General features: G+C 64.6%; 103 protein-coding genes, 1 tRNA gene and 4 pseudogenes (2 of these 108 cut by a window edge). 37 read left to right on the forward strand and 71 right to left on the reverse strand.

What is annotated here, in order from left to right; all coding sequences use genetic code 11:
- A protein-coding gene (locus BJ6T_RS28285) for an MFS transporter (RefSeq protein WP_014495954.1) crosses the window boundary here: on the forward strand, positions 1–163 show its 3' end. The gene continues 1,133 nt to the left of window position 1, outside the view; 163 of the gene's 1,296 nt are visible here — the last part of the coding sequence; its start codon lies off the left edge, out of view; the stop codon is at positions 161–163.
- On the opposite strand, the gene BJ6T_RS28290 is transcribed toward BJ6T_RS28285, so the two are convergent.
- The 3 genes and pseudogenes from BJ6T_RS28290 to BJ6T_RS28300 all read right to left on the reverse strand — a co-directional run.
- Positions 160–1,563, reverse strand: a complete 1,404-nt coding sequence (locus tag BJ6T_RS28290) for a carbohydrate porin (protein ID WP_014495955.1) — start codon at positions 1,561–1,563, stop codon at positions 160–162. The genes BJ6T_RS28285 and BJ6T_RS28290 overlap by 4 nt on opposite strands.
- A gap of 21 nt (positions 1,564–1,584) precedes the next feature.
- The gene (locus tag BJ6T_RS28295) at positions 1,585–2,601 is read right to left on the reverse strand and encodes a transporter (RefSeq protein WP_014495956.1); all 1,017 of its coding nucleotides are present in this window, start codon (positions 2,599–2,601) and stop codon (positions 1,585–1,587) included.
- Between the two features lie 115 nt (positions 2,602–2,716).
- Positions 2,717–3,088 (reverse strand): annotated as a pseudogene (locus BJ6T_RS28300) (acetoacetate decarboxylase family protein); the annotation flags it as partial.
- Here BJ6T_RS28300 and BJ6T_RS28305 point away from each other — a divergent pair.
- The 3 genes and pseudogenes from BJ6T_RS28305 to BJ6T_RS28315 all read left to right on the forward strand — a co-directional run.
- Positions 3,089–3,727 (forward strand): annotated as a pseudogene (locus tag BJ6T_RS28305) (DUF3734 domain-containing protein); the annotation flags it as partial.
- Positions 3,728–4,052: 325 nt separating this feature from the next.
- Positions 4,053–5,426, forward strand: a complete 1,374-nt coding sequence (locus tag BJ6T_RS28310; protein ID WP_014495959.1) for an aldehyde dehydrogenase family protein — start codon at positions 4,053–4,055, stop codon at positions 5,424–5,426.
- 112 nt (positions 5,427–5,538) lie between these two features.
- Complete coding sequence (locus tag BJ6T_RS28315) at positions 5,539–6,339, forward strand: type 1 glutamine amidotransferase domain-containing protein (RefSeq protein WP_014495960.1); 801 nt, start codon at positions 5,539–5,541, stop codon at positions 6,337–6,339.
- A gap of 117 nt (positions 6,340–6,456) precedes the next feature.
- Here BJ6T_RS28315 and BJ6T_RS28320 read toward each other — a convergent pair whose 3' ends face one another.
- The 3 genes from BJ6T_RS28320 to BJ6T_RS28330 are packed head-to-tail and all read right to left on the reverse strand — an operon-like array spanning position 6,457 to position 9,093.
- Positions 6,457–7,113, reverse strand: coding sequence for a TadE/TadG family type IV pilus assembly protein (locus BJ6T_RS28320; RefSeq protein ID WP_014495961.1), 657 nt, complete (start codon positions 7,111–7,113; stop codon positions 6,457–6,459).
- The gene (locus tag BJ6T_RS28325; protein ID WP_014495962.1) at positions 7,113–7,673 is read right to left on the reverse strand and encodes a TadE/TadG family type IV pilus assembly protein; all 561 of its coding nucleotides are present in this window, start codon (positions 7,671–7,673) and stop codon (positions 7,113–7,115) included. The genes BJ6T_RS28320 and BJ6T_RS28325 overlap by 1 nt, the downstream gene beginning before the upstream one ends.
- A 10-nt stretch (positions 7,674–7,683) precedes the next feature.
- Positions 7,684–9,093, reverse strand: coding sequence for a TadE/TadG family type IV pilus assembly protein (locus BJ6T_RS28330; RefSeq protein WP_014495963.1), 1,410 nt, complete (start codon positions 9,091–9,093; stop codon positions 7,684–7,686).
- A gap of 608 nt (positions 9,094–9,701) precedes the next feature.
- Between BJ6T_RS28330 and BJ6T_RS28335 the strand changes: the two genes are divergently transcribed.
- Together BJ6T_RS28335 and BJ6T_RS28340 are read left to right on the forward strand one after the other, a co-directional pair.
- Positions 9,702–11,177, forward strand: coding sequence for an FAD-binding oxidoreductase (locus BJ6T_RS28335; protein ID WP_014495964.1), 1,476 nt, complete (start codon positions 9,702–9,704; stop codon positions 11,175–11,177).
- A 218-nt stretch (positions 11,178–11,395) separates the two neighbouring features.
- The gene (locus BJ6T_RS28340) at positions 11,396–11,671 is read left to right on the forward strand and encodes a DUF3303 domain-containing protein (RefSeq protein ID WP_014495965.1); all 276 of its coding nucleotides are present in this window, start codon (positions 11,396–11,398) and stop codon (positions 11,669–11,671) included.
- 167 nt (positions 11,672–11,838) lie between these two features.
- Here BJ6T_RS28340 and BJ6T_RS47515 read toward each other — a convergent pair whose 3' ends face one another.
- The 3 genes from BJ6T_RS47515 to BJ6T_RS28350 form a co-directional block, all read right to left on the reverse strand.
- Positions 11,839–12,015 carry a hypothetical protein gene (locus tag BJ6T_RS47515; RefSeq protein WP_157789039.1) on the reverse strand — a complete coding sequence of 59 codons (177 nt, stop codon included), beginning with the start codon at positions 12,013–12,015 and terminating at the stop codon, positions 11,839–11,841.
- Between the two features lie 144 nt (positions 12,016–12,159).
- Positions 12,160–13,719: an acyl-CoA carboxylase subunit beta gene (locus tag BJ6T_RS28345; RefSeq protein WP_014495966.1), complete on the reverse strand. Its 1,560-nt coding sequence runs from the start codon at positions 13,717–13,719 to the stop codon at positions 12,160–12,162.
- Positions 13,649–14,623, reverse strand: coding sequence for an IclR family transcriptional regulator (locus BJ6T_RS28350; RefSeq protein WP_014495967.1), 975 nt, complete (start codon positions 14,621–14,623; stop codon positions 13,649–13,651). Before BJ6T_RS28350 ends, BJ6T_RS28345 begins: the two co-directional genes overlap by 71 nt.
- A 94-nt stretch (positions 14,624–14,717) precedes the next feature.
- Here BJ6T_RS28350 and BJ6T_RS28355 point away from each other — a divergent pair, with 94 nt between their 5' ends.
- From BJ6T_RS28355 to glsA, 4 genes are all read left to right on the forward strand, one after another.
- Positions 14,718–14,939 (forward strand): biotin/lipoyl-containing protein, encoded by a 222-nt coding sequence (locus tag BJ6T_RS28355; RefSeq protein ID WP_014495968.1) that lies wholly within the window; start codon positions 14,718–14,720, stop codon positions 14,937–14,939.
- Positions 14,940–15,104: 165 nt separating this feature from the next.
- Positions 15,105–16,271 carry a TAXI family TRAP transporter solute-binding subunit gene (locus BJ6T_RS28360; protein ID WP_014495969.1) on the forward strand — a complete coding sequence of 389 codons (1,167 nt, stop codon included), beginning with the start codon at positions 15,105–15,107 and terminating at the stop codon, positions 16,269–16,271.
- A 36-nt stretch (positions 16,272–16,307) separates the two neighbouring features.
- The gene (locus BJ6T_RS28365) at positions 16,308–18,380 is read left to right on the forward strand and encodes a TRAP transporter permease (RefSeq protein WP_014495970.1); all 2,073 of its coding nucleotides are present in this window, start codon (positions 16,308–16,310) and stop codon (positions 18,378–18,380) included.
- Positions 18,381–18,401: 21 nt separating this feature from the next.
- The gene (glsA, locus tag BJ6T_RS28370) at positions 18,402–20,249 is read left to right on the forward strand and encodes a glutaminase A (RefSeq protein WP_014495971.1); all 1,848 of its coding nucleotides are present in this window, start codon (positions 18,402–18,404) and stop codon (positions 20,247–20,249) included.
- A gap of 15 nt (positions 20,250–20,264) precedes the next feature.
- On the opposite strand, the gene BJ6T_RS28375 is transcribed toward glsA, so the two are convergent.
- From BJ6T_RS28375 to BJ6T_RS28440, 14 genes are all read right to left on the reverse strand, one after another.
- The gene (locus BJ6T_RS28375) at positions 20,265–20,567 is read right to left on the reverse strand and encodes a nucleoside triphosphate pyrophosphohydrolase family protein (RefSeq protein WP_014495972.1); all 303 of its coding nucleotides are present in this window, start codon (positions 20,565–20,567) and stop codon (positions 20,265–20,267) included.
- Positions 20,568–20,593: 26 nt separating this feature from the next.
- Positions 20,594–21,121, reverse strand: a complete 528-nt coding sequence (locus tag BJ6T_RS28380; protein ID WP_014495973.1) for a carboxymuconolactone decarboxylase family protein — start codon at positions 21,119–21,121, stop codon at positions 20,594–20,596.
- Between the two features lie 494 nt (positions 21,122–21,615).
- Positions 21,616–21,978 (reverse strand): Zn-ribbon domain-containing OB-fold protein, encoded by a 363-nt coding sequence (locus BJ6T_RS28385; protein ID WP_014495974.1) that lies wholly within the window; start codon positions 21,976–21,978, stop codon positions 21,616–21,618.
- Positions 21,975–23,111: a thiolase family protein gene (locus BJ6T_RS28390; RefSeq protein WP_014495975.1), complete on the reverse strand. Its 1,137-nt coding sequence runs from the start codon at positions 23,109–23,111 to the stop codon at positions 21,975–21,977. Before BJ6T_RS28390 ends, BJ6T_RS28385 begins: the two co-directional genes overlap by 4 nt.
- Positions 23,108–24,316: a CaiB/BaiF CoA transferase family protein gene (locus BJ6T_RS28395; RefSeq protein WP_014495976.1), complete on the reverse strand. Its 1,209-nt coding sequence runs from the start codon at positions 24,314–24,316 to the stop codon at positions 23,108–23,110. Before BJ6T_RS28395 ends, BJ6T_RS28390 begins: the two co-directional genes overlap by 4 nt.
- A 119-nt stretch (positions 24,317–24,435) precedes the next feature.
- Positions 24,436–24,642 (reverse strand): hypothetical protein, encoded by a 207-nt coding sequence (locus BJ6T_RS28400; RefSeq protein WP_014495977.1) that lies wholly within the window; start codon positions 24,640–24,642, stop codon positions 24,436–24,438.
- Positions 24,643–24,765: 123 nt separating this feature from the next.
- A complete protein-coding gene (locus tag BJ6T_RS28405) occupies positions 24,766–25,935 on the reverse strand; it encodes an acetyl-CoA acetyltransferase (protein WP_028169791.1) in 1,170 nt (389 codons plus the stop codon).
- 57 nt (positions 25,936–25,992) lie between these two features.
- A complete protein-coding gene (eda, locus tag BJ6T_RS28410; RefSeq protein WP_014495979.1) occupies positions 25,993–26,643 on the reverse strand; it encodes a bifunctional 4-hydroxy-2-oxoglutarate aldolase/2-dehydro-3-deoxy-phosphogluconate aldolase in 651 nt (216 codons plus the stop codon).
- 13 nt (positions 26,644–26,656) lie between these two features.
- Positions 26,657–27,643 carry a sugar kinase gene (locus BJ6T_RS28415; protein ID WP_014495980.1) on the reverse strand — a complete coding sequence of 329 codons (987 nt, stop codon included), beginning with the start codon at positions 27,641–27,643 and terminating at the stop codon, positions 26,657–26,659.
- 29 nt (positions 27,644–27,672) lie between these two features.
- Positions 27,673–28,659: a D-erythronate dehydrogenase gene (denD, locus tag BJ6T_RS28420; protein ID WP_014495981.1), complete on the reverse strand. Its 987-nt coding sequence runs from the start codon at positions 28,657–28,659 to the stop codon at positions 27,673–27,675.
- A gap of 66 nt (positions 28,660–28,725) precedes the next feature.
- Positions 28,726–29,601: a carbohydrate ABC transporter permease gene (locus BJ6T_RS28425; protein WP_014495982.1), complete on the reverse strand. Its 876-nt coding sequence runs from the start codon at positions 29,599–29,601 to the stop codon at positions 28,726–28,728.
- A 2-nt stretch (positions 29,602–29,603) separates the two neighbouring features.
- The gene (locus BJ6T_RS28430; protein WP_014495983.1) at positions 29,604–30,551 is read right to left on the reverse strand and encodes a carbohydrate ABC transporter permease; all 948 of its coding nucleotides are present in this window, start codon (positions 30,549–30,551) and stop codon (positions 29,604–29,606) included.
- 67 nt (positions 30,552–30,618) lie between these two features.
- On the reverse strand, positions 30,619–31,932 hold the full coding sequence (locus BJ6T_RS28435) for an ABC transporter substrate-binding protein (protein ID WP_014495984.1): 1,314 nt from the start codon (positions 31,930–31,932) through the stop codon (positions 30,619–30,621).
- A 72-nt stretch (positions 31,933–32,004) separates the two neighbouring features.
- On the reverse strand, positions 32,005–33,066 hold the full coding sequence (locus BJ6T_RS28440) for an ABC transporter ATP-binding protein (RefSeq protein WP_014495985.1): 1,062 nt from the start codon (positions 33,064–33,066) through the stop codon (positions 32,005–32,007).
- A gap of 201 nt (positions 33,067–33,267) precedes the next feature.
- On the opposite strand from BJ6T_RS28440, the gene gntR reads away from it, so the two are divergent.
- The 5 genes from gntR (at position 33,268) to BJ6T_RS28465 (ending at position 38,452) form a co-directional block, all read left to right on the forward strand.
- Positions 33,268–34,368 (forward strand): HTH-type transcriptional regulator GntR, encoded by a 1,101-nt coding sequence (gntR, locus tag BJ6T_RS28445; RefSeq protein WP_014495986.1) that lies wholly within the window; start codon positions 33,268–33,270, stop codon positions 34,366–34,368.
- A 106-nt stretch (positions 34,369–34,474) separates the two neighbouring features.
- Positions 34,475–36,319, forward strand: a complete 1,845-nt coding sequence (locus BJ6T_RS28450; RefSeq protein ID WP_043900420.1) for an IlvD/Edd family dehydratase — start codon at positions 34,475–34,477, stop codon at positions 36,317–36,319.
- A 133-nt stretch (positions 36,320–36,452) separates the two neighbouring features.
- The gene (locus tag BJ6T_RS28455) at positions 36,453–37,184 is read left to right on the forward strand and encodes an SDR family oxidoreductase (protein ID WP_014495988.1); all 732 of its coding nucleotides are present in this window, start codon (positions 36,453–36,455) and stop codon (positions 37,182–37,184) included.
- 120 nt (positions 37,185–37,304) lie between these two features.
- Positions 37,305–38,051, forward strand: a complete 747-nt coding sequence (locus tag BJ6T_RS28460; protein WP_014495989.1) for an SDR family NAD(P)-dependent oxidoreductase — start codon at positions 37,305–37,307, stop codon at positions 38,049–38,051.
- A gap of 8 nt (positions 38,052–38,059) precedes the next feature.
- Positions 38,060–38,452: a GFA family protein gene (locus BJ6T_RS28465; RefSeq protein WP_014495990.1), complete on the forward strand. Its 393-nt coding sequence runs from the start codon at positions 38,060–38,062 to the stop codon at positions 38,450–38,452.
- A 2-nt stretch (positions 38,453–38,454) separates the two neighbouring features.
- Here the strand turns inward: BJ6T_RS28465 and BJ6T_RS28470 are convergent.
- Positions 38,455–39,365, reverse strand: a pseudogene (locus tag BJ6T_RS28470) (DMT family transporter).
- A gap of 87 nt (positions 39,366–39,452) precedes the next feature.
- Between BJ6T_RS28470 and BJ6T_RS28475 the strand changes: the two are divergent.
- From BJ6T_RS28475 to BJ6T_RS28485, 3 genes are all read left to right on the forward strand, one after another.
- Positions 39,453–40,325, forward strand: coding sequence for a LysR family transcriptional regulator (locus BJ6T_RS28475; RefSeq protein ID WP_014495993.1), 873 nt, complete (start codon positions 39,453–39,455; stop codon positions 40,323–40,325).
- 71 nt (positions 40,326–40,396) lie between these two features.
- Complete coding sequence (locus BJ6T_RS28480) at positions 40,397–41,077, forward strand: site-2 protease family protein (protein ID WP_014495994.1); 681 nt, start codon at positions 40,397–40,399, stop codon at positions 41,075–41,077.
- 62 nt (positions 41,078–41,139) lie between these two features.
- A complete protein-coding gene (locus BJ6T_RS28485; protein ID WP_028169793.1) occupies positions 41,140–41,562 on the forward strand; it encodes a hypothetical protein in 423 nt (140 codons plus the stop codon).
- On the opposite strand, the gene BJ6T_RS28490 is transcribed toward BJ6T_RS28485, so the two are convergent.
- The 6 genes from BJ6T_RS28490 to BJ6T_RS28515 all read right to left on the reverse strand — a co-directional run bounded on the left by BJ6T_RS28490 (position 41,550) and on the right by BJ6T_RS28515 (position 47,291).
- The gene (locus tag BJ6T_RS28490; RefSeq protein ID WP_014495996.1) at positions 41,550–42,365 is read right to left on the reverse strand and encodes an energy transducer TonB family protein; all 816 of its coding nucleotides are present in this window, start codon (positions 42,363–42,365) and stop codon (positions 41,550–41,552) included. The genes BJ6T_RS28485 and BJ6T_RS28490 overlap by 13 nt on opposite strands.
- A gap of 9 nt (positions 42,366–42,374) precedes the next feature.
- Entirely contained in the window at positions 42,375–42,830 is a 456-nt protein-coding gene (exbD, locus tag BJ6T_RS28495; protein ID WP_014495997.1) for a TonB system transport protein ExbD, read from the reverse strand.
- A 3-nt stretch (positions 42,831–42,833) separates the two neighbouring features.
- Positions 42,834–43,736 carry a tonB-system energizer ExbB gene (exbB, locus tag BJ6T_RS28500; RefSeq protein ID WP_028169794.1) on the reverse strand — a complete coding sequence of 301 codons (903 nt, stop codon included), beginning with the start codon at positions 43,734–43,736 and terminating at the stop codon, positions 42,834–42,836.
- Positions 43,733–44,422 carry a Fe2+-dependent dioxygenase gene (locus BJ6T_RS28505; RefSeq protein ID WP_028169795.1) on the reverse strand — a complete coding sequence of 230 codons (690 nt, stop codon included), beginning with the start codon at positions 44,420–44,422 and terminating at the stop codon, positions 43,733–43,735. The genes exbB and BJ6T_RS28505 overlap by 4 nt, the downstream gene beginning before the upstream one ends.
- 2 nt (positions 44,423–44,424) lie before the next feature.
- Positions 44,425–46,827 carry a TonB-dependent receptor gene (locus BJ6T_RS28510; protein WP_028169796.1) on the reverse strand — a complete coding sequence of 801 codons (2,403 nt, stop codon included), beginning with the start codon at positions 46,825–46,827 and terminating at the stop codon, positions 44,425–44,427.
- A gap of 224 nt (positions 46,828–47,051) precedes the next feature.
- Positions 47,052–47,291, reverse strand: a complete 240-nt coding sequence (locus BJ6T_RS28515) for a hypothetical protein (protein ID WP_014496001.1) — start codon at positions 47,289–47,291, stop codon at positions 47,052–47,054.
- A gap of 431 nt (positions 47,292–47,722) precedes the next feature.
- Here BJ6T_RS28515 and BJ6T_RS28520 point away from each other — a divergent pair, with 431 nt between their 5' ends.
- From BJ6T_RS28520 to BJ6T_RS28530, 3 genes are all read left to right on the forward strand, one after another.
- The gene (locus tag BJ6T_RS28520; RefSeq protein ID WP_240538000.1) at positions 47,723–48,859 is read left to right on the forward strand and encodes an efflux RND transporter periplasmic adaptor subunit; all 1,137 of its coding nucleotides are present in this window, start codon (positions 47,723–47,725) and stop codon (positions 48,857–48,859) included.
- Positions 48,856–52,002, forward strand: a complete 3,147-nt coding sequence (locus BJ6T_RS28525; protein WP_014496003.1) for a multidrug efflux RND transporter permease subunit — start codon at positions 48,856–48,858, stop codon at positions 52,000–52,002. The genes BJ6T_RS28520 and BJ6T_RS28525 overlap by 4 nt, the downstream gene beginning before the upstream one ends.
- 64 nt (positions 52,003–52,066) lie before the next feature.
- Complete coding sequence (locus BJ6T_RS28530) at positions 52,067–52,630, forward strand: invasion associated locus B family protein (protein WP_014496004.1); 564 nt, start codon at positions 52,067–52,069, stop codon at positions 52,628–52,630.
- 13 nt (positions 52,631–52,643) lie between these two features.
- Here BJ6T_RS28530 and BJ6T_RS28535 read toward each other — a convergent pair whose 3' ends face one another.
- Complete coding sequence (locus BJ6T_RS28535; protein ID WP_014496005.1) at positions 52,644–54,932, reverse strand: arylsulfatase; 2,289 nt, start codon at positions 54,930–54,932, stop codon at positions 52,644–52,646.
- A gap of 95 nt (positions 54,933–55,027) precedes the next feature.
- Between BJ6T_RS28535 and BJ6T_RS28540 the strand changes: the two genes are divergently transcribed.
- Positions 55,028–55,705 carry a TetR/AcrR family transcriptional regulator gene (locus BJ6T_RS28540; RefSeq protein WP_028169798.1) on the forward strand — a complete coding sequence of 226 codons (678 nt, stop codon included), beginning with the start codon at positions 55,028–55,030 and terminating at the stop codon, positions 55,703–55,705.
- Here BJ6T_RS28540 and BJ6T_RS28545 read toward each other — a convergent pair.
- The 6 genes and pseudogenes from BJ6T_RS28545 to BJ6T_RS28570 all read right to left on the reverse strand — a co-directional run bounded on the left by BJ6T_RS28545 (position 55,687) and on the right by BJ6T_RS28570 (position 61,051).
- Complete coding sequence (locus tag BJ6T_RS28545; RefSeq protein WP_014496007.1) at positions 55,687–56,406, reverse strand: ABC transporter ATP-binding protein; 720 nt, start codon at positions 56,404–56,406, stop codon at positions 55,687–55,689. The two genes, BJ6T_RS28540 and BJ6T_RS28545, sit on opposite strands and share 19 nt — an antisense overlap.
- The gene (locus BJ6T_RS28550; RefSeq protein ID WP_014496008.1) at positions 56,403–57,170 is read right to left on the reverse strand and encodes an ABC transporter ATP-binding protein; all 768 of its coding nucleotides are present in this window, start codon (positions 57,168–57,170) and stop codon (positions 56,403–56,405) included. Before BJ6T_RS28550 ends, BJ6T_RS28545 begins: the two co-directional genes overlap by 4 nt.
- Positions 57,160–58,131, reverse strand: coding sequence for a branched-chain amino acid ABC transporter permease (locus BJ6T_RS28555; RefSeq protein ID WP_014496009.1), 972 nt, complete (start codon positions 58,129–58,131; stop codon positions 57,160–57,162). The genes BJ6T_RS28550 and BJ6T_RS28555 overlap by 11 nt, the downstream gene beginning before the upstream one ends.
- Before the next feature lie 13 nt (positions 58,132–58,144).
- Positions 58,145–59,007 (reverse strand): annotated as a pseudogene (locus tag BJ6T_RS28560) (branched-chain amino acid ABC transporter permease).
- A 63-nt stretch (positions 59,008–59,070) separates the two neighbouring features.
- Positions 59,071–60,324 carry an ABC transporter substrate-binding protein gene (locus BJ6T_RS28565; RefSeq protein ID WP_014496012.1) on the reverse strand — a complete coding sequence of 418 codons (1,254 nt, stop codon included), beginning with the start codon at positions 60,322–60,324 and terminating at the stop codon, positions 59,071–59,073.
- A gap of 364 nt (positions 60,325–60,688) precedes the next feature.
- A complete protein-coding gene (locus BJ6T_RS28570; RefSeq protein WP_014496014.1) occupies positions 60,689–61,051 on the reverse strand; it encodes a DUF1428 domain-containing protein in 363 nt (120 codons plus the stop codon).
- 103 nt (positions 61,052–61,154) lie between these two features.
- Between BJ6T_RS28570 and BJ6T_RS48610 the strand changes: the two genes are divergently transcribed.
- Together BJ6T_RS48610 and BJ6T_RS28575 are read left to right on the forward strand one after the other, a co-directional pair.
- Positions 61,155–61,895, forward strand: a complete 741-nt coding sequence (locus tag BJ6T_RS48610) for a hypothetical protein (RefSeq protein WP_225895033.1) — start codon at positions 61,155–61,157, stop codon at positions 61,893–61,895.
- Positions 61,889–63,079, forward strand: coding sequence for a caspase family protein (locus BJ6T_RS28575; protein ID WP_014496016.1), 1,191 nt, complete (start codon positions 61,889–61,891; stop codon positions 63,077–63,079). The genes BJ6T_RS48610 and BJ6T_RS28575 overlap by 7 nt, the downstream gene beginning before the upstream one ends.
- A 160-nt stretch (positions 63,080–63,239) precedes the next feature.
- Here the strand turns inward: BJ6T_RS28575 and BJ6T_RS28580 are convergent.
- The 8 genes from BJ6T_RS28580 to BJ6T_RS28615 all read right to left on the reverse strand — a co-directional run bounded on the left by BJ6T_RS28580 (position 63,240) and on the right by BJ6T_RS28615 (position 70,883).
- Positions 63,240–63,313: transfer RNA gene (locus tag BJ6T_RS28580), tRNA-Gln, on the reverse strand.
- A 252-nt stretch (positions 63,314–63,565) separates the two neighbouring features.
- A complete protein-coding gene (locus tag BJ6T_RS28585; protein ID WP_014496017.1) occupies positions 63,566–63,886 on the reverse strand; it encodes a hypothetical protein in 321 nt (106 codons plus the stop codon).
- 292 nt (positions 63,887–64,178) lie between these two features.
- Positions 64,179–65,150: a Bug family tripartite tricarboxylate transporter substrate binding protein gene (locus tag BJ6T_RS28590; RefSeq protein WP_028169799.1), complete on the reverse strand. Its 972-nt coding sequence runs from the start codon at positions 65,148–65,150 to the stop codon at positions 64,179–64,181.
- Positions 65,151–65,208: 58 nt separating this feature from the next.
- A complete protein-coding gene (locus BJ6T_RS28595) occupies positions 65,209–66,339 on the reverse strand; it encodes an iron-containing alcohol dehydrogenase (RefSeq protein ID WP_014496019.1) in 1,131 nt (376 codons plus the stop codon).
- 13 nt (positions 66,340–66,352) lie between these two features.
- On the reverse strand, positions 66,353–67,390 hold the full coding sequence (gene pdxA, locus BJ6T_RS28600) for a 4-hydroxythreonine-4-phosphate dehydrogenase PdxA (protein WP_014496020.1): 1,038 nt from the start codon (positions 67,388–67,390) through the stop codon (positions 66,353–66,355).
- Positions 67,387–68,493, reverse strand: coding sequence for a four-carbon acid sugar kinase family protein (locus BJ6T_RS28605; RefSeq protein ID WP_028169800.1), 1,107 nt, complete (start codon positions 68,491–68,493; stop codon positions 67,387–67,389). Before BJ6T_RS28605 ends, pdxA begins: the two co-directional genes overlap by 4 nt.
- A gap of 2 nt (positions 68,494–68,495) precedes the next feature.
- Positions 68,496–69,935, reverse strand: a complete 1,440-nt coding sequence (locus BJ6T_RS28610) for an FAD-binding oxidoreductase (protein WP_014496022.1) — start codon at positions 69,933–69,935, stop codon at positions 68,496–68,498.
- Between the two features lie 27 nt (positions 69,936–69,962).
- On the reverse strand, positions 69,963–70,883 hold the full coding sequence (locus tag BJ6T_RS28615) for a dihydrodipicolinate synthase family protein (protein WP_014496023.1): 921 nt from the start codon (positions 70,881–70,883) through the stop codon (positions 69,963–69,965).
- Between the two features lie 123 nt (positions 70,884–71,006).
- Here BJ6T_RS28615 and BJ6T_RS28620 point away from each other — a divergent pair, with 123 nt between their 5' ends.
- On the forward strand, positions 71,007–71,828 hold the full coding sequence (locus BJ6T_RS28620) for an IclR family transcriptional regulator (RefSeq protein ID WP_014496024.1): 822 nt from the start codon (positions 71,007–71,009) through the stop codon (positions 71,826–71,828).
- Between the two features lie 15 nt (positions 71,829–71,843).
- Here the strand turns inward: BJ6T_RS28620 and rnz are convergent, their stop codons facing one another.
- The 5 genes from rnz to BJ6T_RS28645 form a co-directional block, all read right to left on the reverse strand.
- The gene (gene rnz / locus BJ6T_RS28625) at positions 71,844–72,746 is read right to left on the reverse strand and encodes a ribonuclease Z (RefSeq protein ID WP_014496025.1); all 903 of its coding nucleotides are present in this window, start codon (positions 72,744–72,746) and stop codon (positions 71,844–71,846) included.
- 66 nt (positions 72,747–72,812) lie between these two features.
- A complete protein-coding gene (locus tag BJ6T_RS28630; protein ID WP_014496026.1) occupies positions 72,813–73,796 on the reverse strand; it encodes an antibiotic biosynthesis monooxygenase in 984 nt (327 codons plus the stop codon).
- A gap of 14 nt (positions 73,797–73,810) precedes the next feature.
- On the reverse strand, positions 73,811–75,208 hold the full coding sequence (guaD, locus tag BJ6T_RS28635) for a guanine deaminase (protein WP_014496027.1): 1,398 nt from the start codon (positions 75,206–75,208) through the stop codon (positions 73,811–73,813).
- 15 nt (positions 75,209–75,223) lie between these two features.
- A complete protein-coding gene (locus tag BJ6T_RS28640) occupies positions 75,224–76,441 on the reverse strand; it encodes a multidrug effflux MFS transporter (RefSeq protein WP_014496028.1) in 1,218 nt (405 codons plus the stop codon).
- A gap of 398 nt (positions 76,442–76,839) precedes the next feature.
- On the reverse strand, positions 76,840–77,613 hold the full coding sequence (locus tag BJ6T_RS28645) for an alpha/beta fold hydrolase (RefSeq protein ID WP_014496030.1): 774 nt from the start codon (positions 77,611–77,613) through the stop codon (positions 76,840–76,842).
- A 150-nt stretch (positions 77,614–77,763) separates the two neighbouring features.
- Here BJ6T_RS28645 and BJ6T_RS28650 point away from each other — a divergent pair, with 150 nt between their 5' ends.
- The 4 genes from BJ6T_RS28650 to BJ6T_RS28665 all read left to right on the forward strand — a co-directional run bounded on the left by BJ6T_RS28650 (position 77,764) and on the right by BJ6T_RS28665 (position 83,142).
- The gene (locus tag BJ6T_RS28650; protein WP_014496031.1) at positions 77,764–78,414 is read left to right on the forward strand and encodes a GntR family transcriptional regulator; all 651 of its coding nucleotides are present in this window, start codon (positions 77,764–77,766) and stop codon (positions 78,412–78,414) included.
- Entirely contained in the window at positions 78,411–79,940 is a 1,530-nt protein-coding gene (locus tag BJ6T_RS28655; RefSeq protein ID WP_014496032.1) for an aldehyde dehydrogenase, read from the forward strand. Before BJ6T_RS28650 ends, BJ6T_RS28655 begins: the two co-directional genes overlap by 4 nt.
- 77 nt (positions 79,941–80,017) lie before the next feature.
- Complete coding sequence (locus BJ6T_RS28660; RefSeq protein WP_014496033.1) at positions 80,018–81,385, forward strand: MFS transporter; 1,368 nt, start codon at positions 80,018–80,020, stop codon at positions 81,383–81,385.
- A 269-nt stretch (positions 81,386–81,654) separates the two neighbouring features.
- Positions 81,655–83,142: an amidase gene (locus tag BJ6T_RS28665; RefSeq protein WP_014496034.1), complete on the forward strand. Its 1,488-nt coding sequence runs from the start codon at positions 81,655–81,657 to the stop codon at positions 83,140–83,142.
- Between the two features lie 16 nt (positions 83,143–83,158).
- Here the strand turns inward: BJ6T_RS28665 and BJ6T_RS28670 are convergent, their stop codons facing one another.
- Positions 83,159–83,764: a TetR/AcrR family transcriptional regulator gene (locus tag BJ6T_RS28670; RefSeq protein WP_014496035.1), complete on the reverse strand. Its 606-nt coding sequence runs from the start codon at positions 83,762–83,764 to the stop codon at positions 83,159–83,161.
- 201 nt (positions 83,765–83,965) lie between these two features.
- Here BJ6T_RS28670 and BJ6T_RS28675 point away from each other — a divergent pair, with 201 nt between their 5' ends.
- Entirely contained in the window at positions 83,966–85,210 is a 1,245-nt protein-coding gene (locus tag BJ6T_RS28675; RefSeq protein WP_014496036.1) for an efflux RND transporter periplasmic adaptor subunit, read from the forward strand.
- A 134-nt stretch (positions 85,211–85,344) separates the two neighbouring features.
- Complete coding sequence (locus BJ6T_RS28680) at positions 85,345–88,533, forward strand: efflux RND transporter permease subunit (RefSeq protein WP_014496037.1); 3,189 nt, start codon at positions 85,345–85,347, stop codon at positions 88,531–88,533.
- On the opposite strand, the gene BJ6T_RS28685 is transcribed toward BJ6T_RS28680, so the two are convergent.
- The 15 genes from BJ6T_RS28685 to BJ6T_RS28755 form a co-directional block, all read right to left on the reverse strand.
- On the reverse strand, positions 88,530–89,258 hold the full coding sequence (locus BJ6T_RS28685; protein WP_014496038.1) for a sulfite exporter TauE/SafE family protein: 729 nt from the start codon (positions 89,256–89,258) through the stop codon (positions 88,530–88,532). The genes BJ6T_RS28680 and BJ6T_RS28685 overlap by 4 nt on opposite strands.
- Before the next feature lie 193 nt (positions 89,259–89,451).
- The gene (locus BJ6T_RS28690) at positions 89,452–89,706 is read right to left on the reverse strand and encodes a hypothetical protein (protein WP_014496039.1); all 255 of its coding nucleotides are present in this window, start codon (positions 89,704–89,706) and stop codon (positions 89,452–89,454) included.
- A 230-nt stretch (positions 89,707–89,936) separates the two neighbouring features.
- Positions 89,937–91,055: a helix-turn-helix transcriptional regulator gene (locus tag BJ6T_RS28695; protein ID WP_028169803.1), complete on the reverse strand. Its 1,119-nt coding sequence runs from the start codon at positions 91,053–91,055 to the stop codon at positions 89,937–89,939.
- Positions 91,056–91,163: 108 nt separating this feature from the next.
- A complete protein-coding gene (locus tag BJ6T_RS28700) occupies positions 91,164–92,276 on the reverse strand; it encodes a helix-turn-helix transcriptional regulator (RefSeq protein WP_014496041.1) in 1,113 nt (370 codons plus the stop codon).
- Between the two features lie 144 nt (positions 92,277–92,420).
- Positions 92,421–92,642: a hypothetical protein gene (locus BJ6T_RS28705; RefSeq protein ID WP_014496042.1), complete on the reverse strand. Its 222-nt coding sequence runs from the start codon at positions 92,640–92,642 to the stop codon at positions 92,421–92,423.
- Positions 92,623–92,871, reverse strand: a complete 249-nt coding sequence (locus BJ6T_RS28710) for a DUF6894 family protein (RefSeq protein WP_014496043.1) — start codon at positions 92,869–92,871, stop codon at positions 92,623–92,625. The genes BJ6T_RS28705 and BJ6T_RS28710 overlap by 20 nt, the downstream gene beginning before the upstream one ends.
- Positions 92,872–93,006: 135 nt before the next feature.
- The gene (locus BJ6T_RS28715; RefSeq protein ID WP_014496044.1) at positions 93,007–93,981 is read right to left on the reverse strand and encodes a helix-turn-helix transcriptional regulator; all 975 of its coding nucleotides are present in this window, start codon (positions 93,979–93,981) and stop codon (positions 93,007–93,009) included.
- Positions 93,982–94,202: 221 nt separating this feature from the next.
- Positions 94,203–95,360 carry a helix-turn-helix transcriptional regulator gene (locus BJ6T_RS28720; protein WP_028169804.1) on the reverse strand — a complete coding sequence of 386 codons (1,158 nt, stop codon included), beginning with the start codon at positions 95,358–95,360 and terminating at the stop codon, positions 94,203–94,205.
- A gap of 290 nt (positions 95,361–95,650) precedes the next feature.
- Positions 95,651–96,163: a hypothetical protein gene (locus tag BJ6T_RS28725; RefSeq protein ID WP_028169805.1), complete on the reverse strand. Its 513-nt coding sequence runs from the start codon at positions 96,161–96,163 to the stop codon at positions 95,651–95,653.
- 100 nt (positions 96,164–96,263) lie between these two features.
- Entirely contained in the window at positions 96,264–96,710 is a 447-nt protein-coding gene (locus BJ6T_RS28730) for a MaoC family dehydratase (protein ID WP_014496047.1), read from the reverse strand.
- 388 nt (positions 96,711–97,098) lie between these two features.
- Positions 97,099–97,521, reverse strand: a complete 423-nt coding sequence (locus BJ6T_RS28735; protein ID WP_014496048.1) for a hypothetical protein — start codon at positions 97,519–97,521, stop codon at positions 97,099–97,101.
- Between the two features lie 12 nt (positions 97,522–97,533).
- Positions 97,534–97,755 carry a hypothetical protein gene (locus tag BJ6T_RS28740; protein ID WP_014496049.1) on the reverse strand — a complete coding sequence of 74 codons (222 nt, stop codon included), beginning with the start codon at positions 97,753–97,755 and terminating at the stop codon, positions 97,534–97,536.
- Positions 97,756–97,859: 104 nt separating this feature from the next.
- Positions 97,860–98,693 carry a lytic murein transglycosylase gene (locus BJ6T_RS28745; protein ID WP_014496050.1) on the reverse strand — a complete coding sequence of 278 codons (834 nt, stop codon included), beginning with the start codon at positions 98,691–98,693 and terminating at the stop codon, positions 97,860–97,862.
- 119 nt (positions 98,694–98,812) lie between these two features.
- Positions 98,813–99,619, reverse strand: a complete 807-nt coding sequence (locus BJ6T_RS28750) for a shikimate dehydrogenase family protein (RefSeq protein ID WP_014496051.1) — start codon at positions 99,617–99,619, stop codon at positions 98,813–98,815.
- Entirely contained in the window at positions 99,616–101,478 is a 1,863-nt protein-coding gene (locus BJ6T_RS28755) for a flavin-containing monooxygenase (RefSeq protein ID WP_014496052.1), read from the reverse strand. The genes BJ6T_RS28750 and BJ6T_RS28755 overlap by 4 nt, the downstream gene beginning before the upstream one ends.
- A 163-nt stretch (positions 101,479–101,641) precedes the next feature.
- Here BJ6T_RS28755 and BJ6T_RS28760 point away from each other — a divergent pair, with 163 nt between their 5' ends.
- From BJ6T_RS28760 to BJ6T_RS28770, 3 genes are all read left to right on the forward strand, one after another.
- On the forward strand, positions 101,642–103,267 hold the full coding sequence (locus BJ6T_RS28760) for a long-chain fatty acid--CoA ligase (RefSeq protein WP_028169806.1): 1,626 nt from the start codon (positions 101,642–101,644) through the stop codon (positions 103,265–103,267).
- Positions 103,268–103,360: 93 nt separating this feature from the next.
- The gene (locus BJ6T_RS28765) at positions 103,361–104,470 is read left to right on the forward strand and encodes a glycoside hydrolase family 172 protein (protein WP_014496054.1); all 1,110 of its coding nucleotides are present in this window, start codon (positions 103,361–103,363) and stop codon (positions 104,468–104,470) included.
- A gap of 29 nt (positions 104,471–104,499) precedes the next feature.
- Complete coding sequence (locus tag BJ6T_RS28770) at positions 104,500–105,711, forward strand: acyl-CoA dehydrogenase family protein (protein WP_014496055.1); 1,212 nt, start codon at positions 104,500–104,502, stop codon at positions 105,709–105,711.
- A 658-nt stretch (positions 105,712–106,369) separates the two neighbouring features.
- Here the strand turns inward: BJ6T_RS28770 and BJ6T_RS28775 are convergent.
- The 4 genes from BJ6T_RS28775 to BJ6T_RS28790 are packed head-to-tail and all read right to left on the reverse strand — an operon-like array spanning position 106,370 to position 109,962.
- Entirely contained in the window at positions 106,370–107,236 is an 867-nt protein-coding gene (locus BJ6T_RS28775) for an efflux RND transporter periplasmic adaptor subunit (RefSeq protein ID WP_014496056.1), read from the reverse strand.
- The gene (locus BJ6T_RS28780) at positions 107,233–107,439 is read right to left on the reverse strand and encodes a DUF1656 domain-containing protein (protein WP_014496057.1); all 207 of its coding nucleotides are present in this window, start codon (positions 107,437–107,439) and stop codon (positions 107,233–107,235) included. Before BJ6T_RS28780 ends, BJ6T_RS28775 begins: the two co-directional genes overlap by 4 nt.
- The gene (locus BJ6T_RS28785) at positions 107,436–109,487 is read right to left on the reverse strand and encodes an FUSC family protein (RefSeq protein WP_014496058.1); all 2,052 of its coding nucleotides are present in this window, start codon (positions 109,485–109,487) and stop codon (positions 107,436–107,438) included. Before BJ6T_RS28785 ends, BJ6T_RS28780 begins: the two co-directional genes overlap by 4 nt.
- A 1-nt stretch (position 109,488) precedes the next feature.
- A complete protein-coding gene (locus tag BJ6T_RS28790; protein ID WP_014496059.1) occupies positions 109,489–109,962 on the reverse strand; it encodes a MarR family winged helix-turn-helix transcriptional regulator in 474 nt (157 codons plus the stop codon).
- A gap of 92 nt (positions 109,963–110,054) precedes the next feature.
- Here BJ6T_RS28790 and BJ6T_RS28795 point away from each other — a divergent pair, with 92 nt between their 5' ends.
- On the forward strand, positions 110,055–111,311 hold the full coding sequence (locus BJ6T_RS28795; RefSeq protein ID WP_014496060.1) for an MFS transporter: 1,257 nt from the start codon (positions 110,055–110,057) through the stop codon (positions 111,309–111,311).
- Between the two features lie 10 nt (positions 111,312–111,321).
- Here BJ6T_RS28795 and BJ6T_RS28800 read toward each other — a convergent pair whose 3' ends face one another.
- A complete protein-coding gene (locus BJ6T_RS28800) occupies positions 111,322–112,230 on the reverse strand; it encodes an amino acid ABC transporter substrate-binding protein (protein WP_014496061.1) in 909 nt (302 codons plus the stop codon).
- Positions 112,231–112,300: 70 nt separating this feature from the next.
- Here BJ6T_RS28800 and BJ6T_RS28805 point away from each other — a divergent pair, with 70 nt between their 5' ends.
- On the forward strand, positions 112,301–113,377 hold the full coding sequence (locus BJ6T_RS28805) for an ABC transporter ATP-binding protein (protein WP_240537918.1): 1,077 nt from the start codon (positions 112,301–112,303) through the stop codon (positions 113,375–113,377).
- Positions 113,374–113,698: the 5' portion of an ABC transporter ATP-binding protein gene (locus BJ6T_RS28810; protein WP_014496063.1), read on the forward strand. The gene runs 419 nt beyond the window's last position; 325 of the gene's 744 nt are visible here — the first part of the coding sequence; its start codon is at positions 113,374–113,376; the stop codon falls past the right edge of the window. The genes BJ6T_RS28805 and BJ6T_RS28810 overlap by 4 nt, the downstream gene beginning before the upstream one ends.

Here is a 113,698-nt window from a genome sequence, read left to right on the forward strand (position 1 = left end):
CGGTGCAGGCACCGCGGCGTTCGGCGCCGGTTTCTCGCGGACGGTCTATGAGAGCTACCTGCCTGCGTTCTTCATCGCCGGCGCGCTCTGCGTGTTCGCCTCGCTGATCGTGCTGGCGCTGTCGCGGCAACCGAAGGCCGAGCCGAAGCCGGCGATGGCCTAGTACCTGATCGTGGTGGTGACGCCGAAGACCGCGGCGTCACCGATCCGCGACACGCCGGTCGGATCGTTCGGATTGGGGATGCCGCCGGAGGGGCGGAACACGTATTGGAAGTAAGGCGCGATCAGCCAGCCCGGCTTGATATGCGCCTCGTAGATCATCTCGATCAGCGTCTCGTTGCTGCGCACCGGGCTCTGGATGCCGGTGAAGGCCTGCGTATCGAGATCAAGATTGCGCGCGGTGTTCGAAATCCGCATATAGGCCATCGCCACGCCGAAGCGATCGAGCGGACGGCCCGGCGTGAAGCCGACGAAGCCGATCCCGCCGTCCACATAGAGGTCGATCAGATTGCGGTCCGGCGGGCTGTAGGCAATGCGGCCGAACGCGGTGATGCCGGGAAGCGAGGCTGACGTGCTGTTGTCCTTCACCTCCGGCGGGCGATAGAGCACCTGCTCGATGATGGCGAAGATGCCGTAATTGCCGCGAAGTCTTGCAGGCACACCACTTCCGCCGGGATCGGCGATCGACAGCCCCTCCGCCGTAAAGCGCTGGCTGTCGAACGAGCCGTAATGCTTCCAGGCGCCCGGCGTGAAATTGCCGGCGAGCGGCCGGCCGCCGATATCGATGTCGTAGTTGAGACGAACCTGCCCGATCACCCATGGCGGATCGTTGACGCGGAACGCCAGGCCATGATGGTCGCGCAGCTGCGGATCCGCCTCGCCCGGGCCTGACGGATCGCCGTTGAACACCGCACCGAAGGCGGTGATGTTCTCGGTCAGCGCCGCCTTGATGCGGATGCCGGGCACCGCGATCGGCGGTGCCGGGCCCCCGGCGGGAAGATTGCTCGCCTTGATCGCGGGCCAGCCGAAGGTGCCGTTGATGAAGAGGTCGTCAGTCTGGCTGTCGAAGAACTCGACGTCGGCGGCCTGCTGGCCGGCCCTGATGTTCAGGCGGTCGCCGAAGAAGCTCTGCTCGAAATAGGCGTTGTAGAGCCGCTGGTCCGGCAGTGCCTCGATCTCGCTGATGGTGGCGAGGTTCATCACGTAGTTGCGGGAGAGCCCCTGGCCGTAGATCACGAACGCATTGGCGTAGAAGCGACCGCCGGTCCAGCCGACGAGCTTGTCGAGATCGGCATCGACCGAGAGATCGAGGCGTCCGAAATGGATGGCGCCACGCTTCACGCCGCCGGAGACGTTGGCGATGTTGTCGGCGATATAGGTGGCGCCGAAATTCAGGCCCTTGTTGGCGAGCCCGTCATGCCATTCGTTGAACCATTTTGGCGCCAGCCATTCGGCCGCGCTTTCGTCCTTGGCGCCGGCGAGCGCGCCGGTGCTCGCCGCCGTTGCGGCCAGCACGATCGCGGCCGCATTTCGCAGCGCAAACGTGTGGGACGTCCCGATCACGGCTGATACCGGCTGCGTACGCTACCTGAAGATTCCCGTGCGCCGCATGAACAGATAAGCCGCGCCGACCGACGAGGCCATCAGGAGCGCCGCCCAGAGAAATCCGCTCTCGACGTCGGTCAGCGGCAAGCCCTTGGTGTTCATGCCGAAGATGCCGGTGATCAGGGTCGGCGGCAGCAGCAGCGAGGTCACGATAGAGAGCGTGTGGAGGTGGTGGTTGCTCTCCTCCTCGTTCTTGAAGCGCAGTTCCTCCTCGAGCAGGCGGCTGCGTTCACGGAGCTCGACGATGTCGTGATCGAGCCCGTCCAGCCGCTGCGCCAGCTTGCCGGCGTGAATGCGCAAGGCCGGCGCCAGATGATCGGTGTTCTTCTGATCGAGCCGGTGGAACAGCACGCGCAGGCCGGTGAGCTGGCGATGCAACCTGACGCAGGTCCGGCGCAGCCGGCCGAGATTGCGGCGCATTTCCGGCTTGGCGTCGTCGGCCAAAATCCGTTCCTCGATGTCGTCGATCTCCTGGCCGAGCTTGTCCGCCATCCGGTCCAGCGTGTCGGCGACCTCGTCGACGATCTTTTCCAGGAGATGGGCGACGTTGTCGACGCGGTAGCCGCCTTCGAGCACGCGGCGCGTCGCATCGGCCGAGCACAGCGCCTGATGCCGGCCGCTGACGAGAAGATGCTCGGTCATGGCGAAACGCAGGAACGCGGTCTCTTCCGTCGCGCTGTCGATGTCGCGCACGAGATCGGAGAAGACGCCGTAGACGCAGTGATCGATGACGTGAAGCTGCTGGAACGTGTCGTTGGACAGCAGGAGGTCACGCGCGAGCGGCGGCAGCTGTGACGCCGCGATCCAGGGCCGTGCGCGCGCATCGGTCAGGTTGAAATGCAGCCAGAGCCGGCCGTCATGGCTGAACTCGATCGGCCGGTCGATCGGCAGCGCCTCGGCGCTGCCGTCGCCGTGCAGCCGGAACGCCCAGACCAGGCCGGGAATGGCGGGCACGGAATCCGATATCGCGCTGACAAGCTTCGCCGGCTCGGCCATGGCCAACCCCAACCGTCAACAAATGCCCCGCTTCCGGAAGATGGCTGACGGCATCCTCCGGACCTCTCTCGGGTACTCAATTACGGCTTTGTTACAGTTTGATGATTGTGCAGCCCTACTCCGCGGCCAGCCCCGTCGCGGCCACCGCCTCGGCCTCCTTGACGTAGTCGTGCACGACGCGACCGAACGGCAGCGTGAGATCGGCGATGTAGTGGTGCGCGCCCAGGCAGCGGCGAACTGGGAAATCCGCGACCGGCGCGTTGACGTGCGGCACCAGATGCAGCCGGCCGGGCCCCATCCAGGAGCCCTTCGGCACGATGTCGATGAGGTTGATCGCGACGAGCTGACAGACTTCGAGACGGCCGTCGACGCCCGGGATCATCTTCAGATTGATCTGCGTCTTCGACAGCGTCGCACGGGTGCGATCGCCGTTGCCGGCCATGCTCTCGTGCTTGTAGCCCATCGTGCCCATGGCGACGAGCTGGCCGTGCTCTCTGGCAACTTCATCTATTTCGACAACTCCCATGACGAGATCGAGCCGGAGCACATCATGGCTTCCGGCGCCCTGCCCCCGGCGCTGCCGATGGTGCGGATCGGCACCGATCATTTCTGGGACGGCGGCATCGTCTCCAACACGCCGCTCCAGCATCTGCTCGACCAGGAGGATGCGCTCAACTCGCTGGTGTTCCAGGTCGACCTGTTCAGCGCGCGGGGCGTGCTGCCGCGCTCGATCCAGGACGTGATGGCCCGCCACAAGGACATCATGTACTCCTCGCGCACGCGCCACAACACCGACGTCTACCGCCGCACCCACAACCTCAAGGTTCTGCTCTACAAGGCGCTGGCGAAAATCCCGGACGAGCAGCTCTCCGACGAGGATCGCCAGCTCAAGACGAGCCTGCGCCGCATGCCCGAGATCGCGATCCTGCACCTGATCTACCAGCAGAAGGCCTATGAGGGCGACGCCAAGGACCACGAATTCTCGGGCACCTCGATGCGCGAGCACTGGACAAGCGGCTACGAGGACACCAAGCGCACGCTGAAGCGCCGCGACTGGATCAAGATGCCGGACGAAGGCATGGGCCTCGTGGTGCACGACGTGCACCGCGAGACGGAGAGCGCGTAACGGCGCTCTTCAGACGGGCTGCTCCAAACAAAAACTGCGAAAACAACCCCATGCACAGTAGCCGGGGCGTGTCAGATCAATGACTTACGTTTTCCCGAAGCCATTTGACTCGTCGGGCAAAACAGGGGCATGATGGCATCATTGCCAAATCGCACGACCAATCTGCTCCGTGCCAATCCGTGAATTGCGGAACTTCGGTTCCACTGCATTCCGGCCATACGTTTTTACTATAATTAACCGCAGGTCTCTCGGCACATCGCTAGACTGTTGATGCGCGACGATGCTTCCAGGCCACGCCACAACAGAACACAGCGTGGAGTGAATCATGATCAAAGTTGTACAGGCATTCGACCGAACGGAAATCACCGAGCTCGCCAGTGACGACGCCGCCGCGCTGGAGGCAAAGTTCGAGACCGCGCGAAAGCTGTTCGCGGACCGAAAGGCCTGGCTGAAGCCGCATCAGCGGATCGCCATTCTCAACAGGCTCGCCGATCTGGTCTCGGCGAAGCGGCAGGATTTTGGTATCCTGATCGCCCGCGAAGGCGGCAAGCCGCTCACGGATGCGTTGATCGAGACGGATCGGGCGATCGACGGCATCCGCTCGGCAGCTGATTTTTTGCGGACCCGCGGCGGGGTCGAGGTCCCGATGGGCCTGACGCCCGCAAGCGATGGCCGGCGCGCATGGACCATCAAGGAACCCATCGGCATTGTCGCGGCGATCTCGGCCTTCAATCATCCCCTCAACCTGATCGTTCACCAGGTCGCACCGGCGATCGCGACGGGTTGCCCTGTCATCGTCAAGCCGGCCGGCACAACGCCCCTGTGCTGCGTCGAGCTCGTGAAGCTCGTCCACGAGGCCGGCATGCCCGAGGGCTGGGTGCAGACGTTCCTCCCGGAGGATCACAGCCTGCCTGAAAAATTCGCGACCGACCCGCGCGTCGCCTTCTTGAGCTTCATCGGCTCGGCGCGCGTCGGCTGGCATCTGCGATCGGTCATCACCCCCGGTGCACGCTGCGCCCTCGAGCACGGCGGTGTCGCGCCCCTCATCGTCGACCGCAGCGCCGACCTCGAAAAGATCATCGAGCCGATCGCCAAGGGCGGCTATTACCACGCGGGGCAAGTCTGCGTGTCGGTCCAGCGCATCTATGTGCATTCCGCGCTTCAGAAGGAGTTCGTCGACCGCTTCGCGGCCAGGGTCGAGGCCCTGAAGGTGGGAGACCCGACGCTCCCCGAGACAGAGGTGGGACCGCTGATTACGCCGCAGGAGGTTGCGCGTGTCGAAGGCTGGATCAATGAGGCGGTTTCGGCCGGGACACGACAGATCGGGGGCGGCCGGTTGAGCGAGACCACGCTCAAGCCATCGATCCTGATCTCGCCGCCGCGCGATGCCAAGGTTTCCACGCTGGAGGTGTTCGGGCCGGTGACCTGCGTCTATCCGTTCGATCGCATCGACGACGCGATCGCGGAAGCCAACTCGCTTCCGGTCTCATTCCAGTCCGCCATCTTCACGCGCGACCTCGCGGTCGCGCTCGATGCGGCGGAGCGCCTCGACGCGGCGGCGGTGATGATCAACGACCACACCGCCTTCCGCACCGACTGGATGCCGTTCGCGGGCCGCCGCGTGTCCGGCCATGGCGTCGGCGGCATTCCCTACACGATGCACGAGATGACGGCGGAGAAGATGATCGTGTTCAGGTGATCGCCGAACACGCGCAGGCTCGGTGGAGCAGGACGAAGAAGTGGCCCGGACAGCCCTTGCCGCGATCGAGGGGGCCGCGGGCCAGTCATGAACCCAACAGTCAGGAGATCACATGTCCAAAGGAAAAGTGCTCGTTGTCGGCTCCAATGCCACCCGTATCGAAATCCAGGGCGGCGGCACCGGACCGACCGGCCAATACCTCAATGAAACCGTCGTGCCGGCAATGGCCGTGGTCGATGCCGGCTACGAGGTGGTGCTGGCGACGCCGAACGGCAAGCAACCGTACATCGATCCGGCCTCCGATCATGCGGCCCATTTCGGCGGCGACGAGAAGGCCTACCGGCGGGGACGCGACTTCTTCGACAAGGACCCGGCGATGACCAACGTCCATACGTTGCGCGCGATCGTGGACGGAGGACTGGATCAATATGCCGCCGTTTTCGTCCCCGGCGGGCAGGGTCCGGTCGTCGACCTCATGCAGGATGCCGAGCTCGGCAAGATCCTGCGATATTTCCGCGAACGGAAGAAGCCGACCGCGCTGCTCTGCCACGGACCGATCGCAACGCTGGCCGCCCTGCCCGACGCCAAGGCCTATCGCGCCGCGCTGATCGCCGGCGACAAGGCCAAGGTCGCGGAGCTCGGAAAGGGCTGGCAATATGCGGGCTACAAGATGACGGTGTTCACCGCCTCGGAAGAGATACCGATCGAGGAGCAGTTCCTGCATGGCAAGATCTACTTCACCATGCCGGACGCGCTGGGAGCTGCGGGTGCCGAGGTCAGCCGAAGCGCCGTCGACTTCGAGCCCTACGTCGTCGAGGACCGCGAGCTGATCACCGGCCAAAATCCGCGGTCCGACCATCCCATCGCGGCAAAGCTGATCGCAGCGCTCGACCGCGCCACTGTGGCGGCGTAAGCGTTTAGCCCAATGTCATCCCGGCCTAATGCGCAATTGCGCACAGGGGCCGGGAGGACATCGGGACAGAAGCCTGCCTCAGCAGCATCCGGCTTCTTTCAACCGCGATCCGTGAAACTAACAGGCCTTCTGCTGCAAGTGCTGCACGCAGGTGCAGGTCTTCGTCGCCGGATATTTCACGTCGTAGTACGGAGGGCTCAACGTGGCCGGGCCGTTCGTCGAGCAGCGCGGGAACAGGTAATAGCTGTCGGACAGCTTCACCGTGCCGGCGATCGTGAAGCCGAGGTTGGGCGCGTAGTCGTAGGACACCTCGCTCAGGATGAGCGAGATGTTGGCATTGGTGGGATTCTTATCGGGTGCGGTGAACGAGGACAACGTCATCGGGTCGCCCTTCTTCCTCGCTCCCGTCGAGCTGGTCGACGTGCTCCATTGCACTGTCGCGTTGCCATTGCCGTCGGTCGAGACCTCGGAGACCGTGATCGTCATCAGCGAGGTGCTGCCGTTCTTGATGGGATAGGGAGCCATGATGGAGCTCGCCGCAGCGAGAATGCCGTCCATCTGGGTCGACGTGACGGCCGTGTTCTGCGAGATCATGTCGGCAACGCTGTGCGCGGTCGCGCTGACCTTGACGTTCATGGCGAGCCCGTTGCCGAGCTCGACGCCGCCGACATAGAGCACCAGCATGAACGGCGTCACGATGGCGAATTCCGTCGCTGCAACGGCGCGTACATCGGTCAACATCTGCCGAGCGCGAGACGACAGGGCGGAGATCATCAGGTGGCTCCTGGCTCGTTCTGGAACGCGGCGGACGACATGAGCAGCCGGTTGCCATTGCTAAGGTTCGAGAGATTGAAGCCGAGCGGCCCGAGCACGACCGGCCAGACATACATGACGCGGAGAACGACGATATCGCCGGAATCGCCCGGATTGTATTGCCAGCTGTTGGTCACATTGCCCGAGCCGTCGAAGGTCAGCGTGGGCGTCGCCGTGTTCGCGGAAGACCAGGACGTCGCGACCTGCATGTCGACCATCAGGCCGCTGCAATTGAACAGGATCACGATCTGTTCGCAGACCTTCTGCTTGAACACCGCCTGGTTCATCTGCGCCGACTGAACCTGCCCCGTCATGACGAGACGCGCCGACTGGCGCACCACGGATTCAAGCATCTGCTGGGCAAAGAAGACCAGAAACGTCTGAATGAGCGCGATGACGAGGGCGAGGAACGGCGCGGCAACGAGCGCGAATTCAACGGCTGTGGCGCCCCTGTTGTCCCGGGCGAAAGCTGCGCAGCGACCGCCGCGCCTCTGTCTCGTTACAGCCTTTGGAACAGTCATGGCGCTTTCTCTACTGCACGAGGCTGGCAGTGCTTGACGCGACCTTGATGAAGAGGTCCGTCAGCGCATCTTTAATGTCCCCGCCGCTCTGAACACTTTTATAGAAACCAGGCGAGGCGCATGCTTGGAGGTTTTGCGCAATCTTGCCGGTTGAAGAAGTAGGCTGGTCGTACTTGTCGATCCAGGTCATGTACCAGTTATCCGTTTTCTGGATACCGGTGGCCGGGTTGGCGATAAGTTGCAGATACTCGGTGTAGAGGACGGCGATCTTGATACCCCGGTTCTTGATGGTCGTGCACATCGTCGTGTCGAGCGGTTGCTGGCATCGACTGTTGGAGGCGAAGGTCGCGTTGGGGCAAGTCGCGGAGATTTTGTCTTCGACGCCGTCGGTGACAAGGAACACCACTTCCTGCGGCGTATCTCCCTGCGCGTTACTGCCAAGCCCGGGAGTGGGCATGATGTCGTTGATGCTTTTGAGCGTGCCGGCGATATCTGTGCCATTGTCGGTCTTGCAGTTGGTTGTCGGAACGACGCAGTTCTGGTAGGCGACCGGCATCAGCGAGATGTTGTTAACCTGGGCTCCGGCGAGGCTTGGAGTGGTCAGCTTGGCCAGTTCGTTCAAACTCAGGTCGAACGTATAGAGCGCCGCTTTGTAGGTGGTGTTGTTCAAGGCCGACATGCATTGCATGACGCCTCCCGAAATTCCCGACTGCGGGCAGTTCGACCATGAATTGAGCAACTGGTTGACGGCACTCGTCACGAGATCGATCCGCAAGGTGATGTTTCTTTGTCGCGCGATCGCGAGGTTATCCTTGGTCCCGCCGTCGTGAGCGATATCGGTTTGATGACAGGCGAAGCCGCAATTCTGCGAGGCTGCCGCGGACTGGTACGCGGGAGCGGTGTACTTGATGAGGTTGCTGATGTCGCCCGCGGTCGCGCCGATGCCCATGGACGGCGAGTCATCCATCAGCAGATAGAAATTCATGTTGGGCGCGCTGGACGCCTTTGCCGTCGCCGAACCGGCGACGTCCCAGGTCTGCTTGCCGAGAACGCTGGGGAAATTGTTGACGGACTTCGCGGTGTAGGAAACCGTGATGGTTCGCGCGAGACCGGAATCCGTGACGGTGACCGTCGGCGTCGGCACCGACGACAGACCGGGAAGATTGGCCTTCGCTGCGAAGACGGCTGCGGCGGTGGCCTGGACGACGGTCTTGTCGCTCTGGGTCAGCATCGCCGGCCGCACGGCTGCGATCGCGGCCGCGTCGGCGGCTGCGTCCAGTTGCTCGCGCTTGCGGACGGCCTGCGTGTAGTCGAGCGTCATGCCCAGGAGAAAGATGATCGGGACCATCGTGAGGGCAAAGATAACGGCGATGTTGGCCTTCCGGTCTCTTGCGAAACGGAGCACTACCCGGCGGAGCATGACCTTCATCCTGATTGCCGTCGTGGCGGCAGAGAGCAATTCCTAAAGTCTTTTGATCGGGGCAACCGATGGGATTACCGCTGCCGGTCGCCCGCCAATCGCAGGCTGGAATATGGATATGGCCTTCTTAATCAAGACTTACGGGCAATCCACAAACAGGGAGTGCAACGGAGTGGGATGTTCCATATCGAGAGGACATCATTAACGTCGGTTAAACGCGATCGCAGAGATTGAGGGGTAGGCGGCCTGCGGTGAGGTCGATACGGCCTAACGCCGGCGCTAGCGGGCGGCGCCCTCCGTAAGCGGCCGCAGGCGGCGTCGATGTCGGCGCGGCAGGCGGGCTGCGATACCGCTTTCGAGGGCAGGCCGAACGAACACGAGGAGAGACATAGCGGCAGCTCGCCTGCGGCCCATCCTTCGGGACGCCCGCCTCCGACGGGCCCTCAGGATGAGGTCGCGTTTTGCGGCGAGACATCTACCCCTCGTGGTGAGGAGTCCGCAAAGGCAGGTACGCGCCATATTGCCATTAGACTCCCCGCCGCAAACGTGGAGAATGCCCCCGCACGTCACGTGCGCAGTGCACACCAAGATGCGCCAGGGGAAACAAAATGCCGGCTGCCTTCCCGTCGTCCCTACCCACCATCCCGACCGCTCCTTTGACCGCCCGGATGCGCGATGCGTTGCGCGCGATCGTCGGCGAGAAGGGCCTCGTCGAGGACGAGCACGGCAAGCAGCCGTTCGTGACGGACTGGCGCGGATTGCTGGTCGGCGGCGCGGGCGCCGTCGTTCGTCCTGGCAGCACCGAGGAAGTCTCCAAAGTGGTCCGGCTTTGCCATGAGCACGGCGTCGCGATCGTGCCGCAGGGTGGCAACACCGGTCTGATGGGCGGGGCCACGCCCTGGCCGGCGCACACCGGCATCGTGTTGTCGCTCGGCCGCATGAACCGCGTGCTGGACGTCGATGCCGTCGGTTACGCGATGACGGTCGAGGCCGGGTGTGTTCTCCAGACGCTTCAGGAGACCGCAAGCCGTCACGACAGGTTCCTGCCGCTCAGTCTTGGCGCCCAGGGCTCGTGCATGATCGGCGGCAACCTGTCTACCAACGCCGGCGGCGTGCAGGTGCTCCGCTATGGCAATGCCCGCAACCTCGTCTTGGGGCTCGAAGTCGTGCTGGCCAACGGGGACGTCTGGGACGGACTGCGCGCGCTCAAGAAGGACAACACGGGCTACGACCTCAAGCACCTTTTCATGGGCGCCGAGGGAACGCTGGGCATCATCACGAAGGCCGTCCTCAAGCTGTGGCCGGCGCCGAAGGACGTCTGCACGGCGTGGCTAGCGGTCCGCGATCCGCGCGCGGCGCTGGAGATCCTGTCCGAAGCCCATGCCGCATCAGGGGACAATGTCGGCTCATGCGAGCTGATGAGCCGCAGCGCCATCGACATGGTGCTGCGCCATATCCCCGGCACCCAGGATCCGCTCAAGGCGGACACGCCATGGTACCTCCTGCTCGAATGGTCGTCCTCGCGGGCCCGACAGGACGGGACCGAGGGCATGACCGAGAAGCTGGAGCAGTTTCTCGCCGATCAGCTCGAGGCCGGCCGCGTGCTCGACGCGGCGATCGCGCACACCGGAAATCAATCGCGCAACATGTGGCGCATCCGGGAAAGCGTCGCCGAGGCCTCCCGTGCCGAGGGGCCGGGACTGAGCTACGACGTGTCGGTGGCCATCTCCAGGATACCCGGGTTCATCGACCAGGGACTCAAGGCCGTGCTCGACATTCTCCCGACCATCCGCCCCTATCCTTTGGGGCACATCGGCGACGGCAATCTGCATTTCTCGTTCATGGGTCCCAAAGGCATGGATCAGCAGACGCTGACCCAATATTCGTCCGCCATCACGCGGGCCGTGAACGATCTCATCACCTCGATGGGCGGCTCGATCTCGGCGGAGCACGGCATCGGCATCGACAAGCTCGACGAGCTCAGTCACTACCGCTCGAAGACCGAGCTCGACATCATGCGCACCATCAAGCGCGCGCTCGATCCGCAGAACATCATGAATCCCGGCAAGGTGCTGCGGCTGTGATGAGGTGGCGCTTCGCCGCTTGTCTTCGGCTGCGTCGATGTCAGAGCGGTAGCAGAACGCGAACACTCGCCTTGGACACACGACCAAGTCCGTTTCGGCTTCCGCATCGCACTCACCGACGGGTTCATTCGTCGTTGTTATTCGACACGCCAGCGCTATTGTGCGCGGGCGGCGCAGCCGCGGCATTCATCCAATAATTCAGATTATGGGAGAATCGCATGAAATTCATTACAAGCTGGAGTGTACCTCAAGGCACCTTCAATGCGGCCGTCAGCCGCTTTCTGGAAACCGGCGGAGCGCCACCCGAAGGCGTCAAGATGCTGGGCCGGTGGCATGGCATGAACGGACAGGGATTTGCGATCTCTGAATCGAGCGATCCAAAGGCGATGTATCGCTGGCACGCACAGTGGGCCGACCTGCTCCCATTGACCGTCACACCCTGTCTGGAGGATGGCGACGCGGGCGAAGTGATGGCCTCGCTGCCCAAGCGCTAATCGTCAATCCTCATGCCATTGCCGCCGAAGACCGGCGGCAGTGGCATCCCCGGCAGGTCTAAAATGCCGATCTGTCCGGCCGACGGCCGTGGCCGTTTCCATGGCGGCTTACAACGAATGTGTTTGCGGGTATTTCGATAGGGTCGTCAGTGACGGCTGCGATTCCTTTAGCGATCAGGTGGCGGGCGCGGAATCACCCATTGCTCGAGGCGATCGATTGATGCCTCCCGTTCATGCTGGCCCAACCAAATCGTAAAGAGAACCAGCGCGGCGGCGAGAGCCCCAATGCCGAAATACAGGTTCCTCATGCGCGTTTGAATGCGCAGCGCCGCGAATGGTTCCATCCATCACGACTTTCACCGCGCCGCTCCACGAGAAGCGAAGCGACGAGGCAATCCAGACGGCCTCCGCGGGTAATATCTGGATGCTTCGCGGAGCCTGTCATCGGGGCCTCGCTTCGCGCGCACCCGGTTGCTGGCAGTGACCGCCTACGGCCTGATCGAAAAGTTCTCCGGCGGCCCGGCCTTTCGCAGCGGCTCGGCGAGCCTTGCGAACTCGCACAGCAGCGACCGCGTCTTCCTGGGATCGATGATCTCCTCGACCCAGAATTTTTCGGCCGAGCGGAACGGCGAGCGCAGCTTGTTGAGACGTTCCTCGATCTCCCTCAGCTTGCCCGCCCTGTCCTCGGCCGCATCGATGTCGGCGCGGTAGGCGGCTTCGATGCCACCTTCGAGCGGCAGCGAACCCCAATAGGCTGACGGCCAGGCGTAACGGATCGAGAATCGGTCGGCGGGCTGATGCACCACGCCGGCGACGCCGAAGGCGTTGCGCAGAATCACGGTGCACCAGGGCACCGTGGTCTGGTTGACCGCGGCCATGGCGCGGACGCCGTGGCGGATGGTGGCCGCCTTCTCGGCGTCGAGGCCGATCATGAAGCCCGGGCAGTCCATGAGATAGACGATCGGCAGATGGAAGGTCTCGGCGAAGTCGACCCAGCGCACCACCTTCTGGCACGCATCCGCGGTCCACGAGCCGCCATAGTGGAAACTGTCGCTCGCAAGCACCATCACCGCCCTGCCCTCGAGCCGGGCGAGACCGACGATGATTGGCTTGCCGAAATTCTTGGCGACCTCGAAGAACGAGCCCTTGTCGACGACCTGCTCGACGATCGGCCGCATCTTGTAGACCTGCTTGCGGTTGCGCGGCACCGCGTTCATCAGGGCTTCTTCGGTGCGCTCCGGATCGTCGGTGCAGGGCAAGGTCGGCGGCAGCTCATAGACCGATGACGGCAGGTAAGAGAGAAAGCGCCGCGCGCAGGCGAACGCCTCTTCTTCCGTATCGACGGCGTGATCGACCGCGCCGGCGCGAGTCTGGATGTCGGCACCGCCGAGCTCCTCTTTGGTGAGGTCCTGCCCGAGCGCCTTCACGACCGGCGGTCCCGCGACGAACATCGCGGACTTCCGCGTCATGATGGAATAGTGGCTGGCAGCAAGACGCGCCGCGCCCAAGCCAGCGACCGAGCCGAGACCAAGTGCAACGACCGGCACGCGCGACAAATTCTCCGTCGTGAAGCGATACCAGCGCGTGCCGCCGATGCCGCCCGGCAGATTGGCCGCGCCCTTGGTCTCGATGGTCTTGACCGAGCCGCCGCCGCCCGAGCCCTCGATGATGCGGACGATGGGCAGCCGGAAATCATGCGCCATCTCCTCCGCCATCAACGGCTTGGCCGAGATCGACGCATCCGCCGAGCCGCCGCGGACGGTGAAATCGTCGCCGACCACCACGACCGTGCGGCCTTCGACGCGCGCACGACCGAACACGCAGTTCGCCGGCGTCAATTTCTGCAACTCGCCGCTGGAATCGTACTCGCCGATGCCGGAGACGGCACCGATCTCGTGAAAGCTACCGCTGTCGATCAGTCTGTCGATACGCTCCCGAACAGTCAGTCGGCCCTGGTCATGCTGACGCCTGACCTTGTCAACGCCGCCCATCTCCCGCGCGAAGGCTTCGCGCCGGGCGAGCTCGTCGAGTTCCGGCTTCCAGTTCATTCACTCCCTCCGAATTGATCGGCTTGTTATTGTTATGCACGGCCATTGCGACCGGTTTGCGCGAGAGGCGGTTGCTGAAGACATCACCTTCGGCGCCTTCGAGCAGGCTGCCGAGCGAGCGGCCGAGCGCGAGCATCAGCGGCGCGACTTCGGCATGCAGGCGCTGCTCGTCATACATCGACGACAGAAGGCCGATCGTGATGACGACGAAGGTCTGGTACTGCGGCGACCAGATCGGCACCGCGAGCCCGTTGATGTGCGGGCTCCACAGACCGCAGGCCACGACATAACCGTGCTCGCGCAACGACTGCCGGTTGGCCTCGATGCGCGGCCGCAGGATCTTTGCAGCCTCGGGCGCTTCCCGCTCCATGTCCGCGATGAAGGTGTCGCCAACCTCCGGCGCCAGCGCCGCGGTGTAGGCCGCGCCCGCGGCCGTCGAGGCCATCGAGATGCGGCTGCCGGTGCCCTCATGCAGACCGAGCGCCGTCGCCGAGCGCGCGAACTGGAGATAGACCAGATGGAAACGATCGGGGACGACGAAGCCGACAGTGCCCGGCAATTGCTCGGCGACTTCCTGGAGCCGCTGCCGGATCATGCTGCGCAGCTGCGCGCCCTTCATCATCGAGGCGCTCATCGCCACCGCGCTCGGACCGATGCGATACTTCTGATCGCGCGGCAGATACACGAGTTGCCCCATCCGCGTCAGCGTGTGCGTGAGCCGCGACACCGTCGAGCGCGGCAGGCCGCAGCGATTTGAAATCTCGAGATTGCCGAGTCGGGCCTCATGGCCCTCGAAGCATCGCAACACGTCGAACGCGCGCGACACCACCTGGATGACATCACCCTCGCCGGCATCGCCAGCGAGCGCACCTTGCCTGCTTAACCGCTCCGATCGTCGTCCCATGTTCCCTACCGTTCGTTCCGCTCTGCGGAATTAAATTCCACTTGCAGACGACGCTACCTCAGGCATTTTGCGACGACAACAAAAAGGCGATGGCATGCCAGAAATTAAGATCGTCACGGAGGTCGCCGGTCGCATCTGCGCAACTCCCGTGCAAGTTGGAGGAACCGTTGCGGATGGCGATGACGTTGTAGTCGTCGAAGCCATGAAGATGGAGATACCTGTGCCCTCGCCCGCGAGCGGCACGATCACGTCGCTGCTCGTCAAGCTCGACGATGTCGTCGCCGAAGGACAGGCGATCGCGATCGTCGCGAACTGACTGCATTATTCGTGGCTTCCGCGACAATCTGTCTGCCTCATCGCCGCGTTCGCGGTACGGCGTTGCCATCGCCTGATCGCGATGACATGATCCGTTTCAAACAAAAATCTGTTTCAAACAAAGAATGAAACTCTTCGCGGCACGCGAGGAGCATTGGAGGGAAACATGCTTCGTGGGCTGACCATGCTCGCGCCTGCCTTGGTTGCGGGCATTTCTTTTGCGTCTACACGCTATGCAATCGCCGAAGACATCAAGCTGCCGGCGACATTGACGTTCACCGCCTATGACACCGGCACCGCCGGCTTCAACATCGCGGTCGGCGTCGGCAAGATGATGAAGGACAAATACGGCACCGATGTGCGCGTGCTGCCCGCAGGCAACGACGTCGCGCGGCTTGCACCACTGCGCGCCAAGCGCGCGGCGTCATCCGCGATGGGATCGGGCACCTATTTCGCGCAGGAAGGCGTGTTCGAGTTCGGCTCGAAGGAATGGGGCCCGCAGCCGCTCCAGATCATGCTCTCGAGCGTCGATTGCAATTGCGGTTCGCTTGGGGTCGCAGCCGATAGCGGCGTGAAAGATCTGAAAGACCTGAAAGGCAAGCGCGTCGGATTCGTCGTGGGCTCGCCCGCGCTGAACCAGAACTCGCTCGCGGTGCTCGCCTTCGCAGGCCTGACGCAGAAGGACGTCAAGGTCGTCGAGTTCGCGAGCTACGGCGCGATGTGGAAAGGCTTGATCAACAACGACACCGACGCCGCCTTCGGCACCACCATCACCGGTCCCGCCAAGGAAGCCGAGACCTCGCCGCGCGGCCTGGTCTGGCCGCCACTGCCGGCGAAGGACAAGGAAGGCTGGGCGCGGATGCAGAAGGTCGGCTCGTTCTTCTTCCCGCAGACCGCGACCTGCGGCGCCGGCATCACGCCGGACAAGCCGATCGAGCTCGGCAACTACCCCTACCCGATCTTCGTCGCCTATGCCTCGCAGCCGGCCGACCAGGTCTATGCGATGACCAAGGCGATGATCGTCAACTACGACGCCTACAAGGACTCCGCGCCCGGCGCCGGCGGGCTCGCCGCCGACCGGCAGACCAAGAACTGGGTGGTGCCCGTGCATCCCGGCGCGGTGAAGGCCTTGAAAGAAGCCGGGCAATGGTCTGATGCGCAGGACGCGCACAACAACAAGCTGATCAAGCGGCAGGAGGTGCTTGGCGCGGCGTGGACCGAGTACGGCAAATCCAATCCGCCGGCGGATGACAAGGCGTTCCTCGATGGCTGGATGAAGGCGCGCGCGGCAGCGCTTGCGAAAGCCGACATGCCGAACGGGTTCGAGGACTAGTCCACAGCGGTTTATAGCCCGCGCACGGGGTCGATCATGTCTGCTTCAATCTCCACCGCCCCGCAGGACGAGGCCAAGCGGATCGTGTTCGACGATCCGCACGGCGCCGCCGGCAACATGCAGGAAGCAGAGGTAACGCGCGTCCGCACGCTTCGCGGCGCCTGGCGCTGGACGCTGGTGGCCGCGACGGCGGCAACCATCCTGCTCTGCATCAACCAGCAATTCTCGCTGCGCTTCTTCATCGGCTACACCCAGCTCAACACGGAGTACTTTTATCTCCTGATCGCCCTGATGCTGCCGTTCACGTTCCTGATCTTCCCGGGCACGGAGCGCGCGTCCCTCGACCGCATTCCCTGGTACGATCTCGTCTGCTTCGTCGTGACCTTCGCGGCCGCGCTGCTGCTGATGTCGAACGTGCGCAAGGCGGCCGAGGCCGGCTGGGAATTCGGCGGTGCGCCCAACACCGTGATCGCCGCAGGCCTTGTAATGTGGGTGATGCTGATGGAGGCGCTGCGGCGTACCGGCGGCTGGAGCCTGCTGCTGAGCGTGCTCCCCTTCACGGTCTATCCGCTATTCGCCGAATCCAGCTGGCTCGGGCCGTTCCGGGGCACACAATCGACGCTGGAACAGGCGACCGCCTATCACGTGCTGTCGGGTGAGAGCCTGCTCGGCATTCCCATCCAGGCCTTTGCCGACACCGTGATCGGCTTCCTCGTGTTCGGCACCGCGCTGATGATGACGGGCGCCGGCAAATTCTTCATCAATCTCGCCTTCGCGCTCTGCGGCACGTTTCGCGGTGGCGCGGCGAAGGTCTGCATCTTCGCCAGCGGCCTGCTCGGCATGATGTCGGGTTCGATCATCTCCAACGTGCTGACCGCCGGCACCATGACCATTCCGGTGATGAAGAAGAGCGGCTTTCGCGCGTCCTATGCCGGCGCGATCGAGGCCTGCGCCTCCACGGGCGCGGTGCTGGCCCCGCCGGTGATGGGCGCGACCGCCTTCGTGATCGCGCAATTCCTCAACGTCAGCTATGCCGATGTCGCGATCGCCGCGATCATTCCGGCAGCGCTCTATTATGTCGGCCTGTTCATGCAGGTCGACGCCTATGCAGCCCGCCACGGACTGAAGGGTATTCCGCGCGCCGAGCTGCCGCGGATCATGGATACGATCAGGGACGGCTGGTACTACGTCTTCGTGATCGCGCTCCTGATCGTGATGCTGCTCTACTTCAAGCGCGAAAGCCACGCGCCGTTCTATGCCACCGCGCTGCTGCTCGTGCTCAACCAGCTCTTCTCCAAGGACACGCGCTGGACGCTCGGCACGATCGGCAAGTTCCTGGAGGTCAACGGACGCACCTTCGTCGAGCTCGTCGGTATCCTCGCCGGCTGTGGCCTCTTGATCGGGGCGTTCTCGATGACCGGCGTGGTGTCGAGCCTTGCCAACGACCTCCTGCATATTGCCGGGGACAATCCCTTCCTGCTGCTCGGCATGTGCGCCCTCACCAGCCTGATCCTCGGCCTCGGGCTGACCACCACGGCCTGCTACATCTTCCTCGCCATCCTGGTCGCGCCCGCGCTTGAGAAGCTCGGGCTGAACAAGATGGCCGTGCACATGTTCATCTTCTACTGGGGCATGCTGTCGTCGATCACGCCGCCGGTAGCGATCGCCTCTTTTGCCGCCGCGGGCATTGCCGGCTCGCCGGCGATGAAGACCGGCTGGGAATCGATGTGGGTCGGCAGCATCATCTATTTCATCCCGTTCTTCTTCGTGCTCAACCCGGCGCTGGTGCTGCAGGGGCCAAGTCCGTATCTCGCCGGCCTCGGCCTGATGGCGCTCGCTGCGTTCGGGACACTGTTCATCTGCGGCGGCATCCAGGGTTACCAACCCTTCGTTGGCGATCTGCGCCGCGCCGGGATGCTGGAGTGGCCTTTGCGGGTGCTGCTGGTGATCGGCGGTTTTGTCGTGGCCACGCCGGGCGGCAGGATTATGCCGCTGTCGCAGATGCAGGTCACGCTGCTGGGCCTCGCGATCCTGGCGCCCACGGTCTTGATCGCCCTGCTGCTGGTCCGGCGGCAGACCGTGGTGCCGGACGGGTTGCGCGTGCCCTGATTGCGTTGCACAAGAGAGGCGATGACAACGTTCTCGCCTCTCGCCTCCGCCTGGACCCGCTCGAAGCCGCCATTGCTGCGGTTTCTGGGCAATTGTCTCAACGAATTCTCGGCCGAGACCGCAGGCCACGTCGCCGACTACATCCCCGAGCTGAGCAAGGCCGACCCTGCCCATTTTGGCATCAGCCTCGCGACCCTGGACGGCCATGTCTACGAGGTCGGCGACAGCCGGGTGCCCTTCACCATCCAGTCGATGTCGAAGCCCTTCGTGTTCGCGCTGGCGCTGGACCTCCTGGGCGCCAGCCGCGTCGAGAGCGCCATCGGCGTCGAGCCCTCGGGCGATCCCTTCAACTCGATCAGGCTCAATTCCGACAACCATCCGTTCAACCCGATGGTCAATGCCGGGGCGATCGCCTGCACCGGACTGATCTATGACAGCAAGGGCGCGGACGCCTTCGAGCAGATCCGGCTCGCGCTCAGCCGCTTTGCGGGGCGCGATCTCGCGGTGGACGAGGCCGTTTACAGCTCGGAGAGCCAGACCGGCGACCGCAACCGCGCCATCGGCTACCTGCTCAAGACCAATGCGGTGATCTCGGACAATGTCGCAGGCGTGCTCGAAGTCTATTTCCGGCAATGCGCGGTGCTGGTCACGGCGCGCGACATCGCGGTGATGGCGGCGACGCTCGCCAATCGCGGCGTCAATCCCGTCACGGGCGAACAGGTGCTGACGCCCTACGCGATCTCGCGCACGCTGTCGGTGATGACGTCATCGGGGATGTACGACTATGCCGGCGAATGGATCTACCGGATCGGCATTCCCGCCAAGAGCGGCGTCGGCGGCGGCATCCTGGCCGCACTCCCCGCCCGGCTCGGGCTCGGCAGCTATTCGCCGAAGCTCGACAAGCACGGCAACAGCGTGCGCGGCATCAAGGTCTGCGAGGCGCTGTCCTCGCATTACGACCTGCACATGCTCAACCGCAGCGACGACGCGCGCAACGCCGTGATCGCCGACTACGACATCGGCAAGAGCCCGTCGCGGCGCGTGCGCCGGCCGCAGGAGCGCGAGATTCTGGCCGCGCACGAGCAGGAGGTGCGGGTCATCGAGCTGGTCGGCACGCTGTCGCTGTCGGCGGTCGACTATGTCTCGCGCCGGCTGGCCGGACAGCTCCGGCCGCAAATCGTGATCTTCGATCTCCACCGCGTCACCTCCACCACGCGCGCCGGCGCGCGGCTCGTGGCCGAGGCGTTCGAGGAGCTGGCGGCGCTGAACGTGACCGTCGTGATTTCAGGCGTCCGACGCGCTTCCAAGGAGTGGGACAGCCTGCGGGAATGGACGGCGGAACTGAAGAACGTCCGCGACTTCTATCTGCTCGACACCGCGATCGAATGGGCGGAAGACCAGATCGTCTACCGCTACGGCGGCTCGATCGATTTCCACGAGACCACCGAGCTTGCCGAACAGCCGCTGCTATCAGGCATGAGCGAGGAAGAGCTGACCGACCTCGCCTCGATCTGCGCGATCCGGACCTTTCCATCCGGGGCAAAGATCATCACGACAGGCGCCCCCGCCGATTCCCTGTTCTTCCTGCGCAGCGGCGCCGTGCATGTCACCCTGCCCGACGGCGTGCGGCTGGCGACGCTGACCGCCGGCATGGCCTTCGGCGAGATGGCGCTGCTGGAACCGACGCGTTCGGCCGATGTTTTCGCGGACATGGCAGCGACCGCATTCGAGGTGCCGCTGAAGGATTTCGAGCGCTTCCGCAAGCAGCACCCGAGGGCCTCCGAGCGCATCATGCGCAATCTGGCGCAGCTGCTCGCCGACCGCCTGATCGTCGCCAATGCCAAGGTCGACATTCTGACGTCGACGTGAGCGCGCTGATCCGGGTCAGCGGCTCGCGGCTTCGCTCAGCCGTCGCTTGATCTTGGCCGCGCTCGCCTTGAGCAATTCGGATGGCTGCTGGCCGGTCGCGGCGCACAGGCAAGCCCAGTAGTAGATGACGTCGCCGAGCTCATCGACGAGGCCCGCCTTGTCGAGCCAATCATCGCGCAGCAGCTTCTTGATGTGGTCGGCGACCTCGCCGGACTCGCCGGCGAGGCCGAGCCCGAGATAGGACAGCCGCTCGTTGGACGGATGCTCATCGACTTTCGCAATGCTCGCGGCCCAGACCGCGTATTCATCGATCGTCATCGGCAAACCTCGCCACAGTTTTTGGATCAGCCCACCACTTCCGTGACGGGCTGGAGGTCGATTTCAAAGGTCTCCAGAAATTTCGACGTCATGATGTAGAAGCCGACCGAAAGCTGGAGCTCGACCAGCGCGGCCGGTGTCAGCTTCGCTGCGATCGCCTTGAACGTCGCATCCGTCGGCTTCTTCAGCTTCACGATCTCGTCGGTGAAGGCAAGTGCGGCGCGCTGCACCTCGTTGAAGCAGCTCGCGGCCTGCCAATTCTCCAGCGCTTCGTTCTGCTCATCGGTGACGCCGACATTCTTGCCGATGCGCTTGTGCGCGACGATCTCATACGGCGCCTCGCACAAAATCCCGGTGCGGGTGATTGCGAGCTCGCGCACGATGGGATCGAGCTCGCCCTTGTGGCGGATGGCTCCGCCGAGCCGGCAATACTGCTCAAAATAGCTCGGCGAGTGCGCCATCATGCGGAAGATGTTGGCGTTGCGGTTCTTGTCGAGAATTTCACGGGTGCGGTCGGACGCCTTGATCGGGTCGCTGTAGTTGATGCGGGCCATGATTTACCTGAAGATTTCCCTGAAGATTTCCCTGGGCCTTTGATGCTTTTTGTCGTTAGCGGCGAGAGTTCCACGAAACTGTATTCTGGCGTGACCGCAACAGCAACATCATCGAGTCAAAATGCCGCCGCATTGCTGATCGACCTTGGCACAGTCGATATTCGCCGCGTGGGGACAAATCACGGTGAATACTCGCAAGGGGTGTTCCGAGTAAAAAACAATTGACCGTCGGGTGCGCTAGCCGCGCAACGATGAGTCACGCCCAAGTCTAGGGAGAAAAAGGCATGAAGGAAGCCACCAAGGGGGCGGCCTCGGGAGCGCTCGCGCATATGCTGGCGGTGACGGCGATGCTCGTCATCGCCAGCATCTTGTTCTACGGGCGTTAGCAAGAGTTGCGTAGAGTGTTTTCGTCATTCCGGGGTGGCTCTCGCACAAGCCAAGCCCAGAATCCCGTTCCAGGCTCGGTCCCTTGGACCGCCCCCGAATGACGGATCCTACTGTTTCCTTTTGCTGAAAAACGGCACGAGTTTGCCGGCGAACGTCGGGAAGCTCGCGGTGACCTCATCGCCGATAGCGAGATTCGTTTCGCCGTGCGCCATCATGCGAAAGCCTTCGGCACAATCGACCAGCAGGATGTTGTAGGGCACGTGCGCCCGCGTCTCGGGCGTGGCGGCGCGGCAGACCAGCGACGTCGCATAGACCCTGCCCTTGCCGCTGGCGCGCGCATCGCGCGGATCGGGCGCGCCGCAGGCCGCGCAGAAGGCGCGATGGAAATACTGCACATGGCCGCATGCGCCGCAGGTCTGAAAGGTGATGGCCTGCTCGCCCTTGGTCCAGTCCGCGATTCGTTCGCTCATCGCACGCGCTCCAGAAACATGCTCACATGGGACGACAGCACGCCGCCGTCGCCGTGCAGCAGCGCGATCGAGGCATCGCGCACCTGGCGGCTAGCCGCCCGCCCCGTCATCTGCAGATGCGCCTCGACCAGATGCGCCATCGCGCCGCCGACGCCGCAATGGCCATAGCTGAGCAGGCCGCCATGGGTGTTGAGCGGCATTGCGCCGTCGCGGCTGAAATGACCTGATCGCACGCGCGCAGCCGCCTCGCCGCGGCCGGCAAGGCCGAGGTCTTCCAGCAGCATGGCAAGCGTGATCGTAAAGCTGTCGTAGATCGCGGCGTAGCGCACGTCGGAGATCGCAAGGCCGGCGGCCTCCTTGGCGCTGGCGATGGAGATTTCAGCACCGAGCTCGCTGAGTGCGGGCGCGGCCGTCACGTGCTGATGGGTATGCGCCTGGGCGCAGCCGCGGATGCGCACGCCGGCCTCGCCGGTCCGCTCACGGCTGATGACGAAGGCCGCGCCGCCGTCTGACACCGGACAGCAGTCCAGCAGCTTGAGCGGCATCGCGACCGGCTTGGACGCCATGACATCGCCGACCGTGATGGGATCGTGGAATTGCGCGCCGGGATGGGTGCAGGCATGCGCGCGCATCAGCACCGCGAATTCGGCGAGGTCCTCTTCCGTCACGCCGTATTCGTGCATGTAGCGGGTGGCGACGAGACCGTAATAAGCGGGAATGGTCGGGCCGAGCGGCACCTCGTAATCGGGATGGCCGACCTGCGCCAAAGCCTGGATCGAAGCGTCGCGGCTCTGCCCCGTGAGCCGGTTCTCGCCGGCAACGACGAGGACGTTGCGCGCGACGCCCGCCTCGACGAGGTGATGGGCCAGCATGGTCATCGCAAGGCCCGTCGCGCCACCGACCTGCACGGCATGCGCGTAAGACGGGCGGATGCCAAAATGCTCGGCAAACACCGTCGCCAGCATGATGTGCGGCGAGACTGTGGAATAGCCGCAGAGGATGCCGTCGATCTCGGCACGCTTGAGGCCGGCGTCGTCGAGCGCGGCTTGCGCGGCCCGGCTCATCAGGTCGAGCGAGGACGAGCCTTCGTGCTTGCCGTAGGGCGTGAGGCCGACGCCGGTGATGAAGCTCATGCTCTCTCCTCCGGCGGCGAGCGCGTGACGCCATCGCGGACCATGGTCGCGATCTCGTCCGGGGAGTAGCCGACCTCACGCAGAATCTCCGCGCCGTGCTCGTTGAGCCGCGGCGCGAGTCGCACCGGCTCAGCCTCGGTCTCCGACCAGGCCGCCGTCACTTTCATGCTGCGGATCGGGCCTTCGGTCGGGTGGTTCACGACCGGGAAGAAGCCGGTGGCTTCCAGATGCTCGTCGTGCAGGATCGACGCGAGGTCGTGCATCGGCATCACCGGCACGTCGGCCTTGGTCAGCAAATCGATCCACTCGGCCGTGGTGCGCGTCTCGAAGATGCGCGCGAGCTCGGCATAGACGACGTCGATATTGGCGGCACGGCCGGCGAATGTCGCGAATTTGGGGTCGGCGCGCAGATCGTCGCGGCTCGTTGCCTTGAAGAAGTTCTCCCACTGCTTGTCGTTGTAGACGATGACGCTGAGATAGCCGTCCGAGGTCTTGTAGGGCCGGCGGTCGCGCGAGAGGTGGCGGGCATAGCCGCCCTTGTCGAGCGGCGGCTCGTAGGTGAGGCCGCCCATGTGGTCGCCCATGACGAAGCCGGCCATGGTCTCGAACATCGGGATGTCGACGCGCTGGCCGCGGCCGGTGCGATCCCGGTGCACGAGGCTGGCGCAGATCGCGCCGACCGCAGTGAGACCGACGATGCGGTCGACCAGCGCGTTGGGCACATAGCGCGGCACGCCGTCGCCGGTCTGCGCCATCAAGGCGGGGAGCGCGGTCGCGCCCTGGATCAAATCGTCATAGGCGGGTTTTGCCGCATAGGGCCCGTCCTGGCCAAAGCCGAACACGCCGGCATAGACGAGACGCGGGTTGATTGCGGAAACGACGTCGTAGCCGAGCTGAAGCCGTGCCATCGCCTGCGGGCGGACATTGTAGACGAGAACGTCGGCGTCCTTCAGCAGCCGCAGCACGGCCTCGCGGCCGGCGGGCTTCTTCAGATCGAGACAGATCGAGCGTTTGCTGCGGTTGGTGTTGAGGAACACCGGGCCCATGCCGGCATGGCGCGTCGGGCCGATCAGGCGGGTGACGTCGCCGTCGAGCGATTCCACCTTGATGACGTCGGCGCCGTAGTCGCCGAGCATCTGGGTCGCATAGGGACCCATCAGCACGGTTGTCATATCGACGACCTTGATGCCCTTCAGCGGCCCCATCCGTTCGCTCCCGATTGCGCGGGCTCAACCTGGCCCTGCGATTTCGGTCCAGCTAAGGGCAGTGACGCCGCGCGCGCAAGGGCGGCCGGGGTATGGCCGCATGCGCGGTGCCGCGGCCGCTATTTCTTCTGGCGGGATTCGCGGATCTTGATGAGACGGTCGAGCTCATCGTTCTGCTGGTTGATCCGATCGGCGATCCGCGACTCGTTCTGCTCGCCGGAGGCGGCCGCGGCCTGCTCGATGAGCTGCCGGATATTGTCCTCGAGGATCGCGATGCGATCGTTGAGTGCGTCTATCGACAGCGAGTCTTCGTAGTCATTGCCCATGATGCATTCCCTGCCAATCACTCAACAGCCGCAGGATGGGCAAAGCGTAGCGTGCCCACCTTGATCTAGCGCAACAAAAAGGTGGCCGCGGCGCAAACGCGCCTTTGCCCACCCTACGAGACCTTACTTCAGCGGCTCCAGCACCGAGACGTAGTTGGCAACTGCTGCGCCGCCCATATTGAAGATGCCGCCAAGCTTGGCGTTCTTCAGCTGCATGCCCTCGGGCGCCTGGCCGGCGAGCTGCATCGCGGTCATCACGTGCATGGAGACGCCGGTGGCGCCGATCGGGTGGCCCTTGGCCTTCAGGCCGCCGGACGGATTGACCGGCAGCTTGCCGTCCTTGAGGGTCCAGCCTTCCTTGATGGCGCGGGCGCCCTGCCCCTTCGGCGTCAGGCCCATCGCTTCGTATTCGATCAGCTCGGCGACGGTGAAGCAGTCATGGGTCTCGACGAAGGAGAGATCGGTGAGCGCAACGCCCGCCTTCTCCAGCGCGCGCTGCCAGGCGACCGTGCAGCCCTCGAACTGGAGGATGTCGCGCTTGGACATCGGCAGGAAGTCCTGGGCGTGCGCAGTGGCGCGGAAGCCGATCGACTTGCTCATGCCCTTGGCGGTCTCGGCATCGGCCAGCACGAGCGCCGCGGCGCCGTCGGAGACCAGCGAGCAGTCGGTACGCTTCAGGGGACCCGCGACGTAGGGGTTCTTCTCGCTCTCGGCGCGGCAGAACTCGAAGCCAAAGTCCTTGCGCATCTGGGCAAAGGGATTGGCGACGCCGTTCTTGTGGTTCTTGGCCGCGATCAGCGCCAGCGCATCGGACTGGTCGCCGTATTTCTGGAAATAGGAGCTGGCGATCTTGCCGAACACGCCGGCGAAGCCGCCGACGGTGTCGCCGTCTTCCGGCAGATAGGACGCCTTGAGCAGGTTCTTGCCGATCTCAGGCCCCGGGGTGCGGGTCATCTGCTCGACGCCGACGACGAGCACAATCCTGGCCGCGCCTGCGTCAATCGCACGCAGGCCCTGATGCACCGCGGCGGAGCCGGTGGCGCAGGCATTCTCGACGCGGGTCGTCGGCTTGAAGCGCAGCTTCGGGTCGGCCTGGAGCACCAGCGAGGCGGTAAAATCCTGCGGCGAGAAGCCGGCGTTGAAATGGCCGAGCACGATCTCATCGACGTCGGACGCGGAAATGCCGGCATCGGCAATCGCCTCATTGGCCACGCGGGTGACGAGGCTTTCGACGGTCTCGGTGTCGAACTTGCCGAACGGCGTATGCGCCCATCCGACGATGCTGGCGGTCATGGTCATCTCCCTGGGGTCTCTTACTGACCTAAGTCTTAGCCCACCAACTGCAAGACTTCACGTGGCTTTCAGGGCCTTGAGGGTGCGCTGGCAGATGGCAGTTATGCCGGCCCAGTTCCCGGCCTTTATCTCCGCCGTCGGGCATAGCCAGGAACCGCCGACCGCGACCACGTTGGGCTCGGCGAGCCAGGTGGCCGCATTGGCCTCGCCCACACCGCCGGTCGGGCAGAACCGCACATTCGGGAACGGCCCGCCCAGCGCGCGCAGGGCCTTGATGCCGCCGGCCTGCTCGGCCGGGAAGAATTTTGCGACGTCGAGGCCGTAGGACAGCGCCAGCATCAGCTCGGACGCGGTGGCGATGCCCGGCGCGAACGGCAAGGAGCTGTCGGCGGCGACCTTCAGGAGATCGGGGGTCAGGCCCGGGCTGATGCCGAACGCGACGCCGAGCTTCTCGACGCGGACGAAATCGGCCGGATTGAGGATCGTGCCGATGCCGACGACCGCCTCGGGCACCTCGGCCATCATCGCCCTCGCCGCCTCGATCGCAACCGGGGTGCGCATGGTCACCTCCAGCGTGCGGACGCCGCCGGCCACCAGCGCTTTCGCCAGCGGCACGGCATCCTGGATGCGCTCGATGGTGAGGACGGGAATGACGGTCGCGGCCTTGAACAGCGCGACGAGGTGGTTCTGTTGGGCGGTCGTGGTCATCTTGGCTTTCGTTTCACTTGGTCGCTTGACGCGTGGTCGCCGGCCGGTGCCGCTTCTTTGGCGGCATGGCATAGCCCGGAATGATGGCGCCGGCATAGCAGATCACGAGGCTGGCGAGGCGGTGCCCGGCCTGGGCCGCCTCGACCGGATCGGAGCCGCCGAGCCGGGCCGCGATATAGGCCGCGGCAAAGCTGTCGCCCGCCGCGGTGGTGTCAACGACCGGTTTTGTCATGGGCTCGGCGCGGACTTCGCTGGTGCCGCCGGGAAAGCGCAACAGGCTGACGGGCTCGGCGAGACGGAACACCAGCTCGGGCGTGGGAATGCGCGCCATCAACTGCTCGTGGCTCTCGCCGGGATAGAGCGCGAGCAGGTCCTCGGTCGAGGTCAGCACGATGTCGGCGGTCGCAAATGCCGTGGCAAAGACCTCGCGGGCGACATCGCGGTCCGGCCATCCCCGCGCGCGGAAATTGGTGTCGAACACGAACCGGGTGCCGAGCAGGCGCGAGCGCTTGATCGCTGCGAACAGGCGCTCGCGCCCGGCCGCATCGTAGATCGAGAGCGTGATCGCGGAGAGATAGACGATGTCGTAGCTCATCAGCGAATTGAGCAGCTCGTCCGTCTCCGGCAGGCTCATCAATTGGCGCGCCGCCGCACTGTCGCGCCAGTGGAAGAACTGCCGCTCGCCCTTCGCATCCGTCTGGATCATGTAGAGGCCGGGCAGCTTGCCCGGCAGCCGGGAGACGCGGCGGGTCCCGACGCCCTCCGCATTCCAGGCCGCGATCATCTCGTCGCTCAGGGCATCGTCGCCGAGCGCGGTGAGATAGTCGACCTTGACCTCGAGCCGCGCCAGATACACCGCCGTGTTGAGGGTGTCGCCACCGAAGCCGCGCGAATACAGGCCGCCGCCCTGGCCTTGCCCGCTGGACTGTCCAGCGGACTGTCCACCCTGGGCCTGCCGGAGCTCGACCATGCACTCACCGATGCAAGCAACGCTCGCCATCGTCATATCCACGCTGTTCATCGGTTGGATCAGGCGACGAAGTTGCCGCCGAGCTCGTCTTCGATGTGAATGCGGATAATGTCGTCAAAAGTCTTTTCTTCGGTGGTGAAGCCGAGCTCGCGCGCCCGCTTCGCCTCGAAATTGCGCGGCCAGCCGCCGACGATGCCGACGATGAACGGATCCAGCTCATGCTTGATGCGTGCGGCGACCTTGTCGCCGGCCACCCGCTTGAGCGCAGCGATCTGTTCGCCGACCGTCGCCGAAAAGCCGGGCATGGTCAGATTGCGGCGCGGACCGACCTTGGCGAGGTCCATGGTGCCGGCATGGAGCAGGAAGCCAACGGCGGAGCGCGGCGTGGCGTGCCAGTGGCGGACATCCTCGGAGACCGGGAGCACCGCTTCCTTGCCGGCCAGCGGCTCGCGCAGGATGTTGGAGAAGAAGCCCGACGCCGCCTTGTTGGGCAGACCGGGCCGGATGCAGATGGTCGGCAGGCGGATGCCGATGCCGTCGAGGAAGCCGCGGCGCGAATAGTCGGCGAGCAGCAATTCACCGATTGCCTTCTGGGTGCCGTAGCTGAGCAGCGGGGTGTGGAAGAACTCGTCGCCGATCGCGTCCGGGAACGGCGCGCCGAACACCGCGATTGACGAGGTGAAGACCACGCGCGGCTTGTAGCCGCCGCCGACGAGCCTGACGGCATCGAGCAGCATCCGCGTGCCGTCGAGATTGATGCGGTAGCCCTTGTCGAAATCGAGTTCGGCTTCGCCCGAAACGATCGCGGCCAGATGAAAGATCACGTCGGGGCGACCGGCGATCAGCTTTTCGGCTGCGCCCGGCACGGCAAAATCGCCTGACACGGTCTCGACGGGGAAACCGGCCTTTTCCGGCTTCTTGGGCTCGACCACGTCGTGCATGGTCAGCTTGGTGATGTCGCTCTTGCCGAGCCGGCCGTCGCGCAACAGCCGTTCACACAATTTACGGCCGACCATGCCGGCGGCGCCCAGAACCAGAATGTGCAAGAGCCTACTCCTTCTTATTGGCCGGAGCGCACCGCTCCTGGTGCGCTCTCAAGGCAGGCCCCGCGATCATTCCTTCACGGCGCCGGTCATCGCCGACACATAGTACTCCACGAAGAAGGAATAAAGGATAACTACGGGGACCGAGCCGATCAGGGCCGCCGCCATCAGCGCGCCCCAATGGTAGACGTCGCCGCTGACGAGCTCGGTGATGGCGCCGACGGGAATCGTCTTGTTCTCCGACGAGGAGATGAAGGTCAGCGCGTAGATGAACTCGTTCCAGGACAACGTGAAGGCGAAGATGCCGGCCGAGATCACTCCCGGGAGCGACAGCGGCAGTGTGATCTTGACCAGGATCTGGAGCCGCGTCGCACCGTCGATCAGCGCGCATTCCTCGAGCTCGTAGGGAATGGTGCGGAAATAGCCCATCAGGAGCCAGGTGCAGAACGGGATCAGGAAGGTCGGATAGGTCAGGATCAGCGCCAGATTGCCATCGAACAGGCCGAGCTGAAACACGATCGCCGCCAGCGGAATGAACAGGATCGAGGGCGGCACGAGATAGCCGAGGAAGATCGCTAGCCCAACATAGCGCGAGCCCTTGTAGCGGAGGCGTTCGATCGCGTAGGCGGCGCAGACGCTGGCGAACAGCGAGATGAAGGTGGAGGACACCGAGACGATCACGGTGTTCCACATCCAGAGCGGATAGTCGGTTTCGACCAACAGCTTCTTGATGTGCTCGATGGTCGGATTCACGATCCAGAACGGATTGTACTTCTCGTAATCGTACATCTCCGCGTCCGGCTTGAACGTCGCGACCGCCATCCAATAGAACGGGAACAGCAGGAAGAAGATGATCAGGCCGAGCGGAAAGTAGACCCGCAAGAACTTCCGCGGGAAGCTCTCGAGATAATCCATTCCGACGCTTTGGTCGTCTGCGGTGCTCATGGTCAGTCCCTCCCGCCCTGCTGCCAGCGGGAGCGCTGAAGCCCGAAGAAGCTGAGCAGGATCGCTGCGACCAGGAACGGGATCATCGCGTTCGAGATCGCCGCGCCCTCCCCGAGATTGCCGCCGGTGATGGCGCGCTGGAACGACAGCGTCGCCATCAGATGCGTGGCATTGATCGGCCCGCCCCGCGTGATGGTGTAGATCAACTGGAAGTCGGTGAACGTCATCAGCACCGAGAATGTCATCACGACCGCGATGATCGGCGACAGCATCGGCAGCGTGATGTGGCGGAAGCGCTGCATGTTGGTGGCGCCATCGAGATTGGCCGCCTCGTAGAGCGAGGGCGAAATCGTCTGCAATCCCGCCAGCAGCGTGATCGCCACAAAGGGCACGCCACGCCAGATGTTGGCGGCGACGACCGACAAGCGCGCATTCCAGGGGTCGCCGAGGAAGTCGATGTAGCGCGTGATCAGGCCGGCCTTGATCAGCACCCAGGAGATGATCGAGAACTGGCTGTCATAGATCCACCAGAACGCGATCGCGGACAGCACCGTCGGTACCACGAACGGCAACAGCACGATGGCACGGATCATCGACTTGAACGGCAGCCGCTCGTTGAGCAGCAGCGCGAGGTAAAGGCCGATGGCGAATTTCACGATGCTCGCGGTGAACGTGTAGAAAATGGTGTTGAAGACCGAGAGCCAGAACACCGAATCCTTGGCGAGCGACACGAAGTTCTGGAAACCGATGTAGCGCCCGGCCCCGCCGATCTTGGTGTCGGTCATGCCGAGCCAGAAGCCCAGCGCCAGTGGATAGGCGAGAAACAGGATCAGGATGGCGATCGCCGGCACCATGAACATCGCGCCGAGACAATTCCGGCTCTCGAATGCTCTGGTCCACAGGCTGCCTTGCTTGACCTGCGCGACAGCGGACTCGGCCATGACTGCCATGTCGGATTCCCCTCGGGAGAAAGGTCACGGCGTCCGGCGAACCGGACGCCGCCCAGATTGGAGCTGATCAGACCTGATAGTAGCGCTTGGCGCGCTCGGCGGCGCGCGCGGCCGCCTGCTTCGGCGTCGCCGAGCCCGAGGCGGCTTCCGCGAACATGTCGACGACGACGAAGTCGCCCATCACGGCCGCGGAGGCGTAACCGAGATCGCCGGCAAAGCCGTTGTCGCGGCAGCGCTTCAGGCAATCGCGATACGGGGTGATCTTCGGATCCGACGTCCACACCGGGTTGTCGTTGTAGGCCGGCAGCGGCGGCGACACGTAGCCGTTGGAAGCGACCTCCCAGGCGTCGTAATTCTCCTTGTCCATCATGAACTTGATGAATTCCTTGACCGCCTTGGGATACTTCGAGTGCTTGTAGCCGTAATAGACCAGCACGTTCTGCTGCTCGGTCGATACGCCCACGGGGCCGATCGGCATCGGCGCGTGGTTCATGTCCTTGGCGATCTCCTGCTGCTTCGGATCGGTGGAGTTCTTGCCGACGGTCCAGATCGAGATGCCGTTCAGCGTCAGGCTGAGTTCACCGTTCAGGAACGCCTTGTTGTTGTTCGAGTCATTCCACGACAGCACGCCCGGGATGAAGGTCTCGTAGAGCTGCTTGACGTATTCGAGCGCGGCGATCGTCTCCGGGGAGTCGATCACGACCTCGTTCTTGTCGTTGACGACCTTGCCGCCGAACGCCCAGAGCGCCCACTGGCACCAGCCATTGGCATCGCCCGTGGCATGGCCGAGCGCGAAACCGGCCGGCGTGTTGTTCTTCTTCAACGCCTGGCAGAGCTTGAGGAAGCCGGCGGTGTCCTTGGGGAATTCCTCGAAGCCTGCAGCCTTCACATGGCTGATGCGGTAGTTCAGGCAGCCGCCGGTCGCGCCCTGCGGAATCGCGATCCAGCTGTTGCCCTTCTTGCCGTAACGTTCGGCAACCGGATACCAGCCGCCATACTGCGCGCCGAGATAGTCGGCGACATCAGTCACATCGATCAGCTTTTCCGGGAATTTGTGGGGATCATCGAGCGTGCCGATGATGAGGTCGGGGCCGGCGCCGACATTGGCGGCCACTGCGGCCTTGGGGCGGATGTCTTCCCAGCTCTCGGCCTCCAGCTTGATCTTGACGCCGGTCTTCTCGGAGAACTTCTTGGTCTGCTCGGCGAACTTGTCGAACTCGGCCTGGATGAACTGCTTCCAGCGCAAGACGCGGATGGACGCGTTCGGTTCGGGCGTGTTGGTCCACTCCGCGGCGCGCACCGGCACGATGCCCGGGCCGGCCAGCAACGCTGCGCCGCCCAGGCCGGCCTTAAGCACACTTCGCCTGTCGAAATTGCTCATCGTTCTCTCCCTGAATTTTATGATTTGTATTGGGTCGTTCTTGAACAGTCGTTGGGCAATCCTTCGGCGCGGCTACATGCGTTTGCCCGTCGCCTCGTCGAACAGATGAACCAGGGACGGGTCAGGCTTCAGCTTGACCTTGTCGCCCGGATTGAACTGGTGACGCTCGCGGAAGACCGCGACGACCTGCTCGCCACCGACCTTCGCGAACACCTGCGTCTCCGAGCCGGTCGGCTCGACCACGACGATCTCGGCATCGGCGCCGTCGTCCGCGATCGTGAAATGCTCGGGTCGCACACCATAGACGACAGGGCGACCGTCGGACCCCGCCGGCGCGCTCTTGAGCGGCAGCTTGACGCCGTTCGGCCCCTCGAAGGTCGCAACGCCGTTGACGCGCACATGGCCTTTCAGGAAGTTCATGGCCGGCGAGCCGATGAAGCCGGCGACGAACTGGTTGTCGGGCTTGTCGTAGAGCTCGAGCGGTGTCCCCATCTGCTCGACGATGCCGTCATGCATGACGACGATCTTGTCGGCCATGGTCATGGCCTCGATCTGGTCGTGGGTGACGTAGACGGTCGTCGTCTTCAGCCGTTGGTGCAGCTCCTTGATCTCGGTGCGCATGGCGACGCGCAGCTTGGCGTCGAGGTTCGACAAGGGCTCGTCGAACAGGAACACCTGCGGATCGCGCACGATGGCGCGGCCCATCGCGACGCGCTGGCGCTGGCCGCCGGACAGCTGGCGCGGATAGCGTTCGAGCAGCGGCGACAGCGCGAGAATTTCGGCGGCGCGCTTGACGCGCTTGTTGATCTCGTCGGAGCTCGCGTTCCGCAGCTTCAGCGAGAAGCCCATGTTCTCGCCGACGGTCATATGCGGATAGAGCGCGTAGTTCTGGAACACCATCGCAATATCCCGCTCCTTGGGCTGGATATTGTTGACGACGCGGTCGCCGATCGAGATCGTGCCGGAGGTGATGTTCTCGAGGCCCGCAAGCATGCGCAGAAGCGTCGACTTGCCGCAGCCGGAGGGGCCAACCAGGACGACGAACTGGCCGTCCTCGATCGGAATCGAAACGCCGTGCAGGACTTCAAAATTGCCGAACGATTTCCGCACGTCGCGGATTTGCACAGACGACATCTAGCTCCCTCCTCGAAAGTCCACGACGGCTCACGCGCCGCGACCGTCTTGTTTTTCAGACTTCACCGAACGAAGCCCGATCTTAGCGAGCGACATTGTCGGCAGTTTGTGCGGTTTTGGCAATTTGTCTTTGGTTAGTCGTTGCTGGTAGCGCTGTCAACGTTCCTTTGTTTGCCGGACCGACTGTGATAAGAGCAGCAAATGGGTCGAAAACGCACCAAGTCAGGTAAAATCCGGCTGGCGGAAGTTGCCGAGCTTGCCGGCGTCAGCCCGATCACGGCGTCCCGGTTCTTCCGCAATCCGGAGGCCCTGTCGGTCGCCAAGCGGACGCGGGTCGAGAGCGCGGCCAACGAGCTCGGCTATGTGCCGAACCTGGCGGCGCGGGCGCTGGCCTCGCAGCGCACCGAAGTGATCGGCGTCCTGATCCCGTCGCTGACCAACAACGTGTTTTCCGACGTGCTGCGCGGCATCTATGACGCCTCCGAAGGCAGCCGGTACTCGATCCAGTTGTCCAACACACGCTACAGTATCCTCCAGGAGGAGAAGCTGCTGCGCCTGTTTCTCGCGCAGAAGCCGGCCGGACTGATCGTCACCGGCATCGACCAGACCGCGGAATCGCGCGCGATGCTGGAGGCCGCCGACTGCCCGATCGTGCAGATCATGGAGATCGGACCCAATCCGGTCGACATGATGATCGGCTTTTCGCACTATGATGCGGCCCGCGCGGCGATTGCCCACCTGTTCGCGCAGGGCCGCCGCAAGATCGGCTTCGTCGGCGCGCGCATGGATCCGCGGGTGCAGCGGCGGCTGGACGGATATGTCTCGGCCATGAAGGACGCCGCGTTGTTCGAGCAGCGCCTCGTCGTCACGACGGCGACACCGACCTCGGTGACGCTCGGCGGCACCCTGTTCACCGATCTGCTGGCGCGCGAACCCGATATCGACTCGGTCTTCTGCGCCAATGACGACCTCGCGCTCGGCGTGCTGTTCGAATGCCGGCGCCGGGAGATCGCGGTCCCGGAGCAGATCGCGATCGTAGGATTCAACGACCTCGAATTCATGGCCTCCGCGGTACCCACCCTCACCAGCGTGCGCACCAACCGCTACGAGATGGGCAACACGGCCGCCACCATGCTGATCGAAGCGATCGACGGACGCCGCCCCGAGCAGCCGGTGCTTGATCTCGGCTTCAAGGTGATCGAGCGGCAAAGCTCGTCATCGCGGCGTTCGGACGACAGGCCTGCCGCATCAGCCGCGGGCGCGGCGAACAAAATGATAGCGTTACCAAGTGGCCACGACTAGTATCGCACTTGTGAGGGAATGACCCGCCAACGGGCCTTTGAACCATGGATCGCGCCGTTGGGCATCGCACCAGCCGAAGCTGAGCCCCCGACGCCAGTGCGTTTGCATTGCAGGAGAAACCAATGACAAAAAACCAACCAATGGGCATGCGCCCGCCAGCAACGGCGCTCGCCGCCACCTCCGCTCGCAGGAATGGTTCAACAATCCGCATAATCCGGGCATGACCGCGCTCTATATGGAGCGCTACCTGAATTACGGCCTCACCCGGGCCGAGCTCCAGTCCGGCAAGCCGATCATCGGCATCGCCCAGACCGGCAACGACCTTTCCCCCTGCAACCGCCACCATATCGAGCTCGCGCACCGCGTCCGCGAAGGCATCCGCGAGGCCGGCGGCATCGCGATGGAATTCCCGACCCATCCGATCCAGGAGACCGGCAAGCGCCCGACCGCGGCGCTCGACCGCAACCTCGCCTATCTCGGCCTCGTCGAGATCCTCTACGGCTATCCGCTCGACGGCGTGGTGCTGACCACCGGCTGCGACAAGACAACGCCTGCCTGCATGATGGCGGCGGCGACCGTGAACCTGCCCGCGATCGTGCTGTCGGGCGGCCCGATGCTGAACGGCTGGCATGCCGGCGAGCGCACCGGCTCCGGCACCATCGTCTGGAAGTCGCGCGAACGGCTTGCCGCCGGCGAGATCGACTATGAGGAATTCATGGAGATCGTGGCGTCCTCGGCGCCCTCGGTCGGCCATTGCAACACCATGGGCACCGCCTCGACCATGAACGGGCTTGCCGAAGCGCTCGGCTTCTCGCTGCCGGGCTGCGCGGCGATCCCCGCCCCCTATCGCGAGCGCGGCCAGATCGCCTACGAGACCGGCAAGCGCGCCGTCGAGATGGTCTGGGAAGACCTCAAGCCGTCGGACATCCTGACCCGCAAGGCGTTCGAGAACTGCATCGTGATCAACTCGGCGATCGGCGGCTCGACCAACGCGCCGATCCACATCAACGCGCTGGCACGCCACATCGGCGTCGAGCTGTCGATCGACGACTGGCAGAAATTCGGCCACGACGTGCCGCTGCTGGTCAACATGCAGCCGGCCGGCTTCTATCTCGGCGAGGAATTCCACCGCGCCGGCGGCGTGCCGGCCGTGGTGCGCGAGCTGATGAAGCACAAGCGCATCCACGAGGATGCGGTCACGGTGAACGGCCGCGGCATCGGCGAGAACTGTGCCAATGCGCCCGCGCCCGACAACGACGTGATCCGGGCCTACGACAAGCCGCTGGTGAAGGACGCCGGCTTCCTGGTGCTGAAGGGCAATCTGTTCGATTCCGCGATCATGAAGACCAGCGTGATCTCCAAGGAATTCCGCGACCGCTATCTCAGCAACCCGAAGGACCTCAACGCCTTCGAGGGCCGCGCCATCGTGTTCGAGGGCCCGGAGGACTATCACGAGCGGATCGACGATGCCTCGCTCGACATCGACGAGCGCTGCGTGCTGTTCATCCGCGGCACCGGGCCGATCGGCTATCCCGGCGGCGCCGAGGTCGTGAACATGCAGCCGCCGGCCGCGCTGATCAAACGCGGCATCCTGTCCCTGCCCTGCATCGGCGACGGCCGCCAGTCCGGCACCTCGGGCTCGCCGTCGATCCTGAACGCCTCGCCGGAAGCTGCCGCCAATGGCGGGCTCGCGATCCTCAAGACCGGCGACAAGGTGCGGATCGACCTCAACAAGGGCAGCGCCAATATCCTCATTTCGGACGACGAGGTGAAGAAGCGCCACGCCGAGCTGATGGCCGATGGCGGCTTCAAGCATCCGGCGAACCAGACGCCGTGGCAGGAGATCTACCGCAACACCGTCGGCCAGCAATCGACCGGCGCCTGCATGGAGCTCGCCACGAGGTATCAGAACGTCGCCGGCACGTTTGGCGTCGCCAGAGACAACCACTAACAGCCACGTCGTCATTGCGAGCGAAGCGAAGCAATCCAGAGATTTGTCAGCAGAGACAGACTGGATTGCTTCGTCGCTTCGCTCCACGCAATGACGTGGGGTTGGCATTCGAATGAATACAAGGGAGAAGAAAATGGCAGACCGCCTCAAGGGAAAGCGCGCCGTCGTCACGGCTGCAGCGGCAGGCATCGGGCGCGCATGCGCCATCGCGTTCGCGCGTGAAGGCGCAACCGTCATCGCAACCGACATCAACGAGGCCGGCATTGCGGGCCTGACCAAGGAAGGCATCGCCGAGGTCGCAAAGCTCGACGTCCGCAACACCGCCGACGTCAACGCCTTCGCCAAGCGCGTCGGCAAAGTCGACATCCTGCTCAACGCGGCGGGCTTCGTGCATCACGGCACCATCCTGGAGTGCTCGGAAGAGGATTTTGACTTCTCGTTCGACCTCAACGTCAAGTCGATGCACCGGACCATCCGGGCGTTCCTGCCCGAGATGCTGGCGGGCGGCGGCGGCAGCATCGTCAACATCTCGTCCTGCGCGGCGCTGCGGCCGCCGGCCAACCGCTATGTCTACAGCGCGTCGAAGGCCGCGGTGTCGCTGCTGACGCGCGCGGTGGCGCTCGACTTCATCACCAAGGGCATCCGCTGCAACAGCATCTGCCCCGGCACGGTCGAGACGCCCTCGATGCTCGACCGCGCCGCTGCGCAGGGACCGCAGGGCAAGGAGATGTTCGTCTCCCGCCAGAAGATGGGCCGGCTCGGCACCGCCGACGAAATCGCATCCATGGCGGTCTATCTCGGCAGCGACGAAAGCGCATTCACCACCGGCGTCGACCTTGTCGTCGACGGCGGCTACATGCTCTGATCGCTCCTCATCCCGAGGAGGCGCGACAGCGCCCTCTCGAGGGATGGGCCACGGGCTTATGGTTCGAGACGCGCGCAAGTGCGCGCGCCTCACCATGAGGGATAGACAAGGGAGTTCTCGATGAACAAGATCGATCTCAACGGCCGCATTGCCGTCGTCACCGGCGGCGCGCAGGGCTTTGGCCGTGCCATCACCCGGCGTTTCATCGACTCCGGCGCCAAGGTCGCGATCTGGGATTTCGACTCGGCTCTCGCCGAGAAGACCGCGAATGAAGTCGGCGGCGAGACAAAAGTCTTCAAGGTCGACGTCACCGACCCCGCCGCCGTCGAGCAGGCGCGCGATGCGACGCTTGCCGCCTTCGGCAAGATCGACATCCTCGTCAACAATGCCGGCATCGCCGGCGTCAACAAGCCGGTCTGGGAGACCGATCTCGAGGAGTGGCGCAAGGTCCTGCGCATCAATCTGGACGGCCCTTTCATCGTCTGCAAGGCGATCGTGCCGACGATGCTCAAGCAGAAATACGGGCGGATCGTGAACATCGCCTCGATCGCCGGCAAGGAAGGCAATCCCAACGCCTCGCATTATTCGGCCTCCAAGGCCGGACTGATCGCGCTGACGAAATCGCTCGGCAAGGAATTGGCGGCACATGACATCCTCGTGAATGCGGTGACGCCGGCCGCCGCGAAGACCGCGATCTTCGACCAGATGACGCAGCAGCATATCGACTTCATGCTGTCGAAAATCCCCAAGGCGCGCTTCGTGCTGGTGGAAGAGCTCGCCGCGATGGTGAGCTGGCTAGCATCCCAAGATTGTGCCTTCTCCACCGGCGCCGTGTTTGATATTTCCGGCGGACGGGCGACCTACTGAGGCAAACCATGATCCGGGAAGGTGGATGCCTGTGCGGCGCGGTGCGGTTCAAGGCGGAGGGTGAGCCGCTCAACGTCCGCATCTGCCATTGCCGCCTGTGCCAGAAGGCGATGGGCTCGCCCTACTTTGCTCGCGCGCAATTCGATCAACGCGCGCTGACCGTCGAGGGCGACACCGGCCGCTATGCCTCGTCCGAGAACATCGACCGCGTGTTCTGCAAGCGCTGCGGCACGCGCCTGTTCTCCTGGCGGCGCAACGGCACGCTGGCGGGCGTTTCGCTCACAACCTTCGACGATCGCAACGCCTTCGCGCCGACCGAGCACATCTGGGTCTCGGAGAAGGTCGCCTGGCTGAAGCTCGACGACGGCCTGACGCAATATCAGGGCACCATCCCGGCGTGACGTCAGGCTTGCCCTGACGCAGGCACTCTCGCCGCCTGAGCGCGCCGTCCCGTCGTCGTCGCGATCCAGATCCCGGCAAACACCGCGACGATGCCGGCCGCCAGATTCCAGCGCAGCGGCTCGTTCAGCAGCCAGGCGCCGACCAGCGAGGCCGTGATCGGATTGACCGTCACCGAGATCGCGACGCGCGTCGGCGTGGTCCGCTCCAGCGCGAAGGCCCAGAGATAGAAGGTCAGCGCTGCCCCGAAGGCGCCGAGATAGAAGGCCGCCAGCCATTGCGGGGCGCCGAAGCCGGCGACGGGCGCAAAACTGCCGCGGATATAAGAGAGCAGGATGAGGCAGGCCGCCCCGCCGCCATGCTCATCGTGGTGAAGGCGATCGGGCCGGAGCGCCGGATCAGCGGCTTCGACCAGATGCCGTACAGTGCCATGCACAGCGCGGCCGCCATCATCAGGAGATCGCCGCGCCAGGCGCCAGATGGTGCCGAGGTCAGGTCTGAGAGCAGCGCCACGGCGACACCAAACGTCGCGATCACGACACCGATCGATTTGCGCCAGCTCAGGGCCTCGGCGCCGAGCACAGCGCCGATCACGAGCGACAGCAGCGGAAGTGTCGACAGAGCGAGCGCACCGCGCGCAGCGGTCGTGAAGATCAGCGACGCGTTGAACAGAATCGGAAACAGCGCGAAGAACAGGATGCCGAGCCCGGTCGCGGCGGCCCAGTCCCCTCGCCCCGGCCAGCGATCACCGCGGAGCAGCGTGAGAGGCAACAGCAGCGAGAAGCCGATGCCGAACCGGAACGAGCCGATCGCCAGCGGATCGATACTGCCCACCAGATAGCGCGTGGCGCCGATCGAGGTGCCGCCAAGCGCACTCGACAGCACCGCGGCCAGAACGCCGAAAATCTCGCCCACGATTCCTCTCAACTGCTTTGCGAGCAGCATACGAGGCGCGCCGAAACAGGGAATGGAATTTCCGTCATGCTGGGATAAGCTTTTGTCATGACCGCAGCCGTTCTCGACCCCGATCTGCTGATGGCCTTTGCCGCCGTTGCCGAGCATCGCTCCTTCACGCGCGCGGCCGTCTCGCTCAACCGCACGCAGTCCGCGGTCAGCGTCCAGATCAGGCGCCTGGAGGAGCGGATCGGCACCAAGCTGTTTCAGCGCACCAGGGCCGGCGTCGCGCTGACCGCGGCGGGCGAAGAACTCCTCGTTTATGCGAGGCGGCTGCTCGACCTCAATGCAGAGGCGATCGGTGTGCTCCGCGCACGCAAGCGCGACGCCGTGGTCCGCCTCGGCGTGATGGATGATTACGGCACGATCGTCATTCCGCCCTTGCTGGCGCGCTTTGCCCAAAACCATCCGGATATCCGGGTCGAGATCGAGACGGGGCTGACCGCGACGATGCCGGCACGGCTCGGCGAGGCCTATGACCTCGTCATCGCCATGCATCCGGGAGGCTGCGGCGACGGCGAGCTGCTCCGGCGCGAACAGACGGTCTGGGCCGCGGCCAGGACGTATCGAGCCGAAGCACAGGAGACGCTGCCGGTCGCGCTCTACCCGCCGGGCTGCCTGTTCCGGCAATGGGCTGCCGAGGCCCTCGAAGCCGCAGGCCGGCCCTGGCGCCTCGCTTTCGTCAGCCGGACGCTCGCCGCGGTCGAGGCGGTCGCGGCGCAGGGGCTCGCGATCACGGTCGTAAAGGCCGGTACCCTGCCCCCTCGCCTGCAAATTCTGTCGGAGCGCGAGGGCCTGCCGCCGTTGCCGGGAGCGGACATCCGCCTCCACCGCGCGCGCAATCTGTCGCGGCCGGCGGCGCTGCTGGCCGATCATTTACAGCTTGGGATTTCGGAACCGGCGTCCCATATCCTGACCTGACGCGTTGGCCCACCACCGGATTGGCCGGGATGGCTGCAAGGCCACGAGGCACAAACCGGGACGGACGAGCCGTGAACATTTCCATTTATGACATTTCGGTGTGGGTGCTGCCGCTGGTGCTCGCCATCACCTTCCACGAGGCCGCGCACGCCTTCGTCGCGTACCATCTCGGGGACAACACGGCCTGGCAGCTCGGCCGCGTCAGCTTCAACCCGATCAAGCATATCGATCCGTTCGGCACCCTGATCCTGCCGGCGATGCTGCTGTTCGCGCACTCGCCGTTCCTGTTCGGCTATGCCAAGCCGGTTCCCGTCAATTTCCGCAAGCTCAACCATCCCAGGCTCGACATGGTCTGGGTGGCCCTTGCCGGACCCGCCACCAACATCCTGCTGGCGCTCGCGGCGGCTCTTGCCCTGCATGCCCTGCCCCTTGCGCCGGCGGCCTCGGCCCAGTGGATCTTCGATAACCTCAAGAACGCGTTGGTGATCAACGCGGTGCTGGCGGTGTTCAACATGATGCCGATCCCGCCGCTCGACGGCGGGCGCGTCGCGGTCGGGCTGCTGCCCCGGCCGCTCGCTTTGCCGCTGGCCCGGCTCGAGCCATTCGGTATGTTGATCCTGATCGGCCTGTTGATCCTGCTGCCGCTCGCGGGCTCGCAGTTCGGTCTAAATCTTGATGTTATTTCAGGAATACTGCGAACGTTGACCGGTTATGTGATTCAGGCTGTTCTCTTCCTGACCGGCAATGGGTAGTTGGATAGAACACCCGAACACAAGCCGAATGGCTCGAGGCCGACTTGGTCAAAGCTGCCGATATGCTGATCGCGCGACGCGCGGACACCCGCGCCCGCGCCGATTTTGCCACCTGGAAGATGATGGCCAAGCTCAACGGGTCCTCCGCGCTGCCTGCCGAGGCGCAGGAGTTCCTGGTCAGCTACAAGAACCTGCTGGCGCGGATGAGCGAGGGCGAGGCCACCGAGGCCACGATCGGGGCGATCTACAAGGCCTACTATGCCGAGATGGGCGGCGCGGGAACTCCGCCCGACGTCCGCACCCGACCGCCCGAGCCGGCGGCGGACAATGTTACCGCTTTCCGCCGCCCGCCTCCGAAACCGAAGACAGCTGCCTCCTTCGTGGCAGCAACGTTTGGCGGAGCCCAGAAACGGCCGCTCCCGGTGGCGCTGATCTTCGCCTGCCTGGTCGTGGTCTATGTCGGGATCCGGCTCTACTGGCGCTGAGCCGATTTCTTCTTTTTCTTCTCGTCCGGCGGCGTGAAGATGATGTCGACGGTACGCTCGAACCGGTCTTCGGTCAGTCCGGCCGGGGGCTGCGGGATGGGATCCGACTTGCGGACAATCGAGAGCGCGGCCGCATCGTAGGCCGGATCCCCTGACGACTCCACGACGTCGACGGACAGCACGTTGCCCCTGCGGTTGATCGCGAAGCTGACCTTCACCTTCTGATTATTGGGCTGCTTGCCCTCCGGGTTGACCTTGTGGGCCGTGAGGTGCGCGCTGATCTTGCGATTCCAGTCGGTCGTAATCCTGAGGATGTCCTTGCCGAGGCCAAGCACCGGCGCCAGGGCCTTCTCGGCCTCGCGCGCGTCCTCGTCGAGTGTCTGCCGCGCCGTTGCAACCGACTGCGGCGAAGCTTCGGCAGCGGGTGTCTCGACCGCCGCGATCTTGGGATCCTCGTCCTGCGGCTTCTTCGAGAGGTTTTCGGTGACGACCCGATCGGGATCGTCGACCTGTTGCGACTGGTCCTTTGGAAGCTCGGTTTCCTTGGTCTCGGCCTTTTGCTCGGGAAGCGCCTGCTGCTCCTGCATCGCTTCGCTGTCCGGTCCCGGCGGAAGGTCGGTCTCGGGCGCCTTGGGCGAGGCCATCTCGACGGCGAACTCCGCGCCGGACGCGCCCAGGCCGTCGTCGTCGTCATCGGTCCGCAGATGGGCCAGGGCGAGCGCGGCCCCGCCCAGATGGAGCGCGAGCGCCGCCACCGCCGCCAAAATCCAGAGCTTCCGGGATGGTCTGGCTTCGTCCGACATCGTGCGCCTCTAAGGCTGACCTGCGCCTGCCGCGGGTGCTCCGGGAGCGCCTTCCAGCGCGACCAGCTTCACCCGGGAATAGCCGCCTGAGCGCAAGAGCTCCATCACACTCATCAATTCGCCATACGGCACCGAACGATCGGCGCGCAGGAAGACATACTTGTCCTTGCTCATGTCGGACAGGCCGTCGAGGGTCCCGATCAACTCGGCACGGTGGACCGGGTTTTCGCCGATCGCAAGCGTCAGATCGGGCTTGATGCTGAGATAGGTCGGCTTGTCCGGCTTCTTCTGCGGGGTCGCGCTCGAGGTCGGCAGATCGATCGGCAGGTCGACCGTGGAAAGCGGAGCTGCGACCATGAAGATGATCAGCAGCACCAGGATGACGTCGATGAACGGCGTGACGTTGATGTCATGCGTCTCGCCGAAATCGTCGTCGTCATCGTTGTCTGCGAGCGAAACGCCCATGGTTCACTCCGCCGCGCGCGAATGCGCGCTGCCGTGGCTGCGGTCGAGATCGCGCGAGAGCAGCCGCGCCGCCGCGCCCGAGGCACGGCTGACGAGCTCGAGATAGCTTTTCGTCATGCGCGAGAAGTGGTTGTAGATGATGACGGCGGGAATGGCGGCGACCAGGCCGATCGCGGTCGCGAGCAGCGCCTCGGCGATGCCGGGTGCGACGACGGCGAGGTTCGTGGTCTGCGACTTCGAGATGCCGATGAAGCTGTTCATGATGCCCCAGACCGTGCCGAACAGGCCGACGAAGGGCGACGTGGAGCCGATGGTCGCGAGCACACCCATGCCGACGCGGATGCGCCGCGCCTCCGCGCGCACGATTTCGGAAAAGCTCGAGGCCGCGCGCTCCTTGATGCCGGCATCGCTGGACAGGCCGGCCGACATCCGCGCCTCACGCAGCGCTGCCGCCAGGAAGGACGGCAGAATGCCCTGCTTGGCGCCGAGCGCCATCTGCGCTTCCGCGAGCGAGCGCGCCTCCGAGATCTTCTTCAACGCCGAACGAAGCTTTCCGGATGCGACCGACAGCTCGATCGACTTGGCAATCAGGACGGTCCAGGTCATCAGCGATGCAAAGGCGAGCCCGATCATTACCGCCTTCACGATGACGTCCGCCGACATGAACATCACCCAGGGGGACAGCTCCTTCATGGCCGGCGCGATAGCGGCCGTGTCGGCCTTCGCCGCGGGCGCCGCCGGAGCGGCAGCCGGAGCCGGAGCCGGGCTGGCCGCGGCCGGCTGAGCGGTCGCCTGTGCCGGTGCCGCCGGCTGGGTCTGTGTCTGGGCAGAAACAGGGGATACGAGCCAGGCGGCCGCCAGCATCAAGGCGGCGGCAAGGCTTGCTTGGAAGGACATGATCTTCATACTTCGGCCCAGTAGCGAATGAGGTTGTGATAGATACCCGTCAATTTGACCGTTTCGGGATCGTCACGCCCGAGCCGTTCCACCAGCGCCTGAATCGCGGTGTCGAGGTCAAAGATCATGCTCCGGGCTTGCTCGTCCCGTATCATGCTCTGAAGCCAGAAGAAAGACGCAACCCGCGTTCCCCTCGTCACCGGCGTGACGAGATGGAGGCTGGTCGAGGGATAGAGCACACAGTCCCCGGCTTGCAACTTCACTTCGTGCGAACCGTAGGTGTCCTCGATCACAAGTTCGCCACCGTCATACTCCTCCGGCTCGGCCAGGAACAGCGTGACCGACAGGTCTGTGCGGATGCGAAGGCCGGTCAGGCGGTCGCCACGGATCGCGTTGTCGACATGCAGGCCGAAATGGTGGCCGCTGCTCGCCGCATAGCGGTTGAACAGCGGCGGGAAGATCTGGAGCGGGATCGCCGCCGCGATGAAGCGCGGGTTCGAGGTCAGCGCCGAGATGATGTGGTTGCCGAGCTTGCGCGCAACCTCGCCATCCGGTGGCAATTGCTCGTTGCGCTTGACCATCGCCGACTGCGAGCCGGCGGTGGAGCGCCCGTCCTCCCATTCGCTGGCGTCCATGATGCGGCGGAATTCCGCCACATCATCTTTGCTCAGGACACCAGGCAGGCATGTCAACATGATCAGAACTTCGCCGACGTTATGACGTAGAACGCCCTGCCCGGCGCGACCGCCACGAACGGCGTCGCGCTGCGATAGAGCGTATCGTAATAGAGCTTGTTGGTGAGGTTCTGCGCGTAGAACTTCATGGTCCAGTTCTTGTCGATCTTCTTCTCGATGAACGCGTCGAAGCGCCAGTAGCTCGGGATCAGCGTGCCGGTATTGGCGCCGAAGGTGCCGCCATAGACCTTGGAGCGGAACACCGCCTGGCCGCCAAGCTCCCAGTCACCGTCGAACTTGTACTTGGTGAGCAAGCTGAACGACTGATGCGCGACGTTGGCGAGCGGCAGGCCGACATTGCCCGGGATGTTGCTCTTGGTGACCTTCGAGTCCATCAGCACGATGCCGCCGAAGATACTCCAGCGATCGGTCAGCTTGCCGCTGGCCTCGATGTCGATACCCTGGATCCGGTAGGCCGCCCCCGAGGTCAGCGTGGTGCCGACGGTCTCACGGGCATTGTCCTTCGTCGTTTGGAACAGTGCGCCGGTCACCAGCAGGTGGCGGTCGAACAGCTCCCATTTGGTGCCGACTTCCGCCCCCTTGTTCTGCTCGGGCCCGAGGATCGTAGTGCCGGTCGGCGGAGACGAGCCGTAGTCCGTGCCGGTTGCGTCGAGCTCGGAGCCGAACGGATTCGTCGAGGTCGCATAGGCCGCATAGAGGCTGCCGATCGGAACGGGCTTGTAGACGATGCCGGCGTTGTAGTTGACGAAGTCGGAGTCGACGCTGCTCGAAGCCGCCGCAATCGACGATTTCAGCTTGTAGCTGTCCCAGCGCACACCACCGTTCACGATGATGGTGTCTTCCCAGTTCGCCGTGTCCATCACGTAGACGGCGCCGCTATCGACGTTGTAGCGGGTCGGATCGCCGCCGAGCACCGGGTTGAACGGGCCGGGCGTGTTGGTATAGCCCGGCGAATACATGTTCTGCAGGGTCAAAGCGCCATTGCTGTTGAAGCCGGAGCCGAACGCTTCCGACGAGAGGCCGGTGTAGCGGCCGATTCCGATGCGTTCATTGGCCACATCGAGCCCGGTCACCGCGGTGTGCTTGACCGATCCCGTGTTGAACTTGAACGCGGCTTCTTCCTGGTTGGCGATGACGTCAACCCACTGGTTGCGGCTCTGTGCGCTCGCGGTGATCGTCCACTTGGTCGGATCGGGATTGGTCGTGATCGGCGACTGCGGCAACGTGCCGATATATTCCAGCGTCGACTGCTCCATGCGGGTCCGGCTGGTCAGGGTGATGTTGTTGGTCGGCTTGTATTCGCCGGTCAACGTGCCGAAATCCTGCCGCGCGGTCTGGAAGTCGCGATTGAGGAAGCCGTACCAGGTCCCACGCGGAATGCCCGCTTCGGTGGCCGGCACGTTGCCCTGCTTGTAATAGGGCACGCCGAAATCGGGATAGCCGCTGAGGTCGGTGTGGACGTAGTTCGTGGTGATCTTGATGTCGTTGGTCGGGGTGTACTTGGTCGAGATGAAAGTGCCCCAGCGATTGTCGGTCACGAAGTTGCGGCCGGCAACGTTGGCGTCCTGGAACAGGCCTCCGACGCGTACCGAGAAGGTCGGGTCGACGACCTGGTTGACGTCGATCGTGACGCGCTTGGTCATGTCGGTGCCGAACGTCGTCTCGGCGTTCTGGAAGTTGCGATCGGTCGCCTGCTTGGTGACGATGTTGATCGCACCGCCCGCGGTGCCGCGGCCCGCAAAGGACGAGGCCGGGCCGCGCAGGATCTCGAGCTGCTCGGTGAAGAAGTTCTCGCGGATGGAGACCGCGGGATCGCGAATGCCGTCGATGAAGACGTCGTTGCGCACGTCGAAGCCGCGGATGAAGAAGCGGTCGCCGAACGCGTTGCCGCCTTCACCCGAGCCCAGCGTTACGCCCGCGGTCGAGCGCCCGATCTCCCTCAGGGTCGTCGCGTTCTTGTCTTCGAGGATCTCCTTGGTGAGCACGGTGATGGTCTTGGGCGTGTTCAGAAGCGGCTCGGGAAACTTGCCCGAAGCCTGGACACGGTCGACCTTGTAGGGCGCGGCCGGGTCGGCATAGGGATTTGCGTCGGCCGGGCCGGAGGGCGTCGTCGGAGCCGACTGCTGAGCCTGCTGGCGCTGCGCGGCACGACGAACCGCGTTGCGGGCGCGGACCTGCTCGGGCGAAGGCTTCGAGGCCGCCGGACGCGGACGCTGGACCGGCGCGTCGACCGTCACCGGCGGCAGGTTCGACTGCTGTGCCTCCGCGCCGCTCGACACCGACGCGACCGCGATCAAGCTCGCGACGGCCGAGACCTTCTTGCCGGAAATTCCCGCGGACTTCTCATCCATCCCATTGAACGCTGCGACCGAACGCAACGACTTCGGTGCGACCACCTGCCCCATTACCAAACGCCCCATCTTCTTGTTCGCTCATTCACTTCGACGAACGATGGGTGTTGGTATCGGCCGCAAAATAGCGGGTCAATGCGAGTACACCGCGAGAACGCTTGAATAAGTCCAGATCAAAACGATTCTAAACTGCAGTTTGAAATCGTTCTAAAATCAGATTGGACTCGTTCTAAAGAGAACGCAAAATTATCGCGCGCTTGTCGGTCTCGCTCACAGCATCAATCGCTGCTCGGCGGCTTCATCAGCGAGAACAATTCGTCGACGGTTTTCTGCGCGACTGCGCGCACGCGATCGGAGTTCTCCATGCCGGCGATGTTGACGCCGTTGACGACGGCTTTGATCTCGTCGCGAAAGTCGGTCAGGAATCGCAAGGGATCGCGCTGCTCGTTAGCGACGCGTGCGATCAGTCCCGTGATCAGAATCTGGCACGCGATCAGCTTGCCGTTCAGTTCGTCCATCCTGCGCTCCCGTTGTAGCCGGGCCGATATGACCGATGCCGAATTTCCTGACAACCGAAACGCCGTGCAGGCGAATTAGAACCATTCTCACAGGGTTGATTGCGGCTCACTTCGCAGCGCAGCCGGGGCGGCCTTGCGGACAGCTCTGTAAGGTACCCACACCGGCTCCGGGCATTGCCCAAGATTTGCGCGCGGATCGTTCGCGCCGGGAAAATGCAGCACTGCACACCGTAGTGTCACGGAGCTGCCTAGACAGTGCAAAGCTTTCCAATTGTTTAGGATTCCGAACGGATAGTGCTGTTTACACTGGAACTTGGCGTGTATTATACAAGCGCGCTGGAACCCTATGATTGCTCCACAATTCGTAGTTTTGGGCGTACAAGCCAACGAGCCGACATGAAAAAACACGGCCGATCCTCTGGATTCTGATCATCGCGGCCGTGGCCTCGGCGGGTTACTATGGCTGGCAGAGATTCGGCTCGCCCGAGGCCGGAAAAGCCCAGACGGCTCAGAAGGGTCCGCCGCGCCCGCCCGCCATCCGCGTCAGCGTTTCGCCGGTCCAGAAGACCGACTTTCCGGTTTATCTGACCGGTCTCGGCACGGTTCAGGGCTTCAATACGGTACAGGTCCGAAGCCGGGTTGACGGCCAGATCGACAAGATCGCCTTCACCGAAGGCCAGATCGTCAAGCAGGACGAACTGCTGGTCTCGATCGATCCCCGCCCCTATCAAGCCGCGCTCGACCAGGCCAAGGCCAAGAAGGCGCAGGACGAGGCGAATCTGGCCAACGCCAATCTCGAACTCCAGCGCGCCATGAAGCTCGGCGAATTCGCGACCGCGCAGCGGGTGGATACCCAGCGCTCGACGGTCGCCCAGCTCAACGCCCAGATCGCGGCCGACGAAGCCGCCATCGCCAACGCGCAAACCCAGCTCGACTACACCCAGATCAAGGCGCCGATCGCCGGCGTGGCCGGGCTGCGCCTGGTCGATATCGGCAACATCGTCAACGCCTCCACGCAGACGGGAATCGTGACGATCTCGCAGGTCGAGCCGATCTCGGTGATCTTCACCGCGCCGGAAGACCAGCTGCCCTATATCAGCGAAGGCCAGAAGGCCGGTGCGCTCAAGGTGATCGCGTTCACCACCGACGGCAAGAAAACGCTGGCCGAGGGCAAGCTCGCGGTCATCAACAACCAGGTCGACACGACCAGCGGGACTATTCGGCTCAAGGCGGTGTTCGACAACAAGGAACACACGCTGTGGCCGGGCCAGTCGGTTTCGACGCGCCTTCTGGTACGCACCCTGAAGGATGCGACCGTGGTTCCGGATGACGCGGTTCAGCATTCAACCAACGGCCTCTACGCCTATACCGTCAATCAGGACAACAAGGCGGAAGTGCACAAGATCAAGGTCAGCTACGCCATCGACGGCCGTTCGGTCGTCGATGAAGGCCTGAGCCCGGGTCAGCAGGTGATCACCGGCGGCCAGTTCAAGGTCCAGCCCGGAAGCCTGGTCTCGACGGCCGTAGCAAGCTCGGATCCGAGCCAGAACAAGGTACGACAGGAATGACCGAGGGCGGGATTTCGGCACCTTTCATCCGTTATCCCATCGGCACCTCGCTGCTGATGGCCGGCATCCTCTTCGTCGGTCTCGTCGCCTATCCGCTGCTGCCGGTCGCGCCGCTGCCGCAGGTGGACTTCCCGACCATCCAGATCACGGCCAATTTGCCGGGCGGCAGCCCCGAGACGATGGCCTCGTCGGTGGCCCAGCCGCTCGAGCGGCAATTCGCCCAGATCCCCGGCATCGCCCAGATGACCTCGACGAGTTATCTCGGCACCGCCTCGATCACCATCCAGTTCGACCTCAACCGCAGCATCGACGGCGCCGCCAACGACGTGCAGGGCGCCATCAACGCCGCAAGCGGCCAATTGCCGAAGAACCTGCCCTCGCCGCCGACCTACCGCAAGGTCAACCCGGCCGACGCGCCGATCCTGCTGCTCTCGGCAACATCCGAGACGCTGCCGCTGACCACCGTCAGCGATGCCGTCGACGCCCAGCTTGCCCAGCAGATCAGCCAGCTCTCGGGCGTCGCGCAGGTCTTCATCGGCGGCCAGCAGAAACCTTCCATCCGCATTCAGATCGACCCGGCGAAGCTCGTCGCCAAGGGCCTGTCGATGGAGGACGTGCGCAGCCAGATCGCGATCACCACGGTCGACAGCCCCAAGGGCAATATCGACGGCGAGAAGCGCGCCTACACGATCTACGCCAACGACCAGCTCACCCAGTCGAAGGACTGGAACGACGTCATCATCGCCTATCGCAACGGCGGCCCCTTGCGAATCCGAGACATCGGCCAGGCGGTCAGCGGCGCCGAAGACGCCAAGCAGGCAGCCTGGGCCAACGGCAAGCGCGGCGTGTTCCTCGTCATCTTCAAGCAACCGGGCGCCAACGTCATCGAGACGGTCGACCGGATCAAGGCGACCCTGCCTCGCCTCGTGGCGGCGATCCCGCCCGCCATCAAGATCGAGCTAATCAGCGACCGCACCACGACGATCCGCGCCGCGGTCGAGGACGTCCAGTTCACGCTGCTCCTGACCATCGCCCTCGTGGTCATGGTGATCTTCCTCTTCCTGCGCAGCTTCTGGGCGACCGTGATTCCCACCATCACGGTTCCACTGGCGCTGCTGGGCGCGTGCGCCCTGATGTGGGTGGTCGGCTATTCGCTCGACAATCTGTCGCTGATGGCGCTCACCATCGCCGTCGGCTTCGTCGTCGACGACGCCATCGTGATGCTCGAGAACATCACGCGCTACATCGAGGAAGGCGAATCGCCGATGGCGGCGGCCTTCCGCGGCTCCAAGGAAATCGGCTTCACCATCGTCTCGATCAGCATCTCGCTGGTCGCGGTGCTGATCCCGCTGCTGCTGATGGGCGGCATCATCGGGCGCCTGTTCCGCGAATTCGCGGTCGTGCTGGCGATGACCATCTTCGTCTCGATGTTCGTGTCGCTGACGCTGACGCCGATGATGGCCTCGCGCTTCCTGCGCGCCCATGGCGAGGTGACCCACGGCAAGTTCTACCAGTGGAGCGAAGCCGCATTCGACGGCATGCTGCGCGGCTACGAATACGTGCTCGACCACGCGCTGGCCTGGCGGCGCACCACGCTCGCGATCTTCTTCGCCACGCTCGGCCTGTCGATCTATTTGTTCGTCCTGATCCCGAAAGGCTTCTTCCCGCAGCAGGACGTCGGCCTGATCACCGCGACCTCCGAAGCCTCGCAGGACATTTCGTTCAAGGAAATGCAGCGGCGCCAGGTCGAGCTCGGCAAGATCGTGATGGAGGATCCCGACGTCGCCACGATCGCGATGAACATCGGCGGCAGTGGCCGTGCCGGCAACAACGGCAACATGTTCATCACGCTGAAGCCGCGTAACGAGCGCAACGCGTCGGCGCAGGAGATCATTGCCCGGCTGCGTCCCAAGCTCGAGAAGGTGTCCGGCGCCCGCCTCTACATGCAGGCCGCCCAGGACGTCCGGCTCGGCGGACGGCCGACGCGCACGCAGTTTGAATTCACGCTGCAGGATGCCGATCTCACCGAGCTCAACGACTGGGCGCCGAAAATCCTCGCCAAGATGCAGACGCTGCCGCAACTGCGCGACGTCGCGACCGACCAGCAGACGCAGGGCACCACGGTCCAGCTCAAGATCAACCGCGACACCGCATCGCGCTACGGCATCCAGCCGCAGCTGATCGACGACACGCTGTATGACGCCTTCGGACAGCGGCAGGTCACGCAGTATTTCACCCAGCTCAACACCTACAAGGTGATCCTCGAGATCCTGCCGGAGCTGCAGGGCAGTCTCGACAGCCTGAACAAGCTCTACCTGAAATCGCCGCTGACCGGCGAGCAGGTGCCGCTGTCGACCTTTGCGACCTGGACCACCGATCCGGTCCGCCCGCTCTCGATCAGCCACCAGGGCCAGTTCCCGGCGATCACGATCAGCTTCAACCTCGCCCAGGGCGTCGCGCTCGGCCAGGCCACCGAAGCCGTGCAGAAGGCGATGGCCGATCTCGGCGCACCACCGACCCTGAATTCGAGCTTCCAGGGCACCGCGCAGGCGTTCCAGCAGTCGCTCGGCACCGTGCCGCTGCTGATCCTCGCAGCCCTCGTCGTGGTCTATCTGATCCTCGGCATCCTGTACGAGAGCTACATCCATCCGATCACGATTCTGTCGACCCTGCCCTCGGCCGGCGTCGGCGCGCTCCTGATCCTGATGGCGGCCGGCTTCGACTTCAGCCTCATTGCATTGATCGGAATCATTCTCCTGATCGGCATCGTGAAGAAGAACGGCATCATGATGGTCGACTTCGCCATCGCGGCCGAGCGCGACGAGCACAAGACGCCGGAGCAATCGATCCGTCAGGCCGCGCTGCTCCGCTTCCGGCCGATCATGATGACGACGATGGCCGCCCTGCTCGGCGGGGTACCGCTGATGCTCGGCCACGGCACCGGCGCCGAGATTCGCCAGCCGCTCGGCTACGCCATGGTCGGCGGCCTGATCGTCAGCCAGGCGCTGACGCTGTTCACCACCCCGGTGGTCTATCTCTATCTCGACGAGCTCAACAACTGGTTCTCGGGCTGGGGCCGTTCGGGTGACGATGAAGGTCACGAGGCGCACGAGCACGGCACCGTCAAGCAGGCCGCCGAGTAAGCTTGCGCCGCGGCTTCCGCGACGCTACAGCGAGGCCCTCGGTTCACGCCAACGCGGTTTCGCCATGTCCATGCAATCCAGACTTGTTGCCCTCGCCGCCGCCCTTCTGCTGTCGACAGGCGGCGCGTATGCCCAGCAGAGCGCCAAGAAGAACTCCCCTGCGCCGGCTGCACAACCCTCGCCTGCCCCGACGCAGCAGCCCCAGTCTGACGGTGCGCAGCAAGCCGGATGGGTCGTGCGCTGCACCAGCGTCAGCCGCGACGCGCCGCTCGAATGCGCGATGGAGCAGAACGCGGTGCTGACCAAGACCGGCCAGACCATCGTGCTGATCAACATCCGCATCGCGCCCGACACCCGCACGCCGGTGGCGCTGCTGCAATTGCCGCTCGGCCTCAACCTGCCCGTCGGGGCGAAGCTCCAGGTCGACGAGGGCAAGACATTCGACCTCCAGATCCAGACCTGCGAGAACCGCGGCTGCTACGCCTCGACGCCGATCGCTGCCGACCTGCTCGCGGCCTTGCGGTCGGGCAAGCAGCTGAAGGTCTCCTTCCAGAACATGGCCAAGGAGGCGATCGCGATCCCGATGCCGCTGGGCGATTTCGCGGCGGCCTACGACAAGATCAAGTAAGAGCTTATCGCCCCTATTGCCGCGCCATTTGCGCGTTGCCGACGCCATCGCCGTCGAGCCTCTGGTCGTCATGCATGGTGACGGTGACGCGCAGCAGCCGCCCCTCGAACGCGAACGGCACCTCGTAATGCGACACGGGGCTGCCACGGTCACGGCCGATGTCGAGGCCGGACCACGAGATCAGCGTGTGGAAGCCGAGCTGGGTCTGGAGCGACCCCGCCGGCTCGCCGTCGATCAGCAGCGTGTATTCGGTGACGCCGGTGCGCGAACCCTTGGCCGGCGGCTCCTTGCGCACGAGGCGCTCGACATGCACCCCGAGCCGCCGCGCGCCTGACGGCACTTTCCGGTCCGACCGCACGATCTGGTGGCTGCCACCGATGTTGAGGTCGTGCACGAGATGGCCGTCCCTGACGTAGAGGCTGTAGCCCGACGTCGCATCGCCATGCGAGATCAGCACGCCATCGGCGCCCTGCCCGTCGATCTCGACATGCGCCTCGATCGTGTAGCTGCGGCTGCGCACATCCGGCGCGACATCGGTCGGCACGTGGCCCATGCCGGCGTGGAAGACGAAATGGTGGCGCGCACCATGGAAGCGCGCGGCATTCTCGGCGAAACGCGGACCGAAGCGGTCATCGAGCGGCAGCACCTTGTGCTTCTCGGCCTCCGTCCACCACCTCGCGATCATTGCTGCCAGACGCTCCGGCTGCCTTGCGGCGAGATCGTCGGTCTCGGAGAAATCCTGGTCGAGATGAAACAGCTCCCATTTGTCGTTCTCGAACGGCGTGCCCGACGGATGGAAGGCGACCGCCTTCCATCCGTCCTGCCAGAGGCCGCGATGGCCGAACATCTCGAAATATTGCGGCGAGCTCTTTGAGGGCGCGGACGCATTCGTGATCGAGCGCGCAAAGCTCTCGCCTTCCAGCGGCATCTGCGGGCAGCCCGCGATCGTGCTGGGCGACTCGATGCCGATCAGCTCGAGCAGCGTCGGCGTGAGGTCGCAGGCGTGGACGAACTGGTGCCGCAGTTCGCCTTTGCCTGCGATCTTCTTCGGCCAGTTGATGACGAACGGATCGCGGATGCCGCCGCCGTGGGTGTTCTGCTTGTAGCGCCGCAGCGGCGTGTTCGAGGCCATCGCCCAGCCATGCGGGAAATTGCTGTGGGTGTCGGGCCCGCCGATGTCGTCGATACGGCTGAGCTTTTCCGCGATCGGCTCCGGCTTGAAGTTGAACGGCCCCATCGCGTTGACGAATCCGAGCGGCCCGCCCTCCTGGCTCGCGCCGTTGTCGGACATCACGATGATCACGGTGTTGTCGCGAATGCCGGCCGTTTCCAGGAACGAGACAAGCCGCGCAAGATGCCGATCGGAATGATCTAGCATGCCGGCGAAGGCCGCCTGCAGGCGGGTGAAGACGCGGCGTTCATCGGCCGAATGCTCCTCCCACGCCTTCACGCCGTCGTTGCGCGCCGGCATCCGCGTTCCCTCAGGCACCAGCCCCATCGCCTTCTGGCGTGCCAGGCGCCGTTCGCGCTCGACGTCCCAGCCGTGCGCGAATTCGGCGTCGTAGCTCCTGATGATGTCGGCCGGGGCCTGATGCGGCGCGTGGCAGGCGCCAAGTGCGACCCAGGTGAGCCAGGGGACGTCAGGACGGTCGGCGACATGGTCGCCGATGAAGCGGATCGACTGGTCGATCAGGTCCTCGGTCAGATGATAGCCGTCCGCATACGTGCCCGGTGGATCGATATGCGTGTTATCGGAGACGAGTTCCGGCGCGTACTGGTCGGTCTCGGCGTCAAGGAAGCCGTAAAAGCGATCAAAACCGCGTCCCAGGGGCCAGCCGTCGAACGGGCCGGTGGCTCCGCTTTCGGTCAGCGGCGTGACGTGCCATTTGCCGACCATGTAGTTGCGATAGCCATGGATGCGCAGCATCTCGGCCAGCGTCCCCGCCTCACGCGCGATCTTGCCGCGGTAGCCGGGATAGCCGGAATCGAAATTGGCAAGGCAGCCGACACCGACCGAGTGATGATTGCGTCCTGTCAGCAGCGCGGCGCGCGTCGTCGAGCACATCGCCGTGGTGTGAAATCCTGAGTAGCGCAGCCCTTCTGCGGCGAGCCGGTCGATGGTCGGCGTCTTGATTGCCGAGCCATAGCAGCCGAAATCGGAGAAGCCGACGTCGTCGAACAGCACGACCAGGATGTTCGGCGCCCCCTCGGGCGGCTTCGGCGCGTCCGGCCACCAGGGTTTTGACTCCGCGACCGTCTTGCCGATGGTGCCGCGGAACGGCGTGCCGCTGCCTGCGCTCATCTGCTCCTCCCTGCTGGTTGCCCGGCGGCTGCGGTTGACCCGCGGCTCGGCTATGCATAAATTATAATGAGAATTATGATTATAAATTGAAGCAGATGCAAGCGCGGATGCGGCCAAGCTCGGACGAACCCGATTTCAACCTTCCCGGCGTTGCCCCGTCGCGGCAGAAGCGCAGCCGCGAGACGACGCTGGCGCTGCTGCGCGCCGGCGCCGACATGCTGCGCACGCGCAGCCTTGCCGAGCTGTCGATCGAGGCGCTCTGCACCGAGGTCGGCGCCACCGTCGGCGCCTTCTACAGCCGCTTCGAGAGCAAAGAGGCCTATTTCAACGCACTGATGGCGCTCGCTGCGCGCGACGGCGAGCAACGGCTCGCCGACATGAGGCGACCGTCACCAGATACGGACCTCGACAAGCTCTGCCACATCATCGTCAGCGGCATCATCGCCTGGATGCGCAACCACGAGGGCGTGCTGCGCGCCGCGCTTCAGCACGACGACACCCGCCCGGACAAATGGACCCCGTTCAAGGCCCTCGCGAAGGCAACGACTGAACGCGCGACCCCTCTCCTGCTCCCGGCCATGGGCAAGGGCCGCAAAGCCGCCAAGACCCGCACCATCGCCTTCGGCTTCCAGGTCGTTCTGGGCACGCTGGTGAACGCGATCCTCAACGACCCCGGGCCGCTATCGCTCCGCGCGAACGAGATGGAGACGCGGCTGGCCGGTTGCCTGCGGCTGTTGCTCCAGGCGGAGATCGATCAGTCGACGCCGAGATAGGCCTTCTGCACCTGCGGATCCTGTGCGAGCGCCGCGGCCGTGCCGGATAGTACGCTCTTGCCGACCTGGAGCACGGTGGCGAAGTCAGAGACCTCCAGCGCCAGCTCGATCGACTGCTCGGCAAGCAGGATGGTCAGGCCCTCGCGATGCAGGCGGCCGAAGGTCTCGTACATGGATTCGACCACCGCCGGCGCGAGGCCGAGCGACGGTTCGTCCAGCATCAACAGCTTCGGATCGCTCATCAGCGCGCGGCCGACCGCGAGCATCTGCCGCTCGCCGCCGGACATGGTGCCGGCGCGCTGGTTGCGGCGCTCCTTCAGCCGCGGGAAGATCTCGTAGACGCGCTCAAGCAAATTGGCCTGGCGCGACTTGTCGTGCAGCGGCGTCGCGCCGAGCATCAAGTTGTTCTCGACGCTCTGCTGCACGAACAGCCGCCAGCCTTCCGGCGACAGCGCAAGCCCCTTGCGCACGATCGCAAAGGCTTTTTGGCCGGCGATGTCCTCGCCGCGAAAACTGATCGATCCGGAATGCACGGGAATGAGACCCGCGATCGCGTTCAGCGTCGTGGTCTTGCCGCCGCCATTGGAGCCGAGCAGCGCGACGACGCTGCCTTCCGGCACCTCCAGCGAGACGTCGGAGACGCCGATGAGGTCGCCATAGCGCACCTCGAGGTGCTCGATCCGAAGGAGCGCACCGCTCATAGGTCCGGCCCGCCCATCAGCTCGACCGGCGTATGGCCGGCCGCGGCCTTCGCCGCGCGTTTGCCGAGATAGGCTTCGATCACCGCCGGGTTCGAGGTGACCTCGCGCGGCGAGCCGCGGGCGATCTCCTTGCCCTGGTGAAACACCATCACGCGGCTCGCCAGCGACATGATCACTTCCATGATGTGCTCGACGATGACGAGCGTGATGCCGGAGCGGTGGATGTCGCGGACGAGGTCGATCGCGAGCTTCACCTCATGCGCGTTAAGGCCGGCCATGGCCTCGTCCAGCAGCAGCACTTTTGGCTCGGTCGCAAGGGCCCGCGCGATCTCCAGCCGCTTGCGGCCGGGCGTGCCGAGCGAGCGCGCCGGCGCATCCGCAAGCCTGCTCATGCCGACGCGCTCCAGCACCGCCCGCGCCCTGGTCTCGGCCTCGTGGCGATGCGAGGTGCGCAGGAAGGCACCGATCATGACGTTCTCGAGCACCGTCATGCCTTCAAAGGTCTGCGGCACCTGGAAGGTGCGGGCAAGCCCGAGCCCGGCGCGCTGCTCCGGCGCGAAATCGGTGATGTCGGTCCCCTCGAACAGCACGCGGCCCGAGGTGGTCTTGAGATCGCCGGTGAGGCAATTGAAGAAGGTGGATTTGCCGGCGCCGTTCGGGCCGATGAGGCCGAGAATATCGCCCTGCTCCAGGGTTACGGACGCATCGTCCACCGCCTTGAAGCTGCCGAACGCCTTCGTGATCCCGCGCGCCTCAAGGAGCATGGCCGGCTCCCTTATCCGCGCCGGGCTTGCGTCGTCCCGCGAACAGGCTGAGCAGGCCGCCGGGCTGGAAGCGCGCGATCAGCACGATGATCGCGCCATAGACTACGAAGGTGAGGCCCGCCCCCTTGCCGCCAAGCCAGCTGTTGGAGATCTCCTCCAGCGGTACGAGGATCGCGGCTCCCACCAGCGGACCGAACAGCAACCCCGCCCCGCCCAGCGCTGCCATGATCAGGATCTTGACCGAGATCAGGATGCCGAGCCCGGACTCGGGATCGACGAAGCCGAACATCATCGCATAGAGCGCGCCGGCAACGCTCGTCAGCGCCGCGCTCAGCATGTAGGCGTAGAGCTTGGTCCGGCTCGCAGGCGCGCCGAGCGAGCGCGCGGCGCGCTCGGAATCCTTGATCGCGCGCAGATAGAACCCCATGCGGCTGTTGGTCATCCACCAGGTGACGAGCAGCGTGATCACGAGGACGACCAGGAAGAGGTAGTAGTACGGCAGCGACGACAGGAACGAGAGATCGAAGATGTTGCGCGGGACCGTTGGACCGGAGAGACCCACGGCCGCACCCAGCCATTCGGTGTTGGTCACGATCAGCCGCATGGTCTCGGCGACCGCGATGGTCGCCATGCTGAAATAGTGACCGGACAGCCGCAGCGTCGGCACGCCGATGACCGCGGCCAAGCCCACCGCCAGCACGATACCGCCGGGGATGCCGAACAGCGGCGACAGCCCGAACTTGGCGTAAGACCCCATCGCGGCATAGGCGCCGCAGCCGAAGAACACGACATGGCCGACCGAGACCTGGCCGGCATAGCCGCCGACGATGTTCCAGGCCGACGCGGCGATGGCATAGAGCAGCACCAGTGCGCCCAAGCGCTGCTGGAACGGCGAGGACAGCAGCAACGGATAGGCAATTGCCAGTGCCGCGACGATCGAGAGCCAGATCAAGCGCCGCATTGCAGCTTTCTCATCAGAGCTTGCCCATCAGGCCTTGCGGCCGGAACCAGAGGAAGAACAGGAACAGGACATAGACGACGATGTCCTTGTAGACCGCACCGATCAGATAGCCGGAGAGCGACTCGATCACGCCGATCAACAGGCCCGCGACGAGCGCGCCTGGCACGCTGCCGAAGCCGCCGAGGGACACCGTGACGAAGGCGACGATGCCGAGCGTCTCCCCGACCGTCGGCACGATGTAGAAGAAGTTCGCGATCAGCGCGCCGGCAAGGCCGGTGGCGCCGGCGGCGATGGCCCAGGCGATCGCCTGCATGGTATCGGGCCTGATGCCCATGAGCTGGGCCGCGGTCTGATCCTCCGCCACCGCCAGCATTTTTGAACCAAGCGATGTGCGCGTCAGGAGCAGGTGGAGACCGAATGTCACCAGCAGCGCAACGACACCGGCAAGCAGCCGTGAGGCTTCGATGCGCAGGCCCGCAAACGCATAGGTGCCGCCGACGATATTCGACGGCATCGACAGGAAGTTGGCGCCGAACCACCAGAACACGGAATAGCGCAGCAGCAGCGCGAGCCCAAACGTGCCGAGGATCTGCGCCAGCATCGGCCCCTTCATGATGTCGCGGATCAGGGCGAAATAGACCACGACCCCGACGGTCGCGAGCACCAGTGTCGCCAGCGGCGCGCCGAGGATGGGCCCTCCCCCATCAGCGTATAGACGACATAGGCGACGTACATGCCGAGCATGACGAAGTCACCATGCGCGAAATTGACGATGTTCATCATGCCCCACACCAGCGTGAGGCCGGAGGAAAACAGGGCGTAGACGGCACCGAGCAGAAGCCCGCCGGCAATCACCTGCACGAGAACAAAGGACATGAGCTGCGTTGCTCTGATCAGATCATCTTGGGAAAGGCGGGACGCGCGGTCCCGCCGTCAATCTCACCAGCCCTTGTAGGGCAGCACCGGCGCCTTCTCGGCATTGGCTTTCGGCCACACCGAGACATAGTTTTCGCCATCCTGAAGCTGGATGATGGCGCCGGACGCCAGGACATTCTGGCCCTTGTCGTCGAACTTCACGCCCTTGTAGCCGATCATGAGCTGCTCGGGCTTCAGGTCCGTCGCCTTCAGCGCGGCCTGGATCTTGGCCGGGTCAGTCGAGCCGGCGCGGTCGATGGCATCGGCCAGCACGAAGAAGCCCTGCATCTGCCGGGCGACCGTGTCGTCCATCTCCTCGCCGCTCTTCTTCTTGTACATGTCGGCGATGATGGCGGACGCCGAGCCCGGCGGTCCCACGACCCAGGACGAGCGGTTGAAGACGCCTCGCGAGATCTTGCCGACCGCCTTGGTGAAGGACGGATCGGAGTAGCCGGCATCGTCGGCCAGCAGCACGGGCGGCTTGTAGTCGAGCGACTGCATGGTCTTGGCGAACAGGATCGCATCCGACGTGTAGCTGATCATGATGACCACGTCGGGCTTCTTGTCCTTGAGCTGGAGCACCTGGCCCTGCAAGTCGGTCGCATTGACGGGATAGGCGACGTCGAGCGCGACCGGCTGGCCCTTTTCCTTGAAGGCGCCGGCGATCGTGTTGGCGACCGAGGTGCCGTATTCGGTGTTGTCATGGACTATCGCGACGCTGTCGGTCTTGGCACCCTGCGCTTTGATGTCGGCGAGGAAGTCGACATAGATCTTGGCGAAATCGGTCGCGATCGGCGTGGTGCGGAAGAACCATTTGAAGCCGCGCTCGGTGAGATTGGCGGCGACCGATTCCGAGTTCAGGAAGGGAACGCCGTATTTCTCGGCGATCGCGCTCGAAGTCAGCGTGACACCGGACTGGTAGGAGCCGAACACGGCCGCTACCTTGTCTTCCGTGATCAGGCGCAGCGCCTGGTTCTGGCCCGTCGCCGGGTTACCCTGGTTGTCGGCGAACACAGCCTCGATCTTGGCGCCGCCGAGGCCGGCAAGGCCGGCGTTCTTCGCCAGCGGCAGATTACCAAGCTCAGGATGGGCGTTGTTGATGATGTCCATGGCGACTTCGAGCGCCGCCTTGGCGTGCGCACCGATCGAGGCGGTGCCGCCGGACATCGGCATGATGACGCCGATCTTGATGACCTTGTCCTGAGCGTGCGCGCCGGAGCCCAGCGCAAGGAACATCGCGGCTGCGCAAAACAGCCCGGTGACGTGTTTGAAATTCATCAAATCAGACCTCCCAAAGGGTTTCCCCGACCAAGCTATTTTGGAAGCTGCAGGCTAAGCGCCCGCTTCCGTTTATTTGTGCCTGGCCAATCTAGGATGGCATGCCAGCCGGACACCGGCAAGGTGAAACGGACTTGCGCAATGCTGCAAGGGAGGTAGCGAACACGCCGGCGCCGGCGGCGTTCAAATCCGGCGTCGCCCGGCGCGAACGCGGTAACCCGAACGGCGGACGTCATTGCGATCTGCAGGGGTGGGTTAACGCTGCGAACGCGCCAAGCGCGGTCCGCTGGCGTAACCCAACCCCGTGTGTCTCCGCGAATGCAGAGGCGGTGGAGTGAGGCCCAACCCACCCCGCCAAACGCCGTCAGCCGACGACGTCGCTCGCCCGCAGCAACGTCGTGAAGCCGCCATAGATCATGCGCTTGCCGTCGAAGGGCATGTCGGCGCCCTTGAGCCGCTCATCGGCCATCACCTTCTTGTTGACGGCGTCGCGGGTCTCCCGGTCACGGTAGACGATCCAGGAGAACACCACGACCTCGTCCTCCTTCGCGATCACCGCGCGCGGAAACGAGGTCAACTCGCCATAGGGAACGTCGTCGCCCATGCACTCGACGTAATCGAGCGCGCCGTGTTCCATCCACACCGCGCAGGCCTTTCGCGCCAGCGCCTTGTAGGCCTCGATCTTGTCCTTCGGCACGGCCAGCACGAAACCATCGACATAGGGCATCACGGGATCTCCTTTGGGTTGCCTGCCCCAAGGACGAAGCGGCGCACGGCGATCCGACACGTCATCGCGCCCGCAAGGTGAGGCAAACTGTCGCGAGGATTTCGTGCGCTACTTCACATTTGAAGCTGGCCGCGCCGTGACATCATCCCGAACGTTTGCGCTCGAACATTGGCTACTTCAGATTGCAGTTGAGAAGGCAGCTTTCATGAGCACCCGCCTGTCATTGCTTTGTGTCCACGGCGTCGGTCACGCGGAGATCGACGCCGAGTTTCGAAAGTCATGGTCTGAGGCGATCATACGCGCCGTCCAGTCCGTCGATCAGAGCCTCAACCCGGCCATCGACTTCCTCTCGTATGACGACCTGTTCGACAAGAGCCCGCCCAACCTCGTCACCTACGGCATCGCGCTGGCGAAACTGCTGGCGAGCGCGACCGTCCACGGGATCGGTGATCTGCTCGCGGGCACACGCGGCCTCGACGACGTACCAACCCTGATCAGATGGACCGCGGGCATGGTCGCCCAATGGTCGGTGGATGAGCAGCTGCAGGCCGCGTTGCGCGGCGCAGTCCTCGACAAGCTGAAGAGCGGCAACTACGACGTTGTCTTGGCTCACAGCCTCGGCTCGCTGATCTGCTACGACACGTTCGTGCGCAACCCCGCTGCGATCAGGGACAAGGTCTTCGTCACGTTCGGCTCGCAGATCGGCAATCCTGCGGTGCGCGACATCTTCGCAGGCCGCATTCAGGACCTTCCCTGCCGGATTGGTACCATCTGTTCAACCGGGAAGATCGCGTTCTCACCTATCCGCTCGAGATCGCCGCAGACAACTTCCAGCAGGTGCTGACACCGTTCGATGTCCCCAACGATCTTCTGAATCACAACGCGACCTGGTACCTGTCGCGCCCCGAGACCGTCGCCACCGTCTGGCACGACGTGGTCCCGGTGCCGGCGTCACGCTCCATCGTCAGCGCCGCGCGGGGGATTGCCCGCATTGACACCCGGCCGACCCGCCGCGCCCTGCTGATCGGCATCAACGACTATCCCAAGCCCGCGGACAGGCTCGAAGGGTGCGTCAACGACGTATTCCTCATGAGCTCGGTGCTACAGGAAAGCGACTTCAAGCCGGACGAAATACGCGTCGTGCTCAATGAGCGGGCGACGGCGCAGGGCATCATGGAAAGGCTTCACTGGCTGCTCGAGGGCGTCCGCGACGGCGACCAGCGTATGCTGTTCTACTCGGGCCATGGCGCCCAGATTCCCAGGTACAACCCGAGCGGCGCACCGGATAGCGTCGACGAGTGCCTGGTCCCCTATGATTTCGACTGGACGCCCGAGCGCGCGATTCTCGACCGCCAGTTCTGCCAGCTCTACTCGCAGCTTCCATACGACTGCTATTTCGTCGCCATGCTCGACTGCTGCCATTCCGGCGGCATGACACGTGACGGCGGTCCGCGCATCCGCGGCCTGACGCCGCCCGATGATATCCGCCACCGGGCGCTGCGGTGGGAGGCAAGCGAAGGCATGTGGGTGCCGCGTGAGTTCCCTCCCCTGAACGAGAGCCTGAGCAAGAGCAAGAACGGCGCCGACTATCTCGGCGACAACGGCGCCACGGAGCGGCTCGGGCGCAGCATGGCGCTCCGCACCCAGCCCGACAAGGAATACAACAAGACGCGGGCCGAGCTCGGGCATCACGGACCTTATCTGCCGATTCTCCTCGAGGCCTGCCAGGAGCAGGAGCTATCCTATGAATATCGTGACGGCGTCACGTCGTATGGCGCCTACACGTTCTGCATGGCGAAGGTGCTGCGCGAACAACGAGACCGCGGCGCCAATCCGTCGTTCAAGGAGCTGAGCGAACTCGTCACGGCCAAACTCCGTCGCCTCAAATACAACCAGACGCCCAATCTCGTCGGCGCCAAGAAGCGCGTCAGCGCGAAAATTCCATGGGGCGCGGCAGATGCAGGTCGCGGCCAGCGGCGGACGCCGAAAAAGCGTGCCGCCAAGACGGGCCGGAAGAAGCGCCGCTGATCGTTTCCCCTTGCATCGCCGCGCTGCGCATCGCGGGCGCCATGAGTCCGGCCAACCCGCCGAGGCCGCACCGACGAAAGGGGAGGCCTGCCGACGGCACGTCAGGCTCGCGACGCGGGCCCGATTCAGAGCAGCTTATGGACTGGGTAATGCCCGGAACTGGCTGGGGAACCTGGATTCGAACCAAGACAAACAGAGTCAGAGTCTGTTGTGCTACCGTTACACCATTCCCCACCGGAATAGCCGAACAAATTCAATGACTTACTGACTTGCTCGGCTGCGGCCGGAAGCGCGTTTGGCGCAAATCACGGCTCAGGCGTGGCAGGGTTCTACCCGCTCGGCCTTGGGCTGGCAAGCGCTGCGGTGCACGGGCCTGTGAACCGGTGACGGGACTGCACCGGTGACCACTGCGCAGGCAGCACCTGATCCAGTTCGCTGATGGCTGCGGCCGAAAATCCCCCGTCTGCTGCTTCATCAGCGTCTCAGCTAGTTCGAGCCGCAGACGCGGACCACGATCTCAGCCTTGCCGCTCGCGATCATCACCTGGCCGTATTCGTCCTGCGGCGGGCTCTCCTCGTAGCGGAGCGGGATCGTGGTGATCGCTTCCTGCGCTTCGCCGCCCGGCCGCTGCGTGTTCACGTCGAGGATCAGGATCTTCGGATTGATCCCCTGCGGCGAGCGCCTGGTCAGCCGGGCCTGCCAGCCATGGGTCGGGACCCTCACGTCGCCGACCATGACCAGCTTGGGCGGCGCGCCCGGCGCCCGGTCGATCCAGGCCTTGAAGGTGTTCCTCAGCAGGACAGTCATGACACGTCTCTCCTTCGCCAAGCTGCGAATTGTCCGCCCTCGTCGCGACCTGCGGCGCCGACCTTTCGCCTATCAAATCGGCGCAACGTGACGGACAGATATCAGGCCCCGCCAAACCACCCGATCACCGCCTCCCCCTCCGACCGGGCTTTCAAGTCCCGGCTGCCACCTTGGCGCGGATCGCGCCGGCGACGGCCGAGCCTGCGCTCAGGCCTCGCGCCTGATCGTGCAGCTTCTTCACCCCGCCGATGGCGCGAACGCAGTCCGTCATTTCCGGACAAGCGACCGTCGCCTACTCCAGCCTGATATTCGCGGCCTCGATCACCTTCTTCCACCGCTCGGTCTCGGAGGCGATGTAGGCCTTGAAAGGTTCGGAATCGACCGCAACCGCGGCCGCGCCGAGTTCGGCCATCTTCTGCACCGTCTCCGGCTGCTGCATGAAGGCGCGGATCTCGCCCGACAGCTTTTCGACGATGGGCTTCGGCGTGGCCGCGGGAACGAAGAAGCCGTGCCAGGCCACCGCTTCGAAGCCCGGCAGGAATTCGGCGACGGCCGGGACTTCCGGATCGAAGGCGGCACGCTTGGGCGTTGCCGTGGCGAGCATCGCGAGCTGGCCGGTCTTCACCTGCGGCAGCAGCAGCGGCACGTTGTCGAAGGCAAGATCGATTTGGCCGCTCAACAGATCCGTCAGCATCTGGCTGGAGCCCTTGTAGGGCACATGCACCATCTTGGTGCCGGTCATCTGTTGAAACAGTTCGGCGGCAAGATGCTGCGAGGTGCCGACGCCGGCCGAGCCGAACGAGACCTTGTCCGGGTTCGCCTTCAGATAGGCGATCAGTTCCGGCACGCTGCGCGCCTTGATCTTGTTGGGATTCACCACGAGCACGTTCGGCACGACACTGATCTGGGCGACCGGCACCAGGTCCCTGTCCGGCTGGTAGCTGAGCTTCGGCCCGTAGAGCGTGGGGTTGATGGCGAGCGCAGAGGTGCTGGCAAGGCCGAGCGTGATACCGTCAGGCGCCGCTTTCGCCAGGCGCGTCACGCCGAGGATCGAGCCGGCGCCGCCGACATTCTCGACCACGAACGGCTTGCCCAGCTTCACTTGCAGATGGTTCGACACCATGCGCGCGAAGATGTCGGCGGTGCCGCCGGCGGCGAAGGGCACGATCACCGTCACCTGCTTGGACGGATAGCTGTCCTGCGCCTTTACCGGCGACGTCGCCAGCAACACGGCTGACACAAGACCAAGCCACATCGATCTCATCGAAGTTTCCTCTACTGTTACTGTTTTGTTGATTGGCTGCCGCGCGCGGCGGAGGTGACTAGAACGCGACCTCGTACATGTTCAGGATCGCATCCCGGCCGAGGTCTCGCGGATTATTGTCGAGCAGGCGGCGAATGGCGTGCGCCTCGTCGGCCATGACGCCGAGATCGCCCTTGGGCACGCCGAGCGCGGACAGCCGCATCTCGATGCCGAGGTTCTTGCAGAAATCGTAAGTGGCGTCGAATGCGAGCTTCGCATCGTTCTGCGCCGGCAGGCCGAGCGCCGCCAGCACCGCGACCGTCTTCGCCTCGACTGCCGGCATGTTGAAGGCCAGCGTATGCGGGAAGATCAGGGCGCAGGCGAGCCCATGCGCGACATGATGGCGCGTGCCCAGCGGATAAGCGACGGCATGCCCGGCAGTGGTGTTCACCGGCCCGAGGCAATAGCCACCATAGAGCGAGGCCAGGGAGAGACCCGCGCGTGCCTCGCGATCGCCGCCGTCGGCGACCGCCCGCTTGAGGTATTGCCCGACGAGCCGCGCGCCCTCGAGCGCATAAAGGTCGATCATCGGATGCGCTTTGCGGCTGGTGTAGGCCTCGACGCAATGCGCCAGCGCATCGACGCCGGTGGCCGCAGTGACCTCCTTCGGCACCGTCATGGTGAGATCGGGGTCGACGATGGCGATATCGGCCAGCATGAAGCGGCTCTGCACCGCCTGCTTGTTCTGGCTGACGGGATCAGTGACCAGCGCGCGGGTGCCGGCCTCGCTGCCGGTGCCCGACGTGGTCGGGATCTGCATCAGCGGCACGCTGCGGCCGGCGACTTTTTCCGGCCCAACGATATCGGCAAAGGCCACGTCGCTGGTGCAGAGCACCGCAACCAGCTTGGCAAGATCCATCGCGCTGCCGCCGCCGAAGCCGACCACGAGATCGGGCTTGACGTCGCGTGCCATCGCGACGGCCTTCTCGAGATTGGGCAGGTCCGGCTCGGGCTTCACGTCGCCGAACACTTTCACTGCGCCCGGCAGCGCCAGCGCGTCGACGCGGCGCGCATTGAACGGATCAGAAATCACCAGCGGCCGCCTGGCGCCGATCCGCTCGGCGAAGCGCGCAGCAGCCGTGATGGTGCCGTTGCCGAATTCCAGGATGGTGGGACGTTGGATTTCGATGGGCGTGAAGGCGTTGGTCATCGTGCGTTCGATCTCATGACTTGGAGGCGGAAGCGCCAGCGGAGAGCCGCTCGGCATAGTCGATGGCCTCGATCAGGCTGTGCTCGTTGGCGATGCCCTTGCCGGCAATGTCGAAGGCGGTGCCGTGATCGACGGAGGTGCGGATGATCGGCAGGCCCAGCGTAATGTTGACGCCGGAGAGCTCCTGCCAGCGGCCGGTCGCAGGATCGACCTGGAAGCCCAGCAGCTTGACGGGGATGTGCCCCTGGTCGTGATACATCGCGACCGCAGCATCGTACTGGCCGGCGCGCAGCTTGACGAAGATGGTGTCGCCGGGCACCGGGCCGACGACGTCGAGGCCATCGGCGACGGCCTTGGCAATCGTTGGTGCCGAAACGTCGATATCCTGCCGGCCGAACAGACCGCCCTCGCCCGCATGCGGATTGAGCGCGGCGATCGCAATCTTGGGCTTGGCGATACCGAGCCGCAGCAAGGCCTCGTTGGTGAGATCGATCACCATGCGCAGACGCTCCGGCGTCAGACGCTTCGGCACGTCTTCCAGCGCCACGTGGGTCGAGACATGGCTGACGCGCATGTTGCCGTGGGCGAGCAGCATCACCGATCCGCGCACGCCGGTGAGGTGCGCCAGCATCTCGGTATGGCCAGGGAAGTGATAGCCGGCCTTGTTGAGTGCTTCCTTGTTGAGCGGCGCGGTGACGATGGCCGCGGTCCGCCCGGCCTGGGTCAGACGCACGCCCTGCTCGATCGCCTTGTAGGCAAAGCGGCCGCCATCGGCGCTCAACACGCCGGGCTTGATCGGGGTGCCCTCGACATCGGCCTGGAGGAAACAGAGGTTCGGCCAGTCAGCATCGTCGGCACTCACCTCCGGAATCGCAACGGCAGCACCGAGCGCGGCCTTTGCACCATCGAGCGCGGCACCGCTGCCGATGATCAGGATGCGCAGATCGCCTTTCGCAATCCGGTCCTTCAGCCCGACGCAGGCCTTGACGATGATCTCCGGGCCGATTCCGGCCGGATCGCCCATGGTGATGGCAAGATGACGAGAGGTCATGTCGGGCTCCCCAAATTCAGCAAATGATTGTCTCGGAGCAGATCGCGCCACAGCTCGCTGGTGCCGAACGCGCCGGATTTCGAGATGACATCGACGCCGGCCCAGCGGCCGCCTTGCAGAATCGAGCGCGGTAGCCCCGGCACGATACGCCCCGTCACCTGGAGCGCATGCGCGCCGAGCGCAACGCATACGGCCTTCAAGGTCTCGCCGCCAGCAACGATCAAGGTTCCGGGCGGATTGAGCACTGCAATTAGCGTTGTCAGCTCGCGCGCGATCCGCTGGGCGGCCTCGGCGCGCGAAAGGCCATCCGCGAGCGCGAATTTCACCAGGGCCACGCCGTCGTCAGCCAGCTTGCGTTGAACGCCTGCGCCCCCCTCACCTTCGGCCAACGCGATGGTGGCTTCGCCGCATGCTGCGAGCTGGGAGGCAGTGGCGGCCTGGTCGGAACCGAACAGCCCGAGCACCGGCCGCTTCAGCCGGCTCGGCGCATCGGCGCGATGGCCGCGGGCGAGCGCGCCGGCCAGCCCACCGCTTCCGCACCACAGCACCGGCCCCGGCATCTGCCGCGCCATCTCGACCACGCGATCGAGGTCGATGTCGCTCTCGGCATCGAACACCTGAACGCCACCTTGCCCGAGCGTGTCAGGGCCACCCTGTCGCGCCTCGATACCTTCCAGTTTCAATTGGTCCAGCAGGTTGTCGCCGACGCGATGCCAGTCACCCTGTACAGTGCGCGCGAATTGCTGGCCGCCGACGGTGCGGCGTCCCTGATAGTCGAAGGCAGGCGCGACCACACAAGAGGCCCAATCGCCGCCGCGCAGGCAGGCGCCGAGCTCGGCCGCCCAGGCACCGCGGAGCAGGCTATCGACCTTCTTGTAGGCGATCGTCCCACCCTGAAGCTGCGGCGCCAGCCGTCCGACGATCTCGACGCTGTCGGCTTTCGACCGCTCGCGGGTGCCGCTGTCGATCGCGAGGCTTTGCGCGCCTGGAGTCGCGGGCGAATCCGCCCAGGTGACGTCGAACGGTCCGCACAGGCCGACGAACTCCGCCGCGGTGTCGAGTGCGCCGGTGAGATCGTCGGCAAGCAGGCGCACGACCGTCATCGTCATGCTGCTCCCGCGCCAAAGATCTTGCCGGGATTCATCAGGCCGCTCGGATCGAGCAAGCGCTTGATGCCGCGCATCAGCTCGATATCGAGCGGATCGGCGACACGGGCCAGCCGCACGCGATTGGTGATCCCGATACCGTGCTCGGCACTGATCGCCCCGCCCTGCGCCGCAGTCTCGTCGTCGACGATCTCATTGATTTGCGCCACCAGGGCGGCGGTCGTCGCCGGCTCCTGACAATGCGCACGATCGATCAGGGCGATCACGTGGATGTTGCCGTCGCCGATATGGCCATGCATCACCACGCGGGCATGCGGTACCGCGGCCATAATTCGCGCTTCGACATTGGTGACGAAGTCCGCCTGGCGCTCCAGCGGCACAACGCTGTCGTGCGAGACGACGTAGCCGCTGCGCTTGTTGCCTTCGGACACGCTGTGCCTGACGGCCCAGATCGCCTTCACCTGCGCGAGGTTGGAGGCCAGGATGACGTCTTTGGCGATGCCGGCCTCCATCGCATCCGCCAGCGCCGTGGCGAGCGGCTCGTCGAGATCGACGCCCGCGAGCGTGTCGGTCAGCTCAACGATCAGATACCACGGCGTCGTCAGCTCGAACGGGATCGTGACGTGCGGCACAGTCTCCGCGATCGCCTCGATCTGCGAGCGCGACATGATTTCGAGGCTGCCGAGCCGGTCGCCGACCACACCGCGCAGGCGCTGCATGATCTCGAGTGCCTGCGCGACACCCTGCAATTTCACCAGTGCCAGCGCCGAGCTGCGCGGCGGCGAGAACAGTTTCAGCACCGCCGCGGTGACGATGCCGAGCGTGCCTTCCGCCCCAATGAAGAGCTGCTTGAGCGCGTAACCCGTGTTGTCCTTGCGCAGCGCGCGCAGGCCGTTGAAGATACGCCCGTCGGGCAGCACGGCTTCGAGCCCGAGCACGAGATCGCGCGTCGGGCCGTAGCGCAGCACGGCCGTGCCGCCGGCATTGGTCGAGATGTTGCCGCCGATCTGGCAGGAGCCCTCGGCACCCAGGCTCAAGGGAAAATAGCGGTCGACGTCGCGGGCCGCATTCTGGACCTCGGCGAGAATGCAGCCGGCCTCCACCGTGATCGTGTTGGCGAGCGGACTGACGTCGCGCACGGCGCGCATGCGGTCGAGCCGGACCACGACATTGCCCGCGTGATCGTCCGGCGTCGCGGCTCCGCACATGCCGGTGTTGCCGCCTTGCGGCACGATCGCAAGGCGCCTGTCGGCGCAGTACCTGACGACGGAGGCGACCTCGGCGGTCGAGCCGGGCTTCACCACTGCGACCGCGCGGCCGCGATAGCGCCCGCGCCAGTCCACCACATAAGGCTCCTGGTCGGCTCCGGACGCGATGACGTGCTTGTCGCCGACGATCGCGGCGAGCCCGGCCAATGCATCCTGGAAAGAGTCGGACATCAGATCGCCTCGTCGTCCGTACCGAGCTTAGGCGGAGGCTGCGAATGCCGCAGCATTCGCAAGCAGCTCCTTCAGCTGGTCCGGCTGCAAGGACTCCAGTGGCGGCCGCAGGCGCTGCCAACCGGCATGCTTGGTGCGATCAGCCGCAAGCGCCTTCAGCGAGGCCATCTGCGGAAATTGCGAGACCAGCTCGCGCGCCTTCACGATGCGCGCCTGCGCCGCCTTGAGCGCCGGATCGTCGTCGCTGTCGCCAAAGTGCTTGAAGACATAGGCAAGACTGCGCGCGACGACATTGGAGGTCGCGGTGATGCAGCCCGCGCCGCCCTTGCGCAGCAGCGGCAGCATCAATGGATCGGCGCCGCCGAGGACTGCGAAGCCGGGGAAGCGTTCGACCATCGCCGTCATGTTGGCGAAGTCGCCGGACGAATCCTTGATGCCCGTGAACGTGGCCGGATAGGCCTTGCGCAGCCGCTCGATCAGCCCATGCGAGATCGGCTGCGCCGACATCTGCGGGTAGTGATAGAGGACGACTTTCAGACGCGCATCACCGATGCGCTGCACCACTGCGCTGTAGGAGGCAAAGATGCCGTCATCGGTGACGTTCTTGTAGTAGAACGGCGGTAGCATCACCACCGTGTCGACGCCGACCGAGAGGGCGTGGCGCGTCAGCGCGATGGTGTCGCTGAGCGCGGCAACGCCGGTGCCGGGCAAAAGCCGCCGCGGCGCGATGCCGGCGGCCACCACCGCCTCGAGCAGCGCCGTGCGTTCGGCCACCGAAAAGGAGTTCGCCTCACCCGTCGTGCCAAGCATCGCGATGCCGTCGCAACCTTCGTCGAGCAGATAGCGACAATGGTCCACGAAGCGCGCATGATCGGGAGCAAGCTCGGCGTCGAGCGGCGTCAACGCGGCGGAGAACACGCCATGAGGGTGCAGCGATGATGTCGACAAAACTTCCTCCGATCGTCCGAACGTTGTTGTTCGGAATGCGAACATTTGTTATTTACTGGTGCAGTCGTAAAATCAGCTTGGCCCGACGTCAAGGGCATGGCTGTCATGGCGGGGCATTCGAGCATGGCCAAGGCTGCAAAGCGCATAGCGGAATCGTCGCTGAAAAACCCTAAAAACCACGTCGCTTCCGTTGGGAAGGCGTTCGCGGTGCTCAAGAGTTTCAGCAGCGAGGCCTTCGAGCTGACCCTGAGCGAGATTGCCGCACGGGCCGATCTCGATCGCGGGACGGCGTTCCGCCTGATCCAGACCCTGACCGAGCTCGGCTATCTCCAGGGCGTTCCGCAAAGCCGCCGGTTCCGTCTCGGCGTCGCCTGTCTCGACCTCGGCTATACCGTGCTGTCGCGCGGCTCGTTGCGCCCGATCGTCGAGCCGCTGCTGCGCGACCTCGTCCCGGCGGTCGGCGATGCGGCATCGCTCGGCATTCTCGATGGCGGCGACGTGATCTATCTCGCGCGCGTCGGTGCCGGCCTCGACCGTCACAAGATGGACCGCCGACCGGGCACGCGCATCCCCGCCTACAGCGCCGCGCTCGGCCATGTCATGCTGGCGCATCTGCCACGCGACCAGCAGATCGAGCGGCTCGAGTTGCGTCCTCGCGTAAAACTGTCGGAGCGAACGCTGACCGATCTCGATGCACTGCTCGCCCGGCTCGATCAGGTGAAGAAGAAAGGCCATGCGGTCTCCGACGGCGAGAATGCCTATGGCCTGCGCACACTGGCAACGCCGATCTTCGACGCTCAGGGTTTTGTGATCGGCGGCCTGAGCGTCACGGTCGATGCGATGCGCATGGACATGGCGGCCTTCCGCGACGAGGCACTGCCAAGGCTGATGCAGGCGACGGCCCAAGTCCAGGATCTCGCGATCAAGTCGGGATTGACGAGCTGAGTGCGGTGATGGTGATTAGATCACGATGTGATCGAAGTCGGCGGCGATCCGCGTATTCGGAAACACCTTTGTCGCTTCGGCCAATATCTGTTCATCCTCGTACCGTCCTGACATGTGGACCAGCACGAGCTGCTTGACGTTGCTGGCGGCGGCAAACGAAGCGGCTTCGGTGGCCGTGAGATGGCCGTAGGCCCGCGCGGTCGCGGCGTCACGATCGAGGAACGTCGCCTCGATCACCAGCATGTCGGCGTCGGCGGCATGTCGAGATAGACCATCCGTGGTTTCAGTGTCGCCGACCACGACGAGCTTCCTGCCGCCGCCTGGCGGGCCCAGGACGTCCTCCGGATCGATGGTTCGACCGGCGATCACGACCGGTCGTCCGGCGGCCAGCTCTCCGCGCATCGGCCCGTCCGGGACACTGAGCGACGCGAGGCGCTCGGGCAGAAGGTGGCGGCGCGCGGGGCTTTGGAAAGAGAAGCCAAAGCTGTCGGTGTCGCGGTGGCGAACCGGAAAGCAGTCGATGGTGAAGTCGCCGGCATCGATGACTTGCCCCTCGGTCAGCGGTGCGAACGCCACAGGGATCGGCGCCCTGCCCGCGCCCCACAAGCCGGCGAGCATGCGAACGACGATGTCGAGCGTGCCCGGGCCCGCATGAACGGTCATCACGTCCGAACTCTGCCGCAACCCCAGCGTCGAGAAGAGACCGGGGATGCCGAGCACATGATCGAGATGCCCGTGCGTCAGCAGGATGCGGTCGAGCCGGCGAAAGCCGGCGCCACTGCGCAGCAATTGGCGCTGCGTGCCCTCGCCGCAATCAACCAGGATGCGCTTGCCCGCGGCCTCCACCAGGAGGGCCGGATGGTTGCGCTCCACTGAGGGAACGCTTGCCGAGGTGCCGAGAAATGTCAGGGCGAACATGGTCGTCAGCGTCCAGAGACCGACCTCTCCCCGACAGCACCGCAACGGTCCGCACGGTGGATGGCCTCACCGTCCCCAATGCCATGCGAGCAGCAGCGCGTACAGGCCCATCGAGCCCGCATAGAGCGCGGCAAGCAGTGCATATCCCGCGATCTGGCGGCCGAGCGCTGCCTTCGGCTTGATCCACCAGTCGAGCGCCCTGAAGGCGGCCGGCACGAGAAACCAGCCGAGCAGCTGGGTACTCACGAGATTGCCGACGAACAGCGACAGCCAGACGGGCACGCCGTGGCTGTCGATCAGCGGCGCGCTGACGAAATAGCCCCAGAGATAGACCACGGGATAGAGCACCAGCAGGACGATGAGGTTGCTCTTCCAGATCAAGCCAGGCCCTTGCTCCGGCGCCTGCGTCTTGCCGGCCGGGAACCAGAAATTGAAGCCGTAGCTTGCCCGCTTCACGTTCATGCCGGCGTTGAAGCGCGCGCCTTCCTCAAGCAGCGTCTGCCGCAAGGGCGAGTCGAGCCAAGCATTGAGGTTGGCATCGCTGTCGAACGACAGGATGACGATCCACTCGTCGTGCAGGCCCGGAATCGGCCGCTCGATCTTGTGACGCAGGAACCCCCTGAACTCGGCCTCGGCGGCCTGGATGCGCTGCTGCCATTTGAGGAACGCATCCTCGAGTCCATCCGGCACCTTGAAGGAGATCACGGCGGAGACAGCGCTGTCGCGCTGAACGCCCGTGTCGGGAAGGATATGGACGTCCTCCGACCCGACGAAGAAGCGCTGCACGTCCGCGATCAGCTTCGCTCGTACCTCGCTCTGAAGCCAGGCGCGGGCGGCGGCCGGATTCGCGAAACGCAGGATGGTGACCCAGTCCACATGCGCCGGCGGCTGCGGCGGCACGACCTCCTGGCTGAGGAAGCCGGGCCACGCCTTCAGCGCCTCGCCGACCTCGCCGTTCCAGCGCGCGAACGCGGCAAAGCCGTCGTCGGCAATGCGGCGCTGGATGACGAGGGCGACCGCCTGGGCCGCCGGATCCGGAGATGCGCTCATCGCGACCGTCCGCTTCAGCTCTGCTTGTAGAGACGCTTGCCCATCACCCAGGTCTCGTCGACGCACCGGTCGTCGCCGACCATCATGACGGAGAACAGCATGTTCGCGGCGTCGTCGACCGTGCGCGGACCAGCACCGTCGGCGATCAGCGACTGGTGCCAGGGTTGCGCCAGCTGGCCGCCGTTCGGATCGAGCGCGACGAAATCGGCTTCCTTGCCGGGCTCGAAATTGCCGAGCTTGTCGTCGATGTAGAGGCCTTCGGCACCACCGAGCGTGACCGACCAGAAACCGCGATAGGGCGAGAGCTTGTTGCGCTCGGCTTCCGCAAGATCCTTGCGCGCCGGATCGATGCTGCCGTCGAGCATCGTGTTGTTGCACATGCCGACCTTGTAGGCGTCGTCGAGCACGGAGATCATCGAGAAGCGGTTGCCGCCGCCGACGTCGGTGCCGAACGACATCTTCACGCGATGCTCGGGATCGGTGGCGCGGCCGAGGCGGAACAGGCCGCTGCCGAGGAACAGGTTCGAGCACGGGCAGAACACCACCGCGGCGCCCTTCTTCGACATGCGGTGGAACTCGTTGTTCGAGAGATAGACACCGTGGCCGCCGGAGAACTTTGGCCCGACCAGGTCGAACTTCTCGTAGACGCCGAGATAATCCTGGCAGTCCGGATGCTCGACCAGCACGCCGCTGCATTCGGCCGGGTTCTCGGAAATATGGGTGTTGACCCAGCAGTCCGGATGCTCGTGCTTGAGGCGCTGACATGCCTTGAGCAGCTCCGGCGAGGCGCCGAAGGCGAAGCGCGGCGTGATGGCGTAGAGGTTGCGGCCCTTGTTGTGGTACTGCGCGATCAGCCGCTTGCTGTCGCGATAGAAGTTTTCGGGCGTGTCGATGAACTCGGCCGGCGCGTTGCGGTCGATCCCGGTGAGGCCCGCGATCACGCGCATGTTGCGGCGGGCCGCTTCCTCGAACAGCTCTTCGGTCGCGACCGGTGAGGAGCTGGTGAAGGCCTGGCAGGTGGTGGTGCCGGCGGCGAGCAGAGCGTCGAGAAAACGCTTCACGCCCTCGCGCGCGTAGTTGCGATCCTTGTACTTGATCTCCTCGGGGTAGATCGACTTCTGGAGCCACGGCAGCAGCTGCTCGCCATAGGCACCAAGCACGCGGGTCTGCGGCAGATGGATGTGGCCGTCGATGAAGCCCGGGACGATGATGCGGTCCTTGATATGGGTGATCTCGACGCCCGGATGCGCAGCGGCAATCTTGTCATGGGGACCGAACGCCTTGATGACGCCGCCCGTGACGACCATGAGGCCGTCCTGATGGAAACGCGCAGCAGCCTGCTCGTTGCCGATGTGCTTCCAGGGATCATCGACGAAGTCGAAGAATGTGCCGCGAATACCGACGGTGGTCATCAATGGGGTCCTTCCTTAAGTCTGTGTGGCGTGGCGTGCCGCAGGCAACGAGATCGCAAGCAGCGTGCCTGCGACGGCGCAGAGGCCGAGATAGAGCCAGCCGATCGGCGCCTGGGTCGCTTCGGGCAACACCGCCGCGATCGCCATGGCGCCGCTGACCGCGAGATAGCAGAGCGCGCTGATGAGGCCGCCGATCAGGCCGTGGTCGCGCTCGAACAGGCCGAGCGCCATGCCGTACATCATCGGGCACAGCACGCCGCAACCGCCGAGCACCAGCGCGCCGCCGATCGTGATCGACGCAAAATCGAGACCGACGGCCAAGCCGGTCGCGGTCAAGACGACGGCGCCGGCGAGAAACAGCGCGAAGGCGCCAAAGCCCATCACCCGGGCCGGCATGAAGCGCGCGAAATGCGCGCAGCCGAGCTCGCCCGCGAGATTCACGCCGCCAAGGCCGAGCGCGACGAGGCCGTAGATGGCCGCGGAATAACCGAGGCCGGTCTGATAGAAGAACGGCGCGACGACGCCGAACGCCAGTTGCGCGCTGGCCGCGGCGGCGAACACCAGCACGAAGGCCAGGAAACCCGGACGGACGAGCGCCTCGCGGAGAATGCTCGCCGTGCGGCGCGGATCGAACGGCGCGCGTCGCTCGGCCGGCAGCGTCTCGGGCAGAAGCAGCACGACGATCGCAGCGACGATGGCCGCGGCGATGGCGATGATGACGAAGACCCCGCGCCAGGATGTCAGCTCGACGATGAAGCCGCCGGCCGCCGGTGCGAGCACGGGCGCAAGCCCCCAGGCGGCGCCAAGCAATCCAGAAATCGCCGTGAGCTCGCGGCCGCGAAAGCAGTCGGCCGCAACCGCATAGGAAACGACGAGGCAGGTGCAGCCGCCGATGCCCTGCAGGAAGCGCAGCGCGAGCAGCAGCGATGCGCTGGTGGCCAGCGCACAGGCGATGCTCATCGCGATGAGAACCGATAGCCCCGCGAGCAGGACGTTACGGCGGCCGAGCGTGTCGGAGGCGATGCCGACCGGCACCAGCGCCAGACTCATACCGAGCATGTAGGCGGTGACGGTGTTCTGCATCGACGCGGAATCGGTTGCGAGATCCACCACCATCTGCGGCAGGCCCGGCGTATAGGCATCGAGCGGAATCTGGCTGAACGGCACCACGCATAGCAGGATCGGCACGATCCCGCCCTTCGCGCGACCAGCGTCCGAAGCAACTGCAGTCATGGCTCACGCCCCCTCGATGCCCGCGGGTCCCGTCTTTTCGTGCGCGCAATGAGAGGCGACGATGCAGGTTGCGGATATTGGCGCGCGGAGCGTGCCAGAACTGTGTGTAAAAACTCTTAGGGAGCCCGCCTCAATGCGGGCGGCTGATGCTCTGGTCCTCGCTGCCCCGGGGATGCTCCAACAAAAAATGCGAAAACAACCCCATGCACAGTACAAATCATTGAAGAATTTCGCTCCGGCATGGCGCGAGCCTGGCGCAGAGGACGTTTGACACGTCGGGCAACACAGGCGCAGGATTGCACCATCCCCGCTTGTGAATTCACCGCCGCACAGGAGCCATTAACCGCTCGGAAGGCATCGCCGTTTCGAGCGCAGGGTCGGCATCGGTCAGGCGCAGATCAAAGCAGGAAGCCCTTGAGGGCTCCGAGAAACTGTCGCGGCGACTGAAGCTGCGGCACGTGCGCGCAGCCGGGAATGACCTTGAGTTCGGCGCGCGGCAAACCGGCAGCCAGCTCGTGCGACATTGGCGGAGGCGTCGCTTCGTCGTGCTCTCCGACCAGAACGAGGGCAGGAACTTTCACCGCGGCAAGTTCGGGGCGGAGATCGAGGCTTGCCAACGCGTCGCATGCGCTGCGAAACACATCGGGATCGGTCCGCAGAAAAGCTTCACGACGATCCCGCATCAGTTCGGGATGCCGCTCCTGAAACTCGGGCGCAAACAAGCGTCGCATCGCAACGTCAGTGATCGCCTCGAGGCCCTTCTCCCGCGAGACCATCGCCATGTTGCGAAACGCCTCGCGGCCGGGCTCCGAGAACGCCGCGCCGCAATCGGCGAGAACCAGCTTGCTGGCGATCTCCGGGTGCCGGATCGCCATCTGCAAGGCCACGAAGCCGCCATAGCCATTGCCGAGCACGATCGCGGGCGCACGGCCCGCAGCCTCCTTCACGGCCTCCGCCATCCTGTCCGCGACAACGATGAGCCCGCCCCCGACCGCGCGTGAGCGGCCGAACCCCGGCAACTCCGGCACGATGGTGCGAAACGACCCTTCAAGCTCGAGCACGATCGCATCGAAGCTCGCGCGGTCCGACAACAGCGAGTGGAAGAGAAACAGCGGCGGCCCCTCGCCCGATTGCGCGGCGTTGACGGTCCCGTTGGCAAGAAGCCTGTCCATGTCCGGTCTTTCCTTAACTTCGGGATCAAACCCGTTCGCGTGCCGTGGAGGCCCCCGATTGATAAATCAACTGTCAGGGAATTCAAGCATTTGGCTCTTGACGTGAAATATCAGGATTGTCAGATTAAAGCCAACGAGGTTCCTGGAATCATGCTTTTGCGCGAAAACATCTACGATCTTCTCAGATCTGATATTTTAGCTTGCCGCTTCGCTCCGGGCGATGAAATGCGCGAGCAGGATCTGGCCGAACGCTATTCGGTGAGCCGCCAACCGGTTCGGGATGCGCTTTTGAGGCTGCAGCGCGAGCACCTGGTGACGGTGCAGCCGCGCCAGGGCTACCGGGTCACGCCGATCTCGCTGTCGGACGCCCGCGACCTTCTCCGCTTCCGTCTTGCGCTGGAGCCGGCCTGCGTCGCTGAGGCGATCGAGAGCGCTCCCGACAGCGTCCTGAAATCGCTCGATGAATTTCGCCGCTTCTCCGGCGACCACGAGGACTTCATCGCCTACAACCGCGGCTTCCACTCCGCGCTGGCCCATGCGTCCGGCAATCGCCGCATGGCGACGGCGCTGTGCGACCTGATCGGCCAGGCCGACCGGCTGGTCCGCGTCAGCGTGTCCAATCTGAAGGGTCACGATCCGGCAAAGCTCGTCGCCGAGCACGTCGCCCTGATCGACGCCATGCAGAGCCGCGAAACGCGAACCGCGGCGCGCATCATCAAGGCCCATATCGGGGCCACCGAAAAACGCGTTCTGCCGGCGCTCAAGCGCAACGCCGTCATCGTCGAGGAGAGATCATCATGAACATTCCGTCGAAATCCGCGTCGATCGACGTCGAAACCCATGGCAATTTCATCGACGGACGTGAAGTCGAAGCCGGCCACGGCGCGATGCTCGACGTCCGCAATCCCGCGACCGGCGACGTAATCGCCCGCATTCCCAATTCGACCGCCGAGGACATCGACCGCGCGATGAAGAGCGCGCGCGCGGCGTTCGAAGGCAAAGCCTGGGGCGGCATGGACACCCGCGCGCGTGCCAGACTGGTCAACAGGCTCGCCGATGCCTTCGAGGCCAATCTCGACAGCCTGTACCGGCTGGAAACCCTCAACAACGGCCGGCCGGTCAACGAGACCCGCGCCCAGCTCTCCCGCCTGCCCGATTTCTTCCGCTACTTTGCCGGCGTTGCGCTGGCGCGCCGCGACTCCGTCATCCCCGTCGAAGGCGCCTATCTGAACTACACGCTCCGCACGCCGATCGGCATCGTCGCCAATTGCACGCCGTTCAACCATCCCTTGATGATCCTGTGCAAGTCGCTCGCCGTGGTGCTGGCGACCGGATGTGTCACCGTGGTCAAGCCGTCCGAATACACGCCGCTGACGACGTTGAAGCTCGCGCAGATCTTCACCGAAGCCGGCCTTCCGCCCGGCGTCTTCAACATCGTTCTCGGCCTCGGCCAGAGCGCCGGCAAGATGCTGGCCGAGCATGCGGACATCAACAAGCTGGTCCTGACCGGCGGCACCGAGGCCGGCCGCATCGCCGGCAGCGCCGCCGCAAAAGTGTTCGCGCATCAGACCATGGAGCTCGGCGGCAAGACGCCGGTGATGGTGTTCGACGATTTCGACGTCGACCGCGCCGTCAACTACGCCGCGTTCGGCGCTTTCATCGGCGCCGGACAGACCTGCGTCTGCGCCTCGCGCCACATCGTCCAGGCCTCGATCTATGACGAATTCGTCGAGAAACTGCAGGCCAAGACCCGCACGATCCGCGTCGGCGATCCCTTCGATGCGAGCACCCAAATGGGCCCCGTGATCTCCGCGCGGCAGCGCGACCGCGTTCTCACCTACGCAGGCTACGGCCACGAGGATGGCGCGCGTCTCGTCACCGGCGGCGTTGCCGCGAAGGTGCCGGGCCACGACAACGGCTATTTCGTCGAGCCGACGGTGTTCGCCGACGTCACATCCGACATGCGCATCTTCCAGGAGGAAGTGTTTGGTCCCTTCACCTCGGTGACGCCGTTCAAGGACGAGGCCGATGCGCTTCGGCTTGCCAACGACTCGCCGTTCGGCCTCGCGGCGGCCATCCGCACCCGAGACGTCGCGCGCGCGCATCGCGTCGCCGCCTCCGTCAAGGCCGGCATCGTCTGGATCAACGATCACCACCGGCTCGACCCGGCCTCGCCCTGGGGCGGCGTCGACGATTCCGGCATCGGCCGCGAATGCGGCACCGAAAGCTTCAACGACCACTTCAACACCAAGAGCGTGATGGTCGCGACCCACGAGCAGCCGTTCGACTGGTATCGCGACACGGCCAACCAAAAGCGCCTGAACTAGCAGGAAAACGACAAGCGGCCGACCGCCCATAGAAGGCGGGCCGCATCAACCAGAACAGCAGTCAAGGGAGAGCGTATATGTCGACATCGGTGAACGCAGGCAGCCGTCTGGATCGGCTGCCGATCGGGCCATTCCACCGCCGCATCATGCTGCTGATCGGCATCGGAATGTTTTTCGACGGTTTCGACATCTATATCGCCGGGACCGTGCTCAGCGTCACGCTGAAGACAGGCTTTTCGACCCTCGCCCAGAACGCGGTTTTCATCTCCGCGACCTTCGTCGGCATGATGCTGGGATCATTCGGAACCGGCTTCCTCGGCGACCGCTACGGACGCCGCTTCACCTATCAATTCAATTTGCTCCTTTTCGGCGTTGCCTCCCTTGCCGCGGCGTTCTCGCCGAACATGGCTTTCCTGATCGCCTGCCGCTTCGTGATGGGCGTTGGGTTAGGTGCGGAGAACGTCGTCGGCTATTCGACGATGACGGAATTCGTGCCCGCGCGCACCCGCGGCAAATGGCTCGGCTTCACCACCGTGTGCGTCGTCACCGGCTTGCCCGTGGCGCTATTGGTCGCGTCCGTGGTGGTTCCGCAATTCGGCTGGCGCTCCATGTTCGTGCTCGGCGGCGTCGGCGCGCTCGTGGTGTGGTACATGCGCAAGTCGCTGCCGGAATCGCCGCGCTGGCTGGAAGCGGTGGGACGCACCGCTGAAGCAGAAGCACTGATGCAAGCCATCGAGAAGGAAGCGGCACAGGGCCAGCCCCTGCCTCCTCCCGCGGTCACGACACCGGCCCCGGTCGCTGCCGATCTCGGCACGCTGTTCACCGCACCTCTGCTGTCGCGGATGATCGTCGGCGCCGTCTGCCTGATCACGATCAACACCCTGCTCTATGGCTTCGTGACCTGGCTGCCCGTGTTCTTCGTCAAGCAGGGCCTCTCGATCGCGACCTCGTTCGGCTATTCGCTGTTGATGGCGCTCGGCGCTCCGATCGGCTCGGCCATCGGTGCGTTGACCGCCGACCGCTGGGGCCGGAAGCCGACCATCATCGGCGCATCCCTGATCACGGTGGCGCTCGGAATTCTCTACCCCATGATCTCCGACCCGATCCTGCTGCCGGCCGTGGGCTTCGCGCTGACGGTGCCGATCTATGTGCTGGTCGCCCTCCTGTTCGGCATCTACATCCCCGAGCTGTTTCCGACCGAGGTCCGCCTGCGTGCGTCCGGCATCGTCAACACGCTGGGCCGCGGCGCCACGATCGTCACGCCGTTCCTCGTTGTCTCGCTGTTCGAGACGCGCGGCGTGGCGGGCGTCATGGCGCTGATGATCGGGCTGCTGGTGGTGCAGATCATCACGGTCTGGGCGCTTGGCATCGAGCCGCGGCATCGCAGCCTCGAGGAGCTCAAGGCGGAGGAATCCGCTTCGCCGGTCTTGAAGGAAGCCTCCTGAGGGGCTGCCGGACGAGCACGGCCTGCATGGTTCGAGACGCCCGCCCTGGGCGGGCTCCTCACCATGAGGGTCTGATATCTCGCCGCAAAACGCGATCTCATCCTGAGGGCCCGCCGCAGGCGGGCGTCCCGAAGGATGGGCCGCAGCGTCGTAGCCCGGATCAAGCGATAGCGTAATCCGGGTCATGCATCCGCGTCGGGATATCTCCCGGATTGCGCTACGCTCCATCCGGGCTACAAGGTCTCAGCCGGGATACAATGGAGCTCGTGATGACCGCAGATGCCGCTGACCTGGACTACGGCTCGATCAGCACACTTCTGAGCGCGCTGCACGCGCGCAAAGTGTCGGCGTCCGAGTTGCTCGCGCATACGATCGCGCGCATCGAGGCGCTGGACGGGCGCATCAACGCGATCATCGTCCGCGATTTCGATCGCGCGAGAGAGGCCGCGCGCGCCGCCGATGCCGCGCTTGGCCGCGGCGAGAGGCTGCCGCTGCTCGGCATTCCCGTGACCTTGAAAGAACCGTTCAACGTCGCCGGCCTGCCGACGACATGGGGCTTCCCACATTTCAGGGATTTCATGCCTGCGGAAGATGCCCTTGTCGTCTCGCGGTTGAAGGCGGCAGGCGCCGTCATCATCGGCAAGACCAACATCCCGATCGGCTTGCGGGATTTCCAGAGCTACAACGACATCCACGGGACCACGAACAATCCGTGGGACCTCGGCCGGTCGCCCGGCGGCTCCTCCGGCGGATCGGGCGCAGCGCTGGCCGCAGGTTTCGGTCCACTCTCGATCGGCTCGGACATCGGCGGCTCGATCCGGGTGCCTGCGCATTTCTGCGGCGTGTTCGGACACAAGCCAAGCCTCGGCCTGGTCCCGCTGCGCGGCTACAGCCTGCCCCCGGCACCGCCCGTCCCCGGCCAGGGCGATCTCGCGGTCGTCGGCCCGATGGCGCGCACCGCCTCCGACCTCGCGCTGGCGCTCGACGTGATTGCCGGCCCCGACGAGACGCGCGACGGGATCGGCTATCGCCTGGCCCTGCCCGCCCCGCGGCATGACCATCTCAAGGATTTCAGGATCCTCGTAATCGATACGCATCCGCTGATGCCAACGGGCGATGCCGTGCGTTCAGCCATCGGGCGATTGGCCGACCGGCTCGACAAATCTGGCGCGCGGGTCGCGCGCGCAAGCACGGCACTGCCCGACCTCGCCGACTCCGCACGGCTCTACATGAAGCTGTTGAACGCAGCGCGAAGCCCGCGCCTGACACCGGCCGCCCTCGCAGAGGCGCAAGGAGTTGCCGCGGCACTCTCGCCCGACGACCGCAGCCTGCAGGCCGAGCGCTCCCGCGGCTGGGGCATGATCCATCGCGACTGGCTCGCGATGGACGCGGCCCGCTTGCAGTTGCAGCAGCGGTGGCAGCAGTTCTTCCGCGAGTTCGACGCGGTGATCTATCCGGCTGCCGCCGTGCCGGCCTTTCCGCACGATCATTCCGAGCCGTTCGACGCGCGGCAACTGGACATCGACGGAAAGCTTCATCCCTATGCCGATGCGTGCTTCATCTGGGCCGATCCCGCTTCGACCTGCGGACTGCCTGCGACAGCCGTTCCAATCGAGCGCACGCCCTCGGGCTTGCCGATCGGCGTCCAGATCATCGGGCCTTATCTCGAGGACCGCACGACGATTGCGCTGGCCGGACTGATTGAGCGCGAGTTCGGTGGCTTCGTGCCGCCGCCGTCGCTGCAATCCTCAAAATGACAACGGCCGGCGGCCGTCACGTTCTGTCGGCCGACTGCGCCTCGACCGCCTGCACGGCCACGATCGCCACCTGCCGCAACGCCTCGCGGTCGGAGCCTGAGGACGCCATCACGCCCATGCCGACCGAGACGGCCGAGACGTAGCGCGCGAGCGCGGCGGGATCGGAGCTCGGCTTGAGATCGCCTTCGGCCTTGGCGCGAACAAAACGGTCGCGGAGCTGGTCTTCGTTCTGGGCGCGGCGGGCGGCGAGCTCGAAGGGGACGTTCTCGGAGCCGGTGCCGCAGGCGATGCCGCCCTGCACGAGCAGGCAGCCGGGCGGATTGGCGGGATCGGTCTGCTTGTCGGCGATGCCCATCAGCATCCGCTCGGCGACGTCGCGGGCGGTGGGTGCGGCAACCACCTCGTTCATCCAGACGCCCCGCAATTTGGTGTAACGGTCGAGTGCGGCCTTGAGCAGGCCTTCCTTGTTGCCGAAGCAGGCGTAAAGGCTCGGGGGATTGATGCCCATGGCCTCGGTGAGCTGGGCAATGGTGGCGCCCTCATAGCCATGGCGCCAAAACACTTCCATCGCCTGGTCCAACGCCGTTTCGGCGTCGAATTCGCGGGGGCGTCCCATGCCCATGTGCCTGTCTCCTCGGAATTCACGTTCTGCCTGAAGCTTAACGCCGAATCCTATCTATTTGTTCTAGCTTTATTTTCTCTGCCGTCTTCCAATTCTTGCGGTATGCCGCTACAATTTTCTTAGTGAATGGTACATAAGTATCTTGCACTGCGACATCCAGCTCCACATCTGTAGTGAACACTACATATCTGGAGCGCGCAAATGCATCCCTCGCAAAACTCCCCCCGCACCGGCCGTTTCCGCCGCCTTCTCGGCGGCGCCGCCATTGTTGGCGCCCTCGCCGTGGCCGGCTCGATCGCGACCGGCCACTACTTCCGTGCAGCCCAGGCCACCGCAACGGCCGCCGCTGCCGAGCAGGCCGTCCCTGTCACGGTCGCGCTGATCGAACCGAAGCAGACGGTGCTCTGGGACGATTTCTCCGGCCGGCTCGAGGCCATCGACCGCGTCGAGCTTCGTCCCCGCGTTGCCGGTGCGATCCTTGCGACCAACTTCACCGAAGGCGCGCTGGTGAAGGCCGGCGACGTGCTGTTCAAGATCGATCCGGCGCCTTACGCAGCGGAGGTCGACAAGGCCAACGCCCAGCTCGAGGCTGCCAAAGCGCGCGTCGTGTTCACCCAGAGCGAGCTCGAGCGCGGCGCGCAGCTGGTCGGCAACGCCGTGGTCACGCGGCGTGACTACGACCAGCGCGACAATGCCAATCGCGAAGCCATCGCCAACGTGAAGGCGGCCGAAGCGACGCTCCAGACCGCAAAGCTCAATCTCGACTACACCGAAGTGCGTGCGCCCGTGGACGGCCGCGTCGGCAAGTTCGAGATCACCGTCGGCAATCTCGTCGCCGCCGGCACCGCCTCCCCGGTGCTGACCTCGCTGGTGTCGGTCAATCCGATCTACGCCTCGTTCGATGCGGATGAAGAGGTCGTGCTGCGCGCGCTGAACTCGATCGCGGATGCCTCCGGCCAACGCGGCAAGCTCGACCAGATCCCGGTGGAAATGACGACATCCGGCGGCCTCTCGGCGAAGGGCCACATCCAGCTCATCGACAACCAGGTCAACGGCCAGAGCGGCACCATCCGGGTCCGCGCAGTGTTTCGGAACGAGGACGGGCGTCTCATCCCCGGCCAGTTCGCCCGCGTACGCATGGGCCAGCCGAAGCAGCAGACGCTGGTGATGATCGACGAGCGCGCGATCGGCACCGACCAGGACAAGAAGTTCGTGATGGGGGTCGGCGACGACAGCCGTGCGGTCTATCGGCCGATAACGCTCGGCGGCTCGGTCGACGGCCTGCGCATCGTGACGGCGGGGCTGAAGCCCGGCGATCGCATCATCGTCAACGGCCTGCAGCGCGTGCGTCCGGGCGCCCTCCTCAAGACGGAGGTCGCGGCGATGGGTGCGCGTGGACCGCAGCAGGCTTCCAACCACAGCAACCAGGACGTGGTGCAACGCTAGTTACATCATTCCGGGCCGCGCGCCCGGAATGACCAAGTCATAGCGACCAAGACATCGCATCTCGATTCCGGGTTCGTGGGCGCAGCCTGCGTCCCGGGTAACGGGAGAGCTGTCTCTCGCGTAGGGGCAAAGCCATGAATCTCTCAAAGTTCTTCATCGACCGTCCGATCTTCGCCGGCGTGCTGTCCGTCCTGATCTTCCTCGCGGGCCTGATCTCGCTGTTCGCGATGCCGATCTCGGAATATCCGGACGTGGTGCCGCCCTCGGTGCTGGTGCGCGCGACCTATCCCGGCGCCAATCCCAAGGTGATCGCCGAGACGGTGGCAACCCCGATCGAGGAGCAGATCAACGGCGTCGAAGGCATGCTCTACATGTCGAGCCAGGCGACCACCGATGGCGCGATGACGCTGACGGTGACGTTCCGGCTCGGCACCGATCCCGACAAGGCGACGCAGCTGGTGCAGAACCGCGTGCAGCAGGCCGAACCGCGGCTGCCGGCCGTGGTGCGCCAGCTCGGCATCATCACCAAGAAATCGTCCCCCGACCTCACCATGGTCGTGCATCTGCTGTCGCCGAACAACCGCTACGACATGACGTATTTGCGCAACTATGCCGTGCTCAACGTCAAGGACCGGCTGGCGCGCATCGACGGTGTCGGCGACGTCCAGCTCTACGGCGCCGGCGACTATTCGATGCGGGTCTGGGTCGATCCGCAGAAGGCCGCCGAGCATGGCCTGACCGCGAGCGACATCGTCAAGTCGATCCAGGCGCAGAACGTCGAAGCCGCCGCCGGCGTCGTCGGCTCCTCCCCCAATGTCAAGGGCATCGACCTGCAACTCTCCGTCAATGCGGAAGGACGGCTCGCGAACGAGGAGCAGTTCGGCGACATCGTGGTCAAGACCGGCACGCGCGGCGAGGTGGTGCGCTTACGCGACGTCGCCCGCATCGAGCTTGGCGCGTCCGAATACGGCCTGCGCTCGCTGCTCGACAACAAGCAGGCGGTGGCGATCCCGATCTTCCAGGCGCCGGGCTCCAACGCGCTCGAGATCTCCGACCACGTCCGCGCCACAATGGCCGAGATCAAGAAGAACATGCCGGAGGGCGTGTCCTACCAGATCGTCTACGATCCCACCCAGTTCGTGCGCTCCTCGATCGAGGCCGTCATCCACACGCTGCTGGAGGCGATCGCGCTGGTGGTGCTGGTGGTGATCCTGTTCCTCCAGACCTGGCGCGCCTCGATCATTCCGCTGCTCGCGGTGCCGGTGTCGATCGTCGGCACCTTCGCGGTGATGCACGTGTTCGGCTTCTCCATCAACGCGCTCAGCCTGTTCGGTCTCGTGCTCGCGATCGGCATCGTCGTCGACGACGCCATCGTCGTGGTCGAGAACGTCGAGCGCAACATCGAGGGTGGCCTCTCGCCGCGCGACGCGACCTACCAGGCGATGCGCGAGGTCTCCGGCCCGATCATCGCGATCGCGATGGTGCTGATCGCGGTGTTCGTGCCGCTCGCCTTCATCTCCGGCCTGACCGGTCAGTTCTACAAGCAGTTCGCGCTGACCATCGCGATCTCGACCGTGATCTCCGCCGTCAACTCGCTGACGCTCTCGCCGGCCCTGTCGGCGCTGCTGCTCAAGGGCCACAACGAGCCGAAGGACCGGCTGACGATCATCATGGAAAAGAGCCTCGGCTGGTTCTTCCGCGGCTTCAACAAGGCCTTCACGCGTTCATCGGAGAATTACAGCGGCACCGTGACCAAGGTGATCTCGGGCAAGGCCGCGGTGATGGGCCTCTATGTCGTGCTGGTCGGCCTCACCGCCTTCCTGTTCCAGCAGGTGCCGAGCGGCTTCGTGCCGGGCCAGGACAAGCAGTACCTGGTCGGCTTCTCGCGGCTGCCTGACGGCGCAACGCTCGACCGTACCGAAGAGGTGATCCGCAAGATGAGCGACATCGCGCTGACCCAGCCCGGCGTCGAGAGCTCCGTCGCGTTCCCCGGCCTGTCCATCTCGGGCTTCACCAACTCGTCCAATGCCGGCATCGTGTTCTCGACGCTGAAACCGTTCGACGAGCGCAAGGGTCCGGCCCTGAGCGGGAACGCGATCGCGGCCGATCTGAACAAGAAATATTCCGGCATCCAGGAAGCCTTCATCGCCATGTTCCCGCCGCCGCCGGTCAACGGGCTCGGCACCATCGGCGGCTTCAAGCTCCAGATCGAGGACCGCGCCGGTCTCGGCTATGAAGCGCTGAACGAGGCGACGAAAGCGTTCATGGCGGCGATGCAGAAGGCGCCGGAGATCGCCGGCGTGTTCTCGAGCTTCCAGGTCAACGTGCCCCAGCTATTCGCCGACATCGACCGCACCAAGGCGCTGCAGCTCGGCGTGCCCGTGACCGAGGTGTTCAACACGCTGCAGATCTACCTCGGTTCCTACTACGTCAACGACTTCAACAAGTTCGGTCGCACCTACTCCGTCTACGTCCAGGCCGACGCGCCGTTCCGCGCCCGCGCCGACGACATCAGGCAGTTGAAGGTGCGCTCGTCCTCCGGCGACATGGTGCCGCTGTCGGCGCTGCTGACGATCCGCCAGAGCGCCGGACCGGAGCGTGCGATCCGCTACAACGGCTTTTTGTCGTCCGACATCAACGCGGCTGCTGCGCCCGGCTTTTCATCGGGCCAGGCGCAGGAGGTCGCGACGCGGATCGCGGCGGAGACGTTGCCGCCCGGCTTTGCCTTCGAATGGACCGACCTGACCTATCAGGAGTTCATCGCCGGCAATTCCGGCCTCTGGGTGTTTCCGCTGGCGATCCTGCTGGTGTTCCTGGTGCTGGCCGCGCTCTACGAGAGCCTGACCTTGCCGCTCTCGATCATCATGATCGTGCCGATGGGCCTGTTGGCGGCGATGTTCGGCGTCTGGATCTCGAAGGGTGACAACAACGTCTTCACCCAGATCGGCTTGATCGTGCTGGTCGGCCTCTCGGCCAAGAACGCGATCCTGATCGTCGAATTCGCGCGTGAGCTCGAATTCGCCGGACGCACGCCGATCCGGGCCGCGATCGAGGCGAGCCGACTGCGGCTCCGTCCGATCCTGATGACGTCGATGGCGTTCATCATGGGCGTCTTGCCGCTGGTGCTCTCGACCGGCGCGGGCTCGGAAATGCGGCGCGCGATGGGCGTCGCGGTGTTCTCCGGCATGATCGGCGTCACCGTGTTCGGCCTGTTCCTGACGCCGGTGTTCTATGTGCTGCTCCGGACCGTCACCGGCATGAAGCCGCTGACGCATCACGGCAGCGACACCAGCGCGGCGCCCGTGCAAAGCATCGGGCACTAGATCAGGGAAATCCCCGAGAGCAACAACAGAACGAGCACGGTCTTGCGAAAGACCGTCTCGTTGACCCGGTGAAAGGCGATCACACCGAGCACCGAGCCGGCGAACAGTGCCGGCAGGCTGATCGCGAGGTCGACGAACACCTTCGACGACAGGTCCTGGTGCCCGACCAGCAGCACGATCGCGAAGACCTGCATCGCGGCGATGAAGGGCTGCACCAAGCCGCGCTGCTCGCTCTTGGGCATGCCACGCATGTCGCACCAGATCGTGGGGATCGCACCAGGCATCGCGGTGAGGCCGCCGACCAGCCCTCCTCCGAACCCGATCAGTGCGACCCAGGGCCGGCCGACGGCTTCGCCCGCCGTGACCAGCGTCGGCCGCAGCAGCATGTAGGCGGCGTAGAGCGCGACGATGATACCGAAGCCGCGCCGGAGCAGATGCGTGTCCGTGGATTGCAGCAGCGACACCGCAATGGGAACGCCGATCAATCCGCCGACGATCAGCAGCAGACTGCCCTCCCACCGGATGCTGCGCCGAAGCGCCCACAGATTGGTGGCCTGCACGCCGATGCTGCACGCCATCATCAGCGGCACAGCCTCCAGCGGCTGAAACACGCGAAGCAGAATCGCGCCCGCCACGGCCGAGAACGCGAAGCCCGAGAGCCCCGAGACGAAGGCGCCGGCGAACACGGCGACGCTCACCAGAAGGCTGGTCGTGATATCAGGCACGATGCGCTCTCCGGGTCAGTCGTAAGGTGTCTGCGTCGCCGGGACATCGGCCGTCCCGGCGCAGAGCTCCGCATCGTGCGAATTCAGCAGAGGCCGAGAGACCGGCTGCGCGTGCGAACGCTCCAGCGTTGCCAGCCCGACCAGTTGAAGCGTGACGAGCGCCGCCGTCAGCGCGGCTGCTACAATGTTGACGTTATGCGCGTTCGAACGTGGTGCGGCCGGCCGCGCGCTCGCGCGGATCAACTCTGTTGGCATTTTCAAAAATATCCTCTTCATTGCAGACGGGAATAATTTCATTCAAACGCGACGTTTCATGCGACTGCGCCAGCAAATGGCCGTAGCGCCGCAACGCGCGCTTCGCGTCGATCTCGCGCTGCGCACGGAATGCCGCGCCGATGGCGACGATGTCGCGAAATTTTCCGGCCGGAGCTGGTGAGGCCTTTCGCATGACAATCTCCTCTCAACTTGTGCGAGAGATTGATGAGGTTCACTTCCGCTTGCCGTGAGTTGCTTCACACGAAGATCGAACGGGTCGAACAAGAAACGTGTGAGTTCTCGTAGAAGAGAGCGCGGAGAATCGCGTCATTCGATCGAACGACCCGCGATAACTTTCTAATGATGCTGCTGTTTGAACCTATCGCGAGTCGGAGCGACTCGCCTGCGCCTTCGGCATGCGCATCAGTGCAGAACCGGATTGGAGAATCCAGCCGCGAGCTTGACGAGATCGGCCTGACGCGAGACGCCGGTCTTCGCGAACACCCGATGCAGATGCGTCTTCACCGTCGTCTCCGCGATGCCGAGCGCCACGGCCGTCTCGGGCACACCGCCGACCTCGACGATCGATTGCATGACCCTCAGCTCCGCAGGGGTCAACTCGAACGCGCGGTCGATGAGGCCGGCGCATGAGCGACCGTCGAGTTCTGCCTTCCAGATCAACAAGGCGCCGACCGCCGACGTGCGCTCCACGGCGCCTTCACGCAACAACGACGGCAGCGCGATGACGTGCGCGACGTAGTAGGAGCCGTCATGCGACATCAGCGGAATCTTCCGCCCGGCAGCCGCCGCGACGGCAACCTCGCCTGCGTCACGGAAGATATCGCGCAGCGCCGAATTTGCCGCGGAAGATCGTGCCGCTAGCCGGCCCGCGACAGACCGCAGGACATCATCGGCGGCGAGCAACGTGTCCGCGGCAGGATTGCTGTGGACGATGTTGCAGGCCGTATCGAGCAGGATGACGCCGGCATTCAGCCGATCCACGACATCGGCGAGCGCAATCGCCCGCTGCTGCTTCCGCTCGATCGCCCGGTTGATCAACAGCGCCCGGCTCGCATGCGGAACCAGGAATTGCATCCGCGCCCGCTGCTCCGCGTCGAGCATCCCCTTGCCGGGGATCACGGTGATCAGCATCGGACACGGCGACTTCGACTGTTCCAGAACCACGCTGGCGACATCGACGCAGCCCTGGGGCCGCAGCCATTCCTGATAGAACCGCCCGCGGCGATATTCGTCGAAATTCACGAGATCGGGGATGTTACGAACCTCGCCATAGCGAGGCAGCCGTGCCAGCGGATCGTACTGGGCGTAGGTCTCGGCATAGAGCTGGATGTAGTGCGGATCGACACCGCAGTAGTAATGCGTCGCGCCGGACTTGCTGACCGGATCCTTCGAAATCAGCCCGCAAGCCTGGCTGCCGATGAACGCATTGAGCTTGACGACGACCTCGCTCCACAACTCGGGGGCGAGACCCGCGTCATATATATTCTCGATCAACTCGGACTGTTTGGGAGGTCGGGACATCAGAACAGCCAATGGTGACTTGGAAATAGCGGAATGTTCGTCATGCCCGGCGGCACAATTGAGTCTATCGTGGGAGCAAAAGGTTCAACCCCGACCGCGATTGACCGATCAGTTGACGAGCGGATTGGAGAATCCGGCCGCGAGCTTGACGAGATCGGCCTGACGCGAAACGCCGGTCTTGGCGAATACCCGATGCAAATGCGTCTTCGCCGTGGTTTCCGCGATACCAAGCGCTGCAGCCGTTTCCGGGATGCCACCGACCTCGACGATCGACAGGAACACGCGCAGCTCGGCCGGCGTGAGGTCGAAGGTCCGTGCAATCAGCTCGCCATAGGATTGTCCGCCAAGCGACACCTTGCGCAGGAGCAGCGCACCGGCGGCATCGACCACCCGCTCGCTGCCATTGCGCAGCACGGACGACAGCGGCAGGATGTGCGCGACATAACGCTCGCCGCTGGGTGACAACAGTGGAATCGCACGGTCCCTCGCGGCAAGCAGGACAACGTCATTGCGGGTCGCAAACGCCTCGCGCAGCGTCTGATTGGCTTCAGCGCTGCTGGTTACGAGCTGCCCGGCAACGGACCGAACCACATCGTCGGCGGCAAGCAAGGCGTGGCCGGCCGAATTCGCATGCACCACCCGGCAAGAGGCATCGAGCAGGAAGATGCCGGACGCCAGATTGTCCAGAACATCCGCCAGCGCCGTCGCCAGCGTCAGTTGCGCGGTGATGGCGCGGTTGATCAGCAGCGCGCGGCTGGCGTGCGGCACAATCAGCGAGAGCCGATGCTTCATCGCCGGATCCACCATCCGCCGGCCCGACAGCACCGTCATCATCACGGGACAGCTCGATTTCTCGAGCACGACATTGGCCGCATCGCTGCAACCCTGCGGCTGCATCCATTCCTGGTAAAAGCGCCCTTTCCGGTATTCATCGAAATTGACGAGATCGGGGATGCCGACGATCTCTCCATGCGGGGGCAGCACCGTCAGCGGATCGAACTTCGAATAGGTCTCTGAATAGAGTTGGATGTAGCGCGGGTCGGCCCCGCAATAATAATGGGTGACGCCGAATTTGCTGATCGAGTCCTTGGAAAACAGCCCGCAGGCCTGCCCGCCGACGAAATCGCGGATGCCGGCGACGGCGTTGTTCCACAGCGAGGGATCGAGCCCCGCGTCATAGATGGACTCGACCAGTTCGGGCAGCTTCCGTAGTCCGTGCATGGCTTGAAATGGCCTGAGTGATCAATATCACCAAGCATACTACAAGCGCAGCATGCGACGTCCTCCGATCGGAGGAGGCGCCGGCCGGGCGGATGGAGCCCGGCCGGCGGGCATCGCTTTCAAGCCGCCAGGGCTGATGCCGGCTCAGAACGCGAAGCGAACGCCACCCTTCGCCGTACCGGTGCGGCCCTGGTCGGACATCATCATGCCCTCGACCGCGCCGAAGACGGACACGTTTTGGATGGTGCGGTAGTCGAAGCCAAGGCGTGCCACCGCAGCATTGTTGAGCACCTGGCGCCGCGACCGGTCGTCGGCGTTGCCGCCCTGGAAGGTGAAGCCGGAACGGTCATGCCTGGTCCCAGCCAACCTTCTCGGAATTCTCCGACCAGACCGCGGCGCGATAGACCTCTCGCCCGCCGGCATCCCTGACGCGGATCCAGGCGTCGCGATCACGCAGGTCGTCACGCCAGACAAACAGATGTCTTGCCATCTCATCGGCCACGACGAACGTCGCCTTGGCCTGCTCGAAAACCATGCCGCCCGGATCAATCTTCACGACATTGTCGACCAGGAGATCAAAGAAGAAGCGGCGCATTCACAACTCCGACTGTTGGCGCCGTCCGAAACACAGCGTCATCGTTCCACTCCGCGCACCAGAAGACGTAGTCGACCGAATACGCGCACTGCGATAGGCACCCGCCTGGTCGCACCAACCGCGCACCGCGCGCGGTCACAGCGCCTCGCCACTCCTGACGCCGCTGGGCGTCGCGCCATAGGCCCGCCGAAAACAACGATTGAAATAAGAGAGATCGCCGAAGCCGACGTCATAGGCGATCGAGCTCACCGGTCGCCCGGCGAAGTCAGGCTCGCGCAGCATGCGATGCGCGCGTTTGAGGCGCTGCCCGGTCAGGAAGGACGAGAACGTCTTGCCGTCGGCTTCGAACAGACGTTGGAGATAGCGTGTGGTCACGCCGAATTCCTGCGCCACAGTCGCGACCGAGAGGTCCTGCTGCCAGCAATTGTTGACGATGAAGGACTTCACCTTGCGCAGCCGCGCGGCCCTGACGCCTCGGCGCCCGGCCAGCTCGTGAACATCATCCGTCGCGCCGAGAACACGCGCCATCAGATCATGGAGATGTGCAACAGCAAGCTGGCGCAATGCGGGCATCGCGAGGGCGCGCTCGCGCACCAGAGACGTCGCGTAATCGACCAGCAGGCGCAGTCCGGCGGCGCGCTCGGGAATGATTCGCATCACGGCGTCGTCGATGTCCACGATCATGGGCGCCAGTACCCGCCGCGGTACGCGCAGCGACAGACAATTTCCAAGCGAGAGGCGTTCGTAGATCGTCGCGTCCTCCGCGCTCGTCAGAACCGCGTCACCTGGATGAAGCCTCAGATCTCGTCCTCGCGCAGATACTTCGACGATGCCGGATCGGTTGATCATCAGGCCGAGGCTGTCGTTGCCGTCGACGACCAGTTGCTTGGTACGGATGACCCGCGCTCCGACCAGCCCGCCGATCACCAGCTGGATGTCCTGCAAGCCATGGGATGTGAGGCTCGCGGCGAACGGCTTTTCGTCCGTCGGCTCGACCTCCGCCTTGAGCACGCCGCGGCAGTAGAATTCGCGCAGCAGCGGCACACGTTCGTCTTCGGGAATGTGGTCCGTCGAAACATTGAGAATGGAAAATTCGCCCGTGCCGCTCACCGCAATTTCTCCAACCGACAGGCAGACTCGGCCACGCGCTGTCGTCTCCCGCGTCCGGTGCCGGTGCCCATGTTCCGTCGCACGCTGCCCTTCTCATCCAAGTGGCGCGCCATATACGAAAGTGTCGAATGACGCGCGTCATGCGTTCGGAGGACCTGACGATCCCGCTCATCACAATGGATTGAGATTGCGCCGCCGCGCGGCTCGCGCCGTGAAATGAATCACATGGTGTCGTCGTCGCGGCTCGTTCGCTGTACAAACGGCGCGGTAAAGCCGGCGGCGATCTTCACAAGATCTGCCTGCCTGCCGGCACCGGTCTTCTCGAACAGGCGGCCGAGATGCGTCTTCACCGTCGTCTCGGCAATGCCGAGCTTTGCCGCGATATCGGGAACGCCGCCGACCTCGACGATGGCCATCAGCACGCGTAATTCGGACCGCGTCAGCCTGAAGGCCGCAGCAATGGCGTCGGGCACGAGCGATGGCACCATCGCGGCTTTTTGTACGAGGAGCACCGTGGCCGCGACGTCTCGCGCTAGGCTGCGCTCCCGCTTCAATGGAAGGACATGGACGAGATAGTGCTGACCGTCCGCCGACGTCGCGAGCTCGATACGGCGGCGACCAGCCGGATGAGCTTTGCTATCCGCGACGACTTCGAACAGGCCGCGGAATAATTTGTCGGCCTGGGTGTTACGGACCACGATCCGGTCGCCGACCATCGCGAGCAGGTTTGCGTCGACGAACAGCTGCCGGCACGCCGCGTTGGCGTGGACGACCCGGCCATCCGCATCGAGCAGACAGATCGCCGTGCTCAGGCCGTCGAGGACATCGGCAAGGTCGTCCACGGTGTGCGAGCGTGCCCTGATCTGCCGGCCCATGATCCTGGAACGCTGGATGTGGGGTGCGAGCAGCCGCATGCGTTCGCGCATCGCCTCGTCGACGGTTCCGCGGGATCGGTGGCGTAACACCTGCAAGACCGTGGTACGCGCGTCCGATCTCTCGAGCGCAACGGTCGCGAGGTCGATCGCGCCCTGCGGCTCGACCCACTCGCGATAGAAGCTCGTGGTCACGAAGTCCTCGTGAGGCATGATATCGGTCACGCCGATGGCCTGCCCGGCCGCAAAGGTGAGATGACGATCGAGCAGAGGATCCTGCTCGACATATCTGTCGCGGTAGAGCTGGCGGAAGCGGGATTCGGTGCCAAAATGCTGGTGAATCTCGATCGAGAGCCTTGCCGCGTCGCGGGACAGGATGGTCGCGGCACACCCGCCGACGAAATGTGAAACCTGCTCCAGCGCGCCGCTGCGCAGCGCAGGATCGACCGCCGCATCGTAGATCTCGCCGACGAGAGACGAGAACCGGTTTGCCTGGAGGATCGTCATCGGAACGACGATGCGATCGGCGTGCTGCCCCGGTGACGAAGGGAGCTTGCGCATTGGAAATTGGCAGAGGCGAGAGAGCGGTCAATCGTCGCCTTCGGCGTGGAAAAAGCAGTGCGGCGAGATGCTAAAGTATCGAACATCGTCCTTGCGTAACGTCAACCGCAGGGTGCGGCTTGGACGTTTTCGCCAAAGACTAGGATAAAAGCGAACAGCGCGTGGGCTGTGTGCTGTGGGTCACGCGCCCTCGCACTGCTTGCTCGATCGCACGCACAAGTGCGCGGCGCAGCACTTTACTTCCGGTTCTCCTCGCAGAACTTCAGCGCCGCCAGCGCCTCGCCGGCGCGCGGGATCTGCATCTCGATGCTGTCCTCGTCATCGTCCTCGAAATCGAGCGAGAGACGCCTGGCCTTGGACAGCCGGTCCATGATCGACTGGTCGTATTCGAAGATGCCGCGCACGGTGGTCTTGTCCATGACCTCCCACTTCGCCTTCTTCATGATGTCGGCGTCATCGGTGCCGAGGTCGGCCCGGAGTATCTCGCCGACCTTGTCCCACTCCCAACCGTCATAGATCATCACGATCACAATGGCCTTCTCGGAATAGGTGATGACGATGACGTAGTCGCGGTTCTCGTCTTCCTTGTCCTTGTAGCCGCGGCTCGCATTGCAATGCGTGTCCTGCGTGCGCTTCTCGATGGTCCAGTCGCCGACCCGGGATTGCTGCGCGAGCGCCGGCCCTGCGCTCAGTACGGCTGCGCCCAGGGCGCCCGCGGTCAGCAAAGCGGCAAGAAGGAATCGTCTCATGTCAGCCTCCAGCGTTCCCCACGCGGAGATGACCACCTCGGCCTGCGGCCCGCAAGGGCTCGAGGAGGCCGATCCGGGCCGATGCTGAACGTCGCCGGCCTTACACCCGCCTGGGGATGATGGCGATCGGGGTGAAGGTGTAAACTTCCTCGCCGTTCTGGTTGAACATGGTCCATTTCACCAGCGCGATGCCCTGCGGCTTCGACTTCGACGGTGTCAGGCTCATGACCTCGCCGACCAGATGCAGGCGGTCATTGGGCCGTACCGGGATGGTCCAGCGCAGACCGTCGACGCCCGCGCCGATCAGCGGATGCGGGCCGAACGGGCGGGCCTGGATCGCGAGGTTCATGGCGATCGCGGCGGTGTGCCATCCTGATGCAGCCAGGCCGTTGAACAAGGTCTGCTTGGCGGCCTCATGGTCGAGGTGCATCGGCTGCGGATCGAACTCGGCTGCAAAGCGCTTGATGTCGGCTTCGGTGACTTGCACCTCCGGGGATTTGAACCGCATTCCGATGGTGAGATCGTCGAACCACTCGACCTGCGCCATGATTTTGCCTCGCAATATGACTTGCCGCCCGGCCGGAAAGGCCCGGCTGCAGGACTAAGCCGCGCGGGATGTAGCGGATCTGCGGTGCACAAACCAGTCCCGGGTTCCCCGCGAAACCCGTTTCCCAAAACGACGAAACACGCCTGAAACAGATTGCCGGTTATCTGGTTGTCAAAATCATACAGGGACGGCCACCATGCAATTCTTCCTCGACGTGATCCTGGATTATGCCTGCTGCCAAAATCTCGTCTCCCAGCCGCTGCGGGAGGATGAGCTATGATCGAGCTGATCTCAGGCGTGCTCGCCCTTTGCAGCGTCGGTGTATTCGCGGCGCATGCGCTGGATGCCTACCGCACCACGCATTCCTGATCTGTACGCCCTCCGGCCGCTAGAACGGGCGCCGGTAGAAGTGCTCCGAATGCGTGGCCGGCGGAAACCGGTTAGCGAGCGCGATTGCCGCGTTCTCGTCGGTCTCGAGCGCGACCTTCTGCGCCAGCATCACGTCGCCGGGCACGAGAAAGCCTGACGGGACGAAGCACCACCCCATCGCCGCACGCCCCTCGTCGTCGATCTCATGGACATTGGCGGCCGTGCCGTAGTGGATGCGATAGCGCTTGCCGGTATCGCATCCGATCACATCGAAATACCGATGCTGCTCGAATTGCGCGCGCTGCTCCGGCGACAGCCATTCGGCCAAAAGCCGGCGGCCGCGGGCATCCGGCGTGTTCTCGCCGAAGAAGCGCCGATAGAGCTCGCGCAGCGCATGCAGACGCGCACGCGCCGGCGCACGGAGCCAAACTGCCGCGATCATGAGCAGCTCAGATCAACCGCCGACCAGGCGGGGATAGAACAGCGTTTCCTGCGCGGTCGGATCGAATGACTTGATACGGGTGACTTCACCGGGTCCGGTTCGATAGGCGGCGGTGAAGCCCGCTCCGGTCAGCTCACGAAAGCGCCGTTCGGCTCGCGCCAGCGCTTCGGCATTATCAGGATCAAACTCGTGGCGCGTGTCACCAGTCTGGTCCATCACGATCTGGGTAGCCATATTGAGTCTCCTCATGCCAGCCCTGCCCCCGATCAAAGCAAACCTCGTGCCGTCAGTTCCTCAACGCAAGAACTTTCTCCTGCGCAGCCTCATCTCACCCGGTCTCAACGCGACGCGGCCGCCCCTCCTCCCTCGTCGATCTGCCGTCCCATCAGGGCGATTGCCTTCTGATAGACGCCGGCAGCATTCCAGGCCTCGATAGCGGCAAAATTCGGTTCGCCCGGCTGGTAACCGGCTCCTGCGCGCCAGCCATGAGCTTTCAGGAAATTCGCCGTCGAGTTCAGCGCATTGGCTGCAACCTCGAGATTGCCGGTGCCATAGGCCAGGATGTTCTTGGGCATGAACTGGGTCTGGCCGACCTCGCCGTGCATGGAGCCGCGGGTCGCCCCCGACAGCGTGCCGCGGTCGATCAGCTTGAGGGCGGCATAGAGCTGGTCGGTGAAGAATTCGGGACGGCGGCAGTCATAGGCAAGGGTCGCGATCGACGACAGCATGTTCTGGTTGCCACGCTGGCTGCCGAAACCGGTCTCCATGCCCCAGATCGCGATCAGCGGCCCCGGCGGGACGCCGTAGCGCTGCTGGATCGAGGCGAACAAGGCGGCCTGCGACTGCTTGAGCTGCCGCCCCTTGGCCACGATGGTGGTGGCGCCGCGCTTGGCGAGGAACTGGTCGAGCGTCAGGGAAAAACTGCGCTGGCCGCGGTCGGCTGCGATCGTGGCACCGGCGTAATTGGTCTGCATCAGCGCCGCGAGCGCGGTCTGGCCGACGCCCTTGCCCTGCGCCTCCGCGCTGAATTCACGCTTCCAGGCCTCAAAGCCCGCCGGCGAGCTGCCGCATTGCGCGGCCTCGGCCATGGATATCAGGGACATGGGCACCAGCGAGAGAAGCAGCGCTGCAGCGCCGATCGTGGCCGTCGCAACGGTCCTGCCCTTGGTCATTCCCTCGTCCTCTCACATAAACGTGCGCGACCGGCTCGCGCGGGCCCATGATCCTACGTCGGCCCTGATCGCTCAAGCCCTATCCGGTGCAACCTGTGCCTTGACACCGGGGCGACCGCCTAGCCTTCCCCGTCGCGGCCGAGCAGGAAATCCACCATGATGCCCTGGTGCTGCTCGTACATGTCCGTACCGGTCCCGGTCACGCAGCCGATCCTGCGGGCGGCGGCGATGAAGGGCGAGACTTCGGGCTTTGTGATGACGCAGCCGCAATAGGCCGACGGCGCAAGCCGCGCGACATCGACCGGCAGCGGGTCGCCCTCCTTCATCCCGGCGGGCGTCGCATTGGCGACGAAATCGAAACCCGCGGGATCCCCGGTGCCGACCCGCGCGGGCGTCCTGCCGAGCCCGTTGAGCCGGCCGATCAGTGCGTCGCGGCGCTCGGGTGCGCCGTCGTGAATCGCGAGAGCGCTCACGCCGGCCTCGATCAGCGCAAGCGCGATCGCCGATCCCGCGCCGCCGGCGCCGACCAGCAGTGCCCGCATGCCCCGGGGATCGATCCCCTTCGCCCGCGCCGCACCGACGAAGCCGAGCCCGTCCACCATGTCGCCATGCCATGAGCCGTCGGCGCGCCGGCGCATCAGGTTCGCGGTGCGCAGGAAATGTGCGCGCTCGGTCGCACTGGCGCAGGCCTGATAGCAGGCAAATTTGTGCGGGATGGTCACGACGATGCCGTCGAGGTTCTTCAGCCGCGTTGCAACCGAAAGGAAATCCGGCAAATCCGCCGGCGCGACCTGGACCGGTACGAGAATGCCGTCATGGCCGCGCGCGGCGAAGGCGGCCGTTACGCCCGACGGCGAGCGCACCTGCGCGATCGGATCGCCGACGATGACGTAGAGCCGCGTCGCGCCTGATAGGGCCGGGATCATGCCGTTGAAGCCGGAACCTGAGCGCCGCCCGCGTCGGTCTCCCCAGTCAATTCCAGGCCATCCAGATTGCCTTCCTTGCGCCATTTGTCGAGCAGCCGCAGGAACGCCACCGGCCCGCGCCAGTACTGGCTGTTTCGCGCCGCGACCGGATCGAACACGCCCTCGTTGTTGTAATAGCCCGGCGTGCATTCGGCCAGATAGGTCTGGCGACCGAGCGCGGCCTTGACGACTTCGTCGACCCAGGCGTTCTCGGCGGCGAGCGTCGGCTCCAGCGTCCGCGCTTTGCGCTTGCGCGCCTGGTCGATCACATAGGCGATGTGCTGCGACTGCTCGTCGATGATGTGCGGAAAATTGGCGCTCTGGCCGGCCTGCACCGTGACGATCAGGAAGCAATTCGGGAAGCCGCGGCTGTAGAAGCCATGCAGCGTCTTGACGCCATTGCGCCATCGCTCGGACAGGCTCACGCCGTCGCGGCCGTAAACCTCGAAGCCCATGCGGCGGGCGTAATCGGTGCCGACCTCGAAGCCGCTGGCGTAGATCAGGCAGTCGAGCTCATAGGCCTTGCCGTCAACCACGACGGCATTCCCGGTGATGCGCTCGACGCCCTGCCCATTGGTGTCGACCAAATGCACGTTGGGACGATTGAAGGCGTCGAGGTACTCGTCGTGGAAGCATGGCCGCTTGCAGAACGCCTTGTACCAGGGCTTGAGCGCCGCCGCGGCGGCTTCGTCCTTCACCACGGTATCGACGCGCGCGCGGATCTCTTCCATCTTGCGGTAGTCGGCCTGCTCGATGACCTTCAGCGCCTCCTCGATCGAGGTCACCGGCTGCGGCTGGCGGCGCGGCGCCAGCAGGATCTCGCCAAGCAGGCCGGTCCAGCCGTCCTGCACAAGGTCCCGTTCGAACGGCTCGCCCGAGATGACCGCGGTGAAATTGTCCATGCGCTCACGCTGCCAGCCGGGCTTGAGGCTCTGCGCCCAGCTTGCGTCCGTCGGACGGTCGTCGCGCACGCCGATCGCTGATGGCGTGCGCTGGAAGACGTAGAGCTCTTTCGCCGAGCGGCCGAGATGCGGCACGCATTGCACGGCGGTCGCGCCGGTCCCGATAATGCCGACGCGCTTGTCGGCGAGACCGGTGAGACCGCCTTCGGCCGTGCCGCCGGTGTAGCCATAATCCCAGCGGCTGGTGTGGAAGCTGTGTCCCCTAAAGGTCTCGATGCCGGGAATGCCCGGCAGCTTCGGACGGCTCAGCGGGCCCCCGGCCAGGATGACGAAGCGAGCGCGGATGCGATCGCCACGATCGGTCTCGACCAGCCAGCGTCCCTCCTGCTCCTGCCATTCCATCCGCGAGATGATCGTTTGAAACAGCGCGCGCTCGTAGAGGCCGAAGTGACGGCCGATGCGGCGGGAGTGTTCGTAGATCTCGGGCGCGCGCGCATATTTGCGCACCGGCATGTAGCCGGTCTCTTCCAGCAGCGGCAGATAGATGTAGCTCTCGGTATCGCAGGCCGCACCGGGATAACGATTCCAGTACCAGGTGCCGCCGAAATCGGCGGCCTTTTCCACGATACGAAAATCCTCGATGCCGGCCTCGCGCAGGCGCGCGCCGCAGAGCAGACCGCCGAAGCCGCCGCCGACAATGAGAACTTCGGTCTGTTCGCGGACAGAAGCGCGCGCAAATCCGGGATCGGCCCAGGGATCGTCGAGATAGCGGCCGAAATCGCCTGCGACCTCGACATATTGCGCCTTGCCCTCGGCGCGCAGGCGACGATCGCGCTCGTCACGATAGCGCGCGCGGAGTGCGGAAATATCGACCGTAGATTCGCCGGCTGCACCGGTCTTGTGTCTTTCCGCTGACATCTATTTCCTCCACGGCGGACGCTGCTTCGGATCAGTTAGCCCCGAAAAAGTGACGCATGCAATCGCGTCCCTCGCTTTTTGCGTGAACGCCGCGTGACGTTCCGCTAACCTCACGCGCAAATCACAACATATGCCGCGCAACGACGTGGCTGCGGAGGAGACCATGCAGGGATTGATGATGGACATGCCGCTCCTTATCAGCGGCCTGATCCAGTATGCCGCGGACTATCATGGCGAAGCCGAGATCGTCGCACGCGAGATCGAGGGCGACATCCATCGCTACACCTACGCCGACGCCCATCCACGCATCAAGCGCATGGCGCTGGCTCTGAAGCGGCTCGGCATGAAGCAAGGCGACCGCGTCGGCACCTTGGCCTGGAATACGCACCGCCATTTCGAGATGTTCTATGCCGCGCCCGGCATGGGCTACGTGCTGCACACCATCAATCCGCGGCTGTTTCCCGAGCAGCTCGTCTACATCATCAACCACGCCGAAGACCGGCTGCTGTTCATCGACCGCGCCACGCTGCCGCTGGTCGAGGCGATCGCGCCGCAGCTGAAGACGATCGAGGCCTATGTCGTGATGTCCTCGCGCGAGCGGATGCCGGAGACCAAGCTTGCGAACGTGCATTGCTATGAAGATGTCCTCGCCAGGGAGAACGATGCCGGTTTCGCCTGGCCGGAGTTCGACGAAAAATCCGCATCCACCATCTGCTACACGTCGGGGACGACGGGCAACCCCAAGGGCGTGATCTACTCGCACCGCGCCGCCATCCTGCAGACCATGACTTGCTGCAATTTCGACTTCCTGCCGGGACATCTCGAAGGCGTACGCGAAGTCATGATGCCGATGGCGCCGCTCTTCCACGGCAACGGCTGGAACATGCCGTTCACCGCGCCTTACACGGGATCAAAGCTGGTGCTGCCCGGCCGCAACTATGAGCCCGACAAGCTCTATGAGCTGCTCGAAGGCGAGAAAGTGACGCTCTCCGCCGGCGTGCCGAGCTTCTGGCTGATCCTGCTCGACTGGCTGGGGCGCACCGGCAACAAGTTCTCGACCCTGCGCGCGACGCTGTCGTCCGGCTCGGCGCCCCCGCGTGCGATGGTCGAGAAGCTCAAGCGCGACTATGACATCGACTACGTCCAGGCCTGGGGCATGACCGAAGCCCTGGGCTGCTCGATGCCGGGCTTGCGGCCCGGCTCCGAGCATCTCGGCGACAAGGAGAAATTCGACCGGCGCCAGGTGTCGGGCCGCGCCTGCTTCGGCACATCCTTGCGCATCGTCGACGACGGTGGCAACGAGCTGCCGCGCGACGGCAAGACCGTCGGCCATCTGCGGGCACGCGGGCCGTGGGTCGCCTCCGGCTACATGAAGCTCGACGAAGGCCTCGACCGTGATGGCTGGCTGATCACCGGCGACATGGCGGTGATCGACAGCCAAGGCCACGTCACGCTGACCGATCGCTCCAAGGACGTGATCAAGTCCGGCGGCGAATGGATCTCCTCGATCCAGCTCGAGGACGTCGCCTTGTCCCACCCCGACGTGCTGCAAGCCGCCGTGGTCGCGATCAACCACGAGAAATGGCAGGAGCGTCCGCTGCTCCTCGTCGTCCGCAAGAAGGGCGCGACCATCGACGGCAAGACCTTGCTCGACCACATGCGCCCGAAGATCGCGAGCTGGTGGATGCCCGACGCCGTCGAATTCCTGGACGAATTTCCGATGACCGGCACCGGCAAGGTGCTCAAATCCGCGTTGCGCGAGAAGTTCAGGGAGTACCGTGTCGCCTGAAGTACCCGCGCCCTGCCGCGCGCGGTCTTCATCTTTTGGTAGATTCGACGGCGATATATCGGGGTATCGCTAACTCCAGGGATCGAGGACAGCATGGCGTTTTCCGGATTGGGCCTGCATCTCGGCAATCTGTCGCGCCTGTCGAATGCGCAGACGCGCTCGATCAGCCCCGAGAATTTCACCGGCGAGAAGGGCAAGGGTGGCATGTCCGTCGATGGCCCCGCCGCACGCCAGGCCCGCGATCTCGGCCAGGGCTGGAAGATCTCGCCCTATGTCGTCGTCGAGCCCGGCGCGACCTTTACGCTCGCCGACATTCAGGGCCAGGGCGCGATCCAGCAGGTCTGGATGACGCTGGCGCGCGGGCGGCTGCGCCATTCGATCCTGCGCATCTACTGGGACGACCAAACGCAGCCAAGCGTGGAATGCCCGGCCGGCGATTTCTTCGCCTGCGGATGGGAGGAGTTCGCGCAGGTGTCCTCGCTCGCGGTCTGCGTCAATCCCGGCCGCGCCTTCAACTGTTACTGGGAGATGCCGTTCCGCACGCGCGCGCGCTTCACGCTGGAGAACCGCAGCGAGGAGCAGCTCACCGTTTACTACCAGATCAATTACACGCTCACTGAGGTGCCCGAGGACTGCGCCTATTTCCATGCACAGTTCCGACGCACCAATCCGCTGCCGTACAAGGAGGTCTACACCATCCTCGATGGCGTCAGCGGTGCGGGCCACTACGTCGGCACCTATATGGCGTGGGGCGTCAACAACAACGGCTGGTGGGGCGAAGGCGAGATCAAGTTCTTCATCGACGGCGACGGCGCATTCCCGACCATCTGCGGCACCGGCACTGAGGATTATTTCTGCGGTGCCTATAATTTCGATCCCTATGTCGCGCATGCCGGCCAAGGCCAATCCCGCTACCAGGAATTCACCACGCCCTACGCCGGCCTGCCGCAGGTGATCCGTCCCGATGGCGTCTACAAGTCGCAGCAACGCTTCGGCCTGTACCGCTGGCACATCCCCGATCCCGTGCGCTTCCGCTCCGATCTGCGCGTGACGATCCAGGCGCTGGGCTGGCTGCCGGGCGTCAAGGAGGCGAAGTATCTTCCATTGCAGGACGACATCGCCTCGGTCGCGTTCTGGTACCAGGCGCTGCCGACCCCGCCCTTCCCGAAGCTGGCTGATCCCGACTATCTCGAAATCGGCTAGCCGACCTCCGTCGATCAAGGAGACCAGAGATGCTCTATCCAATGTCGCCCAAAGTCGTCGAGCTCAAGCGCAAGCTCGAGAGTTTCATGGACCGGCACATCTATCCGAACGAGGAGCGCTTCTATCGCGAAGCGGAGGAGCTCGGGCCCTGGAAGGTCTACCCCGTCGTCGAGGAGCTGAAGCCGCTGGCGCGCGCCGAAGGGCTCTGGAATCTGTTCCTGCCGGAGTCCGGCCACGGCGCGGGTCTCACCAATCTCGAATATGCCCCGCTCTGCGAGGTGATGGGGCGCACGCATCTGGCGCCCGAAGTGTTCAACTGCTCGGCGCCCGACACCGGCAACATGGAGGTGCTGGAGCGCTATGGCACGGAGAAGGACAAGGAGCGCTGGCTGAAGCCGCTGCTCGCCGGCGAAATCCGCTCCTGCTTCGCCATGACCGAGCCCGCGGTCGCATCATCCGATGCGACCAACATCGAAAGCTCGATCGTGCGCGACGGCGACCATTACGTCATCAACGGGCGGAAATGGTACACGACCAACGCGACCGACCCGCGCTGCAAGATCTGCATCTTCATGGGCAAGACCGATCCGGACAATCCCGACCGCCACAAGCAGCAATCCATGATCCTCGTGCCGATGGACACGCCAGGCATCGAGGTCAAGCGTCCCCTCCCCGTGTTCGGCTTCTACGGCGTGCCCGACCGCGCTTCCGAGGTCGTCTTCACCAATGTGCGCGTGCCCAGGGAGAACATGCTGCTGGGCGAAGGCCGCGGTTTCGAGATCGCACAGGGCCGCCTCGGTCCCGGCCGCATCCACCACTGCATGCGCCTGATCGGCCTTGCCGAGCGCACGCTGGAAAAGATGTGCCGCCGCGTGCGCAGCCGCGTCGCCTTCGGCAAGCCGGTCTCGGAGCAGACCGTGACGCAGGAGCGCATCGCGGAAGCCCGCATCATGATCGAGCAAGCCCGGCTGCTGACGCTCAACGCCGCCTATGCGATGGACACGGTCGGCAACAAGGTCGCCAAAGCCGAGATCGCGATGATCAAGGTCGCCGTTCCCAACATGGCCTGCCAGATCATCGACTGGGCCATCCAGGCCCACGGCGGTGGCGGCACCTCGAACGATTTTGGCTTGACCCAGGCCTACGCGACCGCGCGCCTGCTGCGGCTTGCCGACGGGCCGGATGAGGTGCACCGAAACCAGATCGCCCGGTTCGAGCTCAAGAAATACTCGAATGCCTGAGCAGACACTGGTTCGTCAGTCCCGATTCGACGCCTGAGCATCGTGGTCTAATCGACGCTTGGCGGCTCCCGGACGGATGCAGATACATTTTGCTTCGAAATTGCTTCGAGCATCGCTCCGAAAATGATGATCGGCAGATAGAACGCAAGCATGATCGTATTCCTCCTGCTGTGACAACCTTGGCCTGCAGGACCAGGTTCCTCAAATTGACGCTCGCCCGCCTCGGAACAATTTCGTCGCTTACCTAGCTACCGACGAAACCGATTCGCAGGCCGTATCAGGAACGCATCGCGTCAATCGCGTGGGCGATCAGAACGACTGCGCTCGCGGCAATGAGAAACACAAACAACCAGCTCATGTCCGCCTCCGATCCCGGAAGTGAACGCGGTCATCCATGCACAGTCAAAAACCATCGGTCTGGAACCGCTATTCAACGGCTGGCTGATGCTTCGCAGCAACATTTGCGTCCGCTGTCGGCTCTATCGGCAGAATGCCAAAAGGAGCAACGCGCCCACGACGCAGGCTGCCAGGACTAAAAACCAAACGCCCATAAGTCCCCCGACTCACACAAGCGCGTCAGGATTAGCCCTGCGATTTGGCATTGAAACGCCTGTTGGCGGTTTTCCCCAAGCCAGGCGCAATCCATGGGCTCGTTGCGTTAGTCCAATACCTCTACCGTCGCGGAGCGGCCGGCGACGAGCGACATGGTGTCGGGGACATTGTCCAGCGCGATGCGCACGGGGACGCGCTGGGCGAGCCGCACCCAGCTGAAGGTCGGGTTGACATTGGCAAGCAGGTTCGCACCCTCGGCGCGGTCGCGGTCCTCGATGCCGGCGGCGATGCTCTCGACATGGCCCGACAGCGTGACCGTCTCGCCCATCAGGCGGACCCGCACCTTGTCGCCGGTGCGGATGCGCGCGAGCTTTGTCTCTTCGAAATAGCCCTCCACATGCAACGTGTCGGTGTCGACCAGCGCCATCACGCCCTTGCCGGCCGTGACGTAGGCGCCGGGACGCAGATCCATGTTGGTGATGACACCGTTCACGGAGGCGTGGACCTCGCTGCGATCGAGGTTGAGCTGGGCGACCGCGCGGTCGGCGACGGCCTGATCGAACGCCGCCTTGGCCTGGAGCTGGGTGGCCAACACCTGCTCCTGCTTCTGCTGCGATACCGCGTCGGTCGTCAGCGCGCTGTAGCGCTTCAAATCGGAATTGGCCTGGTCGAGCGTGGCCTGATGACCCGCCACCGATGCATCGGCTTGCCGCAAGGCCAGCGCGAAACGTTCGCGATCAATCCGGAACAGCACATCGTCGCGATGGACTTTCTGGTTGTCCTTGACCAGCACCTCCGTGACGAATCCGGAGACGTCGGGCGCGACCTGCACCACATCGGCGCGGACGCGGCCGTCGCGGGTCCAGGGCTGCTCCATGTAATAGACCCAAAGCTCACGGCCGACCGCGAGCGCGGCGACGACGGCGAGAACGGTCAGCGCGAGGCGGCCCAACCAGGCGAAATTCCCCTTCATGGCAAAAACTCCGAGAGATAGACGACGCCGCCGAGAAGACAGACGAAAATCGCGAAATCGAACAGCGCACGGTGCCAGACCAGCCGGTAGAGGTCGAAGCGCTGCATCAGCCGGCGCAGCACCGCGCTCAGCGCATAAGCGACGATGATCCACAGCAGCAGCGCCGGCACCAGCACGCCATAGATGTCGATCACGTATCTCATGCGGCAACACTCTCGCCTGTACGCGGCCGGTAGGCCGGTGCGTCCGGGAACAGGCCGCGGCGGATGCCGACGAGGCCGATCAGAGCGTCTTCGCGCGCGCTGTCATTCGAATCCGTCACCGCCTTGGCCAGCGCCCGATCGACGCTGGTCAACAGCTCGCTCGGCATTCCTCCACCGGCATGGCTGCGGCAAGCGATGGCGAGCTGATCAAGCATGTCGTCGATGACGGCAATGGTGGTTGCCGCAAGCCCATAGCGGGCGCGGCGCAGGTCGATGATATTGATCCCGATTCGAAGCTGCACGAGGCTGTCGGCATCGCGGCGATCGCTTTCGGAGAGGAAGGCGATCCGCTGCACCAGAAGGCCAAGACGGTGCAGCATGAGGCCGGCAAACTCTGCCCGATCATGCTTGCCACGGCGCTCGGCAGCGACCGCGAGCGTCTTCCAGCTCGACAGCACCAGGCGATGGGTGACCCACTCTGCGCCCACGCCGCGCGCGATCCGCGTCACGAGCTCGGCGATGACGACGCCGACGAAGAAGGCGACCGCCGAATTGGCATAGGATGCGAAGTCCGCGCTGTAGGTCGATTGCAGCGCCAACAGCGTTGCGGTGTTGGCCGCGAGCGCCATGCCTGTTCCCGCCGTTGCCGGCCGTCCGATCAGCAAGCCGTAGAGCAGAAAGGTCGGCGCCAGCGCGACGATCAGAACCTCGATATGAGAGATCGCCGGCACCAGCGCGAACAGATAGATCGCGACGACAACGATGGCGACCAGCGACCACAGGCCGAAACTGCGGATGAAACGTGCGGGCTCGTCCTGCGCGGCAAAGAAAGAGCACGCGACCGCCGCCATCATCGGCGCCGAGGCGCCGTCGGGCCAGCCGGTCCCGATCCAGAACACGCAGCAGATCAGGATGGCGGTGGCCGCGCCGACCGCCGACCACAAGGCAAGGCCGCGGTCGCGATGGCGTACCGGCGCGGCGCCGGCCTCGGAACGGAAGGCCAGATCGAGCGTCGAAACATTGCGGCTCTCGGCGATGGCCTCGCTGAGCACGCGGCAGTCGCGCGAGAGGTCGACAAGCTCGCGCAGCCGCAACAGCAGGCTCGTGGTGATGATCCGCTCCCATGAGGCGCTGTCATCGAGCACCGCCTGTCGCTCTGCAATCATGGCGCGGATCAGCGCGGCCGGTTGCCGCGCGCCGACGTCGCTCGCAATCCATTGCGCAAGAGCCTCCAGCAGCCGCTTCAGCTCGGGCTGCCGGCGCAACGCCTCCTCCCCCAGCGCTGCCAGCCGATCCTCCAGCGAGGCGATCACCGGCAACAGCATCAGCATGCGCAGCCGGATCTCGCCGAGGCCGATCACCGCATTGCGATCAGCCAGCCGGTCATACGCAAGATGGGTGGAAAGCGTGTCGATCTCGACGATGTCGGTCGCAAGCTTGAGTCGCCTGCCACGGCGCGTTTCACTCGTTCCCTGACGAAGCAGCACCGCCTGGCTCAGGCGCTTCGCATCCGACAGCCAGGCATCGACGCGATTGGCAACGGCCGGCGCGACGCTGCGAGGAAAGACGATGGTGGAGACGAGGCTCGCGCAGATGATGCCGAGGGAAATCTCCTCCACACGCGCAACGGCGGTATCGAAGATGGCACCGGGCTCGGAGACCGAGGGAAACCCGATCAACGCGACCGTGTATCCAGCCAGCATGAAGACGTAACTGCGCGGCGTGCCATCCAGCAGCGACAGATAGAGGCAGAGCCCGACCCAGAGCGCGATCGCGAGGCAAAGCAATTCCGGCGCATCGATCAGGTTCGGCACTAGCGCCACCGTCATGGTGGCGCCGACCAGCGTGCCCATGACGCGGAAGAACGCTTTTGAGCTGGTCGCGCCCGCCAGCGGCTGCGAGGTGATGTAGACCGTCGCCATCGCCCAATAAGGCCGCGGCAGGTCCATGGCGAATGCGATGACGAGCGCCAGCATCGACGCGGCAAACGTCTTCAACGCAAAAATGACGTCCGCGTGGCGGACCAGGAACGGCTCGTCTGCGCGCATGCTATTTCGTCTCTGGACCGGTCTTGGTGTCCTGCAGGCGACTGGCCCGCTGCTCGATGCGCTGAAGAGTTTCGAAGGTTATCGCAAGTTCCTCGGGTCGGATATCCTTGAGCAGGCTCGCCCGCACCCGGCGAAGCACCCGGTTGGTCTCTTCGACCTTGACCTCGCCCGCTTTGGTCAGATGTAGCGTTTTGGCACGGCGGTCGCTCGGATCCTCGCGACGTTCAACCAGCCCCTCGGCCTCGAGCAGATCGATCAACCGGACCAACGACGGCCCCTCGATGCCGAGCTCGTCGGCGAGCACGCCCTGGCGCACGTTCTCGCCCTGACGCGACAGCACCAGCAGCGGAATCGCGGTCGCATAGGACAGGCCGTGATCGGACAGCGCCTGATCCGACTCGCGGCGCCAAATGCGGGCCAGTCGCGCGATGAGACGGCCAATCTCGCCGTGAATATGAGCCTGCGAGGGAGCCATGCAAATTAGATAGGACGCGAACTATTAGCCTGCAACTATATAATCCGGCGTATCGCAATCGATCACGCAAATGCGAACGAGGACAGCGCTGGATGGGACCGGGTTCCGCGACCGAGGCAAGGGAGACGATGGCGGGCGAGAGCACGCTGACGCTGGTCCCGACCTTCGTGGTCGTCGCTGTGGACGCCACGGGCATGGGAATCATCCTGCCGTTGCTGCCGTTCTACTCGCAGCGGCTCGGTGCAACGCCGTTCCTGCTCGGCGCGCTGATCTCGGCCTATGCCGTCTGTCAGCTCGTTGCCGGCCCTGTGGTCGGCATGCTCTCGGATCGGTTCGGACGGCGGAAGGTTCTGGTCGTCAGCCAGATCGGAACTTTCATCGGCTTCATCCTGCTCGCATTGGCGGGCAACCTGACGCTGGTGTTCCTGGCACGCATCATCGACGGCCTGACCTCAGGCAACATCTCGGTCGCTCACGCCTATGCTGCCGAGCACAGCGCGCCGGCAACACGCAAGCAGGCACTCGGCATGACCAGTGGCGCGATCGGGACCGGGCTGCTGCTCGGCCCTGCTCTGTCGAGCTTCCTCGTGCATTACGGCCAGACTGCGCCGGTGTGGGCCGCGGCCGCCCTCTCGCTGATCAGCATCGTTGCGACGATCGCCCTGCTCCCGCCTGATCACCCGGCGTCCGAGCCGCTCTACCAGCATCGCGTACCCGAGCCGACATTGCCCCGCAGCCTGCTCGGCATGCGCTACGCCTGGCGGCTGCTCGGCCTGCTCATCGTGTTCTTCTTCGTCAACTCGATGTTCCTGTCGCAGATCGGCCTGTTCCTGTCGGCGCGGTTCTCCTGGGACGGACATCCCTTCGGCGCGCGCGAGCTCGGCTGGATGTTCGCCTATGCCGGCTTCATCAACATGGTGGTTCAGGGTCTTTTGATCAGCCGCGCGAACCTGGTCGCCTCCGACCGGGTCATCGTGATGGCGGCGTTCGCCTGCATGGGCCTTGGATTCGCAGGGCTTGGATTTGAAGGGCTTGGATTTGCAGGATCGGCGGCCGGCAACGGCATCGGCCTGCTCGCGGTCGAGCTGACGCTGATCATCGTCGGCACCATGTTCGCCCGCAGCACGCTCACGGCGGAGTTGTCGCGGTCGACCGCGATCAACCGCCAGGGCATGATCATGGGCCTCAACCAGTCCCTGATGTCGGGCGCGAATATCAGCGCACCGCTCCTGAGCGGCGCGCTGATCGGTCATCGACTGTTCGCGACCTGGGCGCTCGCCATGGCCGCGATCGCGGTGATCGGCGCGGCGCTGGCGGGCCAGCTCCTCGACACGCCGCGGGCGCGCTAGCGGCCTCGCCTCAGTTCACCACGTAGACGTCGGGATCGAAGCTCGAGCTCGGCTTCTTGAAGGCGTTGCGCAGGGCGGCCGACATCGGGACATTGTAGTTGAGGCCGTTCGGCGGGGTCGGCGATTCCAGCCAGCGCTTGTAGAGCACCTCGATCTCCGGGCTCGCGTAGAGCTCGGCGGTCGCGCGATCGGCGAGCGCCTTGAACGGCGCATCCTCCCGCCGCAGCATGATCCCGAAGGGCTCGGCCTTCGAGAACGTCTCTTCGCTGATCATGAACAGCGCCGGCTCCTTCGAGCGCGCAATCGCGACCGCAAGCTGGACGTCGTCGAGCGCGTAAGCCTGAGCGCGGTCGGTTTCCAGCAGCAGGAACGCTTCGGCTTGATCCACGGCCGGCATTATTCTGATGCCGAGATTTCGCTCGGTGTTGACCTTGGCAAGCTGATTCAGATTGACCGAGCCTGCCACCGCCGTGACGGCCTTGCCCTTGAGATCGTCGATCGTGTTGATCTTCGCGGCTTTCTTGGCCGCAAACCGGGTTGCGCTGAGGAAATGCGTATTGGTGAAGGCGACCTGCTTCTGGCGGTCGGCGTTGTTTGTTGTCGCCGAGCAGTGCAGATCGAGGGTGCCGTTGACCATCAGCGGAATCCGGTTCGACGACGTCACGGCGAGCGTGTCGACGGCGATGTCGGGCATGCCGAGCTGCTTCTTCACGGCATCCACGATCTTGAGGCAGATATCCATCGCAAAGCCGATCGGCTTCTGGTTGCCGTCGAGATAGCTGAAGGGGACCGAGGCCTCCTGATAGCCCAGCGTGATCTTCTTGGTCTCCTTGACCTTCTGGAGCGTGCCCGACAGGTCCTCGGCTGAAGCTGCGCCCGCAAGACATGTGACGGCCAGGATAATTGTGGGAAGACGCATCGCAGGGCTCCTAAAGGGGGTCATGGGCTGCGCCGCGGCGCAACTCCGGGGTTCATAGCCCACAGCCCGAATGATCGCCAGACGAGGTTCCGTCTATCAGCTATTGCGGTTTTGTATGTACCACAGCGGGAGAAAATACCGTGCGGCGCCGTCAGGGTTGAGCGCGCTACGTGCAGGCGTCTCTGGTCTGACAACCAGTCAGCACAAGTTTTCAGAGTTGGCGCGCAATACCTTGCCTCTCGCGAGGCCGCCTCCGGTGCGATTTGATCCCGCATCGATTGCCGTGCGCTGCCTCGCCAAAAAGGACCGGTTGCCGTCAGCGCGGCCGGGACAACAAGGGATGGACGGCCGGGTGGCAAGTTCCGGGGAAACGCGTCGCGGCGCGAGCGAGGTGCTGCGGGTCGAAGGGCTGACCGTGCAGTATGGCGCGCTCGTCGCCCTGCGCGACGTAAGCTGGTCAGTCCATAACGACGAGATCCTCGGCATCATCGGCCCCAACGGCGCGGGAAAAAGCAGCTGCTTCGCCGCCGTCACGAATGCCGTCACCCATCGCGGCCGCACATTCCTCGACAAGGCCGACGTCTCGGCGCTCCGGACGTTCGACCTCGCCGGCCGCGGCCTGCGCCGCACCTTTCAACAGAACTCGTTCTTCGGCGAGCTGACCGTCCTGCAGAACGCGGTCTCGGCCATCTTCCGCGATTTCTCGACCGATCTCGCCACATCCCTGTTCGCGCCCTGGCGCGAGGCCACGACGCGCCGCGCAGCCGAACTTGCGGCCGCACAACTGCTCGACTTCTTCGGCATCGCCCGGCAGTACCACGACCAGCTTCCCGGGGACATTCCCTACGGCGTGCAGCGCCTGCTCTCGGTCGCACTCGCCTATGGCAACGGCGCAAAGGTGCTCCTGCTCGATGAACCCGCGGCCGGCCTCAGCGGCGGCGACATGAAGAAGCTCGCCGACGTCCTGATTGGCCTGCGCAAGCGTAACCTCGCCCTCGTCGTCATCGAGCACCACATGGACCTCATCATGTCGATTGCCGATCGCATCGTCATGATCGACCAGGGTGCGATGCTGGCGACGGGAACGCCTGTTGACATCCAGCGCGATCCCCGCGTGCGCGAAGCCTATCTGGGACGCGACGAATGAGCGGCGTACTCCAGAGCGACGGTCTCTCGGTCCGCTACGCAGGCAATGTCGCGGTGTCAGACGTCAATATCGCCGTGCCCGCGGGGCGAATGGTCGGCCTCGTCGGCGCCAACGGCGCCGGCAAGACCACGCTGGTCAATGCGCTCGCCGGCTGGTCCCGTGGCCGCGCCGTGGTCACCGGCAGCGTCCAGCTCGAAGGACGCAGTATCGAGAAACTCGCCGCGCACGAGCGGGTGGCGCGCGGCCTTACGCTGGTGCCGGAAGGCAAGAACATCTTTGCGGAGCTGACCGTCGACGAGAACCTGGCACTGGTGCGGCCGC

It is taken from the genome of Bradyrhizobium japonicum USDA 6 (assembly GCF_000284375.1).
GTDB lineage: Bacteria > Pseudomonadota > Alphaproteobacteria > Rhizobiales > Xanthobacteraceae > Bradyrhizobium > Bradyrhizobium japonicum.

Bases quoted from the DNA above. Each gene is read 5' to 3' on its own strand.
- BJ6T_RS28395 (WP_014495976.1), bottom strand. From the start codon at position 24,316: ATGGGGCCGCTGAAGGGCATCAAGGTCGTCGATATGACAACCGTGCTG.
- BJ6T_RS28350 (WP_014495967.1), bottom strand. From the start codon at position 14,623: ATGGGACGACGATCGGAGCGGTTAAGCAGGCAAGGTGCGCTCGCTGGC.
- BJ6T_RS28505 (WP_028169795.1), bottom strand. From the start codon at position 44,422: ATGTTGACATGCCTGCCTGGTGTCCTGAGCAAAGATGATGTGGCGGAA.
- BJ6T_RS28740 (WP_014496049.1), bottom strand. From the start codon at position 97,755: ATGGCTACCCAGATCGTGATGGACCAGACTGGTGACACGCGCCACGAG.
- BJ6T_RS28785 (WP_014496058.1), bottom strand. From the start codon at position 109,487: ATGCGCGCAGACGAGCCGTTCCTGGTCCGCCACGCGGACGTCATTTTT.
- BJ6T_RS28760 (WP_028169806.1), top strand. From the start codon at position 101,642: ATGCAGGGATTGATGATGGACATGCCGCTCCTTATCAGCGGCCTGATC.
- BJ6T_RS28425 (WP_014495982.1), bottom strand. From the start codon at position 29,601: ATGAGCACCGCAGACGACCAAAGCGTCGGAATGGATTATCTCGAGAGC.
- BJ6T_RS28430 (WP_014495983.1), bottom strand. From the start codon at position 30,551: ATGGCAGTCATGGCCGAGTCCGCTGTCGCGCAGGTCAAGCAAGGCAGC.
- rnz (WP_014496025.1), bottom strand. From the start codon at position 72,746: ATGTTCGCCCTGACATTTCTCGGCACCTCGGCAAGCGTTCCCTCAGTG.
- BJ6T_RS28335 (WP_014495964.1), top strand. From the start codon at position 9,702: ATGCCGGCTGCCTTCCCGTCGTCCCTACCCACCATCCCGACCGCTCCT.
- BJ6T_RS28555 (WP_014496009.1), bottom strand. From the start codon at position 58,131: ATGCGGCGCTTGATCTGGCTCTCGATCGTCGCGGCACTGGCAATTGCC.
- BJ6T_RS28750 (WP_014496051.1), bottom strand. From the start codon at position 99,619: ATGATCCCGGCCCTATCAGGCGCGACGCGGCTCTACGTCATCGTCGGC.
- BJ6T_RS28780 (WP_014496057.1), bottom strand. From the start codon at position 107,439: ATGAGATACGTGATCGACATCTATGGCGTGCTGGTGCCGGCGCTGCTG.
- BJ6T_RS47515 (WP_157789039.1), bottom strand. From the start codon at position 12,015: ATGGAACCATTCGCGGCGCTGCGCATTCAAACGCGCATGAGGAACCTG.
- BJ6T_RS28380 (WP_014495973.1), bottom strand. From the start codon at position 21,121: ATGGCCCGCATCAACTACAGCGACCCGATCAAGGCGTCCGACCGCACC.
- BJ6T_RS28630 (WP_014496026.1), bottom strand. From the start codon at position 73,796: ATGAGCGCATCTCCGGATCCGGCGGCCCAGGCGGTCGCCCTCGTCATC.
- BJ6T_RS28765 (WP_014496054.1), top strand. From the start codon at position 103,361: ATGGCGTTTTCCGGATTGGGCCTGCATCTCGGCAATCTGTCGCGCCTG.
- BJ6T_RS28755 (WP_014496052.1), bottom strand. From the start codon at position 101,478: ATGTCAGCGGAAAGACACAAGACCGGTGCAGCCGGCGAATCTACGGTC.
- BJ6T_RS28620 (WP_014496024.1), top strand. From the start codon at position 71,007: ATGGCCAAGGCTGCAAAGCGCATAGCGGAATCGTCGCTGAAAAACCCT.
- BJ6T_RS28660 (WP_014496033.1), top strand. From the start codon at position 80,018: ATGTCGACATCGGTGAACGCAGGCAGCCGTCTGGATCGGCTGCCGATC.
- exbD (WP_014495997.1), bottom strand. From the start codon at position 42,830: ATGGGCGTTTCGCTCGCAGACAACGATGACGACGACGATTTCGGCGAG.
- BJ6T_RS28710 (WP_014496043.1), bottom strand. From the start codon at position 92,871: ATGCGCCGCTTCTTCTTTGATCTCCTGGTCGACAATGTCGTGAAGATT.
- BJ6T_RS28695 (WP_028169803.1), bottom strand. From the start codon at position 91,055: ATGTCCCGACCTCCCAAACAGTCCGAGTTGATCGAGAATATATATGAC.
- BJ6T_RS28795 (WP_014496060.1), top strand. From the start codon at position 110,055: ATGGGACCGGGTTCCGCGACCGAGGCAAGGGAGACGATGGCGGGCGAG.
- BJ6T_RS28535 (WP_014496005.1), bottom strand. From the start codon at position 54,932: ATGAGCGCAGGCAGCGGCACGCCGTTCCGCGGCACCATCGGCAAGACG.
- BJ6T_RS28490 (WP_014495996.1), bottom strand. From the start codon at position 42,365: ATGTCGGACGAAGCCAGACCATCCCGGAAGCTCTGGATTTTGGCGGCG.
- BJ6T_RS28550 (WP_014496008.1), bottom strand. From the start codon at position 57,170: ATGCTCCTTGAGGCGCGCGGGATCACGAAGGCGTTCGGCAGCTTCAAG.
- BJ6T_RS28775 (WP_014496056.1), bottom strand. From the start codon at position 107,236: ATGAAGGGGAATTTCGCCTGGTTGGGCCGCCTCGCGCTGACCGTTCTC.
- glsA (WP_014495971.1), top strand. From the start codon at position 18,402: ATGACAACGTTCTCGCCTCTCGCCTCCGCCTGGACCCGCTCGAAGCCG.
- pdxA (WP_014496020.1), bottom strand. From the start codon at position 67,390: ATGACCTCTCGTCATCTTGCCATCACCATGGGCGATCCGGCCGGAATC.
- BJ6T_RS28680 (WP_014496037.1), top strand. From the start codon at position 85,345: ATGAATCTCTCAAAGTTCTTCATCGACCGTCCGATCTTCGCCGGCGTG.
- BJ6T_RS28540 (WP_028169798.1), top strand. From the start codon at position 55,028: ATGCAAGCGCGGATGCGGCCAAGCTCGGACGAACCCGATTTCAACCTT.
- BJ6T_RS28595 (WP_014496019.1), bottom strand. From the start codon at position 66,339: ATGACCAACGCCTTCACGCCCATCGAAATCCAACGTCCCACCATCCTG.
- BJ6T_RS28390 (WP_014495975.1), bottom strand. From the start codon at position 23,111: ATGAGCTTCATCACCGGCGTCGGCCTCACGCCCTACGGCAAGCACGAA.
- BJ6T_RS28525 (WP_014496003.1), top strand. From the start codon at position 48,856: ATGACCGAGGGCGGGATTTCGGCACCTTTCATCCGTTATCCCATCGGC.
- BJ6T_RS28455 (WP_014495988.1), top strand. From the start codon at position 36,453: ATGGCAGACCGCCTCAAGGGAAAGCGCGCCGTCGTCACGGCTGCAGCG.
- BJ6T_RS28805 (WP_240537918.1), top strand. From the start codon at position 112,301: ATGATCGCCAGACGAGGTTCCGTCTATCAGCTATTGCGGTTTTGTATG.
- BJ6T_RS28510 (WP_028169796.1), bottom strand. From the start codon at position 46,827: ATGGGGCAGGTGGTCGCACCGAAGTCGTTGCGTTCGGTCGCAGCGTTC.
- gntR (WP_014495986.1), top strand. From the start codon at position 33,268: ATGGGTCGAAAACGCACCAAGTCAGGTAAAATCCGGCTGGCGGAAGTT.
- BJ6T_RS28800 (WP_014496061.1), bottom strand. From the start codon at position 112,230: ATGCGTCTTCCCACAATTATCCTGGCCGTCACATGTCTTGCGGGCGCA.
- BJ6T_RS28355 (WP_014495968.1), top strand. From the start codon at position 14,718: ATGCCAGAAATTAAGATCGTCACGGAGGTCGCCGGTCGCATCTGCGCA.
- BJ6T_RS28585 (WP_014496017.1), bottom strand. From the start codon at position 63,886: ATGACTGTCCTGCTGAGGAACACCTTCAAGGCCTGGATCGACCGGGCG.
- BJ6T_RS28590 (WP_028169799.1), bottom strand. From the start codon at position 65,150: ATGAGATCGATGTGGCTTGGTCTTGTGTCAGCCGTGTTGCTGGCGACG.
- BJ6T_RS28435 (WP_014495984.1), bottom strand. From the start codon at position 31,932: ATGAGCAATTTCGACAGGCGAAGTGTGCTTAAGGCCGGCCTGGGCGGC.
- BJ6T_RS28345 (WP_014495966.1), bottom strand. From the start codon at position 13,719: ATGAACTGGAAGCCGGAACTCGACGAGCTCGCCCGGCGCGAAGCCTTC.
- BJ6T_RS28790 (WP_014496059.1), bottom strand. From the start codon at position 109,962: ATGGCTCCCTCGCAGGCTCATATTCACGGCGAGATTGGCCGTCTCATC.
- BJ6T_RS28725 (WP_028169805.1), bottom strand. From the start codon at position 96,163: ATGAGACGATTCCTTCTTGCCGCTTTGCTGACCGCGGGCGCCCTGGGC.
- BJ6T_RS28360 (WP_014495969.1), top strand. From the start codon at position 15,105: ATGCTTCGTGGGCTGACCATGCTCGCGCCTGCCTTGGTTGCGGGCATT.
- BJ6T_RS28415 (WP_014495980.1), bottom strand. From the start codon at position 27,643: ATGGCGAGCGTTGCTTGCATCGGTGAGTGCATGGTCGAGCTCCGGCAG.
- BJ6T_RS28670 (WP_014496035.1), bottom strand. From the start codon at position 83,764: ATGGGCATGGGACGCCCCCGCGAATTCGACGCCGAAACGGCGTTGGAC.
- BJ6T_RS28485 (WP_028169793.1), top strand. From the start codon at position 41,140: ATGCTGATCGCGCGACGCGCGGACACCCGCGCCCGCGCCGATTTTGCC.
- BJ6T_RS28730 (WP_014496047.1), bottom strand. From the start codon at position 96,710: ATGGCGCAGGTCGAGTGGTTCGACGATCTCACCATCGGAATGCGGTTC.
- BJ6T_RS28320 (WP_014495961.1), bottom strand. From the start codon at position 7,113: ATGATCTCCGCCCTGTCGTCTCGCGCTCGGCAGATGTTGACCGATGTA.
- BJ6T_RS28460 (WP_014495989.1), top strand. From the start codon at position 37,305: ATGAACAAGATCGATCTCAACGGCCGCATTGCCGTCGTCACCGGCGGC.
- BJ6T_RS28295 (WP_014495956.1), bottom strand. From the start codon at position 2,601: ATGGCCGAGCCGGCGAAGCTTGTCAGCGCGATATCGGATTCCGTGCCC.
- BJ6T_RS28735 (WP_014496048.1), bottom strand. From the start codon at position 97,521: ATGATCGCGGCAGTTTGGCTCCGTGCGCCGGCGCGTGCGCGTCTGCAT.
- BJ6T_RS28690 (WP_014496039.1), bottom strand. From the start codon at position 89,706: ATGCGAAAGGCCTCACCAGCTCCGGCCGGAAAATTTCGCGACATCGTC.
- eda (WP_014495979.1), bottom strand. From the start codon at position 26,643: ATGACCACGACCGCCCAACAGAACCACCTCGTCGCGCTGTTCAAGGCC.
- BJ6T_RS28605 (WP_028169800.1), bottom strand. From the start codon at position 68,493: ATGACGGTCGTGCGCCTGCTTGCCGACGATCTCACCGGCGCACTCGAC.
- exbB (WP_028169794.1), bottom strand. From the start codon at position 43,736: ATGAAGATCATGTCCTTCCAAGCAAGCCTTGCCGCCGCCTTGATGCTG.
- BJ6T_RS28310 (WP_014495959.1), top strand. From the start codon at position 4,053: ATGATCAAAGTTGTACAGGCATTCGACCGAACGGAAATCACCGAGCTC.
- BJ6T_RS28700 (WP_014496041.1), bottom strand. From the start codon at position 92,276: ATGCACGGACTACGGAAGCTGCCCGAACTGGTCGAGTCCATCTATGAC.
- BJ6T_RS28665 (WP_014496034.1), top strand. From the start codon at position 81,655: ATGACCGCAGATGCCGCTGACCTGGACTACGGCTCGATCAGCACACTT.
- BJ6T_RS28770 (WP_014496055.1), top strand. From the start codon at position 104,500: ATGCTCTATCCAATGTCGCCCAAAGTCGTCGAGCTCAAGCGCAAGCTC.
- guaD (WP_014496027.1), bottom strand. From the start codon at position 75,208: ATGACCACCGTCGGTATTCGCGGCACATTCTTCGACTTCGTCGATGAT.
- BJ6T_RS28375 (WP_014495972.1), bottom strand. From the start codon at position 20,567: ATGACGATCGATGAATACGCGGTCTGGGCCGCGAGCATTGCGAAAGTC.
- BJ6T_RS28385 (WP_014495974.1), bottom strand. From the start codon at position 21,978: ATGAGCGAACGAATCGCGGACTGGACCAAGGGCGAGCAGGCCATCACC.
- BJ6T_RS28330 (WP_014495963.1), bottom strand. From the start codon at position 9,093: ATGCTCCGCCGGGTAGTGCTCCGTTTCGCAAGAGACCGGAAGGCCAAC.
- BJ6T_RS28440 (WP_014495985.1), bottom strand. From the start codon at position 33,066: ATGTCGTCTGTGCAAATCCGCGACGTGCGGAAATCGTTCGGCAATTTT.
- BJ6T_RS28640 (WP_014496028.1), bottom strand. From the start codon at position 76,441: ATGACTGCAGTTGCTTCGGACGCTGGTCGCGCGAAGGGCGGGATCGTG.
- BJ6T_RS28745 (WP_014496050.1), bottom strand. From the start codon at position 98,693: ATGACCAAGGGCAGGACCGTTGCGACGGCCACGATCGGCGCTGCAGCG.
- BJ6T_RS28720 (WP_028169804.1), bottom strand. From the start codon at position 95,360: ATGACGATCCTCCAGGCAAACCGGTTCTCGTCTCTCGTCGGCGAGATC.
- BJ6T_RS28645 (WP_014496030.1), bottom strand. From the start codon at position 77,613: ATGGACAGGCTTCTTGCCAACGGGACCGTCAACGCCGCGCAATCGGGC.
- BJ6T_RS28545 (WP_014496007.1), bottom strand. From the start codon at position 56,406: ATGAGCGGTGCGCTCCTTCGGATCGAGCACCTCGAGGTGCGCTATGGC.
- BJ6T_RS28530 (WP_014496004.1), top strand. From the start codon at position 52,067: ATGTCCATGCAATCCAGACTTGTTGCCCTCGCCGCCGCCCTTCTGCTG.
- BJ6T_RS28655 (WP_014496032.1), top strand. From the start codon at position 78,411: ATGAACATTCCGTCGAAATCCGCGTCGATCGACGTCGAAACCCATGGC.
- BJ6T_RS28475 (WP_014495993.1), top strand. From the start codon at position 39,453: ATGACCGCAGCCGTTCTCGACCCCGATCTGCTGATGGCCTTTGCCGCC.
- BJ6T_RS28570 (WP_014496014.1), bottom strand. From the start codon at position 61,051: ATGCCCTATGTCGATGGTTTCGTGCTGGCCGTGCCGAAGGACAAGATC.
- BJ6T_RS28675 (WP_014496036.1), top strand. From the start codon at position 83,966: ATGCATCCCTCGCAAAACTCCCCCCGCACCGGCCGTTTCCGCCGCCTT.
- BJ6T_RS28515 (WP_014496001.1), bottom strand. From the start codon at position 47,291: ATGGACGAACTGAACGGCAAGCTGATCGCGTGCCAGATTCTGATCACG.
- BJ6T_RS28315 (WP_014495960.1), top strand. From the start codon at position 5,539: ATGTCCAAAGGAAAAGTGCTCGTTGTCGGCTCCAATGCCACCCGTATC.
- BJ6T_RS28340 (WP_014495965.1), top strand. From the start codon at position 11,396: ATGAAATTCATTACAAGCTGGAGTGTACCTCAAGGCACCTTCAATGCG.
- BJ6T_RS28565 (WP_014496012.1), bottom strand. From the start codon at position 60,324: ATGAATTTCAAACACGTCACCGGGCTGTTTTGCGCAGCCGCGATGTTC.
- BJ6T_RS28465 (WP_014495990.1), top strand. From the start codon at position 38,060: ATGATCCGGGAAGGTGGATGCCTGTGCGGCGCGGTGCGGTTCAAGGCG.
- BJ6T_RS28365 (WP_014495970.1), top strand. From the start codon at position 16,308: ATGTCTGCTTCAATCTCCACCGCCCCGCAGGACGAGGCCAAGCGGATC.
- BJ6T_RS28400 (WP_014495977.1), bottom strand. From the start codon at position 24,642: ATGGGCAATGACTACGAAGACTCGCTGTCGATAGACGCACTCAACGAT.
- BJ6T_RS28650 (WP_014496031.1), top strand. From the start codon at position 77,764: ATGCTTTTGCGCGAAAACATCTACGATCTTCTCAGATCTGATATTTTA.
- BJ6T_RS28325 (WP_014495962.1), bottom strand. From the start codon at position 7,673: ATGACTGTTCCAAAGGCTGTAACGAGACAGAGGCGCGGCGGTCGCTGC.
- BJ6T_RS28610 (WP_014496022.1), bottom strand. From the start codon at position 69,935: ATGTCCGACTCTTTCCAGGATGCATTGGCCGGGCTCGCCGCGATCGTC.
- BJ6T_RS28405 (WP_028169791.1), bottom strand. From the start codon at position 25,935: ATGACCGCCAGCATCGTCGGATGGGCGCATACGCCGTTCGGCAAGTTC.